General features: G+C 45.7%; 108 protein-coding genes and 1 rRNA gene (1 of these 109 running past the window's edge). 30 read left to right on the top strand and 79 right to left on the bottom strand.

What is annotated here, in order from left to right; all coding sequences use genetic code 11:
* From DFP76_RS14475 to DFP76_RS14455, 5 genes are all read left to right on the top strand, one after another.
* Window positions 1–1,354, top strand: partial view of a methyl-accepting chemotaxis protein gene (locus tag DFP76_RS14475; RefSeq protein WP_113875329.1) — the 3' portion only. 266 nt of this gene lie to the left of the window's left edge; the window shows 1,354 of its 1,620 coding nt (coding positions 267–1,620); the start codon falls outside the window, past its left edge; it ends in the stop codon at window positions 1,352–1,354.
* A 300-nt stretch (window positions 1,355–1,654) separates the two neighbouring features.
* On the top strand, window positions 1,655–2,467 hold the full coding sequence (locus DFP76_RS14470; RefSeq protein WP_245931950.1) for an ABC transporter ATP-binding protein: 813 nt from the start codon (window positions 1,655–1,657) through the stop codon (window positions 2,465–2,467).
* Window positions 2,464–3,435 (top strand): ABC transporter substrate-binding protein, encoded by a 972-nt coding sequence (locus DFP76_RS14465; RefSeq protein WP_181799859.1) that lies wholly within the window; start codon window positions 2,464–2,466, stop codon window positions 3,433–3,435. Before DFP76_RS14470 ends, DFP76_RS14465 begins: the two co-directional genes overlap by 4 nt.
* Window positions 3,432–4,490 (top strand): FecCD family ABC transporter permease, encoded by a 1,059-nt coding sequence (locus DFP76_RS14460; RefSeq protein WP_113875327.1) that lies wholly within the window; start codon window positions 3,432–3,434, stop codon window positions 4,488–4,490. Before DFP76_RS14465 ends, DFP76_RS14460 begins: the two co-directional genes overlap by 4 nt.
* Window positions 4,491–4,557: 67 nt before the next feature.
* Window positions 4,558–5,643 (top strand): PA0069 family radical SAM protein, encoded by a 1,086-nt coding sequence (locus DFP76_RS14455; RefSeq protein WP_113875326.1) that lies wholly within the window; start codon window positions 4,558–4,560, stop codon window positions 5,641–5,643.
* Between the two features lie 16 nt (window positions 5,644–5,659).
* On the opposite strand, the gene DFP76_RS14450 is transcribed toward DFP76_RS14455, so the two are convergent.
* From DFP76_RS14450 to DFP76_RS14330, 25 genes are all read right to left on the bottom strand, one after another.
* Window positions 5,660–6,574, bottom strand: coding sequence for a response regulator transcription factor (locus DFP76_RS14450; protein ID WP_113875325.1), 915 nt, complete (start codon window positions 6,572–6,574; stop codon window positions 5,660–5,662).
* Between the two features lie 12 nt (window positions 6,575–6,586).
* Window positions 6,587–9,994: a hybrid sensor histidine kinase/response regulator gene (locus tag DFP76_RS14445; RefSeq protein WP_113875324.1), complete on the bottom strand. Its 3,408-nt coding sequence runs from the start codon at window positions 9,992–9,994 to the stop codon at window positions 6,587–6,589.
* A gap of 10 nt (window positions 9,995–10,004) precedes the next feature.
* Window positions 10,005–10,589 carry a HupE/UreJ family protein gene (locus DFP76_RS14440; RefSeq protein ID WP_113875323.1) on the bottom strand — a complete coding sequence of 195 codons (585 nt, stop codon included), beginning with the start codon at window positions 10,587–10,589 and terminating at the stop codon, window positions 10,005–10,007.
* A 13-nt stretch (window positions 10,590–10,602) separates the two neighbouring features.
* Entirely contained in the window at window positions 10,603–11,250 is a 648-nt protein-coding gene (gene ureG, locus DFP76_RS14435; RefSeq protein WP_113875322.1) for an urease accessory protein UreG, read from the bottom strand.
* Window positions 11,251–11,332: 82 nt separating this feature from the next.
* Window positions 11,333–12,010 (bottom strand): urease accessory protein UreF, encoded by a 678-nt coding sequence (locus DFP76_RS14430; RefSeq protein ID WP_113875321.1) that lies wholly within the window; start codon window positions 12,008–12,010, stop codon window positions 11,333–11,335.
* Complete coding sequence (gene ureE, locus DFP76_RS14425; protein WP_113875320.1) at window positions 11,991–12,437, bottom strand: urease accessory protein UreE; 447 nt, start codon at window positions 12,435–12,437, stop codon at window positions 11,991–11,993. The genes DFP76_RS14430 and ureE overlap by 20 nt, the downstream gene beginning before the upstream one ends.
* A gap of 359 nt (window positions 12,438–12,796) precedes the next feature.
* Entirely contained in the window at window positions 12,797–14,503 is a 1,707-nt protein-coding gene (ureC, locus tag DFP76_RS14420) for an urease subunit alpha (protein ID WP_113875319.1), read from the bottom strand.
* Window positions 14,503–14,826: an urease subunit beta gene (locus tag DFP76_RS14415; RefSeq protein WP_113875318.1), complete on the bottom strand. Its 324-nt coding sequence runs from the start codon at window positions 14,824–14,826 to the stop codon at window positions 14,503–14,505. Before DFP76_RS14415 ends, ureC begins: the two co-directional genes overlap by 1 nt.
* Before the next feature lie 15 nt (window positions 14,827–14,841).
* Window positions 14,842–15,144: an urease subunit gamma gene (locus tag DFP76_RS14410; RefSeq protein ID WP_113875317.1), complete on the bottom strand. Its 303-nt coding sequence runs from the start codon at window positions 15,142–15,144 to the stop codon at window positions 14,842–14,844.
* Between the two features lie 19 nt (window positions 15,145–15,163).
* Window positions 15,164–16,036, bottom strand: coding sequence for an urease accessory protein UreD (locus DFP76_RS14405; protein WP_113875316.1), 873 nt, complete (start codon window positions 16,034–16,036; stop codon window positions 15,164–15,166).
* Complete coding sequence (urtE, locus tag DFP76_RS14400; RefSeq protein WP_113875315.1) at window positions 16,033–16,722, bottom strand: urea ABC transporter ATP-binding subunit UrtE; 690 nt, start codon at window positions 16,720–16,722, stop codon at window positions 16,033–16,035. The genes DFP76_RS14405 and urtE overlap by 4 nt, the downstream gene beginning before the upstream one ends.
* A gap of 4 nt (window positions 16,723–16,726) precedes the next feature.
* On the bottom strand, window positions 16,727–17,584 hold the full coding sequence (urtD, locus tag DFP76_RS14395; protein WP_113875314.1) for an urea ABC transporter ATP-binding protein UrtD: 858 nt from the start codon (window positions 17,582–17,584) through the stop codon (window positions 16,727–16,729).
* Window positions 17,581–18,714 (bottom strand): urea ABC transporter permease subunit UrtC, encoded by a 1,134-nt coding sequence (gene urtC / locus DFP76_RS14390; protein WP_113875313.1) that lies wholly within the window; start codon window positions 18,712–18,714, stop codon window positions 17,581–17,583. Before urtC ends, urtD begins: the two co-directional genes overlap by 4 nt.
* Window positions 18,711–20,267, bottom strand: coding sequence for an urea ABC transporter permease subunit UrtB (urtB, locus tag DFP76_RS14385; RefSeq protein WP_113875312.1), 1,557 nt, complete (start codon window positions 20,265–20,267; stop codon window positions 18,711–18,713). The genes urtC and urtB overlap by 4 nt, the downstream gene beginning before the upstream one ends.
* A 129-nt stretch (window positions 20,268–20,396) precedes the next feature.
* Window positions 20,397–21,680, bottom strand: coding sequence for an urea ABC transporter substrate-binding protein (urtA, locus tag DFP76_RS14380; RefSeq protein WP_113875311.1), 1,284 nt, complete (start codon window positions 21,678–21,680; stop codon window positions 20,397–20,399).
* A gap of 255 nt (window positions 21,681–21,935) precedes the next feature.
* Window positions 21,936–22,778 (bottom strand): DUF6279 family lipoprotein, encoded by an 843-nt coding sequence (locus DFP76_RS14375; protein ID WP_147084220.1) that lies wholly within the window; start codon window positions 22,776–22,778, stop codon window positions 21,936–21,938.
* A gap of 156 nt (window positions 22,779–22,934) precedes the next feature.
* Window positions 22,935–23,906, bottom strand: coding sequence for a sensor domain-containing diguanylate cyclase (locus DFP76_RS14370; RefSeq protein ID WP_113875309.1), 972 nt, complete (start codon window positions 23,904–23,906; stop codon window positions 22,935–22,937).
* Window positions 23,907–24,123: 217 nt separating this feature from the next.
* Window positions 24,124–24,663, bottom strand: a complete 540-nt coding sequence (locus DFP76_RS14365) for a DUF3833 domain-containing protein (RefSeq protein ID WP_113875308.1) — start codon at window positions 24,661–24,663, stop codon at window positions 24,124–24,126.
* Window positions 24,664–24,678: 15 nt separating this feature from the next.
* Window positions 24,679–25,392 (bottom strand): hypothetical protein, encoded by a 714-nt coding sequence (locus tag DFP76_RS14360; RefSeq protein ID WP_113875307.1) that lies wholly within the window; start codon window positions 25,390–25,392, stop codon window positions 24,679–24,681.
* Between the two features lies 1 nt (window position 25,393).
* The gene (locus DFP76_RS14355) at window positions 25,394–25,915 is read right to left on the bottom strand and encodes a DUF2878 domain-containing protein (protein WP_113875306.1); all 522 of its coding nucleotides are present in this window, start codon (window positions 25,913–25,915) and stop codon (window positions 25,394–25,396) included.
* A gap of 4 nt (window positions 25,916–25,919) precedes the next feature.
* Window positions 25,920–27,191, bottom strand: a complete 1,272-nt coding sequence (locus tag DFP76_RS14350) for an SAM-dependent methyltransferase (RefSeq protein WP_113875305.1) — start codon at window positions 27,189–27,191, stop codon at window positions 25,920–25,922.
* A gap of 21 nt (window positions 27,192–27,212) precedes the next feature.
* A complete protein-coding gene (locus DFP76_RS14345) occupies window positions 27,213–28,004 on the bottom strand; it encodes a DUF1365 domain-containing protein (RefSeq protein WP_113875304.1) in 792 nt (263 codons plus the stop codon).
* Between the two features lie 31 nt (window positions 28,005–28,035).
* Complete coding sequence (locus tag DFP76_RS14340; protein ID WP_113875303.1) at window positions 28,036–29,286, bottom strand: NAD(P)/FAD-dependent oxidoreductase; 1,251 nt, start codon at window positions 29,284–29,286, stop codon at window positions 28,036–28,038.
* 61 nt (window positions 29,287–29,347) lie between these two features.
* Window positions 29,348–30,121 (bottom strand): SDR family NAD(P)-dependent oxidoreductase, encoded by a 774-nt coding sequence (locus tag DFP76_RS14335; protein WP_220151003.1) that lies wholly within the window; start codon window positions 30,119–30,121, stop codon window positions 29,348–29,350.
* Window positions 30,122–30,137: 16 nt separating this feature from the next.
* Window positions 30,138–30,581, bottom strand: a complete 444-nt coding sequence (locus tag DFP76_RS14330; RefSeq protein ID WP_063333678.1) for a nuclear transport factor 2 family protein — start codon at window positions 30,579–30,581, stop codon at window positions 30,138–30,140.
* Window positions 30,582–30,805: 224 nt separating this feature from the next.
* Between DFP76_RS14330 and DFP76_RS14325 the strand changes: the two genes are divergently transcribed.
* From DFP76_RS14325 to olsF, 5 genes are all read left to right on the top strand, one after another.
* Entirely contained in the window at window positions 30,806–31,381 is a 576-nt protein-coding gene (locus tag DFP76_RS14325; RefSeq protein ID WP_113875301.1) for a sigma-70 family RNA polymerase sigma factor, read from the top strand.
* 6 nt (window positions 31,382–31,387) lie between these two features.
* Entirely contained in the window at window positions 31,388–32,080 is a 693-nt protein-coding gene (locus tag DFP76_RS14320; RefSeq protein ID WP_113875300.1) for a ChrR family anti-sigma-E factor, read from the top strand.
* A gap of 183 nt (window positions 32,081–32,263) precedes the next feature.
* A complete protein-coding gene (locus DFP76_RS14315) occupies window positions 32,264–32,446 on the top strand; it encodes a hypothetical protein (RefSeq protein ID WP_063333675.1) in 183 nt (60 codons plus the stop codon).
* Between the two features lie 111 nt (window positions 32,447–32,557).
* Window positions 32,558–32,767 carry a hypothetical protein gene (locus DFP76_RS14310; RefSeq protein WP_113875299.1) on the top strand — a complete coding sequence of 70 codons (210 nt, stop codon included), beginning with the start codon at window positions 32,558–32,560 and terminating at the stop codon, window positions 32,765–32,767.
* A 174-nt stretch (window positions 32,768–32,941) separates the two neighbouring features.
* Complete coding sequence (gene olsF, locus DFP76_RS14305; RefSeq protein ID WP_113875298.1) at window positions 32,942–34,651, top strand: bifunctional ornithine lipid synthase OlsF; 1,710 nt, start codon at window positions 32,942–32,944, stop codon at window positions 34,649–34,651.
* A 27-nt stretch (window positions 34,652–34,678) separates the two neighbouring features.
* On the opposite strand, the gene DFP76_RS18155 is transcribed toward olsF, so the two are convergent.
* On the bottom strand, window positions 34,679–34,819 hold the full coding sequence (locus tag DFP76_RS18155) for a hypothetical protein (RefSeq protein WP_181799858.1): 141 nt from the start codon (window positions 34,817–34,819) through the stop codon (window positions 34,679–34,681).
* A 303-nt stretch (window positions 34,820–35,122) separates the two neighbouring features.
* Between DFP76_RS18155 and DFP76_RS14300 the strand changes: the two genes are divergently transcribed.
* The 3 genes from DFP76_RS14300 to betA all read left to right on the top strand — a co-directional run bounded on the left by DFP76_RS14300 (window position 35,123) and on the right by betA (window position 38,881).
* Window positions 35,123–35,428 carry an isoamylase early set domain-containing protein gene (locus DFP76_RS14300; RefSeq protein WP_113875366.1) on the top strand — a complete coding sequence of 102 codons (306 nt, stop codon included), beginning with the start codon at window positions 35,123–35,125 and terminating at the stop codon, window positions 35,426–35,428.
* A gap of 301 nt (window positions 35,429–35,729) precedes the next feature.
* Entirely contained in the window at window positions 35,730–37,187 is a 1,458-nt protein-coding gene (gene betB, locus DFP76_RS14295; protein WP_113875297.1) for a betaine-aldehyde dehydrogenase, read from the top strand.
* 26 nt (window positions 37,188–37,213) lie between these two features.
* The gene (betA, locus tag DFP76_RS14290) at window positions 37,214–38,881 is read left to right on the top strand and encodes a choline dehydrogenase (protein WP_113875296.1); all 1,668 of its coding nucleotides are present in this window, start codon (window positions 37,214–37,216) and stop codon (window positions 38,879–38,881) included.
* Window positions 38,882–38,941: 60 nt separating this feature from the next.
* Here betA and DFP76_RS14285 read toward each other — a convergent pair whose 3' ends face one another.
* The 5 genes from DFP76_RS14285 to DFP76_RS14265 form a co-directional block, all read right to left on the bottom strand.
* On the bottom strand, window positions 38,942–39,130 hold the full coding sequence (locus DFP76_RS14285) for a hypothetical protein (RefSeq protein WP_113875295.1): 189 nt from the start codon (window positions 39,128–39,130) through the stop codon (window positions 38,942–38,944).
* Window positions 39,131–39,493 (bottom strand): hypothetical protein, encoded by a 363-nt coding sequence (locus DFP76_RS14280; RefSeq protein WP_113875294.1) that lies wholly within the window; start codon window positions 39,491–39,493, stop codon window positions 39,131–39,133.
* Window positions 39,494–39,539: 46 nt separating this feature from the next.
* Entirely contained in the window at window positions 39,540–40,118 is a 579-nt protein-coding gene (locus DFP76_RS14275) for a hypothetical protein (RefSeq protein WP_113875293.1), read from the bottom strand.
* Window positions 40,119–40,374: 256 nt separating this feature from the next.
* Entirely contained in the window at window positions 40,375–42,309 is a 1,935-nt protein-coding gene (locus DFP76_RS14270) for a bifunctional 2',3'-cyclic-nucleotide 2'-phosphodiesterase/3'-nucleotidase (protein ID WP_113875292.1), read from the bottom strand.
* A 205-nt stretch (window positions 42,310–42,514) separates the two neighbouring features.
* Window positions 42,515–43,192 (bottom strand): zinc metallopeptidase, encoded by a 678-nt coding sequence (locus DFP76_RS14265; RefSeq protein ID WP_113875291.1) that lies wholly within the window; start codon window positions 43,190–43,192, stop codon window positions 42,515–42,517.
* Between the two features lie 104 nt (window positions 43,193–43,296).
* Here DFP76_RS14265 and DFP76_RS14260 point away from each other — a divergent pair, with 104 nt between their 5' ends.
* Window positions 43,297–43,887 carry a DNA-J related domain-containing protein gene (locus DFP76_RS14260; RefSeq protein WP_113875290.1) on the top strand — a complete coding sequence of 197 codons (591 nt, stop codon included), beginning with the start codon at window positions 43,297–43,299 and terminating at the stop codon, window positions 43,885–43,887.
* Between the two features lie 123 nt (window positions 43,888–44,010).
* On the top strand, window positions 44,011–45,165 hold the full coding sequence (mltA, locus tag DFP76_RS14255; RefSeq protein ID WP_113875289.1) for a murein transglycosylase A: 1,155 nt from the start codon (window positions 44,011–44,013) through the stop codon (window positions 45,163–45,165).
* 58 nt (window positions 45,166–45,223) lie between these two features.
* Here the strand turns inward: mltA and DFP76_RS14250 are convergent, their stop codons facing one another.
* From DFP76_RS14250 to DFP76_RS14210, 9 genes are all read right to left on the bottom strand, one after another.
* Window positions 45,224–46,192: an energy transducer TonB gene (locus DFP76_RS14250; RefSeq protein WP_113875288.1), complete on the bottom strand. Its 969-nt coding sequence runs from the start codon at window positions 46,190–46,192 to the stop codon at window positions 45,224–45,226.
* Window positions 46,189–46,620, bottom strand: coding sequence for an ExbD/TolR family protein (locus DFP76_RS14245; protein WP_113875287.1), 432 nt, complete (start codon window positions 46,618–46,620; stop codon window positions 46,189–46,191). The genes DFP76_RS14250 and DFP76_RS14245 overlap by 4 nt, the downstream gene beginning before the upstream one ends.
* The gene (locus tag DFP76_RS14240; protein WP_113875286.1) at window positions 46,617–47,045 is read right to left on the bottom strand and encodes an ExbD/TolR family protein; all 429 of its coding nucleotides are present in this window, start codon (window positions 47,043–47,045) and stop codon (window positions 46,617–46,619) included. The genes DFP76_RS14245 and DFP76_RS14240 overlap by 4 nt, the downstream gene beginning before the upstream one ends.
* Complete coding sequence (locus DFP76_RS14235) at window positions 47,035–47,712, bottom strand: MotA/TolQ/ExbB proton channel family protein (RefSeq protein WP_113875285.1); 678 nt, start codon at window positions 47,710–47,712, stop codon at window positions 47,035–47,037. Before DFP76_RS14235 ends, DFP76_RS14240 begins: the two co-directional genes overlap by 11 nt.
* An 87-nt stretch (window positions 47,713–47,799) precedes the next feature.
* The gene (locus DFP76_RS14230) at window positions 47,800–48,048 is read right to left on the bottom strand and encodes a hypothetical protein (protein WP_113875284.1); all 249 of its coding nucleotides are present in this window, start codon (window positions 48,046–48,048) and stop codon (window positions 47,800–47,802) included.
* A gap of 247 nt (window positions 48,049–48,295) precedes the next feature.
* Window positions 48,296–48,877, bottom strand: coding sequence for a LysE family translocator (locus DFP76_RS14225; RefSeq protein WP_113875283.1), 582 nt, complete (start codon window positions 48,875–48,877; stop codon window positions 48,296–48,298).
* A gap of 66 nt (window positions 48,878–48,943) precedes the next feature.
* The gene (locus DFP76_RS14220; RefSeq protein WP_113875282.1) at window positions 48,944–49,786 is read right to left on the bottom strand and encodes a helix-turn-helix transcriptional regulator; all 843 of its coding nucleotides are present in this window, start codon (window positions 49,784–49,786) and stop codon (window positions 48,944–48,946) included.
* 104 nt (window positions 49,787–49,890) lie between these two features.
* Window positions 49,891–51,210 (bottom strand): MATE family efflux transporter, encoded by a 1,320-nt coding sequence (locus DFP76_RS14215; RefSeq protein ID WP_113875281.1) that lies wholly within the window; start codon window positions 51,208–51,210, stop codon window positions 49,891–49,893.
* A gap of 152 nt (window positions 51,211–51,362) precedes the next feature.
* Window positions 51,363–52,601: a multidrug effflux MFS transporter gene (locus DFP76_RS14210; RefSeq protein ID WP_113875280.1), complete on the bottom strand. Its 1,239-nt coding sequence runs from the start codon at window positions 52,599–52,601 to the stop codon at window positions 51,363–51,365.
* A gap of 137 nt (window positions 52,602–52,738) precedes the next feature.
* Here DFP76_RS14210 and DFP76_RS14205 point away from each other — a divergent pair, with 137 nt between their 5' ends.
* Window positions 52,739–53,683, top strand: a complete 945-nt coding sequence (locus DFP76_RS14205; protein WP_013797696.1) for a LysR family transcriptional regulator — start codon at window positions 52,739–52,741, stop codon at window positions 53,681–53,683.
* Window positions 53,684–53,914: 231 nt separating this feature from the next.
* Here the strand turns inward: DFP76_RS14205 and DFP76_RS14200 are convergent, their stop codons facing one another.
* From DFP76_RS14200 to chvE, 8 genes are all read right to left on the bottom strand, one after another.
* Window positions 53,915–55,111, bottom strand: a complete 1,197-nt coding sequence (locus DFP76_RS14200) for an MFS transporter (RefSeq protein ID WP_113875279.1) — start codon at window positions 55,109–55,111, stop codon at window positions 53,915–53,917.
* Between the two features lie 537 nt (window positions 55,112–55,648).
* Window positions 55,649–57,157 (bottom strand): aldehyde dehydrogenase (NADP(+)), encoded by a 1,509-nt coding sequence (locus tag DFP76_RS14195; protein ID WP_113875278.1) that lies wholly within the window; start codon window positions 57,155–57,157, stop codon window positions 55,649–55,651.
* Between the two features lie 43 nt (window positions 57,158–57,200).
* A complete protein-coding gene (gene araD, locus DFP76_RS14190; RefSeq protein WP_113875277.1) occupies window positions 57,201–58,961 on the bottom strand; it encodes an L-arabinonate dehydratase in 1,761 nt (586 codons plus the stop codon).
* The gene (locus tag DFP76_RS14185) at window positions 58,958–59,728 is read right to left on the bottom strand and encodes an SDR family NAD(P)-dependent oxidoreductase (RefSeq protein ID WP_113875276.1); all 771 of its coding nucleotides are present in this window, start codon (window positions 59,726–59,728) and stop codon (window positions 58,958–58,960) included. Before DFP76_RS14185 ends, araD begins: the two co-directional genes overlap by 4 nt.
* Complete coding sequence (gene araD1 / locus DFP76_RS14180) at window positions 59,725–60,693, bottom strand: AraD1 family protein (protein ID WP_113875275.1); 969 nt, start codon at window positions 60,691–60,693, stop codon at window positions 59,725–59,727. Before araD1 ends, DFP76_RS14185 begins: the two co-directional genes overlap by 4 nt.
* 10 nt (window positions 60,694–60,703) lie before the next feature.
* Window positions 60,704–61,906: a multiple monosaccharide ABC transporter permease gene (gene mmsB / locus DFP76_RS14175; protein ID WP_113875274.1), complete on the bottom strand. Its 1,203-nt coding sequence runs from the start codon at window positions 61,904–61,906 to the stop codon at window positions 60,704–60,706.
* 14 nt (window positions 61,907–61,920) lie between these two features.
* Entirely contained in the window at window positions 61,921–63,459 is a 1,539-nt protein-coding gene (gene mmsA, locus DFP76_RS14170) for a multiple monosaccharide ABC transporter ATP-binding protein (RefSeq protein ID WP_113875273.1), read from the bottom strand.
* 189 nt (window positions 63,460–63,648) lie between these two features.
* A complete protein-coding gene (gene chvE / locus DFP76_RS14165; protein ID WP_113875272.1) occupies window positions 63,649–64,710 on the bottom strand; it encodes a multiple monosaccharide ABC transporter substrate-binding protein in 1,062 nt (353 codons plus the stop codon).
* A gap of 284 nt (window positions 64,711–64,994) precedes the next feature.
* On the opposite strand from chvE, the gene DFP76_RS14160 reads away from it, so the two are divergent.
* Window positions 64,995–66,581, top strand: coding sequence for a cation:proton antiporter family protein (locus DFP76_RS14160; protein WP_113875271.1), 1,587 nt, complete (start codon window positions 64,995–64,997; stop codon window positions 66,579–66,581).
* A 63-nt stretch (window positions 66,582–66,644) separates the two neighbouring features.
* Here DFP76_RS14160 and DFP76_RS14155 read toward each other — a convergent pair whose 3' ends face one another.
* The 12 genes from DFP76_RS14155 to DFP76_RS14100 all read right to left on the bottom strand — a co-directional run bounded on the left by DFP76_RS14155 (window position 66,645) and on the right by DFP76_RS14100 (window position 80,808).
* Entirely contained in the window at window positions 66,645–67,064 is a 420-nt protein-coding gene (locus tag DFP76_RS14155) for a hypothetical protein (protein ID WP_113875270.1), read from the bottom strand.
* A gap of 257 nt (window positions 67,065–67,321) precedes the next feature.
* Window positions 67,322–67,618 (bottom strand): HigA family addiction module antitoxin, encoded by a 297-nt coding sequence (locus tag DFP76_RS14150; RefSeq protein ID WP_113875269.1) that lies wholly within the window; start codon window positions 67,616–67,618, stop codon window positions 67,322–67,324.
* Window positions 67,618–67,896, bottom strand: coding sequence for a type II toxin-antitoxin system RelE/ParE family toxin (locus DFP76_RS14145; RefSeq protein ID WP_113875268.1), 279 nt, complete (start codon window positions 67,894–67,896; stop codon window positions 67,618–67,620). Before DFP76_RS14145 ends, DFP76_RS14150 begins: the two co-directional genes overlap by 1 nt.
* A 77-nt stretch (window positions 67,897–67,973) precedes the next feature.
* Complete coding sequence (locus DFP76_RS14140; RefSeq protein ID WP_113875267.1) at window positions 67,974–68,156, bottom strand: DUF6435 family protein; 183 nt, start codon at window positions 68,154–68,156, stop codon at window positions 67,974–67,976.
* Window positions 68,157–68,311: 155 nt separating this feature from the next.
* Window positions 68,312–69,733, bottom strand: coding sequence for an FAD-dependent oxidoreductase (locus tag DFP76_RS14135; protein ID WP_113875266.1), 1,422 nt, complete (start codon window positions 69,731–69,733; stop codon window positions 68,312–68,314).
* 113 nt (window positions 69,734–69,846) lie between these two features.
* Window positions 69,847–74,298, bottom strand: coding sequence for a glutamate synthase large subunit (gene gltB / locus DFP76_RS14130; protein ID WP_113875265.1), 4,452 nt, complete (start codon window positions 74,296–74,298; stop codon window positions 69,847–69,849).
* 427 nt (window positions 74,299–74,725) lie between these two features.
* Window positions 74,726–76,270, bottom strand: a complete 1,545-nt coding sequence (locus tag DFP76_RS14125; RefSeq protein WP_113875264.1) for an SPOR domain-containing protein — start codon at window positions 76,268–76,270, stop codon at window positions 74,726–74,728.
* A gap of 31 nt (window positions 76,271–76,301) precedes the next feature.
* Window positions 76,302–77,408 (bottom strand): 3-dehydroquinate synthase, encoded by a 1,107-nt coding sequence (gene aroB / locus DFP76_RS14120; RefSeq protein ID WP_113875263.1) that lies wholly within the window; start codon window positions 77,406–77,408, stop codon window positions 76,302–76,304.
* Window positions 77,408–77,956: a shikimate kinase gene (locus DFP76_RS14115; RefSeq protein WP_113875262.1), complete on the bottom strand. Its 549-nt coding sequence runs from the start codon at window positions 77,954–77,956 to the stop codon at window positions 77,408–77,410. Before DFP76_RS14115 ends, aroB begins: the two co-directional genes overlap by 1 nt.
* Before the next feature lie 42 nt (window positions 77,957–77,998).
* Window positions 77,999–79,177 (bottom strand): type IV pilus secretin PilQ, encoded by a 1,179-nt coding sequence (locus tag DFP76_RS14110; protein ID WP_113875261.1) that lies wholly within the window; start codon window positions 79,175–79,177, stop codon window positions 77,999–78,001.
* Window positions 79,146–79,880 (bottom strand): hypothetical protein, encoded by a 735-nt coding sequence (locus DFP76_RS14105; RefSeq protein ID WP_113875260.1) that lies wholly within the window; start codon window positions 79,878–79,880, stop codon window positions 79,146–79,148. The genes DFP76_RS14110 and DFP76_RS14105 overlap by 32 nt, the downstream gene beginning before the upstream one ends.
* Window positions 79,852–80,808, bottom strand: coding sequence for a hypothetical protein (locus tag DFP76_RS14100; protein ID WP_113875259.1), 957 nt, complete (start codon window positions 80,806–80,808; stop codon window positions 79,852–79,854). The genes DFP76_RS14105 and DFP76_RS14100 overlap by 29 nt, the downstream gene beginning before the upstream one ends.
* 158 nt (window positions 80,809–80,966) lie before the next feature.
* On the opposite strand from DFP76_RS14100, the gene DFP76_RS14095 reads away from it, so the two are divergent.
* On the top strand, window positions 80,967–83,426 hold the full coding sequence (locus tag DFP76_RS14095) for a penicillin-binding protein 1A (RefSeq protein WP_113875258.1): 2,460 nt from the start codon (window positions 80,967–80,969) through the stop codon (window positions 83,424–83,426).
* 74 nt (window positions 83,427–83,500) lie between these two features.
* On the opposite strand, the gene DFP76_RS14090 is transcribed toward DFP76_RS14095, so the two are convergent.
* From DFP76_RS14090 to rpmE, 4 genes are all read right to left on the bottom strand, one after another.
* Window positions 83,501–84,070: an LOG family protein gene (locus DFP76_RS14090; RefSeq protein ID WP_113875257.1), complete on the bottom strand. Its 570-nt coding sequence runs from the start codon at window positions 84,068–84,070 to the stop codon at window positions 83,501–83,503.
* 118 nt (window positions 84,071–84,188) lie between these two features.
* Window positions 84,189–85,457 carry a malic enzyme-like NAD(P)-binding protein gene (locus DFP76_RS14085; RefSeq protein WP_113875256.1) on the bottom strand — a complete coding sequence of 423 codons (1,269 nt, stop codon included), beginning with the start codon at window positions 85,455–85,457 and terminating at the stop codon, window positions 84,189–84,191.
* 177 nt (window positions 85,458–85,634) lie between these two features.
* Window positions 85,635–86,417 carry a thermonuclease family protein gene (locus DFP76_RS14080; protein WP_113875255.1) on the bottom strand — a complete coding sequence of 261 codons (783 nt, stop codon included), beginning with the start codon at window positions 86,415–86,417 and terminating at the stop codon, window positions 85,635–85,637.
* An 8-nt stretch (window positions 86,418–86,425) separates the two neighbouring features.
* Entirely contained in the window at window positions 86,426–86,641 is a 216-nt protein-coding gene (rpmE, locus tag DFP76_RS14075) for a 50S ribosomal protein L31 (protein WP_013797718.1), read from the bottom strand.
* A gap of 268 nt (window positions 86,642–86,909) precedes the next feature.
* Between rpmE and DFP76_RS14070 the strand changes: the two genes are divergently transcribed.
* The 6 genes from DFP76_RS14070 to DFP76_RS14045 all read left to right on the top strand — a co-directional run bounded on the left by DFP76_RS14070 (window position 86,910) and on the right by DFP76_RS14045 (window position 92,951).
* The gene (locus DFP76_RS14070) at window positions 86,910–89,141 is read left to right on the top strand and encodes a primosomal protein N' (protein ID WP_113875254.1); all 2,232 of its coding nucleotides are present in this window, start codon (window positions 86,910–86,912) and stop codon (window positions 89,139–89,141) included.
* A gap of 61 nt (window positions 89,142–89,202) precedes the next feature.
* Window positions 89,203–89,826 carry an SPOR domain-containing protein gene (locus tag DFP76_RS14065; protein ID WP_113875253.1) on the top strand — a complete coding sequence of 208 codons (624 nt, stop codon included), beginning with the start codon at window positions 89,203–89,205 and terminating at the stop codon, window positions 89,824–89,826.
* A 108-nt stretch (window positions 89,827–89,934) separates the two neighbouring features.
* Window positions 89,935–90,486: an ATP-dependent protease subunit HslV gene (hslV, locus tag DFP76_RS14060; RefSeq protein WP_063333609.1), complete on the top strand. Its 552-nt coding sequence runs from the start codon at window positions 89,935–89,937 to the stop codon at window positions 90,484–90,486.
* A gap of 43 nt (window positions 90,487–90,529) precedes the next feature.
* Complete coding sequence (gene hslU / locus DFP76_RS14055; RefSeq protein WP_113875365.1) at window positions 90,530–91,855, top strand: ATP-dependent protease ATPase subunit HslU; 1,326 nt, start codon at window positions 90,530–90,532, stop codon at window positions 91,853–91,855.
* A gap of 64 nt (window positions 91,856–91,919) precedes the next feature.
* Window positions 91,920–92,297 (top strand): gamma-butyrobetaine hydroxylase family protein, encoded by a 378-nt coding sequence (locus DFP76_RS14050; protein WP_113875252.1) that lies wholly within the window; start codon window positions 91,920–91,922, stop codon window positions 92,295–92,297.
* A gap of 30 nt (window positions 92,298–92,327) precedes the next feature.
* The gene (locus DFP76_RS14045) at window positions 92,328–92,951 is read left to right on the top strand and encodes a ubiquinone biosynthesis accessory factor UbiJ (protein ID WP_113875251.1); all 624 of its coding nucleotides are present in this window, start codon (window positions 92,328–92,330) and stop codon (window positions 92,949–92,951) included.
* Here DFP76_RS14045 and DFP76_RS14040 read toward each other — a convergent pair.
* The 4 genes from DFP76_RS14040 to ilvA all read right to left on the bottom strand — a co-directional run bounded on the left by DFP76_RS14040 (window position 92,948) and on the right by ilvA (window position 98,574).
* Window positions 92,948–93,808, bottom strand: a complete 861-nt coding sequence (locus DFP76_RS14040) for a DMT family transporter (RefSeq protein WP_113875250.1) — start codon at window positions 93,806–93,808, stop codon at window positions 92,948–92,950. The two genes, DFP76_RS14045 and DFP76_RS14040, sit on opposite strands and share 4 nt — an antisense overlap.
* A 307-nt stretch (window positions 93,809–94,115) precedes the next feature.
* Window positions 94,116–95,081, bottom strand: a complete 966-nt coding sequence (locus tag DFP76_RS14035) for an asparaginase domain-containing protein (protein ID WP_113875249.1) — start codon at window positions 95,079–95,081, stop codon at window positions 94,116–94,118.
* Between the two features lie 124 nt (window positions 95,082–95,205).
* Window positions 95,206–96,939, bottom strand: coding sequence for an arginine--tRNA ligase (argS, locus tag DFP76_RS14030; protein ID WP_113875248.1), 1,734 nt, complete (start codon window positions 96,937–96,939; stop codon window positions 95,206–95,208).
* Window positions 96,940–97,068: 129 nt separating this feature from the next.
* Window positions 97,069–98,574 (bottom strand): threonine ammonia-lyase, biosynthetic, encoded by a 1,506-nt coding sequence (ilvA, locus tag DFP76_RS14025; RefSeq protein ID WP_113875247.1) that lies wholly within the window; start codon window positions 98,572–98,574, stop codon window positions 97,069–97,071.
* Between the two features lie 280 nt (window positions 98,575–98,854).
* On the opposite strand from ilvA, the gene rpiA reads away from it, so the two are divergent.
* Complete coding sequence (rpiA, locus tag DFP76_RS14020; RefSeq protein ID WP_113875246.1) at window positions 98,855–99,529, top strand: ribose-5-phosphate isomerase RpiA; 675 nt, start codon at window positions 98,855–98,857, stop codon at window positions 99,527–99,529.
* 55 nt (window positions 99,530–99,584) lie between these two features.
* Here the strand turns inward: rpiA and DFP76_RS14015 are convergent, their stop codons facing one another.
* Window positions 99,585–100,553, bottom strand: coding sequence for a zinc transporter ZntB (locus DFP76_RS14015; protein WP_113875245.1), 969 nt, complete (start codon window positions 100,551–100,553; stop codon window positions 99,585–99,587).
* 147 nt (window positions 100,554–100,700) lie between these two features.
* On the opposite strand from DFP76_RS14015, the gene DFP76_RS14010 reads away from it, so the two are divergent.
* Window positions 100,701–101,660 (top strand): class 1 fructose-bisphosphatase, encoded by a 960-nt coding sequence (locus DFP76_RS14010; protein WP_113875244.1) that lies wholly within the window; start codon window positions 100,701–100,703, stop codon window positions 101,658–101,660.
* Window positions 101,661–102,001: 341 nt separating this feature from the next.
* On the opposite strand, the gene DFP76_RS14005 is transcribed toward DFP76_RS14010, so the two are convergent.
* A complete protein-coding gene (locus DFP76_RS14005; protein WP_181799857.1) occupies window positions 102,002–103,111 on the bottom strand; it encodes a permease in 1,110 nt (369 codons plus the stop codon).
* Window positions 103,112–103,279: 168 nt separating this feature from the next.
* Here DFP76_RS14005 and DFP76_RS14000 point away from each other — a divergent pair, with 168 nt between their 5' ends.
* The gene (locus tag DFP76_RS14000) at window positions 103,280–103,582 is read left to right on the top strand and encodes an ArsR/SmtB family transcription factor (RefSeq protein WP_013797732.1); all 303 of its coding nucleotides are present in this window, start codon (window positions 103,280–103,282) and stop codon (window positions 103,580–103,582) included.
* A 34-nt stretch (window positions 103,583–103,616) separates the two neighbouring features.
* On the opposite strand, the gene DFP76_RS13995 is transcribed toward DFP76_RS14000, so the two are convergent.
* The 7 genes from DFP76_RS13995 to DFP76_RS13965 are packed head-to-tail and all read right to left on the bottom strand — an operon-like array spanning window position 103,617 to window position 111,652.
* On the bottom strand, window positions 103,617–104,846 hold the full coding sequence (locus DFP76_RS13995; protein WP_113875243.1) for a M20 family metallopeptidase: 1,230 nt from the start codon (window positions 104,844–104,846) through the stop codon (window positions 103,617–103,619).
* A gap of 18 nt (window positions 104,847–104,864) precedes the next feature.
* Window positions 104,865–106,298: a M20 family metallopeptidase gene (locus DFP76_RS13990; RefSeq protein ID WP_113875242.1), complete on the bottom strand. Its 1,434-nt coding sequence runs from the start codon at window positions 106,296–106,298 to the stop codon at window positions 104,865–104,867.
* Window positions 106,299–106,348: 50 nt separating this feature from the next.
* Window positions 106,349–107,182 carry an ATP-binding cassette domain-containing protein gene (locus tag DFP76_RS13985; protein WP_113875241.1) on the bottom strand — a complete coding sequence of 278 codons (834 nt, stop codon included), beginning with the start codon at window positions 107,180–107,182 and terminating at the stop codon, window positions 106,349–106,351.
* Entirely contained in the window at window positions 107,182–108,177 is a 996-nt protein-coding gene (locus DFP76_RS13980) for an ABC transporter ATP-binding protein (RefSeq protein ID WP_113875240.1), read from the bottom strand. Before DFP76_RS13980 ends, DFP76_RS13985 begins: the two co-directional genes overlap by 1 nt.
* 19 nt (window positions 108,178–108,196) lie before the next feature.
* Window positions 108,197–109,135: an ABC transporter permease gene (locus DFP76_RS13975; RefSeq protein ID WP_113875239.1), complete on the bottom strand. Its 939-nt coding sequence runs from the start codon at window positions 109,133–109,135 to the stop codon at window positions 108,197–108,199.
* Between the two features lie 12 nt (window positions 109,136–109,147).
* On the bottom strand, window positions 109,148–110,065 hold the full coding sequence (locus tag DFP76_RS13970) for an ABC transporter permease (protein WP_113875238.1): 918 nt from the start codon (window positions 110,063–110,065) through the stop codon (window positions 109,148–109,150).
* A 36-nt stretch (window positions 110,066–110,101) separates the two neighbouring features.
* Entirely contained in the window at window positions 110,102–111,652 is a 1,551-nt protein-coding gene (locus DFP76_RS13965; protein ID WP_113875237.1) for an ABC transporter substrate-binding protein, read from the bottom strand.
* A gap of 219 nt (window positions 111,653–111,871) precedes the next feature.
* Between DFP76_RS13965 and DFP76_RS13960 the strand changes: the two genes are divergently transcribed.
* Together DFP76_RS13960 and DFP76_RS13955 are read left to right on the top strand one after the other, a co-directional pair.
* Complete coding sequence (locus tag DFP76_RS13960; protein WP_113875236.1) at window positions 111,872–112,798, top strand: LysR family transcriptional regulator; 927 nt, start codon at window positions 111,872–111,874, stop codon at window positions 112,796–112,798.
* 92 nt (window positions 112,799–112,890) lie between these two features.
* Window positions 112,891–113,154, top strand: a complete 264-nt coding sequence (locus tag DFP76_RS13955; protein WP_281269738.1) for a hypothetical protein — start codon at window positions 112,891–112,893, stop codon at window positions 113,152–113,154.
* Window positions 113,155–113,222: 68 nt separating this feature from the next.
* On the opposite strand, the gene DFP76_RS13950 is transcribed toward DFP76_RS13955, so the two are convergent.
* Window positions 113,223–113,639 carry a cupin domain-containing protein gene (locus DFP76_RS13950; RefSeq protein ID WP_013797741.1) on the bottom strand — a complete coding sequence of 139 codons (417 nt, stop codon included), beginning with the start codon at window positions 113,637–113,639 and terminating at the stop codon, window positions 113,223–113,225.
* A 421-nt stretch (window positions 113,640–114,060) separates the two neighbouring features.
* Between DFP76_RS13950 and DFP76_RS13945 the strand changes: the two genes are divergently transcribed.
* On the top strand, window positions 114,061–114,798 hold the full coding sequence (locus DFP76_RS13945; RefSeq protein ID WP_113875235.1) for a substrate-binding periplasmic protein: 738 nt from the start codon (window positions 114,061–114,063) through the stop codon (window positions 114,796–114,798).
* A 456-nt stretch (window positions 114,799–115,254) separates the two neighbouring features.
* Here DFP76_RS13945 and rrf read toward each other — a convergent pair.
* A 5S ribosomal RNA gene (rrf, locus tag DFP76_RS13940) occupies window positions 115,255–115,343 on the bottom strand; the annotation flags it as partial.

Genomic DNA, 115,343 nt, shown 5'->3' with positions numbered 1-115,343 from the left:
AGCCTATGATCGTATGAAATCCTTCCAGACGATGACCAGTGAGCTAGATGAGATACAAGATTTATTAATAAATTTCGAAAACCAATATCAAGTATGGCATCAACAAACTGAGTTTATCATCACCCTCACTAAACAATACCAATATGATCGCGCTATCGTAAAACTCACTGGGGAAAACCAAGCCAGCTTCACTCAACTGAGAAATTTATACGATCAATCAGAGGAACGTATAAGTGAAATTGCGGCGTTAGAACTCAAGAGCATTCATGCTTATGCTGAAAATTTTAAGCTCTCCGTGGCTATTTTAGCCGTCTTGGTATTAATCCTCAGTATCTCTCTGGCTTGGTTTGCGCCTCGCAACATATCTAGAGCCATTAAAAGAGTCACTTATGGTGTACATGAAATCAGTGCCGGCGACGGGGATTTAACACGCCGTATCAACAGCACTAAAAAAGATGAAACGGGTGAGTTAAGTCGAGAATTAGACCTCTTTGTCGGTAAGCTTGGCGGCATTATTGGTGAAGTCAGAAATGGTTGTGAGCACATTCGTGATGAAATGGCAGGCCTGGGTTCTTCCGCGCAAGAATCCGCTCAACTCAGTGAGCGTCAACATCAATCGTTAGACTTTGTGGTCACCGCCGTTGAAGAAATGGGCGGCGCGACCAGAGAAGTAGCACAAAATGCCGCTCAGACGGTCGATGAGGTGCAAGAGTTGAACCGCTCTGCAGACCAAGGAGTGGAACAGCTGAAACATGCAATCAATCAACTGGACTCCTTAGCGGACCAAATTCAAGGCGCCGCATCAGTGATTGACCAGCTCTCGACTCGATCAGATCGTATTGCATCGGTACTCGACGTCATACTGGGCATTTCAGAGCAAACCAACCTTTTAGCTTTAAACGCGGCGATTGAGGCGGCCAGAGCCGGAGAGCAAGGTCGCGGCTTTGCCGTGGTAGCAGATGAAGTAAGAGAGTTGGCGAGCAAAACACAAGCCTCCACCGAAGACATACAAGGCATGATCAACGATTTACAAACAGGGGTTAGCAGTGCTGTTAATGTCATCAGTGAAAGCGTTGAAATGGCCAGTTCCAGTGCCAGTCTTTCTCACCAAACTATGGAGGCCATCAATACAGTCAAGCAATCAGCGGATCGTATTTACGACTTTACGACCCAGACTGCCAGCGCGACCGAACAGCAAAGCAAAGTCACAGACGAAATAAACGAAAATCTGTCAGCCCTATCTGATATGTCAAAAGAAGTCATGGAAGTATCACGACGTATTAGCCACTCGGTCAATGAAACCTTGGCCAATTCAAACGAGCTTTCCAGTCGCGTGAAGCGCTTTACTGTTTAAGCGATTCACGGGCGATAGCTGACTGGCGATGCTCTAGGTGCACGCCAGTCATTTGTCTATCAATCTCTTGCAACTTTACCTGAATCATTCCCACCTGAATTCACTTGTTCACCGAGCCTCACCTCTTTATAGTGGCGCCAACAAAATAAACGGCTTTTCTCTGTTTTCAATTGAATCGCACTGAGCCGCTTTCCATTAAGCTCTATTTTGTTATATTATAACATTTTTTACCGTGAGCCCATTATCTTAATGTCCACTAAGCCCCCCTCTCACCATTTGGCCTCAATGAGCTTATCCGTGATGGATTTGTTTCAGTCATGCCGTCCTGCGAGCATGCAGCTGAATAATGTCAGCTGGACTCAGCCTAAAGCGCAATCCGCTTTTTTGTCTGGACTGAATCTTGAGATAAAAGCAGGGGAATTGTTAACCATAGTAGGCCCCAACGGTTCAGGCAAAACCAGTTTGCTACGCTGTTTATACCGCATGAATCCACCCGACCAAGGTGAGGTGCTGTTGGACAATCAAAGTATCTGGTCATTGTCCGCCAAACAATGTGCTAAACGCATTGCCACGGTATTACAAGACGCAGGCCACGCTATTGGATTAAGCGTATTTGAAATGGTGGAGATTGGTCTCACCCCCAAGTCGTTAAGCTGGAAAAGCAGCAAAGAAGACCGTCAAATTGTTGATAAAGCCTTGGCGGCATTAGATGTACTCAGCCTCAAAGAGCGCCGTTTTGAAACCTTATCTGGTGGTGAAAAACAACGCGTTATGATTGCCCGCGCCTTAGCCCAACAACCGGATGTGCTAATCCTAGACGAGCCGACTAATCACTTAGACATTCGCCACCAACTGGAAGTATTGGAACTGCTCAACCAACTCCCTTGTACCGTCATCGTGTCACTGCACGATCTGTCACTAGCCGCAAGCTATGCCGATCGCATTCTCATCATGCAAGCTGGACAGATTATTGATTGCGCACCGCCTTTAGAAGCCTTAACAAAAGAACAAATTCGTAATGTGTTCAGCGTTGAAAGTGTGACCCACACTCAACCCAACACACCTCGTCCAAGCTATTCATTTCACCTAGAAACAGAAAAGGAACAAGCATGACCTCGTCCTATTTCGGCCATTATGTCGCCCTTAGCCTAGCCGTTATGGCCAGCACTGTGAGCATGACAGCGAACGCCCACGATTATCCTGTCACAGTACAGAGTTGTGATCGACAAGTTACTTTTGAGAAAGCCCCAACCGCTGCGGTTTCTAACGATGTGAACCTCACTGAAATGATGCTGGCACTTGGACTACAAGATCATATGGTGGGATTCACTGGTATCTCGGGATGGAAAACCCTCGCCCCTGATTTACGTGAAGGCATAGGTGAGCTACCGGAATTGTCGGCCAAATACCCAACCAAAGAAGTACTCTTAGGTGCGGATGCCGACTTTTATTTTGCCGGTTGGAATTATGGCATGCGAGTTGGCGGTGGCGTTACGCCCGACACCTTAGCGCCATTAGGAATCAGGGTATACGAACTGACCGAAAGCTGTGTCCACATTATGGATAAGGCGAAGGTATCCATGCAGGACATGTACCTAGATTTACTCAACCTAGGTCGTATCTTTAACGTCGAAGAGCGTGCCAAACAATTGGTAGCAGGCTATCAAACGTCATTGGCAAATTTCCAAGCGGAGTTACCAAAGCTGGATCAACCAGTTAAAGTGTTTGTCTACGACTCAGGTGAAGAGCAACCTTTTACTTCAGGTCGTTTTGGTATGCCGACGGCACTGATCGAAGCCGCTGGCGGTGTTAACGTATTGGATGATGTGGCGAAAAGCTGGACACAAGTTGGTTGGGAAGCGGTTATTGATCGTGCACCAGAGGCCATCATCATAGTGAATTATGGGCAAGTTACAGCACAGCAAAAAATTGACTTTATGCGCAGCAATCCTGCCTTCAAAGACATTCCAGCGGTGAAAAACAATCGTTTCGTGGTATTGGAATATGTGGAAGCCACACCGGGCCCACGAAACATCGCTGCCATAAAACGCCTTGCCAAGGCTTTCAGAGCAACACAATGAAGATCCAAAAGTGGCGTGTGATAAGTCGACTGAACAGCATGCCCATGTTGATTCTACTCTTGAGCCTAAGCCTGATCGTCTTTGTTGGCATCGCGATTAGTTTTGGCTCAGTGTCGATTCCGCAAAGTACCGTATGGCAAATCATAAGTCACAAGCTGGCTATTTTTGATGTTCAACCTTATTGGTCAAAGGGGAAAGAAAACATTGTTTGGGCAGTACGTTTACCCAGAAGTTTATTAGCGGCTATGGTCGGAGCGTCGCTTGCCATAGTAGGGGCTGCGCTGCAATCGGTAACCCGCAATCCCTTGGCTGACCCACACTTGTTAGGCGTATCTTCTGGCGCAGCCTTAGGAGCCATTGTGGCCTTGCTGCACACAGGCATGATTCTCGGTGTCATGACAGTGCCTCTGTTTGCCTTTATGGGCGCCTTGCTGGGTATCTTTATGGTGCTAAGTGTGGCGAATTTTTCCGCCTCTTACAGCGCAAGTAGATTGATTTTATCCGGCGTCGCGGTGGCCTTTGTGCTCACCGCAATGGGTAACTTATTCATCTTTTTAGGTGACCACAGAGCGGCACACACGGCGATTTTTTGGATGTTAGGTGGTTTGGGATTAGCGCAATGGCAGCAACTTTGGTTCCCATTAATCGCGCTTATTCTTGGCAGTAGCTATCTGATTTATCAAGCACGTTACCTCAATGCCATGATGCTAGGCGACGAAAGCGCCGCCAGTTTAGGCATACCAGTCACCCGCTTTCGCCTTACTGTCATTATAGTCTGCGCCTTACTAACTGGCGCAGCCGTGGCCTTTGCGGGCGTCATCGGCTTTGTTGGCTTAATGGTGCCGCACATAGTTCGACTCTTAGTGGGTGGTGATTATCGAAAACTACTGCCTTTGAGCGCATTACTCGGTGCTATTTTCCTCGTGCTGGCCGACACAGCTGCGCGTTCTATCATTCCACCAGAAGACATTCCCATTGGGGCGTTAACTGGTCTGGTTGGCGGCATCGCTTTTATCATCTTGATGCGGCACAAGCGACATACCGACTTTTCGTAAAAGTCCTTGCAGCAACACTGAAAAAGCCTAAAATACTGTATAAATAAACAGTATTTTAGGCTTTATTATGTCGTCCTCAGATCCATTCAACTCACCTCTAAAAGGTCGCGGCACCAGTAATCTTCTGGCCGGACGCTTTAGCAAACAGCAGGTTACTCAGGACATTAACGAAGACACTCTGATCGCCCGCGAGTCATGGCATCCGCAAACTCAAGTACATCATGTGCAAGCCAAGAGCATCATCAGTCGCAATCAATCCCCTGATGTGCCGTTTAATCTCTCCATCAACCCTTACCAAGGTTGTGAACATGGCTGCATTTATTGCTTTGCGCGCCCTACTCACGCTTATCTGGATTTGTCCCCAGGGTTAGACTTTGAAACCAAATTAGTGGCCAAAACCAATGCCGCTGAGTTGTTCGCAAAAGAGCTGGCTCACCCTAACTATCAGTGTGAGCCGATTGCCTTGGGCATCAATACCGATGCTTATCAGCCCATTGAGAAAGACCTCAACATCACTCGTGAACTATTAGAAGTCGCCTTAGCACACAAGCAGCCTATTTCCTTGATTACCAAGAGCGCACTGATTCTTCGAGATCTAGACATACTGACCGAGATGGCTAAATACCAACTGGTCCATGTTGCCATCAGTGTGACGACCCTAGATAAGGATTTGAAACGAATTTTAGAGCCCAGAACCGCGTCTGGCAGTAAGCGACTAGACATCATTAGGGCACTATCTGACGCTTGCATTCCCGTCACCGTACTGGCCGCGCCTGTGATCCCTTTTATTAACGACCATGAGCTGGAAAGCATTGTGGCCGCAAGCGCAGAGGCTGGCGCACAATCCATTCATTACATCATGCTGCGTTTGCCTCACGAAGTGGCGCCCCTGTTTGAAGAATGGTTACACCAGCATTTTCCACAACGGGCCGATCATGTGTTACAACGCATTATGGACATTCGCGGTGGCAAGCTTTACGACAGTCGTTTTGGTAAACGAATGACTGGAGAAGGCTTGTTTGCTGACATCATTAATCAGCGCTTTCGCATGGCTCGTAAAAAGCATGGCTTGAGCGATCAGCGCCATGGTTATTTAGATTGTTCAGGGTTCAGTTTACCGCCCAAAACGGGCGATCAATTTGGATTATTTTAAGCCAATTTTGCTAAACTTATTCTGCATTGGCTTGAATACGTAATGCCACTCCGGCTGCCGAGGTACGATTCTCTACCCCAAGTTTGGGAAAAATTTGCTCTAGATGCTTATTTACTGTGCGCGGGCTCATGGCCAGAATCTCGCCGATTTCGCGATTGGTTTTGCCGTTGGCGATCCAATGCAATACTTGCGATTCACGCTCGGTTAACGACAAACGGTTACGCAACAATTCCGCCCCCGATAAACGCTCCCCATCTTCCAGTTTCACTAGAGCTTCACCCTGTTCTGTCATACCTAGAAACTTCAACGTCAAAGGATAGTCGAGATGGGATAAAGGCAATCGGTTACCCTCTTGCGGTGAGTGAGCCAGCCAATCTTTTACCAGATGACTCAGTTGGTCAACTTGCCAATCTGGCGTGAGTCGAGCCTTAGCCATCAAAGCGTGAGTTTGTGGTGTGGCCCATGCAATGCCGCCTGAGCGATCAAAGGTCATCAAATTTTGCCCCATGCTGTCTAGCGCAAACTGAGCATTGTTATTTAAACGCGCATTCGATAAATGCACCTTCATACGCGCCAGCAGTTCATTTGGCTGAATGGGTTTAGTGAGATAGTCTACGCCGCCTGCTTCCAAGCCTCGCACTATGTCATCCGTATGATTCAAGCCTGTCATAAAGATCACCGGGATATTAGCCAACGCCGGATCTTGTTTCAGAGCTTTACAGGCGGTAAAACCGTCCATCACAGGCATGATGGCGTCCATCAAAATGATGTCGGGGCGAATACGCTTAGCAATCGTTAAAGCTTGCTTTCCTTCTAAGGCAACCAGTACATCCATATGAGCTTGTTCGAGCGTATCGTGTATCAAACTTAATGCATCAGGCGAGTCATCTACGACCAGCACTATGTCATTATTGTGATTCTCACTCTTCATCAGCTGTTTATCTCATATACTTCGCTGTTGTAAATAGTGCGCAATACCATCGAACTGAAAGCCCTGAAATAGCACTTCCAATTGCGCCAAATGGTGGGCATCTAATCTGTCCTCTGCGGTAATCTGGTCAAGGCATTCGCGCACGCCTTTTTTGTAACCCATTTGCGCAAAAGCGATCAATTCCCGAATGCTTTCATGATCTCGAATGGGCACTTCGCTGGCGACATCAAGTGTCTGTTGCTGGCTCAGTGTATCAGCTAATGGCATTAATTGATCGGCATCCTGATAGATCCACTGCACTGCTAACCAGTCTTGAATGGCTTCTAACAAATCCGTATTTTTCACTGGTTTTACCAAGTATTGATTGAATACTCTTTGCTCATCAGGCTGGCGCTGACTTTCCTGTACATCCGCAGACAGCATAATGATAGGCACCGAATAGCCTTGTTGACGCAACACTTTAGCCAGACTTAAACCGTCCATTCCCGGCATGGACACATCCAAAATAAACAGGTCTGGAGAACTGCTTAATACGTCATTCAGGCAGCTTTCAGCATCCGGTGCTTCCTGCACATGAAAGCCGAGTGGCGACAAAATATCCGATAATAAGCCACGCACGACGGGGTCATCATCTACCAGCATAATACTGCGCTGATAACCCTGATAACCTACAATACGACGATTAACGGTCAAGCTCACATCCCCTTCGCTGACCCAAGGTAACATGAGGGACACTTTAAATTCGCTGCCTTCTCCTAAGGTCGACTTGGCTTGCAAATCCCCGCCCATAATCTCCGACAAGAGCTTCACTATGGTCAGTCCCAAGCCCGTCCCCGGCAAGTTGGCAGTAGACAAATCACGTACCCGCTCAAACGGGTCAAAAATTCGCTGTAAGTGCTCTTGTTTGATACCTAATCCGCTATCACGAATCACAAACTCCGCCACCTGATTACGATAATTCACTTCAAATTGTACTTTGCCTTGCGGCGTGTATTTGACTGCATTAGAAAGTAGATTGATCAATATTTGTCGTAAACGTTTCTCGTCGGTCACCACATGATTGGGCAAAGGGGCCAATATTTTCGCCTGGAATTGAATGCCTTTGGCGCGCGCTTGCATAGCAAACACACTATTAAGCTCATCGATCAGCTTCGGCAAGTTCACCGTATTACGATACAAATCAAAACGGCCTGCTTCTATCTTCGAAATATCCAGTAAACCTTCAATTAAATCAGCGAGATACAAGCCACTTCGCTGAATAATGTCCAAGCCATTTTGATGCCCTGAAGGGGTATCTTGTTTTTCTGACAGCAGTTGGGCATAACCAATAATGGACTGCAGCGGCGTGCGTAATTCGTGACTGATACCACTCAAATAACGACTTTTAGCCTCGTTTGCTTGCTCAGCTTGTTCCTTCGCCCCTTGTAACGCTCGGTCCGTTTCTTGGTGAGCCTCGATTTCTCGTGTCAGTTTACGCGTCTGACGATTGGATTCTTTCTGCGCCACCACACGGCTTTCATGGGCCAATAAAAACAGCCAAGACAACACACCAGATACTATCAGCAAAGTAAAAAACAACGCCCACATGGTTTCTTGCAGTAATAGAGCCTCACTGTCATTGCTGGGTGACATTTGACGATAAATCAACATCATTAAGGCGCCATTGATGATGTTGATCATGATCAGCAAGGAGGCAAAGCGTCCTAAACGACTGCTGATGGCTTTCGCAATACGCCTTGGCAAAAACAATTTGAGAAAATAATCACTCTGCTGAGAAATATTGGCCTTGGGTTTACAGCTGTCCAAACATCTGGAGTCCAACGAGCAACATAATGAGCAAATCGGCAGCTGATAAGCCGAGCAATAACTCATGTCCTCCACTTCAAAAGTGTTCTCACAAATACCACATACTAAACTATGACGAGGTTTTGCCGCTTCCACCAAGGGCACCAATTCCGGACTCTGTCGCGCAATGTAATACTTGCCCTTAGTCAGCCACGCAATCAGTGGCACGCACACAAAACAAGTCGCAATGGAAATGAAATGACACAAGCTCTTCGCCACCTCACCAAACAAACCGAGATAGCACAATAAACCTAAACTGGTCGCCACCAGCATAGAGCCCGTTCCCACCGGATTGATGTCATACAAATGGGCGCGCTTAAACTCCACGTCACGAGGGCTCAAGCCAAGCGGTTTATTAATCAACAAATCCGCAGACAAACTCGACAACCAACTCACCGCGCTGATGGCAAACACACTCAAAATGGCTCCAAGCGCTTGATAAATACCCAACTCCATCAACAACAGAGCAATGGTCACATTAAACACCAGCCACACTACTCGACCTGGGTGAGAATGAGTCAACCGCGAAAAGAAATTCGACCAAGCAATGGAACCCGCATAAGCGTTGGTCAAATTAATCTTCATCTGACAAATAAACACAAACACAGCAGCGAGAATCAGAGCCGTAGTCGGTGAAGTGGTCAGAAACAAAAAGATGCGCTGATACAAATACGTCGGGTCGGTTGCTTGAATCGCACTGGCCCCGTCTGTGATGGCCAAATAAGCGAGAAATGACCCGAGCAACATTTTAATGGCACCAATAAACACCCAACCTGGGCCCGCCAAGATTAGCCAAAACCACCAGCGGCGGCGATTGCTGGCATTCTTTTTCGGAAAAAAGCGCAGATAATCCACTTGTTCGCCTATTTGCGCCATCAAGGCAAACAATACCGATGCGGCACCACCAAACAATATCCAATCAAACTGCGTCGTTTGTGGTAAATGCTGTGGCACAAACTCCGTCCAACCGGAAAAGTTCCGATACTCCTGACTCACTACCACACCAATGGCAGCGATCTGTAACACTAACCATATCCATTGCGTGCCGTTTTGAAAGCGGCTGATGGCGCGAATACCGTGGGTCACAATCGGGATCACAAACAAAGCAGATAAGGCATACCCCAAGGCCAGCGGAATCCCTAACAAGACTTCAAAAGCCGACGCTAAAATAGCCGCCTCAATCGCAAAGAAAATAAAGGTAAAAGTGGCATAAATAAGCGAGGTGATGGTGGAACCAAGGTAGCCAAAACCGGCTCCGCGCGTGAGCAAATCTATGTCTAAACCATGTTTTGCCGAATAATAGGCAATCGGAAAACCGGTAACAAAGAACACCGCTAGCACCACCAAAATGGCCGCTACCGCATTGGTAAAGCCATAGCCTAAGGTGATCACTGCGGCCAGTCCTTCTAACGCCAAAAAGGCGGCGGCTCCTAATGCGGTATGCCCCACCCTTTCGATGCTCATGGTATGACCTTGCTTCGCAGTATATCGCAACGCATAGTCTTCCAGTGTTTGGTCAGCGACCCACTTGTTGTAGTGTCGTCGTACCTTATAGATTTTCTGTGTGGCGGCCATATTAGCTGCGTTAGAAAATGGCCAGTGCCATACCGGCACCCGCAATCATACCGCCGAGCACTTGATTCATAGTTTGCACACCTTGCTGCTGGAACCAGCGCCCCATAAGAATGCCAATGCCTTGAATACTCGCCGTGGCCAAAATAAACCCTAGGCTATAAGACCAAGCTGAAGCGGTGGCTGGCATTTCCAAACCATGCGCCGCTCCATGGAAAGTTGCAAAGCCAGCCGCCAACAAGAGACTCGACCATAAAGGTACATGTTTCGCCGCAATCAATAGCGCACCGAACACCATTACCGACAAGACAATGCCTTGCTCAATGAAAGGCACAATCAAGCCTGTGAAAGCCAATATACCGCCGCCCAACATCATTGCCATGAAGGATAAAGGCACTGCCCACAGTGCACGACCGCCCAAATTTGCCGCCCAAACGCCGACAGCAAACATCGCCAATAAGTGATCTAAACCCGTGAAGGGATGAGCAAAACCTGCCAACCCAGCCATACTTTCACCGTGACCAGGATGCGCTAAGCTAAGAGAGGAAAACACGGCCAACAACAAAGCCACACAAGATTTCGAGATTCGATATTTCATAATACTTCTCCGATTACACAACCGCTTTGGCAGGTGGCAAGCTTTTCGCTTCCAACATGCCTTCTGAGACGATAAATTGAATGATGTCATCCAAACCTTGTGCCGCTTTCAAATTTGAAAAGACAAACGGACGAGCACCGCGCTGCGCCTTGGCGCCTTTATCCATTACTTCTAAAGAAGCCCCCACTAACGGCGCTAAATCTATCTTATTGATGATCAAAAGATCCGACTTAGTAATGCCCGGGCCACCTTTACGAGGAATTTTGTCGCCCGCCGATACATCAATCACATAAATGGTTAAATCAGATAATTCTGGGCTAAAAGTGGCGCTCAAATTGTCCCCGCCCGATTCCACAAACACCACGTCTAGCTCACCGTGACGCTCGACTAATTCATCAATGGCAGCCAGGTTCATCGAGGCATCTTCACGAATCGCCGTATGCGGACAACCGCCGGTTTCCACCCCGATAATGCGGTCCGCTTCTAGGGCTTCATGGCGTGTCAAAAACTTAGCGTCTTCTTGCGTATAAATATCATTAGTTACCACGGCGATCTGGTAATGCTCACGCATGGCAGAACACAAAGAACGCAGTAAAGCGGTTTTTCCTGACCCAACAGGACCACCTACGCCCACCCGCAGAGTTTGTTTTGGTTTTGTCATAAAATACGTCCTCTTTTGTGTGCTTATCTGTGCGCTTTTTTATGTAAATGGCGCCTTTGTTTAACGTTTAAAAAATCACCAGTTACGATCGAAACAGCCGTGTATACTGGGTTTCGTGCAAACTACTGGCGATGGCCAGAGCCGGTAAACCAGCCCCTATATCATCTTCCTCTAGATTTTTTGCTATCTGAATGGCCTCCGAGATCACGGGTTGTAACTCACCCAATAATTGTTGCGCTTGCGTTTGCCCCAGTGGCACCAACTTGGTGGCCGCGGCAATCTGGTTTTCCAACCAAGACCATGTAAAACCGAGTGCTGCAGTGTCAAATTCGATTTGAAAATGGCAAGCCGCCACCGCAAACAAGATGACAAAGCTAACCTCTTCGACGCGCTGAAATGGCGTCGCAATCTCCAAACTTCTCATCAGACGCGCCAAGGCTTCTCCCATGGCAGTATCGTTTAATCTCAGCTCTTTGGTCTCGCGGCAAGCCAATACCAAATCGTTCAAGGCCACCAGTTTGACTTCATCTTGCTCATACCAAGCGGCCATGGCCAAACGTAAAATCGGCAAATCCACTCGAGCAAAAGATTGCAACAACTGCACTTGCGTCCAATCCGCTACATCGGCTTGCTTGCTCAACCAGCCTTTCTCAATGGCGTATTCCAAACCTTGAGAAAAAGCATACCCACCCACAGGCAGACTGACACTACTGAACTGCAGTAAACGCAGCAAAGCATGATCAGTGGTGGTGATGACCATGACTATAGGCTCCCGATTCTGGACTAAACACGGCTTCTTCATGGCTCACCACTAAACCCAATAAATGCAGCATGTCTTCCAATACATGATCTGGCTTGATGCGTAACCAACGGTCGCCCACTTCCACTTTAGTGTGGCGGTTGCCTAGGTGATAACAGGCTTTGGAAAATGCTGTCCAATTGTCACAACTGGCATGGGCAACGGCTTCTAACGCGCCTTCGACTTTGATGATCTTGCCACATTCAGAACGCAGAAATTCCCCTACTAATAAAGGTTTACCCCGCTCTAAAAAGACTCGAATAGTGTCACCATTGGCACCCGTTAATTTCAAACGACCACGCTCACGCTGCTCAGCATCTAAGGTAACTGTGGTAAACACAGGGTCGTGGCAATGTGTGCCTAAACGTGTATAAATATCCAAATTCATCTCCTATTAAACCCCACCCTAGCCCTCCCCTTTAAAAGGGGAGGGAACCATCTTGCTCCTCCCCCTTAACAAGGGAGGGAAACTATCCTGCCCCTCCCCCTTAACAAGGGAGGAAAACCATCTTGCTCCTCCCCTAAACAAAGAGAGGGAAACTATCCTGCTCCTCCCCTAAACAAAGAGAGGGAAACTATCTTGCTCTTTCCCTCAACAAAGGGAGGGAAACTATCCTGCTCCTCCCCCTTAACAAGGGTGGGAAACTATCTTGCTCCTCCCCCTTGATAAGGGGGAGGCTGGGAGGGGGTAGCAAAACTTACTGTTACCCAAACACTTCACACTTTCCACCCTTTAAAGAGAGGGGGTCAAAACAAGTTATAAAGCTGCGCCAACGGCAGTTCTTTAGCCGGTTCACAAGTCAATAATTCGCCATCCGCCCTGACTTCATAAGTCTGCGGATCCACGGTAATCTCTGGCATCCAATCGTTATGAACCATGTCAGATTTACCTATATTACGAGTGTTTTTACAGGCCACTAAAGTGCGCTCTAATCCCAAACCTTGCTTAATGCCATTGTCTAATGACGCCTGCGATACAAAGGTGACCGAGGTTGCTGCACTGGCCTTACCAAAGGAGCCAAACATAGGACGATAATGCACAGGCTGCGGCGTGGGTATCGATGCATTGGGGTCGCCCATGGGGGCATTGGCAATCATGCCGCCCTTAATAATCAAAGAAGGCTTAACCGCAAAAAAGGCCGGTTTCCACAATACCAAGTCCGCCAATTTCCCCGCTTCAATGGAACCCACTTCATGACTGACGCCATGCGCAATCGCTGGGTTGATGGTGTATTTGGCGATGTAACGTTTGGCACGGAAGTTGTCTGCACCCAGCTCGGCATCTTCTGGTAACAAGCCGAATTGTTGCTTCATTTTGTGCGCGGTCTGCCAAGTACGGGTGACCACTTCGCCAACGCGCCCCATGGCTTGTGAATCGGATGAGATCATGGAGAAAGCTCCACGATCATGGAAAATGTCTTCCGCTGCGATCGTTTCCTTGCGAATACGAGAGTCAGCAAAAGCCACATCTTCAGGGATATTACTGTCCAAATGGTGACACACCATCAGCATGTCCAGATGCTCATCGACTGTATTATGGGTGTAAGGACGAGTTGGATTGGTCGAAGATGGCAACACATTGGCGTGCCCTGCAGCACGTATGATGTCCGGCGCATGACCACCACCCGCACCCTCAGTATGGTAGGTGTGAATCACTCTGTCTTTGAAGGCATTTAAGGTGCTGTCGACAAAGCCAGATTCATTTAAGGTATCAGTATGAATCGCTACTTGGACATCGTATTCTTCTGCCACCGACAAACAGCAATCGATAGACGCCGGTGTGGTGCCCCAATCTTCATGCAATTTCAAGCCACAAGCGCCAGCCTCCAATTGTTCCTCAAGGGCATCAGGTAAGCTGGCATTGCCTTTTCCTAAGAAGCCCAAATTCATTGGCATACTGTCGGTGGCTTGTAGCATTTTACCCAGATACCAAGGCCCTGATGTACAGGTGGTGGCATTGGTGCCCGTCGCAGGTCCCGTGCCACCACCTATCATGGTCGTCACGCCCGATGTCAGCGCCTCTTCAATTTGTTGTGGGCAAATAAAATGAATGTGCGCGTCTATCCCGCCCGCGGTCAGAATAGAACCTTCACCCGCAATCACTTCCGTACCAGGGCCAATGACAATGTCCACATTATCTTGTACATCTGGGTTACCGGCTTTTCCCACTTTAAAAATACGGCCGTTTTTCACCCCAACATCACCTTTGACGATACCCCAATGATCCAACACCAAGGCGTTGGTAATCACCAAATCGACGGCGACCTCATTGGTCAACTGACTTTGCCCCATGCCATCACGAATGACTTTACCGCCGCCAAATTTCACTTCATCCCCATAGGTAGTGAAATCCTGCTCCACTTGAATCCACAAGTCAGTATCCCCTAAACGCACTCTGTCGCCAGTGGTCGGGCCAAACATTTGCGCGTAACTTTGTCTGTCCATGTTTGCCATCAGTCTGTCTCCTCTGTCGCCAGTTTGCCCATCACCTCACCACGAAAACCATAAATGCTTTTGCTACCAGCGTATTCCACCAGCTCCACTTCTCGCCCCTGACCGGGTTCAAAGCGCACTGCCGTTCCCGAAGCAATGTTAAGGCGATACCCTTTGGTGGCGGTTCGATCAAACACTAACGCTGGATTCACTTCATAAAAGTGATAATGAGAACCTATCTGCACAGGGCGATCACCGGTATTTTCTACTCGAACCCTCAAGGTTTTGCGTCCTTGATTCAGTACAATATCGCCTTCGCTGACCTGTATTTCTCCTGGAATCATCTTGCTTCTCCCCTGTTAGTTGATCGGGTTATGGACAGTGACCAGCTTAGTTCCGTCAGGAAAGGTTGCCTCCACCTGAACTTCATGAATCAACTCCACGACGCCATCCATAACCTGCTCGGCACTCAGTAAGGTTTTGCCGTAAGCCATTAATTCCGCAACACTTTTACCATCCCTCGCGCCTTCAATAATTTCCATCGTGAGATAAGCCATGGCCTCAGGATAATTGAGCTTTAGGCCGCGATTTAAGCGACGTTCGGCTAATAAAGCCGCGGTAAACACCAGTAGTTTGTCTTTTTCTCTTGGTAGTAATTCCATAGTCAAAGCCTCTTCATCATTAGGTCGCCCAAATACGTGGCGCACAGGCATTGCGTTGTATCAATTCAGGTCGCAGTTGTTGCCAACACTGAGTGAATAGCTTTTTCATTTGTTCACTGTCACCATGCACAGCGCGCACCAAAATAAATTCTTTCACCAAAGACACCCCCGCCAAACCGGCGAACCCCGCACAAGAATCGCGTAAAGCCGCTAAAGCATCGTCTGATAAATGCGTAAAAGGCCCAGCCACCAACAAACCATTCACCGCTTGTCCTTGTAAGCCCACTGTTGAATTCATGACCGCTGCCGACTCTTTATCGATGCGTAATCGTTCGCGCAGTCTGATACGGCCATCCACATTGATCTGGAAGCTCTGGCTAGCTTGTCCTTGAGCAAAGTCCAATTGATTCGCTGGCAAACCAAAGCAGGTGATTTCCCAACCGATAAAACGCGCACCAGAAGCAAGGTGAACCTGATTCACCAACGCCGTATTGGCATCGGGATAAAGTATGGTTTCTTGTGGCAACCACTCCATGATGGCGTGATTGGGCACATGCAAATGGGTGGTTTGACGCTGTAACAATTTGTCAGGACGAGCACGGTAAACTCGCCCTGCTCCAGGAGTAGTGATCAAGACATGAGTATGTGGCTGTTGACGGGATTCAATGACCAGCTCATCTCCCGATACCAAGCCGCCTGGCGGGTGCAGCAAATACACATGGGCCGTGTCTTGGCCTTCAGGGTAAAAAGGCTTTTGTACATATAAAGGTCCTTTGTGATCACAGGTTTTTAACACTGTACCGCGGGCGCCATGAGCAAAGCCTAAGCGTAAATAGGCTTGCCACTGACTGGCTGTTTGCTCTGTACTGCTATTATTCAGAGCTAAGGTCATACGGCTAAATACTGCTTAATGAGATCGTCATTAAGGTTTTCCATCTTATCTGCGGCGACAATGCGACCCTTTTCCATAAGACGAAATTCTTTGCCCACGCGACGGGCAAAACCCAGCTTTTGCTCAATTAGAATCACGGTTAGACCTTCTTCCTCGTTTAACTTGAGAATCACATCCCCAATCTGCTTGACGATATTGGGTTGGATACCTTCATTTGGTTCGTCCAAAATTAGGACTTTTGGCTCCAATACCAAAGCTCGCCCAATAGCCAGTTGTTGTTGCTGACCACCGGACAAATCGCCGCCACGACGATGTAACATTTCTTTCAATACAGGAAAAAGTTCAAACACTTTCTCCGGAATGGCTTTTTTCTTCTGTACCGGCAAGCCAATGCGCAGGTTTTCTTCCACCGTTAACATGGGGAAAATGTCGCGACCTTGCGGCACATAGCCAATGCCAGCGTAGGCACGTCGTTCGGCACTTTGTTTATGCAAGGCTTGCTGGTTCAATAAGATTTCACCACTTTTAATGGGCAACAAGCCCATAATGGCTTTCATCAGAGTGGTTTTGCCGACACCGTTGCGCCCCATAATGCAAGTGATCGAGCCCGGCACTATGTCCAAATCCAGATCCCATAAAATTTGTGTTCCACCATACAACTGGCTAACTTTTTTCATGCTGATCATAGGGTTAGGCCTCCACCGCTTCTTCGCCTAAATAGACTTCAATGACATCTTTATTATTCTGAATCTGATCCATAGTGCCTTCCGCTAACACAGAACCTTGGTGCAATACCGTCACAGTGCGTGCAATACTGCGCACAAATTCCATATCATGCTCCACCACAATAACAGTGCGCTCTCCAGCTAAAGACGTCAGCAACTCTGCAGTACGCTCGGTTTCCTGTGCCGTCATGCCAGCAACGGGCTCATCAATCAATAGCAGTCTTGGATCAGATACAAGAAGCATGCCTATTTCCAGCCATTGTTTCTGACCATGGGACAAAGCACCGGCTTTCATAAAACGCTGATCATTCAAGCCAATGATTTTCAGCACCTCATCGATTCGATCAATTTCGCTTGGTGACAATCGCGAAAACAGGGTTTGAATTACCCGTTTATCGGTTTTCAATGACAACTCTAAGTTGTCGAACACGCTTTGCTCTTCAAATACCGTAGGTTTCTGGAACTTACGGCCAATCCCTAATTGGGCTATGTCCGCTTCGTCTTTACTAAGCAGATTATGGGTTTGACCAAAAAACACCGAGCCAGAATCCGGCTTGGACTTGCCTGTAATGACATCCATCAAGGTGGTTTTGCCCGCGCCATTGGCACCAATGAGGCAACGCAATTCGCCATCTTTGACATACAAATTCAGGTCATTTAGCGCTTTGAAACCATCAAAACTCAGGTTCAAACCTTCTACATAGAGAATCATCTGATTTGAAACATCCACTTTAGCCGCATGCTCTGGCGCCAAAAACGGCCAAACTAGATCGCGACGAAAGGTATCTCTTAGGCTTTGCAAAGATTGATCAATGGCATTCATGATGACGCCTCCTGTGTCGATAGGGTTTGGCGCTTAGATTTAAGTTGTCCGTATAAACCGATTAAGCCTTTTGGTAAGAACAGAGTCACCAAGACAAACAAGGCACCCAAGGCAAATAACCAACCATCCGGCATGATGGCGGTAAAACGCGTTTTAGCGTAATTAACCAATAGAGCACCAATAATGGCACCGATCAGAGTGCCGCGGCCGCCAACAGCAACCCAAATGACGATTTCAATGGAATTAATCGGAGAAAACTCACCTGGATTGATAATGCCCACTTGAGGGACATACAAGGCACCCGCCACCCCAGCGATCACCGCCGAGTAGACAAACAACCACACCTTATAGCGTTCCGTACGATAACCAATAAAACGGGTACGGGCTTCCGCATCTCGAACAGCCAAAGTCACCTTACCCAAACGCGAAGACAAAATGCGCTGACTGACTAACAAGACTAAGGCTAACAACAGTGCCGTTATAATAAACAGTGAGACTCTTGTGGCATCAGACTGCAAATCAAAGCCTAGAATTTCCTTAAAATCGGTGAGACCGTTATTGCCACCAAACCCCATTTCATTACGGAAGAAAGCCAACAACAAAGCGTAGGTTAAAGCTTGTGTCATGATGGACAGATACACCCCAGTCACACGGGAACGAAAGGCTAGCCAACCAAACACAAACGCCAATAACCCCGGTACCAATACCGCCATTATCATGGCGAACCAAAACTGATCCATCCCCAACCAAAACCAAGGTAACTCTTGCCAATCAAGGAACACCATAAAGTCCGGTAAAGTGGGGTGACCATAAACACCGCGGTCACCAATTTGACGCATCAGGTACATGCCCATGGCATAACCGCCCAAAGCAAAAAACGCCCCATGCCCTAAGCTTAAAATACCGCAATATCCCCAAATGATGTCCACCGCCAAAGCCAACATGGCGTAACATAAATACTTACCCAGTAAGGTAATACTGTAGGTACTCACATGCAGAGCCGAGCTTTCTGGTAAAAGTAAATTAGCAGCCGATGCCAACAAGGTGATCCCTAACAACAGAATCACAAAGGGCAAGGTGTATTTGCCAGACGTGCGTCCTGCGCTAAACCAATGCAATAACTTACTCATTCTGCAGCCCTGCCTTTTTGTGGGAAGAGTCCTTTAGGACGTTTTTGAATAAAGAGAATGATGAATACCAACACAAAAATGGCGGCCAACACGGCACCTGTGGTTGGCTCTAAGAACTTATTGGCAATGCCTAAGGTGAAGGCAGCGACTAAGGCACCCAATAAATTCCCCACGCCGCCAAACACCACCACCATAAAGGAATCAATGATGTAAGCTTGGCCCAAATTTGGCCCCACATTGGTAAGCTGAGATAAGGCCACACCCGCGATGCCAGCAATGCCTGACCCTAAACCAAAAGTCATGGCATCCACCCATTCGGTTTTCACGCCCATGGCTTTGGCCATACTGCGGTTTTGCGATACCGCTCGCACGTTTAACCCCAAAGAGCTTTTCTTTAGAATCAGCACCAGCGCGATAAACACCAATAAGGCAAAGGCCAAGATATACAAACGGTTTAACGTCAAAGATAAGACGGGATTGATTTCCCATGAACCACTCATCCAGCTTGGCGTGGACACTTGACGATTCAAAGGAGAGAAAATGGTACGTACCAGCTGCTGTAAAATCAGACTGATACCAAAGGTAGCCAACAAGGTTTCCAATGGTCGGCCGTGCAAACGACAAATCACTAAGCGTTCAATCAATACGCCCATCAAGCCTGACACTAAGAAGGCCGCTGGAATCGCCACCCAAATGGAGTAATCAATGTAGTTGGGCATAATGAGCTGCACCACATAGGTGGTATAGGCCCCCAACATAATCATTTCACCATGCGCCATATTGATGACTCCCATCACCCCAAAGGTGATGGCCAACCCAATTGACGCCAATAACAACACCGAACCTAAGCTCAAACCAAAAAACAACTGATCAACAAAGGCATAGCGCTCAACGCTCTGATTGATTCTGTCCAGTGCTTTATTAGATGCGGCAGCAATCACGGCATTACCATCTTGACTCAGTTGCACTAAGCCATTGCGCACATCGTTTTCTAAACTGGCAGATAAATAATCAATGGCCGCCAAGCGAGCACTTTGGCTTTGCTTAGGGTCTTTTGCTGTGTACAAAGACAAAGCGGTTTGCATCATCTCTTGTACACTGGAATGCGTTTCTTGAGGGTAAAGTGCCTCTAGCGTGGTAAAGGTATCGCGATCCAAATCCGCTAATAATTCACGCACCGCACTTTCACGCAACTCTGGCTGTTTTGACGTTAATTGCAGTCGCGCAATGGTGCCTCGTAACAGGCCGCGTAATTTATTGTTTACTTTGATTTTACGTACTTGTTTACTGCCTAACTCGGCATCAACTTCTTGACTAAAGACCCCCATATAAACCGTTTCACCAGCCACTTTGGTTTTAACAACCAAATGACTATCTGCTCTGGTGTAATACAGATCCCCCCCTAACCAAGCCCTAAACACAGGCAACAAGGACTCATCACCTTGCGCTTCCAGTTGCTCTAAAACAGCGGGCATTTTAGACAACTTGGTTTGAGTGAGCTCAGACAATAAGTTTTTGGTTTCCACAGCCATCAGCCAAGTTGGCAACGCCATAAAAATCCCTATTAGGCAGAGACGCAAAATACGTTTCACGAAATTTCTCCGGAATCAGTCGAACATAAGCGGTAAAAAAGGTTTCCAGCCTAAGCTGGAAACCAAGTTTCAACTCTGGGGGTGGTCAAATTAGTAATTCTGTCCAGAACACATTTTGGTCTCAGTGTTGTAGTTACCGCATTTCAGTGGGTCGGTCCAATCGGCAATCAGATCTTTCGAACCTGGCAAGAAGTCAGACCAAGCATCGCCCGGAACCACACCATCGGTTTCCCAAACAGTTTCAAACTGGCCGTCGTCTTGGATCTCGCCAATTAACACAGGTTTACTCAAGTGATGGTTCTTATTCATCACTGCAGTACCACCCGTTAAGTTAGGCGTTTCCTGACCTATCATGGCTTGCTCAACCGCGTCGACGTCGGTTGTACCGGCTTCGGTCACCGCATTGGCCCACATGTTAAAACCGATAAAAGTGGCTTCCATTGGGTCATTGGTGACACGATCCGGGTTACCTGTGAAGGCTTGCCATTGAGTGATAAATTCTTCGTTTTCGTCTGTTTCAACACTTTGGAAGTAGTTCCAAGCGGCCAAATGACCCACTAGAGGCGCGGTATCTAGACCAGACAATTCTTCCTCACCTACGGAGAAGGCCACCACTGGAATGTCCTCAGAAGAGATACCTTGGTTACCCAATTCTTTGTAGAAAGGCACGTTAGCGTCACCATTAATGGTCGATACCACAGCGGTTTTCTTGCCTGCGCTACCAAACTTCTTAATGTCGGAAACGATAGACTGCCAATCAGAGTGACCAAATGGCGTGTAATTGATCATGATGTCTTCTTCCGCGACACCCATGTCTTTCAGATAAGCTTCGAGAATCTTGTTGGTAGTACGCGGATAAACATAGTCTGTGCCCGCTAATACCCAACGCTCTACTTCCAGCTCGTCTTTCAAATAGTTCACTGCAGGAATAGCTTGTTGATTTGGCGCAGCGCCTGTGTAGAAAACATTTTTAGACGATTCTTCGCCTTCGTATTGCACTGGGTAGAACATCAAACCGTTGAGTTCTTCAATAACTGGCAAGACTGACTTACGAGATACGGACGTCCAGCAACCGAAAATGACATCCACTTCTTCTTCCGTTAATAATTCACGGGCTTTTTCCGCAAACAACGGCCAGTTTGAAGCAGGGTCAACCACCACAGCTTCCAGTTTTTTGCCCAGCAGCCCCCCTTTTTTATTCTGCTCTTCGACCATCATCAGAACCGTGTCTTTTAAGGTCGTTTCTGAAATGGCCATGGTGCCAGATAGGGAATGCAATACTCCGACTTTAATGGTGTCGGCGGCCAGAGAAGGGAAAGCAATAAGCGTCGCACTGGTCAGCGCAATCGCAGAAGCAAGCGTCTTAATTTTCATGATTGAGTCGTCCTATTGTGATTTTTGATGCGTTCAAACTGATCACTTAGGCGCTTTATCGTATGGTTATGACCTAGTGAGCAGCCTGTTCAGTATTCAAAAAAATCACAATAGAAGGTATGCGCTAATTACCCTATGAGGGTACGTTAAATGACGTAGGCGCTTCCAAACATGAGCTGAACTTACATAATTGTTTTCGATGAATACAGCTTAAGGTAAGAAAAGAGGATGAAGAGTCACAAAATAGGCAAAGCATTAAGCTCGAATCAAGCCAGCCAAAAATTGCAGCCAATCTTGGAGTTCATCATCAAGTGATTGTTGCTGTTTTTCAGTCAATGAGCGGTTTAACTCGGCCAGCATTTGTGCATATAACATTTTATTGTGTGCAGAAGCCGCCTTGTGCTGTGGCGTTTTATATTGCTCTGGGTTGGTCATGATAATGCTCAGTTGCTGAGAAAAATCGAGGGTTTTTCGGTCAGCAAAGCGTTCTTTAACCATAGTTTGCAGTCGCGCTTGGTACGCCATTCTCAACTCAAAGGTTGACATGAATTGCGGTACATAACGCTGTACGATTTGAATTTGCTCTGGTGTCAGTTTTCCAATGCTGTCTTCTATCTGTTCAGTCAAATCCTGTTGTCGATCCGCTAAACGCTCTTCTTTGCTTTCTGCCATCACTCTGGATTGTCTTTCTTCTCGCTTTTTCTGCCATGCCGATAAAAGGCCGTCTACCTGTGAAGGCGACAATTGCGGCGCCAGTTCGGCCAGCTCAGGGGAAATCTTATCGCGTAAACGCTGAACATTCTGCTGCACTTCGTCAAACACATTCAGCCATTGTTTCTGGTCAAGGGGGCCTTTCTGGAGTTGCGATCTTAGGATATTAAGTTGGGTTTGATAGATTTTCAGTTCTACAGAACGATGCCAAGCATGCCATTGATCGATACGCTCATCCAAAAGGGACTTTTGCTCTGAGGTCAATTCGACATAGTCATCCACATACCAATACAACAGCCAATCAAGGTTGTTGTACATAAAGGATGATGAGCAGGCACTCAGCAATATACTAAACACGAGTACTAGCGAGATTTTTGTCTTTTTCATTGGGACTCCGCCCTTTTAGACCAGTTGATATAAATCCATTTTATATTGGGGCGGTTCAGCCTTTTTAGTCAAGCTTTCTTTTAGTTAGTATGTCGATTGATAGCTTGTATCAATATAAAACTGGTTTATCACGAAGCCATATCATCGCTATCCACTTCACTTTGATTCGGCAGATGGGTTTTGTTTTGCAGCGTACATTGATTGATCCGCTTCCTTCAAAAGGGTATCGATTGATTTTCTCTCTGCGGAATCTGTCACAGCGAATCCCGCCGTGTATAACAAATCGTATTCATGAGATGACGTTTGATTATAGTGCTCAACAGCACATTTAAAACGTGCAAGAACTTGCTTGGCAGTCTCTAGGTTTATGCCAGGCATAAAGACCACAAACTCATCACCTCCTAATCGTGATAGAACATCAGAAGAACGAAAGTTTTCTCGCATCAAGGCTGCAAATTGTTGTAAGGCTCGATCTCCCTCATCATGGCCAAATCGATCATTAATCGGTTTAAACAGATTGAGATCCATATAGACCAAAGAAAACGTCTCTTTCACTAAGTAAGGGATGGTGAGTTGATGTTGAGTTTGTCGAATAAAGCCACGACGATTGAATAATTGAGTGAGTTCATCTACAGAGGCAATGTGGGTCGCTAAGAGTTCGTACTCTGCCATTTTAGCCAGATCAACCAAGGCTTCCAGGTCCTGCTCAGACAAGTAATGTGGCCGCTGATCAATGATGCAAAGTGTGCCCATTTTTGTACCGTCACCATAAGCCAATGGTACGCCTGCATAAAATCGAACATTAGGCGGCCCCGTCACCAAGGGGTTATCAGCAAAGCGTTGATCTAAAGAAGCATCAGGAACAATGAAAGGTTCCGATCCCAAGATCGCATGACCACAAAAAGAAATGTCCCGAGGCGTTTCTCTCACTTCCAGACCAAGGCAGGACTTGAACCATTGACGGCTCTCATCGACTAGGCTGACTAATGCGATTGGCACATCAAACATACGCTGTGCCAATCGCGTCACACGATCAAAACGTTCTTCAGCATCGGTGTCCAAAATACCCAAACTTCTCAAGTTGCTAAGTCTAAGCTCTTCGTCGATAGGAATGTCTGGAGTTTGCATCTTGCCCCTTATGGGTTTCCACTTAAATGACGTTCTCCTTAATACTGCTTTAAACCTAGCACCTGACACCTCAGATTCAATGCTGGCTAACAAAGTTTTACACTTCATTTACCGATAGGCTCAAGTGCTTAAACTCTAAGCCAAGTGAAGAGTTTTTTGATCGATTGACTTCGCCAACGTATGTCAGACGGTTGGCATCAGTAAAGGCAAGATCGAGTTACACCTTCTCAATCACAATAGACAAGTAACCCACTTCAAAACCGAACTTGGTCATCACGGATTCGTTGATCACCACACCGTCTTTGACCATGTACATGCGATCATCAACTGTGACCTCGATAATGTCCCCATCGTAAGGCACTTGCAGTACGTATTTCATGAATAAGGCGTTGCCTGCTATTTTAACCTCGCCTGAACCGACGACATCATTGGCGGTGGCTATGTATTGGCCATCTGCGTTTGGTGTTAGAGTCCAAGTACGATTTTGTATTTCGCCATCATTAAACACAAACACTTCCGCTAAAGTCCCCACACCGTTCTCCCAGCTGCCATCTAAGGTGGCGTTGAAATAACGAATGACTTCGCCACTGCGATTTTTCAAAATGCCGTGAGCGCGCAATTCGCCAGAGAAGAAGGATTGCAGATCAAATTTCGGCGTATTGTTGGCGTAGGTAGAAACATCCGTGGTGGAGCAAGCCGACAATGTAAATACGCTCAATAACACTAAGAGCCATTTTTTATATGAGACAAACATCATTCAAATCCTCTAAATTCAATCATTGTATTGGTAGCGAATATCGACACTTTGGTATTTCCCTGCAGCATTGCTGATATTGGCTCTTCCAGTAAAGCGCAGCAATCTTTGTGAGCTTGTGTCATACGCCACCACGATGGGATCAACCGCCATTTTGACCAGCCAAGACACTGGCGACAAAGTAAAGCAAACCGCACTTGATGGCGTCTCCGCTAGACAATCCGCCAGTTGAAAACGGAATGAAAAAGTCGTGCGCTTACTGGGCACTAAATACTCAATGTCCATCGCTTTACCAGACAGCAAAGGTTGCCAATATTGACGAACAAAGGCATCAAAACCGGCATCTATGACCATATTAGGTTTGTCAGCAACCGTCTCTTCTTTTGTCTCGCTGCCATTCTGTTGGCGGTATTTCACCAAAAAACGTTCCCCTGCCTGCTTTACAGCAATTGCTTCGCCATTGCGATCATTCTCCTGCTGGAAACTGGGGCGTATTAGAGAGTTTGAAAAGTCGATTTGTTTACGAGCAAACACTGTACCGTCTGGCTCAGAATAGATCACCTGATGTTGTGCGTTATCAAATTTGATGTGTTTTTCCGTGTAAACCAAATCCCCCGTCTCCAAACTAAAGGCTTGCCCTACAGCGGAACTGGGTGCATTGGCTAATGACCAGCTACTACTAAACAACAGAAGACTGGTGAATACAAAACGAAGAGAATACATCGACTGCATATTAATCCTTCCTATCAGTCAGTTGCCACTTATCGGTCAGCCAAACCCCAAACGGCAAGATCATCGCCCACAAGACAGCGACAAGTAACAAGCTATAAATGAGTGGTGAGGCCAAGGTGATGCCAGCCATTTTCGCGCCAGCGAAATAACTCATGGTCGGACCAATCAAACCAAAGCCCGCCGCTAGAGCATATCGCTTTATTAAAAAAGACAGACTATGAGCGAATAAAGTCGCAACACTGACCCACAGACACAACAGCCAGACTGGTGGCACCCCGAATGTCGTCCAAGACTCTGTGGCAGAAGTAAAAACAGACAGGCGGAATAAACTGCCATCCACAACCACTCCTAACAACAGAAAGACACTGATCAACCGCCATTCACGACGATTTTTCATGATAAATAGGTGATGACATACAAGGTAACAAACCGTCGCCAGCAGCGCCCAAAACGACCCCATAAGAAGGCATACAAACCATATTGTTTGAAACAATACCGCGTTAATGATGGCCTTCTTTGCCACAATATTACACTCCTGAAGGCAGAGTTAAGCTGTGCTCAGGTTTGGCAAATACAAACTGACCTGTGCTGATCGCGCGCTCTTTGAACCCACCTTCACAGTAGGCTAGATAGAAATCCCACATGCGGCAAAAAACATCATCAAAACCTTGTTTAACAACGTCTTGGCGTGCCTCATGAAAACGTGTCCGCCAGTCTGCTAAGGTTTTTGCATAATGTTCTGTGATGTCTTCCAAACCGACGATTTGCATGTCTGTTTTGGTCGAAATCTTTTCTGCGATGACTTGATTAGATGGTAAGCAGCCACCAGGAAAGATGTAGCGTTGAATGAAGTCTACCGAGCGTCGTGCATAATCGTAACGTTGATCGGCGATGGTGATAGCTTGTATTACCATTAAACCTTCAGGTTTCAATAGTTCACTGCACTTAGAGAAATAACTGTCGTAATACTCATGGCCCACGGCTTCGATCATTTCAATCGATACCAGCTTGTCATACTGACCTTGCAAATCTCGATAATCGTCCAATAACAAAGTCACTTTATCCTCTAAGCCTTCCGCTTTGACTCGTGCTTGAGCGAAGTCATATTGCTCTTTGGAAATAGTAGTCGTAGTGACTTGGCAGCCATAATGTTTTGCGGCGTGAATCGCCATGCCGCCCCAACCGGTTCCAATTTCCAGCAAATGATCGCTTTCTTTGAGTTGCAGTTTTTGGCAAATGCGATCCAGTTTAAACACAGCTGCTTCTTCCAGTGAGGCTTTTTTCTCAGGATAGAAGGCCGCAGAATACATCATGGTTGGGTCTAGAAAGAGAGAGAAGAAATCGTTGCCTAAATCATAGTGAGCAGAGATGTTTTCACGAGAACCTTTCTTGGTATTGGCATTCATCTTGTGCAGTATTTTCGTACCAATCCGCGACCAAAATGGTCTCTTCTGATCCATTTTGTTAATCAAGTTTAGGTTGGCGACCATCAGGCGAATCACCCCCACCAAATCCGGCGAACTCCAATGCCCCTTCATGTAGGCTTCACCTGCACCAATACTGCTATTAAAGAAAACATCTCGGTAGACGTGACGGTTCTCAACTCGAATGTGCGCAATGTGTTTGGCGGAATGACGCTCTTCCCCGAAAGAAAACACAATACCCTCTTCCTCTAGTGTCAAATGGCCAATCGCAAGACGATTAAGCATGGCAAACACCATTTTTCTGGACATATTATCGAGGCGAGATGGTGAGGATTTATTAGTTTGTTTCTGATTTTCTGCACTGACCAAACTCATACTAATGGAACCTCTCAATCATTATTTTGCTTTAGTGAACGTTTTTGGATGACTGTAAAATGGCACTTTCTTTAGCCACAATCTCAGGGCTTGCCAATAAATCCCCCATGCCACTTTTGCGGTCATGAAAGGATAAGAAAACAATACTTTGCGTAAATTAGATGCGCTCATTGGCTGTCTTACCAGCGCCAAGGTCGCATCAAATACCAACTCTTGCGACGGCAATACTTTATTCTGCATGTGGACACTTAACTGCTGACTTGGCTGACTACTTCGCCAGTCATAAAAATGATTCATCGGATGAAAAGGCGACACATGCATGGCTTTGTCGAATTGGATACGTTGAACCTGATGTTTTGGATCACATTTCAAAACATAGGCGATTTTTTCTCCCCAAGGCGTGTTAGTCACTTCTAGTAACATGGCTTGCAGCTGCTCTTCATGGTCAAAGCAGTAGTAAATTGTTATGGGATTAATAATAAAACCGAAATAGCGACAATTGGTTAGCATCCGAACAGGACCGTTTAGACTTAACCCGAGCTGTTTGAAGACTTCGCCTTGAACGGCTTGTTTGATGGGCAGTGTTGGCCCACCAAAATAGTCTTGGCGGACAAAGCGTGCCAATGACCATTTTTTCATCGACCACCAAGGACTCATTGCAAAGACCTGATCCAATTCATCTAGGTCAAAATACATCATGAAAACGCGGTACTGAAAAGCATGGCGGCGCGGGGTAAAGCGACGATGACGTACCGTGCCATAGTAAATGCCACTGTGCAGAGCTTGATGATTCACGGACGAGTCAGTATTCATATCATGAACCTTACCGTCAGAAGGATTGAGGTTACCATGATACCCCCAAACCTTCTGCGACTCGTACGCCACTCCAACAACCGTCTTCATGGAAGCCATTTCGCCAATATGCGCCGCAGAACCAAGTACGATTCACACCATTAATTTCCGACCAGCGAGACTGAGCTTCAATCCCTTCTAAGGTGAAAGTTGGATGGGCATATTGAAAGCGACCAAGAATCTTGCTCTGATCAATCATGTCTGTCTGATTCAGTGTTACGACATAGGTTGTGTCACTGTCGAGGTGCTGAAGGATATTCATGTTGTAGCTGAGAGTCGCAGGTTCATCACGAGTATCACTCAAGTGATAATTCCAACTTGACCAAGCCAGCTTAGCTTTCGGCAATAAATGTGTATCTGTGTGCAATACCACATCGTTATTACGATATGGAATGGCCTTTAGAATGTCTTGCTCGTCTTTACTTGGATCGGCCAACAAAGCCAACGCTTGGTCGCTGTGACAGGCAAATACAACCTCATCGAAGATGTCACTATGCCCATCGGCGAACTCCAAAACCACGCCATCGTCTGAACGCTGCACCTTTTTGACATCAGCATTCAATACAATCTTGTCTTTAAAGCTATCTACCAAAGGTTGCAAATAAGCAGAAGAACCACCTTCGATAACGCGCCATTGAGGCCTGTCATTGACACTCAAAAGTCCATGATTCTTAAAGAACCGTACGAAGAAGACCAACGGGAAGTCCATCATTTCATCCAAAGTAGAAGACCAAATGGCACTGCCCATAGGTATCAAGTAATGCTCTGCAAAACGCTTTCCATAGCCACGATCTTGCAGGTATTCGCTAAGGGTGATGTCGGCTTTTAGTTGTCCGTTTTCAAGGTCTTGGATGGCTTCTTTATTAAAACGTAGAATGTCTTTCAACATGCCTAAATAAGGCAAATTCAATAAGTTACGACGTTGAGCAAACAGGGTATTGAGATTATTACCACCGTATTCCAGTCCCGTGCGCTGACAGCTGACACTAAAACTCATTTCCGTTGGCTTAGAAACCACACCGATTTCATCCATCAGACGAATGAAATTTGGGTAAGTCCAATCATTAAAAACAATAAAACCTGTGTCGATAGCACGAATTTTTCCCGCTTCTTGTACCTCAACGGTAGCTGTGTGACCACCAATGCGCTCAGCTGACTCATATAACGTCACATCATGTTGTTTCTGTAATAAATAAGCACTGGTTAGCCCGGAAATCCCTGAACCAATAATGGCGATTTTCACTCATCGTCTCCTTAAACTGGGATGTCTTAATAAAGATATTCTGCAACTGTGTTTTTTGTCGTTACAAATTGTCATTTTTGTTTGGGGCAAGCTTTCCTAACCACCATTTTGGTAAGTGGCGACCCAACCAAAGTAAGGCCGATAGACGCTTAGGAAAGGCAAACTCATAAGGGCGATGTTGTAAGGCTTGGTAGGTTCGTTTAGCCGCTTCATCGGAAGACATAAGAAAAGGCATATCAAAGGTATTTTTCCGCGTTAATGGTGTGTCCACAAAACCAGGTAAAATACAGCTAACATCAATACCATCGGCTTTTAAATCCATTCGCAGTGAGGATAGAAAATAACGAATAGCGGCTTTACTTGCACCATAGGCTTCAGCTCGAGGAAATGCCGCTTGTACCGCTTGAGAACTAACGCCGACCAAATGTGGTTGCGAAGCGTGCTTTAGTAATGGCAAGCAAACATCAACACTGTTCACCAACCCAAAGTAATTCACCGACATAACCCGTTCCATCATTTGCCAGTCGGTCTTATCACCGTCTAAATCAAGGTATTCACAAGTTCCTGCATTAAGTATTGCACAGTCCAGATGTGGCGCTAGTTGACTAAGCGCATCCCGAACAGGTGCAATCTTTTCTTTGTCGACAATATCAAACTCAACAAAAGAAAGATGACTTTCATGTTCAACTAAATTGGCTAATTCACCTTGCGTGCGAGCACTGGCAATCACTTGCCAACCCGCCTTTAAGTACAGCTTCACAAGAGCAAGACCGATGCCTGAGCTGGCTCCTGTAATCCACACAATCTTTTGACTTTCATCATTAAGCGGTTCCACTGCTGTCTCCTTCATCCTATACGGCTAGGCGCTTTTTTAGGCCTTTTACCACGCTACCTAATAATGGAACATGCTCATAAATAAGTTGGCCTAAATCATATACATCTTCATGAAAGTAGATGCGATCATGGAACTGCACCTGACTCATGCCTCGAACTGTGATGGTGTCTTTACCCAAACGTGGGTGCTTAAAATGCATGTTCCATTTAATGTAAGCCATGTCGTCAGAAACGATCTGATCGAGATACTCAAAGCGCCCACTTTGTACATTGACACTCATTTCAGACAAGTAAGTATGCAGTGCTTCAGCTCCTCTGAGCTCGTGCACTGGGTCTTTAAAAAGCACATCATCAGCATAAACCTGATCTATACTTCCTAACTTGGGATGCTTCACATCACGATAAAAATCTTTAAATCGATCGATTAATTGAAGATTAGGTGGCGATTGAGAGTCCGTCATACACATCACTTGTCTTTGTTGTTACCGTTAAGGACATTATTTTGTCCATCAAAGTTTTAAACGTCGTAAATCGCAAATTGGATCACTTTTTTATTTTAGACATTTTCAAAATAAACAGTGATCCGAAAAAGATATCACGACGTAAAGCTTATATTGAGTGATACAAGTATTGAACAATATTCAGATCAGGCCTCGTCGGCCTTTCTCCTGAAGCGGAGTAATAAATGGAAAGCGCAACCAAAATAGAACCAGACAAACAAAGAGTGCAAGACATGTTTGCCATTGCTGAGCAACGGGATCAAGTCGCTTTAGCACGTTTGTTTGATCATTATGCGCCAAAGATTCGCAGTTTTTGTTTGGCCGCTCAGCCAGGCGCGAATTTGATGGCCGATGACATCGCCCAAGAAGTGATGATCCGTATTTGGAATAAAGCGCACACATATAAACCGGAAGCGGCTTCACTTAATACTTGGGTATTTACCATTGCGCGAAATGCTCGGATAGATTACCTACGTAAGAACAGCCGCTATCAGTCTGATATTGACCCAGAATACCTATGGCAAAACATTATTGATGAAAACTCAGATCCGTTTCAGGATGCGCAGCAAAAGCGAGATCAACAAATGATCCAACAAAGCCTCAAAAAACTGCCTGTTGACCAGCGACAAGTTTTGTCCAAAGTGTATTTGGAAGGTAAAACTCATAAAGAAGCAGCGGAAGAGTTATCCCTACCGCTTGGAACCATAAAATCTAGAGTCCGCTTGGCACTCCAGAAACTGACCATTTACGTAAAGAGGTAGTATTTGATGACCCACTACCATCCATCAATAGAAACATTAACGGACTATGCGGCAGGCGCTTTGCCTCTGTCACACTCTTTGTGTGTTTCCACCCACTTAGAGCACTGCCCTGAGTGTCAGCAACAAGTGAAAAAATTAGAAATGTTGGGGGCTCAGCTGTTTGAACAAAACCGCATGCCGCCTCAAGAATTAAGACATTTGAAAGATCAATTTTTTGCCAGACTAGAACAGCAGGATACTTCTGCTGACACGAGTCTAACGACGAAAACCGTTGAACGTATCGAAGACAATGGTTACCAGATTCCAAAAAGCCTGCGTCAATTTATTACCAAAGGCTACGACGACCTGACTTGGATGCATTTATCGCCTTCGTTTAAAATTGCCACCCTTCATAATGAAGAAGGCGGCGCTCAGATTGCCTTAACGCGAGTAAAAGCAGGCGCTCACATGCCAACTCACACTCATACTGGTGATGAAATTACTCTGGTATTGGAAGGTGCCTTCTCCGACGAAACAGGCATTTACCGACAAGGGGATTTCATTAGCCGCGATGCTCGACACAAGCACAAGCCTATCGTCACCAAAGACGCCGAGTGCATTTGTCTAACGGTGCTGGATGCGCCAATTGAGTTTACTGGTTGGTTTACCCGCTTGTTGAACCCAATATTGCGTCGATACCACCCTCATACCAGTTTGTAACCCCTCTACACACGCCTAAAAGCACGTTTCAAACAGAACGCGAAGGATTGCTTCTGTTTGTTGCTTTGATTTGTTGCTTCTTTTAGCCACCACCCACATACGGATGTTTTTCACCCACAACAAGAAAAAAATGTGAAACTCTGATATAGTGGTTGCTCAATTAAACAACAAGGACTACCAGTCATGGCAACAAAAAAGAAACAGCCAGCCGCAACGGAAACCTCGGAATCCATCGAAAAACAAATGCAAGAATTTCTCGCGAAAGGTGGCCAAATTAACAAAATCGATTCTGGTGTGAGTGGCCAATCTCAATTAACTGGATCGCGCCATATTTCTTTGGGCAACAGCAAAACAAAAGCGCAATAACACCTTCAGGCTCACGCACATTACGACACAACAACATTATCTATTGATAAGTCATGTACTCTTCAACGAAATTTGTGTGAGCCTGCCCATTTCTATTTGGTTGGATTGATTATGCTAAGTGAAACTGATCGTCAATTTTTCAAGCCATTTTGGCGTCGTGTCGTCGCGACATTAACTTGTGCAGTCTGGGCCAGCATTGAATGGCTCTACGATGAACCCATGTGGGCCGGTTTTGCCGCGTTACTGACCATCTACTGCGTGTGGAATTTCTTTTATCGCTTTGAAGAAGACGACGCCGACGAAGACAATTCGCCTCAATAACCCTTCCTGTTAATCTCATAAATACTGTCATAAAACTCAAGACACCAAAAAGCATGACTTTTTTCTGTTACAAATTGGTCATGTTTTCGCCACATTAACGTCACTTCTTTGTCACACCGACACTCTAATCTGAACAATAAATCATCAAAAGTTTATTCAGAACGGAGCGCCATTGTGATACAAGTCGAGCAAATGATTGCCAGTAAATCACCTCAGTTTTTCGACAAAAGTCCACTCATCACTCGCCCAACGCTAAGCCTATTAAAACGCTTGTTTCATGAAAATGAAGTGAACGAGTTTCTTGAGCAAAACGACAGTTGTGCTGGTTTTGAATTCATAGATCGCGTCTTGGATCATTTCAACTTTGGCTATCAAGTCAGCCAGATGGATCGTCGTAATATTCCTGCGGTAGGTCGCGTTATGATAATCGCCAATCATCCCCTTGGCGCTCTCGACGGTTTGGCATTACTACGTTTAGTGGGTGAAATTCGCCCTGATGTTAAAATCGTCGCCAATGATATGTTAATGGGCTTCGACGGCTTAAAAGACTTAGTCTTGCCAGTCGACAATCTAGGTGGCAAAACCGGCCGCCAGCAACTCAAAGCCATCATGAACTGCCTACATAATGAAGAAGCCATTATTATTTTTCCGGCTGGCGAAGTCTCTCGTATGTCACCCAGTGGCGTAAAAGACCAGAAATGGAATCAGAACTACCTTAAATTGGCGCAAAAAACCAACAGTCCATTACTGCCAGTGCACATTGGTGGCCGCAACTCCATGCTGTTTTACACCAGCTCCTTGGTGTATCGGCCGTTATCTACCATTCAACTTGCCAATGAAATGTTTCGCCAGCGTAACCGCAAGATTCCAATGCAAGTGGGTCAAGCCATTCCTATCCAAGAATTGGCGCAATTACCATTAAGCGACAAAGAAAAGAATAAGCTGGTCAAACGCCATCTGTACCGCATTGCCAAAGGCAAGAAGCCATTATTAAAAACAGAAAAAACGGTTGATCATCCGCAAAATCGTCAGTTGATTAAACACGAATTAAAACAGTCTGAGCACCTTGGCAGCACTAAAGACAACAAGCAAATTTACTTGTTCGACTACGATGCCGCGTCGGTCACCATGAAAGAAATTGGCCGTTTACGGGAAGTCGCGTTTCGTAAAGTAGGCGAAGGCACGGGAGAGCGCTCCGACTTGGACAAGTTTGACCAATATTATCGTCACCTGATTCTGTGGGACGAAGAAGAATTGGAAATCGTTGGCGCATACCGCATTGGTGAAGTGGCTCGCTACATGAAGGAAGAGTCACCTAATCGTATTTACAGTGCCGAATTATTCCGCTACTCCTGTGATATGGAACCGTATTTTGAGCAAGGCATCGAGCTGGGGCGTAGCTTTGTACAGCCAAAATACTGGGGCAAACGCAGCTTAGATTATTTATGGTACGGCATCGGTGCCTATTTAAATCGTCATCCAGAGATTCGCTATATGTTTGGCCCTGTCAGCTTAAGCAACAGTTATCCACAAGCCGCCAAAGATTTTATTGTGTCGTTTTACCAACTGTATTTTGCCGATAAAGAGCATTTGGCACGTTCGTTCACCCCTTATCAGGTGAACCCAGAACACAAAGACATTATTCAAAATATGTTTGCTGGCGATAACTACGAGGAAGATTTTAAAGTATTGAAGGAGCAACTCGGTCACTTTGGTGCCAGCGTGCCAACCTTATTCAAGCAGTACAGTGAGTTGTGTGAACCTGGTGGCGTTCGCTTCTTAGACTTTGGTGTGGATGCCGATTTTGGTTACTGTGTGGACGGTTTGGTTTTGGTCGATTTAAACACAGTCAAAGAAGCGAAAAATAAACGCTACCGAGGCTAACAAGACACATTTTAATGTGACACGTTACTATTGATGGTGATCGTGGTGATGGCGATGATGAGTAGGGTGATCTTGCTCTTCATCTGTTTTTCTCGTCGCCACGAGATAGATGATTTTGGCCACCAGCAATAGACTTAATACGATGAGGACAACCATTTGAATATCCATAAAACACCTCTTCTATTTTTTGTGAGTGCCACTTGAGTGTAGTTCAGATATTCCCGCGTAAATGTGAATTTACGTCCTATAATAGTAAAGGTGAGTGAAGCCCTACAACAGGGCATTTTTGCAACGATTTGCCGAAAAGCGAGCTTAAAACGCCTTCTGTTGAGTTCTAACCTCACAGGCTTTCCCAATAGCGTTAATGAGTTACCAAAGCTGGCGCAAGCCTTGCTTTATATAATATTACCCTCTCAGGCTTTTGCAGTAGCCTTGTTATTGTCTCTCTTGTTAAATCATATGGAGCTGGAAATGATTGAGAAAACCTACCTAAAAACGAAGCCAAAATGCAAAGTTAAATTTTCCTTGCCTGCAGACGCCATCGGTGATGCCAGTAAAGTATCGGTTGTGGGTGATTTTAATAACTGGGACGCAGAGGCCAATCCGCTGAAAAAGCAAAAAACCGGTTTGTACGCATCAACATTAAATTTGGAAGTGGATCACACTTACCAATTCCGTTACGTGGCAGACAATGTTCATTGGCTCAACGACGATATGGCAGACGCTTATGTACCGAGCCCTGTTAGCCATGACAACAACGGTGTATTAAACCTCTAGCATTGCTTATTTCACCTACCAACCTATGACGGTGCCTCAAGATTCCAGCGGAATTGAGGGGCCGTATTTTCTTGCCCTGAATAAACCAACCTTTCCCGACCTTGTCATAAAAACCCACTACACTGTTACAGCGTATTTGAAACGACGCACAACGAACTCTTTACGTCGCTCTCAGTCAGCGGGCTGATATTAGTGAGCAAAAATGTTACAATGTTTTTTATTAAACGCGCATTTAATAAAAAATTAATACCTTGATACCACGAGTACAAGGCATTGAACCCAATCAAGAGAGGCAAACAACATGGCACACAAGCAGCAATACATTCATGGCCGCTACCATGCATCCATCAGCGGTGAACATTTCGAAACCATCAACCCAGCCACTGGGGAAGTCATCGCGACGGTTGAACATGCAGGGCAAGCTGAGCTCGATGCTGCGGTTGAATCTGCCAAACAAGGTCAAAAAGTCTGGGCAGCAATGAGCCCAGTAGAACGTGGCCGTATTCTTAAGAAAGCCGCCGAGCTTCTGCGTGAACGTAATGAAGAGTTGGCTAAACTGGAAGTATTAGACACAGGTAAGCCGCTACAAGAAGCCATCTGCGTCGACATCGAAACCGGTGCTGATGTCATCGAATATTACGCGGGCCTAACCGATAAAATTCAAGGCGAATACCAAGATTTGGGCAATGGGAATTTCTTCTACACTCGCCGTGAGCCACTGGGTATTTGTGCTGGTATTGGCGCGTGGAACTACCCTATTCAAATCGCCATGTGGAAATCAGGCCCAGCGCTAGCAGCTGGCAATGCGATGATCTTCAAACCCTCTGAAGAAACGCCATTAACGGCGCTAAAACTGGCAGAGATCTTTACCGAAGCAGGCTTGCCAGACGGTGTTTTCAATGTCGTTCAAGGTGACGGTCGTACCGGTCAAATGATTACAAGCCACCCTGAAATCGACAAAGTGTCGTTCACTGGTGAAGTGGGTACGGGCAAAAAAGTGATGACGGCATCCGCTCAAACACTGAAAGAAGTGACCATGGAACTAGGCGGCAAATCGCCTATGATCATCTTCCCTGACATGCCAATCGATCAAGCGGTTTCTGCTGCTATGTTAGCCAACTTCTATACTCAAGGTGAGGTTTGTACGAACGGTACACGTGTGTTTGTCCATGAAGACATTCTTGAGGCTTTCAATAAAGAACTCAAAGAACGCACTGAAGCCATGATTATTGGTGACCCAATGGACATGGCAACGCAAGTCGGCGCTTTGATCTCGAAAAATCACATGCAGAAGGTTTTGGGTTACATCCAAGCGGCAAAAGACGCTGGCGCGACCTTGCTATGTGGCGGTTACCAAGTCACAGAAAACGGTTTAGACAAAGGCGCGTTTGTGGCACCAACTGTCTTCACTGACTGTACCGATGACATGCCACAAGTAAAAGATGAGATCTTTGGTCCTGTGATGTCCGTATTGAGCTTTAAAGACGAAGACGAAGCCATTGCGCGCGCTAACGACACAAAAATGGGCTTAGCGGCCGGTGTCTTCACCAAAGACTTCGCTCGTGCACATCGCGTGATCAATCAGTTGCAAGCGGGTATTTGCTGGATTAACGCGTGGGGCGCATCGCCGGCGGAAATGCCAGTCGGTGGTTACAAAGAGTCCGGTATTGGTCGTGAAAATGGCATCGACACGCTTTATCACTACACGCAAAACAAGAGCATCTTTGTCGACCTTAACGACATTGAAAACCCTTATTAAGCAAGACTGAGTAAGCGAGAGAAAGAATGGCAAACGAAACTTACGATTACGTTATTGTCGGCGCAGGCTCCGCAGGCTGCGTACTGGCAGACCGCTTAACGGAAAGCGGTGAACACAAGGTCTTGCTGCTTGAAATGGGCGGTTCAGATAAAAGCATCTTTATCCAGATGCCCACGGCTTTGTCGTATCCGATGAATACTGAGAAATACGCTTGGCAATTTCATACGGAAAAAGAGCCAGGCTTAGACGGCCGTGAAATGCACTGCCCTCGCGGTAAAGTGTTAGGCGGCTCCTCTTCCATCAATGGCATGGTGTACGTTCGCGGCCACGCATGCGACTTTGATGAGTGGGAAGAAAATGGCGCAAAAAACTGGAACTACCAGTCTTGCCTGCCTTACTTCAAAAAAGCCGAGTCCTGGAAAGGCGGTGCCGATTTATACCGTGGTGGCGAAGGCCCGTTAGCCACCAACAATGGCAACGACATGAGCTATAACCCGCTTTACCAAGCCTTCATTGAAGCAGGTGACCAAGCGGGATACGGTAAAACCGACGATTACAATGGCTTCCGTCAGGAAGGCTTTGGCCCAATGCACATGACGGTGAAAAACGGTGTTCGCGCTTCCACCTCCAATGTGTACTTGCGTCGTGCTCTCAAACGTCCAAATCTCACACTGAAAACGGGTGTTCTAAGCCACAAGGTCTTGTTTGAAGGCAAACGTGCTGTTGGCATCGAATTCAGTAAGAATGGCTCGGTCAGTCAAGTCAAAGCCAACAACGAAGTCATCCTGTCCGCAGGTTCTGTTGGTTCCCCGCAATTGTTGCAATTGTCTGGCGTGGGCCCTAAAGACGTACTTGAGAAAGCTGGTGTTCCTGTGGTTCAAGAACTCCCCGGCGTTGGAGAAAACTTGCAAGATCACTTGGAAGTCTACTTCCAATATCGCTGTAATCAGCCCGTTACCCTAAACGGTAAACTGGATTTGATCAGCAAAGGCTTGATCGGTACTCGTTGGATCTTATTCAAAGACGGCTTAGGGGCGACCAACCACTTTGAATCTTGTGGCTTTATCCGTTCTCGCGCGGGTTTGAAATCGCCGAATATCCAATACCACTTCTTACCGGCGGCAATGCGCTACGATGGTCGTACCGCCTTTGACGGTCACGGCTATCAAGTCCACGTTGGCCCGAATAAACCAGAGAGCCGTGGTAAATTATGGATTGAGTCGGCTGACCCAACAGCCAAGCCACGTATTTTGTTCAACTACATTTCCACAGAGCAAGATAAACAAGATTGGCGTGACACCATTCGCCTAAGTCGTGAGATTCTTCAACAATCGGCAATGAACGAATTCCGTGGCGAAGAGATTCAGCCAGGTTTGAACGTACAAAGCGATGAAGAAATTGATCAGTGGGTAAAAGAGAACGTTGAAAGTGCTTACCATCCATCTTGTACCTGTAAAATGGGCGCGGACAATGACCCGATGGCGGTACTGGATGAAGCGTGTCGAGTGCGTGGTGTGGAGAGTTTACGCGTGGTAGATTCGTCTATTTTCCCAACCATCACCAATGGTAACTTGAACGCTCCAACCATCATGGTGGCGGAAAAAGCCGCGGACATCATCCTTGGCAAAGCACCACTACCAAGCTTGGATGCGCCGGTTTGGATTCACCCTGAATACGAGACCAAACAGCGTTAAGCGTTGAAGTAGCTTGAAAGCCCCAAACTGTTTTTATGGCAATTTGGGGCTTTTGTATTATTAATATGTACTAACGAAACCATAATTTGCTACACCAGCTGAAATTTGAACAAAACCTGTAGACGTAATCTCATAGTCTCGATTGGCTCCTAGTGTCAGACCTAATGTTAGATATTGCCCATACACACCAATTTCATTAACTTTAATTCTAGTGGTTTTATACTGGTTTGATTTATTTTCGCTCATCATCTAATCCCTTTTCTCACGCTCAAACTTATTATCCCAACACTCTTGCCAAACCAAAAAAGGATATATTCTAATAAAACCCTCATCTAGCTTTCGGAAAACATTCATAAAGTAAGGATCATTAACAGAAAACCTAAAGCTCAAGGTCACAAAAATAGACAAAGGCCCAAATGTAGCTAGTGTCAGAAAAATAATCACATAATAAAAGTAAGAAATTTCTGTAGAAAACCACCTTAAAAAAAACCTATCTCCTAAAAATAAAAAAAATACGAACAAAAAAAACAAACTCGTTCTTTTTTTAATATGCTTCTTTTTAGGCGTTATAGGGGGGCGCTCAGGAAGCGGTTTGTCATAACCTAGCCACATAATATTCTCCATAAATGATAAAAATAAAATTCGTGGACAAAACAATCTATTTTCTTACATCATTGGTTGTTTTTTTTAATAGTTGATACAAATCTTTTTTTTGTTGATCTGTGATGTATTTAGCGATTTCAATTTCTTTACCTCTTTTCATCATCACAAGGCAGCGTTGAGATTTCTTTTCTTCTAAATAAATGGCTTTCATTTCTGATGAATCAAATTCGATATGTTGTCTTTTGAAAAAAACCGATTTCCAAAAATCAAAATAGCCTGAACCAAACCCGATAAATAACGGAGGTATTCCACTATCGTACTCTAGACCATTGGGAGTAATCTTGATCGTTAAATCAGCCACTTTTCTCAACAACCTATGCGCCATTTTTAGAAGAATGAAGAATAGAGTTATTGTAGAAATGACACCTAGCAACAAACCAAAATCCAACGCATCAAAGTTTAACATTTGATATATTTGGAAGGTGTTTACTAACGCAACACCTGAGAATAAAACAAATAGCAATGCCAATACATAGCGAGTAGCGCCTAAATTAACATAGCAAATCGAGAGGATAACAACGTCATTATCCTCTTCAACTTTTATATCTTTAACATGTGAAGTTTCATCTTTCATAACAGCTCCCTTGTATTCAACATAACCTCTCAGTATTTTTTAATCCCTCATGACTATATGCATAAATTTATCAGTCTAAGCACACATATGACAAACACTAAAAAATCAATACTGTATGTGTTTGATATTAACTGTTACTCCAATAATAGATCTTCTACTTATCAGCCTATTTAAAAATAGGACAGAGGCATAAAAAAAGCCTGCTAAATCAATTAGCAGGCTTTTCTGATATGCCTTTCAAACAAGTAGAAAGAGGTTATTTCAGTTCGAAAACCGCAAAACCATCGTTATTCATAGATTGGTAAACCATGTTGCTGCCTGCTGCTTCTTTGGCTTTAGACGCTGTGGTGAACAGAACTTTTGCCTGACCAAAATCTGCGAAAGACCAGTTACCATCGGCTGCAGGGTTTATGGTTTTCTGACTTAATAAGTAGTTCGCAACAACATCTCGGTTTTTATCAGGAGCATCAATGACAATGGTGTCACCGGACAAGTTAGGGAAACTACCACCACCGCCAGCACGGTAGTTGTTGGTCGCCACAAGGAAGTCGGCCGTCATATCCATTGGTTTACCTTGAAAGGTGACATCTTGGATGCGGTGTGCGTTTGGATTCGCCACCTTGCCTTCTGAGTCGTAGCGAGCTGGTTGAGTCACATCGATACGGTATGAAATGCCGTCGATGACATCAAAGTTATAAGTTGGGAAAGACTGATTGACTAGCTCTTGCGCTGTATTGGATTTGGCATCAATTTGATTGAACTGACCCGCCGCACGCTCAAGCCATTCCACCACTTGTGCTCCAGTGAGTTTCACTACTTTTAAATCGTTTGGATAGATGTACAGGTCACTGACGTTTTTCAGTGCAATGTCACCTTTCGGTACGTCTGTGTAATATTCTGGACCGCCACGGCCACCTGCTTTGAAGGGTGCTGCAGCAGACAAAATAGGCAAACCTTCATACGAGGTGCCACGTACAATGTTTTCGACATACCAAACTTGTGCGTTGTTTACGATTTGAATTGAAGGATCATCCTGTACCAAGGCGAAGAAACTGTTGATATCGGATGTGGACTCACCCACTTTGCGGCGCATGTAAGCCAGTGTTCCTTCGTGCTCCGTTTCTACTGCATCATTGATAGCCACGTCGGCTTCCACCAATGGAATGGTTGTACGACCTTCACGACGAGAAATGGCACGAACTTCGGCTGAACCATCGGCCACTTTCCAACCGTCACCTGCTGGCTCTAAGGTTAAATCCACCACACCTAAGTGCGATCCCCAAAACCCTGGCATGGTCGCAGGTTTACCGTAAACGGTGCCTTTTTCGTTATCAACACCATCGAATTGAGCAATAGTTTTATCACCTGGGAATACGCGGTGCGAATGACCAAATAAAATCGCATCGATGCCATCCACTTTGGCCAGATGATAAGACGCATGTTCTTCACCCTTCATATAAGGTGAATTCATCATGCCACTGTGTGGAATGGCGATGATGACATCCGCGCCTTCGGCTTTCATTTCGGGAACGTATTTTTTCGCCGTTTCGACAATGTCTTTGGCGATGACTTTATTGGTGAGATTGTCTTTGTCCCACGTCATGATCTGTGGCGGCACAAACCCTATGTAACCGATATTGACTGTTTGTGATTTACCATCCGAATCAACGAAGGTTTTTTGCTTGATCAAATAAGGCTGGAAGTAAGGTTGATCATTGCTGGCATCATTATCACCGTCATCAACGTAAACATTGGCACTGATGTATGGGAAGTTGGCGCCACTCAAGCTTTTCATCAAGAAATCTAAGCCGTAGTTGAACTCATGGTTACCTATGTTACCCACATCGTAATCTAGCAGGTTCATGGCTTTAAACGCTGGGTGAGTTTCACCAAAACGTAGCACACGACCTTTAGCAACGTAATCACCCAATGGCGTACCTTGCAACAAGTCACCATTGTCGACCAGTACAGAGTTGGTTACTTCAGCGCGCGCCGCTTTAATGAGAGTAGCCACACGGGATAAACCTACCGCATCACTTTGCTTGTCGCCATAGTAATCGTAATCCACCAAATTCATGTGAATATCCGTGGTTTCCATTACACGCAAATCGATCGTAGAAGCCTGCGCCAAGGAAGCAAAGGCCAGAGAGGAAGCTAAAAAAGCTGCCTTCTTAGATAAGTCAAACGCCATGTTAATACTCCATCATAATTTAAAGAATCAATACTTACCAAATAGTCAGCTTTTTGATCATAAAACGAAAAGATGATGAATTCATGAGTTTTTTGTGACAAAACGGGAAAAGCATCAAATTAATGACGCTTATAGGTATCAACGTTATGAATCTAACTGAGTTCGTCTAGTTGCTATATTCCAGCTTCTCACCATCAACTCGGTATTAACGCCGAAACCAACGCCACACAAAGAGTATGCGCATTAAAGCGGCCGCCACGTAAGTCATGGCGCAAGCGGTGAGAATGCGTTTTACCTTGGGTAAGTCCTCAGCCTGCACATAACTTCCTTCCGCTAAGATGGGCAAGGCTTTTTTGAAACTGGCGTCCCATTCTTCTGGCAACATAGCCAAATGGACAAATACCGCCAATAAGCCAGATAAACCAACCACAGCGGCATGCAAAGGCACGGCATAAGGTAAATGCAGCAAAACGGAAATCACTGGCCAGCCCAGTAGCAACGCACCAGCAATTCGATTCAAACCATGCGCCAGCGGAAGATAGCGAGAACTAAGATGAGAGATAGGCTGTTTCTTTTCATGGGCAATCGCATGCCCTACTTCATGAGCCGCCACTGCGACGGCGGTCAATGAACGTCCATTGAGCACACTTGGGCTAAGACGAACCGCATGCTCTTTAAAGTCAAAATGATCACGACCCTCTTGTGTGGTTTCTACGGATACCTTTTCCAACTCAAAGCGTTTCACTAGATGCTCAGCCAACTGCCCGCCAGTACCTGGAATATCACTGCGCTCTTGCGCGTAACGCTTCAAGGTATATTTGACCCAAATATTGGGGCCGAAGATCAATACCAAAGCCAAAATAACCAATAAAACCCACAACATACTTTTGCCTTTTTCTCTGTTAACCGTCACCCTGTAGTAGGGTATTTGGCACTATTGCTTTGCATCACATACACTGTCAATAAAAGGCACAACGCGAGACGATCATGAAAAACCCGCTTATCACGCCCATTCTTGCCATGCTAAAAGCACAACCTCATGGCTTAAAAGAGTTTGATATCCTCAAATCTTTGCAGAGCCAGTTTCCTGAGTTCAGCCAGTTGGCCGATGATACAAACCTTCAACTGTTTCGTCAGCATTTCTTGATCATGAACGCCTTATATCAGTTGCAAAGCCAACTCTGGCAGGAAGACAATCTAATGCTAAGTATAGAAGCCACGCAGATTCGTCTACTCAGTACGCAACACATATCCACTTCCGATAATACCAGTATCAATAATAGCCCAGATGCCAAACTCGCTGCTTATTACCTAGACTGGAGTGAATACGAAAAAACGGACGAAGCGGATGTAGCGCGCTTACTCGACAGCTTTTATAAAGGCATCTGTCATACGGGGGATCGACGTTCAGCCTTAAAAGTCCTAGAACTGGAAGAAGATAATCCAAGCAAGAACAGCATCAAACAACAATACCGAAAATTAGCGCAACAACATCACCCAGACCGAGGGGGCGACCAAGAAATATTCATTAGCCTTCGCGAAGCTTATGAACACTTAATGCTGCAAGCATCGTCCTAAAGTGTAAAAAGCCCGCCAAAACATTGCTTTCGCTGCCATAAATATTCAAGATGAAGTGTCGCTGTCATTCGCGCCATGTTTTTGAATGACCTACATCTAACACCCAAGAATAAGTTGAATATTATGCTGTTATCGCGTTTTATCATCGGCTCTCGCCGACTCATACGTCCTATTTGTCTGACCAGTGTCACTCTGATCGCCGCCTGCAGCTTTAATGAAATCGACCATTCCAATGATTTTGAAAATAATGGTCGTGACGCCACGGCACTAAAGCGTGATCAGCTGTATCTAAAGGAAAGTTTACCCCCCGGCTTGCCCTATCCTGAGGACAATTTCCGTGATGGACTGACACAGCAACAAGCCTATTTAAACCGCTTATCAGATCGTCAATTCCAGTTGGAAGACACGCAAGTGGATTTGGCGGACCTTAAGCATGTGGCTTACGAGATTTCACTCTGGTTAGACAATCCTAAATACACTCCTCATCTCGTCGCTCATCAGTTGGCGGGACAAGATCAGCGTGGCAATGTGCAGATCACGGGATATTATGTGCCAGTAATGCCCGTTCGCCATTTGCCGGATGAAGAATTCCGTTATCCCTTATATCGTAAGCCGACTCAGACCAACGCCGAAGGGCGTTATCCATCCCGAGAAGAAATTGATTTCGAAAGCGCCCTTGCAGGCCAAGATTTAGAAATCGCTTACACGGCGGACCTAGTGGATAATTTCTTTTTGCACGTACAAGGGTCAGGGGTTATTGAATACGAAGATGGCGAACAGAAGCTGCTATCTTGGGGCGGCGTGAATGGTCACCCTTATCGCAGTATTGGCAAAGAATTGATCGAGCGTGGGGAAATAGACAGAGCAGATATTTCCGCACAAAGTATTCGTCAGTGGCTAGATGAACACCCACATAGGATGCGCGAAATCCTTTCCACCAACCCAAGTTACTTGTTTTTCAGTGAAGGTCTAGAAAAACCAGTTGGTGCCGCCAACGTTCCTCTTACTCCACTCTATTCCGCGGCCGTTGATCCTAGCGTTATTCCATTAGGCTCTATTTTATTGGCTCAAGTGCCGAAGCTAGATGCGTCAGGTGAGTTGGTTGGACACGAATTTCGCTTATTGTTAGCGCAAGACAAAGGTGGAGCCATTAAAGGTCCTGGGCATATCGATTGGTATCAGGGCATTGGAGAGGAAGCGCATTTCCATGCGGGACAGCTTAAGCACTTTGGCAAAGTCTGGTTATTGTTACCACCATCCAAGCCGTCATCATACTAAACTAAGCCATTAAAAATGCCGCGACTCAGGTCCGCCGCGGCATTTGGCCGATGATCAGTTATCTTAAATCACTCAATTTAAAAGACACTGGAATGTTAATTTTCAGTTCCGTTTCCGCCATGTCTTTAGGAAATTTTGGCAAAGGCGTCGCATTTCGAATCATCTTCATCACAGCTTTGTCCAAGCGTTTATAGCCGGAGCTCTTGGTAATTTTCACATCCGACACCGAGCCATCGGCATAAGCTATAAAGGACAGAGACACCACCCCTTCTTCGTTACGTCGACGTGATTGTCTTGGGTAACGCTTATTCTTGGCTAAGACCGCTTTCAGCTTAGAAAAGTAAGTTGCTTTTGCCCCTGGGTTACCACCTGTTGTCGCGGCATTACCGCTGCCAGTTGTTGCCTTCATATTTGCCATAGAAGGTGGGGCGACTTTTTTAGGTGCCGCTTTCACCACTTTCTGAACAGGTTTTGGCTCTGGCTCTGGCTCTGGTTCTGGCTCTGGTTCTGGCTCTGGTTCTGGTTCTGGCTCTGGTTCTGGCTCTGGCTCTGGTTCTGGCTCTGGTTCTGGCTCAGGTTCTGGCTCAGGTTCTGGCTCAACCTTCTCCACTTCAATTGGAGAGTCTTGTTTTATCTCGACGGGTTCTGGCTCGATGATTGGCTCTGGCTCGACGATTGGCTCTGGCTCGACGATTGGTTCTGGCTCGACTTCTGGCTCTGGCTCGACTTCTGGCTCTGGCTCGACTTCTGGCTCTGGCTCGACTTCTGGCTCTGGCTCGACTTCTGGCTCTGGCTCGACTTCACTCTCTTCAATCGGCTCTTCAACTTCCTCAACCTCTTCTTGAGCAAGCGTCGTTTGCGCCGCAACCCCTAAGTCGCCCATCATCCCTAAATCAAACTCTATGCCTTGAACTCCTGCTGTTTGACTTCCTTCAGAGTCATTACTGTAAAAAGCAAAATAAAATGCCCCAGCATGAACTGAAATTGCCAAACCGCCAGCGACAAACCAGTGACGTGCAGAGATCATTGCGTGCCTCGCTCTAATTGAGTCGCCAAACTCACTTTCGTTAAACCGGCTTGTCGAACTTGGTCAAACACAGGTCGCAGTTTTTCTAATGGAATGCTGCCATCCGCTTTAATCTGTACCCAAAAGCCGTCTTTATCTTCAGCTTGTTCAAACTCACGCTCCAGATAGCCTTTCACATCCTCGATCTGAAACACATCCTCTTCCACATAAAGCTCATTATTTAAACCGACAAAGATCGCCACGCTGGGGTCAGTCTCAGCACGGTTATCATTTATGGATTCTGGCGGAATGACAGCAATAGGATCGGCTTTTTGAATTTGTCCTGCCACCATGAAGAAGACCAACATAAGGAATACCACATTGATCAAGGGCACCATATTATCGTCATCTGAGGCATTTCGAGCAGCGTACTTTTCCCCTATTTTCATTCTGAGGGTGTCTCCGACATAGCAAAAGCATTGGCAATAGAAACCGTATTGGCACCGTTTTCTTTCAGACGATCAGCGAGCTTCATTAAGGTTTGCAGCGTCACACCGTCTTCCGCCTTAATAATGAAAACACCGTCGTTGTTCTCTTCTACTAAAGACTGAAAAGCGGCTTGGTCGGATAAACGAATAGAGCGGTCTGCTAACCAAACTTGGTTATCATTCAGTTTAAGGGTCAGAATAAGGTTTTCGCTTTCACTCTCAGGCTTAGGCGCATCGGACGCCACAGACAATGGCGTGTCGACAATGCGCCAAGGAACAAAACTAGACGTTAACATGAAGAACAACAGCAGGATAAACACCACATCAATTAAGGGGGTTAAGCTGATGGCATTCTTACGTTTTGGCTGAGTCAGCTTAAGCGGCATGTAGAATCTCTTTCTCAGCTTCTTCCACTAACTCTTTTGCCTTTGGGCTAGTAAAAATCTGCGTCACAGCATCATTCATATTGTGTGCGATACGCTCTACTTTGCGCTCCAACCAGCTGTGTAAAGTCACAACCGGAATCGCCACAGCCAAACCAACCGCTGTGGTCAATAGCGCCTGCCAAATCCCCCCAGATAACACTGACGGATCCACCTGATTTCCAGCCCCTTCCATTTGCTGAAACGCTGTAATCATCCCCAATACAGTACCAAGTAACCCTAGCAATGGACTCAATGTCGCAATGATTTCCAAAGGTCGTAAGAAGGAGCGTAATTCGCTCAGCAAATTCATCGCACGACGCTCGACTTCTTCACGGATTAAATCCGCGGTCATAGAACCATTCACCAAGGCTTCCATTGAATAAGCCACTAGGCTATCAATCGGACGCTTTTGTTCTAATTTTTCTAACGCGCCGTCAACGTTATTATTACGCCATTCGGCGAGCGCCAAATTGGTTGTTTTTAAACTTTCGGCACGCAAAGAAGAAAACTGCCAAAGCTTAAGCAACACAATCGTAAGCGCCACCACAGAAAACACCATCAAAATCCAAACAACGGGGCCACCGACCTGTAAGAAATCAACTATTTTCTGCTGTATTGAATCTTCCACAGTACTCTCCAATTGAGTAAAAACATGATTTCAAATGGTATTCATTCTCAACCACATTTTCAATAGACAAATTGTGGAAGTCCTAGATTAATTCGGCCTAATGTCGTGATGTTTGCCTTTAGACGGCCTTACTTGAGCCGACATCGAGTTTGAATGCGCAAACTGACACAATTCCTTCCCTAAAGTGACAATATTCCCCTTACTCACTTCCCTCTCAAAGTCATCTTGCATAATACCCATGTCTTTACGCAGCTCATGGGGTAAATAAGCCAGTTTCCTGCGTGACCAATAACGTTGAAAGCACCATGAAAGGTGCTTCATTAATGCAATAATCATCCTACCTATGCCCTCATCAAATTATCCAATTGAAAGGTCATCATAGAAGCCTTAACAGCTTATCAGTAGAGGCAGACAGGCGTTTTCTTAAACAGACAGAAGACCATACGGGTAATCTGTATGGATGACTTTAAAACATTCTGTATGACCACTACGTTATTCAACAAGTTATATGGCAACAAAGGTCTTCGCTGACCTACTTCCATCATCTACCTACATAAATAGCGAAAGCCAAAACTTGCTGCCATTAAGCAAATACAAACCGATAAGCAACGTAGAAAAGCAACACTGACATCATACGATTCACCCACGCCATCACCTTAGGATTCATCGCGACGTGTTGTAGTCGAGATCCCGCCAACAGATACACACCTGGTGCACCAAAGGCCATGGCTGAAAGAATCAAAGACCATACCGCAATCTCCATTCCTGTAATCTCATATCGCGGAAACTGTACCGTCACAATGGGTACGATCGCCACCAAGGCTTTTGGGTTGCAAAGCTGTAAAATCAGGCCGGTTTTAAAGCCAATCACGGACGCTTCCAACTCAGCTGTTGTCGGGTGAAAACTGGCTTGCATGATTTTCACCCCCAGATAAGCAATATACAGCCCACCCAAGGTCGCAATAATCGACTGATAACCTTCTGGAATGATTTCACCACCAAGATAGCCAAGCAGAAGAAACAGAATCAACATCGCTAGACCAACACCAGCACAGTAACCAAATGCTCGCCAGCCTTGTCCATTGACGCCCGCCAAAAGCGCAAGAGTATTTGCAGGGCCTGGGCTGTACATAACGCCAAAGGCGTAGATGATTATTTCAAGCATAGAAAAACCTCAAAAGATAATTTGATAAAGATGAAAAACAGATGAATCAGTGAGTGCGAAAGGTCGCTAGGTTCGTAACAAGGTACGCCTAAATTGATGGGGAGTGACACCAAACATGGGTTTAAAGCGTCGATTAAAGTAGCTTACATCCGTGAAGCCAAAGGTCAGCGCGACATCCGTCAATGACATGCCCATTGAAAGAGCGTCTTTGGCGCGGTTGATACGATAGTTTTGCCAATATTGATGTGGTGTCATGCCAAAATAATCACGAAAACAACGCAACAAATGATACTTAGACATGTGCGCCACTTGGCTTAGCGCGTCGAGAGAAACCTCGTCACTGACATAGGCATGCAAATAGTCTCTGACTCGCTCGAAAACAGGGTCTTTCGCGCGATGTTTGGACTTACCTAGACGAACAGGGCGCTGAACGCCCTTTTGGTGGGCTAAATATTCAGCAAATTCAAACAAAGTTGACGAGTACTCCAAAGCGGATGACGCCTTGTTCTCGACCAAGTTGGCCAAACGCAAGATATGCGCTTGGAGCACTAGATCGTTTTGTACTGTTTGTTCTATACGAAAATCTTGAGCACAGCGAACGCCAGCACTCTCAAGCATAGGGTTTAATTGATCTGGATGGACATACAACATTTTATAATGAAGCGTATCGTCCGTACCGGAATGACCGTCGTGAGCATCCTCTGGGTTGAACACAATCACATTGCCAGAATAGCTCTTATGGTGTTCACCCAAGGCATAAAAATCTTGTCGGCCGGACAATGTGACACCAAACGAAAACTCTTCATGGGCGTGGGTTCCGTAGGAAAAGTCATTCATTGACGCTTCCAGCAACATCACCTCGTCAAAGGCGGCGCTTTTCACAAACTGAAAATGATTTTCTGCCGGCATCACAACCTCTCATTCGTCTCTTAACCACACCATGAAGAATAGAATATCCCGTTTGCAGGTAAAAAGATTGGACGATATTGCGCAATCGACAAAAGCGCCTCAGTCTAAATGGACACGCTAGCAGCCACCTTTGCTAATGCCTTTTGGTACATCCTCCAAGCACACATACCAGCGAGTAGGTTAGCAACGAGTACACCAACGAAAAGGCCTTTTAGCCCCGCCAGCTCAGCGCCGAGCCATAAACAAGGCAAAAAGAAAGCAAATAGCCGCAAGGCAGAAATGGTTAACGCCACATAGGATTTACCCAACGCATTACAGACAGACACCATCAACATGCAAACACCCAAAGCACCTAGGCTGACCGGGACGATGAGTAAATGCCAAGTTAAAATGTCCGACACAGCCTGTTCACTGGTCATAAGACGAGCCAAAGGCCCTGCTAATAAGAAGGTCAGTAACGCCACACCTAATTGAAACAGCAAAATATACCGAATCGCTATCGAAACCACAGAGCGGATGTCTTGAATCCGATTGGCCCCCAATAAGCGACCAACCATAGGTGGCATCGACATGGTTAATGCTAAAACAGAAACAATGGTAAAGAACTCAAACCTCGACCCTAACGCCCAAGAGGCTACCGCCGCAGTACCAAAGCTAGCAATCAGCTTGGTGGCCATCATGGAGGACACTGGCGGTAATAACTGACTGATCATAGCAGGCCCCATAATATGACCAATCGACGCTAAGCTTTTACCAACATTCAAATTCCTCCAATCAAAACTTACCCAGCGTTTAGCCGACACTTGAGGCGCAACCACTAACGCCCCCAAACCAAATGCCACGGTTGTGGCTAACGCCGCACCGTTAAGACCAAGATCAAGAGTAAAAATAAAGATAGGATCCAACACCAAATTCAACACACTGGTTACTATCATCATGATGCCTGGCAAAATCGTATTGCCATTGGCTCGGCTAATGCTGTAAAAAAAGTACAATAAAGCACCAACCCAAGCGCTTAATAGCCAATACGGCCAATAATCGTCCACCGTGCCATAGACAGTATCCGGTGCACTTAATAACGCTAAAATTGGCCCTCGCATCAGCCAAATAAGCACACTAAAGACGGCAATGCCAAGACTACCAATCATCAGCACCAAGCCGCCCAGTTGCTTCGCATACTGAATATTTTCAGCACCCAACGCCCGAGCAATCATTGCCGTCGTGGCAATGCCCAGCCCCACTTGCAATCCGATGACCAACATTTGAATCGGCAAGGTAAAACCTTGCACTGCCAGAGGTACAACACCTAACTGGCCAATGAAGGCACTGTCCACCAGCTGAAAACTCATCAAAGACAAGATCCCAAACAACATGGGCCAAGTCATATTAAACAATTCACGTGCAAGAGAAGGAGAGGAAGTCATAAAGTGGCAAGTATCTCTAAAAAAGAATATTAAACTTCCCTATTGTAACGCGAATAGCGTGACAGTTTTACCTGTTACATTGAGACAATATTCCATCACCATAAAAAGGCGTTAATGGACCATTTACGCTGCCTTTAAACTAAAGCAAACACTCACCCTCTTTTTAGGGAAGAAAAGCGTCCTGCCAATAACATTAAAGCAACACTCATCACTGACAACATAAAAAAGCCCGTGGCAAAGGGTGTTAGAGTATTGTGATAGAACTGCCCAACCGATACGGCCAAGACAATCGCAATCATACTAGACAAAGATGAAATCAATGATGCCCCCAACCCAGCAGTTCGGCCTAATGGTTCCATCGCCATGGCATTCACATTACCGAACACCATACCAAAACAAGAAAACATCAGCATACAAATGGCCATAAACCAGAAAAAAGGCGGTACGCCATCATAATTCAGCACCAAAATAGACAACACAAAAGACAGGCAAACCATCACGCTTAACGCAAAATAAACGCAAACCTTCATCCCCACTCTCAGCACAATTTTGCCGTTGAAAAAGTTCATCACGCTAGAGCCAATGACCATCATGGCGAAATACAGAGGAAAATCCTCTCCCACCAAATAAATGTCTTGAAAAATTGACTGGGCGGTACTGATATACAACATTAACCCGCCAAACACGCAGCCTAACAAAGCCGTGTATGCCATGACCTCTTTGCGACTCAAAATGTCTTTTGCATCCGACATCAAACTGGACCACTGCAATGGAATACGACGCTCTTTCGGTAACGTTTCCGGTTGCCGCCAACAGAACCAAGCAAGCGCTAACAAAGACTGAATCAACAACATGGCAAAAATCCATCGCCAGTTGCCCAATTGCATCACCAACTGACCAATTGCCGGAGCCAGCAAAGGCACTAACAAAAAGACCATCATGATAAAAGACATGATGCGCGCCATGGCGGCCCCCTTGTACAAATCACGAATCAGCGCCCGGGATACTATTTTTGGCGCTGACACCCCAAACCCTTGGATCAAACGCCCAGCCAATAACATTTCCAACGACGAAGAAAACAATGCCACTAGGGTGCCGACAAGGTAAATCGCGATTCCTAACACAATACTATTTTTCCGCCCGAGAGCGTCTGACAAAGGGCCAAAAGTGATCTCACCAAACACCATGCCCAAAATCATCGCCGAAATAATCCATTGGGTATGCTGATAATTCTCGATCAATAAATCTTGTGCAATAAAGGAAAACGCCGGCAACATAGCGTCCATTGTCAGCGCAGTTAAAGACATCATCAAAGCAAATAAGGTAATAAACTCGGCTTCAGACAGTTGTTTTATTGATGAATCTAACGCTATGGAATCAGAACTCGACATACTTTTCCTTAAAAAATGAAAACAATCTATCCATCATATGACATAAATAAAACCGCTTCATTCAGTACCTGTAGTAAACTGTTAAATGTGCCGAACATCATGATAAATAACCCATAAAAACAACAAACGGGGTCACTATGGAATTAGGTCTGGCCAAACATTTAAAACTCAATCAACTGCGTTTAATTTCAGTCATTTCGGAATATGGACAGCTGGGCATTGCCGCCGACGAAATGGCCATGACACAACCTGCAGCCTCGCGAATGTTAAGCGACATTGAGCAAACGCTTGGTACGCGCTTATTCATTCGTCATGCAAAAGGAATGGAACCAACACTCGTCGGCCAAGCCGTCGCCCGCCGAGCACACAATCTCTTAGTCGAGTTACGCGATCTCGCCAGAGAAGTCAGTGAACTCAAAGAAGGCGGAGGAGGCACAACAGCGATAGGGGCCGTAACAGGAGCCGCTGTCGGCTTTGTCATTCCGGCCATTCAACAATTGCGCGCCATTGCCCCTAGAGCGGAAATCGATATCAATGTCGATACCAGTGATAGCTTGGTTCGAGACTTAATTGCTGGTCACAATGACTTTGTGTTGGCCAGAATTCCGAAACAATATGACGCCAATGTATTTGAAATTTTCCCTGCAAGAAGTGAGTCAGTACAGCTCGTCGTTCGTAAAGACCATCCCTTGGCCAATGTAGAAAAAATCGCGGTTCGAGATTTAGCCCATTTTGAATGGGTGATGCAATCTCATCGAGCCCCCATAAGAGAGGCCGTAGAAGCGGCCTTTATGGAAGAACGTGCCGAGTTACCGTTAAGCATTACCAACAGCACATCATTACTCGCGTTAATCGCCATTCTAGTCTCTTCCAATGCCATTGCCCCAATGGCCAGTGAAGTCTGCGACCTTCTTGTTGGGCAAAAGGTAAATGCAAAACTTAAAATTCTTAAGTTAAATCGTAGCATCACCATGAGCCCATACTATGTATTGCAAATGCAAGGTCGCCAATTATCCCCCCTCGCGAATCAGCTCAAACGCTTGGTGCTTGCCGAGTTAGAACAAAAAGCGACAAGCCCTTAAACAAGCGGGCCAAACACTTCATAATGCAATATCGGATTTTTCAGCTTACTTTACTAACGCTATAATGCTTAAGGAAGGTACGAACAAGTTTATTCACTACGATAACCTATCTTACTTTGCTCTAATCCCTCTAAATCAATGTAAGGAACAATGTATGGATAGCTTTTTTATTCGAGGCCATATTCAGGCTGCAACCACACACTAACCATCTGTCACACATAGTTTTTTGCTTCAGTAACGTCGGGAAATTAGAGCAACAATACATCCAGCTATGCACAAACCCATTAGTACGAAGAACAAACCTTGACTGCCGTTCAAATCAATAGCGTAAGCGAAAATCGGTGAGCCAATAGTCGCACCTAAATTACCAAGTTGTGCTATTGAACCATTTCCCATTGCCTGCTCCGACTCTGTTTTTGAAAGGGCGGGAATTAGGGCAAAGGAAGCTCCTTGGACAACGCCCGAAATAACAAGCAACAGTAAAGCACTAAACAAAAAAAATAGTGAAAAACCCTCAAAACTGATAACAAAATATGCCATTAGAGTAACGCCGACATATGCAATAAATATTAAATTTTGAGGACGCAAAAGGTATTGAGATAAAAACCCAGATAGAAAAGTACCTGCGATGCTACATAATGGAAGCAATATAAAAAGCAAGTTTTTTTCTGAGTTATTAGAAGCCAACCTAGGTATAAATGTTAATAATGCAACAAACATAGTGGTATGAAATAGAAAAATTAGTCCAGGTAAAAAAGTCCTAGGGTTCAAATAAACCTGCACTGTCTGGTTTAGTAAACTAAGAAAATTCAGTTTGTTACACCCTGATTCATTAGCCGTTATCAATTTAGATGAAAATAAGAAATAAAAAACTAGAGGAAGTGATAAAAAAGCATGAGCAATAAAAATACCAGACACACCATATATTATAAGGATTTCACCTCCTAGCCATCCTGTAATAGCAAAAGCCACTCCAAAAAAAGTCCCCCACAACCCCATTACTAAAGAATGATGGTTTTGCGTCGAACTCCGGAGCATAAGAGTTGGGGCTGCAACAATTAGACCGAGGTGCGATAAACCTTCTATTACTCTAGTGGTTAATAATAAATAATAAGAAGGAAGCATTGATTGGATAAATGATAGTAATCCTCCTATTAGCAAAGACCCAATGAGAACTTTCTGATACCCTATATAACCAGAAAGTACCCCTGCCACAACACCAAATAACAAACCTATAAATCCAACCACAGATAACATGATCCCCATAGAGGAACTGTCAACGTTATAAATAATGAGTAATTGATCGTAAGAAATAGAAAGTTTTGCAAACTGCATTGCTGCAAAAACACCGACAAACCATAGAATAATTACATCAATCCATTTTGTCTTTTCTAATTCAACCTCTCCAATTTCTGAAATAGCACTCATAATACCCTCAACACTCTTGGAAAATGGGAAAAGTCTCTATATTTTTTAAAGTCTGTATAGGAAGTATCAAAAAAAGAATGCATCTCAGATTTAGGTGTTAATATATCCATCGAAACGGTAAACAGACCCAAATTTGACAAAGTGCAACCAGAAGAGTGACTTAGAATTCGCCTTACCCCCCTCATCACTTGAACCTCCATATTCATCTTTTTAATAGAGAGCCAATAAAAAGATAAGGTAGATAGCCTATTTACTCCTTAGCCAGCTAGCTCTATATTCACTTAGAGTACAGATAACACCATTGCTTGGATAGAAATCAGTAAAGTCTTTTAGCATTTAAGTGCAGGTAACAAGTACGACATTACTTGTCAATCGATAGATAAATAACGGAATAAGATCACAAAAGCAATGTCTCTAAGGTTAGAGACTATGGTATTGACTAGTTAAACAGAAGGATATTAAAAAGGCGAGTCACTGTTGTTGAACAGCACTCGCACAAAGGTTTACCTCAAGACTTATTTCAAACACTAGGGAAGACTAATCTGTAAGATCTTTCGGTAATAAAGCTCTTGGAATGTTCTGGTAACACACAGGTCTCAGGAAACGGCGGATCGACAAGGTACCGACAGAGGTAGCGCCAAAGTTTGTTGACGCAGGGTATGGACCACCGTGAACCATGGTGTCACTGACCTCAACACCGGTTGGAAAACCATTCGCCAACACTCGCCCCGCTTTTCGTTCCAACACAGGCATAAGTTTCTGACACACCCCATAATCTCCTTGATCAAGATGAAGCGTGCAAGTTAGCTGCCCCTCCAAATGACGAGCCAACTCAACCATATGCTCAACACTGTCCGCCAATACGACCAAACCTAGCGGGCCAAACACTTCTTGATGCAAGGTCGGATTGTCCAGCCAAGCTTGCCCTGACACCACGAACAAATTTGGTCGTGCTGTACGGTCTTCGGTATCGGCTGTGCGTAGAACCGACGTGACATCCGCATTCTCTATCGCCGCGACACCTGAACGGTAAGCACTGGCAATGCCATCGGTTAACATGGTTTGCGCAGACACTTCCGACAAAGCCGCACTCGCGGCAGTTATCATGGCTTTCGAATCGGCGTTATCTAGCATCACCGCAATACCGGGATTCGTACAAAACTGCCCCACTCCCATTGTCAGTGAACTTGCCCAACCTTGGCCCAATTCTTCCGCTCGGTTTTTGAGCGCTTCAGGCATAACAAACATGGGGTTAACGGACCCCAATTCACCAAAGAAAGGAATTGGCTCAGGACGTGCTGCACACAAATCAAAGAGCGCACGACCTCCCGCTAAACTACCGGTAAAGCCAACTGCTTTAATCAAAGGATGCTGAACCAAAGCTTGCCCTGCGGCAAAGCCATCTCCCTGTATAAATGAAAATACGCCCGCTGGCATATTGCATTTTTGAATGGCTGCGTCGATTGCTTGTGCCACGACTTCCCCAGTCCCTGGGTGCGCCGGATGGCCTTTTACCACCACAGTGCAACCCGCGGCTAATGCGGCGGCGGTATCGCCACCCGCCGTCGAAAAAGCCAATGGAAAGTTGGACGCACCGAATACCGCCACAGGACCTATTGGTCGCTGTATCATGTGCAATTCAGGACGAGGTAACGGCTCACGATCCGCTAACGCCCCATCAAAGCGGTAGTCCAAATACTCACCCGATAATATGTGGCTTGCGAACAATCTTAATTGCGCTACGGTACGGCCACGTTCACCTTGTAATCTGGCCTCTGGCAAACCGGTTTCTTGTACGCCAATCTCTGTAATGCTATCGCCACGAGCCTCTATTTCATCAGCGATGGTATTTAAAAAATTCGCTCTTTCTTGACGAGAAGAATAACCATAAAGTTCAAAAGCTGCTTCCGCCGCCTTTACCGCCATCTCTACATCGGCTGCTCGCGCAAGATAAAATGAATGTGAAGGTCCACTCGCAGGATTAGATGAAAACGTGTCTTCGCTTTTCACCCACTTCCCAGCGATAAAGTGTTGTCCGGTTAACATGCTGACTCCTTATTAATTATGACGAGATAGTTTGCAGATCTTGTTAATGACTGTCTTTCGGAACCGCTGCACCACGACAACCTTTCAAAAAATCAAAGTCAGCCCCGGTATCGGCGCCTTGGACATGATCATGGAACAATTTAATATAGCCACTTTTAGGGGCCTCAAGATGTGTTTTCCAGTTGGCTAAGCGAGTCGCCATTTCATCATCCGTGATGTCTACTCGCAAACAACGACGCTCTACATCCAACTCGATCATGTCACCATTTTTCACCACGGCTAACGGACCACCCGCAGCGGCCTCCGGCGTAGTATGCAACACCACAGTGCCATAAGCGGTGCCTGACATCCGCGCATCCGAAATCCTCACCATGTCTTTAATGCCTTTGCGTAAGATTTTGGGCGGCAGGCCCATATTGCCCACTTCGGCCATACCTGGGTAACCCTTCGGGCCACAATTTTTCAGCACCATCACGCAATGCTCGTCTATGTCTAAGGCTTCGTCATTGATCTTGGCTTTATAATCATCAATGTCTTCAAACACCACCGCCCGTCCGCGATGCTGTAATAAATGCGCCGAGGCCGCTGAGGGTTTAAGCACGGCCCCCTGAGGCGCAAGATTACCTTTTAGCACCACGATACCGCCTTTTTGAGTTAAGGCTTTTTCAACCGGTAAAATAACATCCTCATTCCAGTTACGAACCTCTTTAACCTCGTTCCAAATCGATTCACCCGAGACAGTAAGCGCATTTTTATGAAGCTTTCCAGCTTCGGCTAGATGCTTAATCACCACAGGCAATCCGCCCGCGTAGAAAAACTCTTCCATCAAATATTTCCCTGACGGCATGAGATTCACTATGGTGGCAATGTCCTGACCCAACTTATCCCAGTCATCTAAATTCAGATCAACACCCACGCGGCCCGCAATGGCTAATAAATGAATCACCGCATTGGTTGACCCGCCAATGGCGCCATTGATGCGAATGGCATTTTCGAATGCCTGTCTTGTTAACACGTCCGACGGTTTCAGATCGTCTTTCACCATATCGACGATTCGACGCCCAGTAAGGTGTGCCATAACCCGACGACGACTGTCTACAGCCGGAATCGCTGCATTTCCTGACAGCGCCATGCCCAATGCTTCGGCCATCGATGCCATGGTACTGGCGGTCCCCATCGTATTACAGGAACCCGCAGAGCGAGACATGGATTGCTCTGCTTCTAAAAAGTCTTCCTGAGTCATATTGCCCGCTTTGATGTCCTCTGACATCTGCCACAAGGCGGTACCTGAGCCAACCCGCTCACCTCGGAAGTAACCGTTGAGCATCGGGCCACCAGAGACAACAATCGCTGGAATGTCTACACTGCATGCGCCCATCAATAACGCGGGCGTTGTTTTATCGCAACCCGCCAGCAAAACAACGCCATCCAAAGGATTCGCTCGTAACGCTTCCTCAACATCCATGGCCGCCATATTCCGATACATCATGGCAGTCGGCCTAAGCGAGCTCTCCCCAACGGAAAAAACAGGGAACTCTAATGGCAAACCACCAGCCTCATAAATGCCATGCTTTACTCGATCGGCAAGTTCTCTAAGGTGTGCATTACAAGGTGTTAATTGCGACCAGGTGTTACAAATACCAATCACTGGGCGACCATCAAATAAATCAGCAGGCAAGCCTTGGTTTTTCATCCAACTGCGATGATAAATATGATCTCGAGACGTACCGCCGAACCATTCGGTGGAACGTAATTTTCGCGGCCATGGTTTGGGAACAAAGACCTTTTTTGATGACTCCGTCATACCCAACCTCCATCAACAATGAAATTCTGCGCCGAGCACATGACAGCCGCATTCGACCCCAAAAATAGCGCCATATTCGCCACATGCTCTGGTAACACCTTGCCAGCCAAACATTGGCTTTGCTTGATCTTTTCTTCGGCCGCATCGTCCACCCACAAACGCAGCTGCTTTTCCGTCATCACCCAACCCGGAACCAAGGTATTGACGCGAATACCAGCGGCGCCAAGGTCACGAGCTAATGAGCGAGTTAACCCATGCATGGCGGCCTTACTCGTGCCATAGGTTGGATACCCTGCGGTGGCCATCATCCAACCAACAGAACCAAAATTGACAATAGAACCCCCGCCAAGCTCTTTCATCATGGGGGCGACGGTTTGAGCCGCAAACATGGCATGCTTTATGTTTACCCCCACCAATTCGTCAAAACGCTCTTCCGTCAGCGACGCTAAAGAGTGACGAACATCATTGGCCGCATTATTAAGTAAAATACTAATAGGTCCGAAGGCGTCTGCTGCATTGCGAATTTTGCTCTGATAATCTTTGATATTAGTAATGTCACATACTTCAAAGCGCACACTGTGACCGTCCTTCAACAAGCGCTCTGCCAGCTGACATCCCGCTTTTTCATCCAAATCCACAAACGCTGTTTTTGCCCCTTGTTTTGCATAGGCTTCCACAATCGCCGCGCCGATGCCCGTCGCGCCACCCGAAACAAACACGGAACGGTCTTTTAAATCTGGGTAAATGGCACTCTGTAGCCTATTCATAAAGCACTCACTTCTGTCGATAATGGCGTGGCCTCAGAGAACGTATTACGCAATGGCAAACCGAAGGTCGGCGAGACAATCTCAAAGACATCCCCTTCGCGAGCTTGAATGCCATCCGCAAAAGATAGGGTCGCCGTGCCAAACATATGCACGTGCAGATCCCCTGGCTGACGGAAAATGGCATACTTAAAATGATGATGTTCAAGGTTCTTAAAGGTGTGCGACATATTGTCTTCACCCGACACAAAACCCTTTTCCCAAAGGATGGTTTCACCTCGCTCTATTCGAGAATGCCCTTCAATGTACTTGGGTAGCTCACCAACCAACAACTCTGGACCAAACGCCGCTGGGCGTAATTTTGAATGCGCTAAATAGAGATAATTCTGACGCTCCGTCACATGATCCGAAAACTCATTGGCCAATGTATAGCCGAGTCGATGCACTTTCCCATCCTCACCAATGAGGTAAAAGCCCGCGATTTCAGGTTCTTCCCCTCCATCCAAGGCAAAAGAAGGCGACGGTATCGCCTCTCCGGGTGCCATCACACCCGCCCCATTACCTTTATAAAACCATTCAGGCTGAACACCTTCTTGACCTTCTGTGGGTTTGCCCCCTTCTACGCCCATTTGAAAAATCTTCATCGAGTCCGTTAGCTCTTCACTTTTCGCATGCATGGCGTTACGAGTGGAGGCCGAACCTAAATGCGTTAGACCGGTTCCCGTCAAATACATGTGTGCCGGATCCGGATGACGTACAGGGCAATCAAGCTGGTTACTCTGTCCCAATTCGGCTAAATCCACGTGCTCACCCAGCCCGTGCTGTTTAATCACGGATGCCAATGTGACGTTCTGTTTAATGGCTTCCTGCGCCAACTCGTACACACTCAAAGCGTGCTTGACGAGACGCGCTTCCTGCCCTTCACGACACACCACGCCACCTTGTTTTATTTGCGATAAAAACAACATAATTGACTCCTTAGCGTGCTTTTTGTTTGTTGTAGACGTCAAAGACCACTGCCGCGAGCAAGACCAAACCTTTAATGACTTGCTGCCAATCAATGCCTATCCCCAAAATAGACATGCCGTTATTCATGACCCCCATGATAAAGGCACCAATCACAGCACCAATCACTTTACCCACGCCCCCCGTCATTGAGGCGCCACCAATGAAGACGGCAGCAATGACATCTAACTCAAAGGCAAAACCGGCCTTTGGCGTTGCAGTATTCAGGCGTGCCGCAAAAATAAGCCCAGCCAGCGCCGCCAACATCCCCATATTGGCAAAGGTCAAAAAGGTCAGACGCTCAGTATTAATACCCGACAGTTTGGCCGCCTTCACATTACCGCCTAGGGCATAAATACGACGCCCAATGGTTGTGCTGTTGGTGACGAAGGTATAAATGGCGATTAGAACCGCCATAGTGATCAACACATTTGGCAGTCCACGATAAGTGCTCAGTAAGTACGACAAATAGATAATCGCCACAGCAATTAAGGCATTCTTAACTAGGAAAAACGAAAACGGCTCGTCTTGAATGCCATACTTTAAAGATTGAGCACGGCTACGTGCGGCCAAAAACACAATGGCACTGGCCGCTAAAATACCAAGCACTAAGGCCGTCACATTGGGGCGACCGATTCCAAACACATCAGGAATGAAGCCAGTACTCAATAGCTGAAAGCTCTTCGGAAAAGGTCCCACCGATTGCCCTTCCAATAAAGCTAGGGTCAACCCACGAAACACCAACATACCCGCCAAAGTGACAATGAAAGCGGGAATCTTCCAATAGGCAATCCAATACCCCTGTAAGCCGCCAATAATGAGCCCAACCAAAAGACAAACAGGCACCACAACCACGGTTGGCAAGCCGTAATTGACCGACATGACCGCCGCCAATGCGCCAATGAACCCAACAACCGACCCCACAGACAGATCAATATGACCCGCCACAATCACCAATAACATGCCAATGGCCATAATGATGATGTAACTATTTTGTAGAAATAAATTGGTTAAGTTCACCGGCCGCATCAAGGTGCCATCGGTTAAAAACTCAAACATCGCCATGATCACCACGAGCGCAATTAACATCCCATAATCTCGCACATGTGTTTTTAAATAATGAGTAACAGAAGGTGCCGCTTGCACCGACGAAGTCGTTTCTTTTGTTGTTGTCATGGTTCTTGCTCCTGTTACGCTTTCACTATCATTGACATGATTTTTTCTTGGCTGGCATCGGCTTGCTCTAACTCACCCACAAAACGGCCTTCGTTCATCACATAAATACGATCACACATGCCAAGCAACTCTGGCATCTCGGAAGAAATCATCACCACGCCTTTGCCATCATCGGCCAGCTGATTGATGATGCTATAGATTTCAAATTTGGCACCGACATCGATGCCACGAGTCGGTTCATCCAGAATGAGGACATCAGGTTGTGAGTACAGCCATTTGCTCAACACCACTTTTTGCTGATTACCACCGGATAAATTCATGACTTTTTGAAACACACTAGGGGTTCGAATATTCAAGGCTTTTCGGTAGTCTTCTGACACTTGACGCTCTATGTTTTCATCAATGACACCCCGTGAAGAAACGCCATTCAGATTCGCCAACGTGGTGTTAATTTGAATGGTTTCCTCTAAAATCAAGCCAAGCTCTTTGCGGTCTTCAGTCACATACGCCAAACCACTTTTTATGGCATTGGGCACCGTCGATAAGTCCGCAATGTCACCTCGTAATGTCACTTCCCCTTGGATATTTTTACCGTAGCTCTGACCAAACAAACTCATTGCTAACTCTGTACGACCTGAACCCATTAACCCAGCAATACCAACCACTTCACCGGCACGAACATGAAAACTAATATCATGGATAATCTGTCGATCTAACGCGTCTGGATGCCAAACATTCCAAGCCTCTACTGCCATCAGCATTTTGCCGGGATGGCTGTCATCGGACGCTTTGTCTCGGGTGGGATAGCGATGCGCCATGTCTCGGCCTACCATGTCGCGAATAATATCCTCTTCACTAATGGCCTGAGCATGACAATCTAAGGTGGATACTGACTGACCATCACGAATCACCGTAATGCTGTCAGCAACCCGACTGATTTCATTGAGTTTGTGGGTAATTAGAATGGAAGAGATACCTTGCGCTTTGAATTCCAACAATAGGTCCAATAGCTTGGCACTGTCGTTTTCTTGCAATGCTGATGTGGGCTCATCCAAAATCAGCAATTTCACATCCTTAGCCAATGCCTTAGCGATCTCAACTAATTGCTGTTTGCCCACACCTAATTGACCAAGCAAGGTGGAAGGAGACTCTTTTAATCCGACTTTTTCTAGTAGCGCTAGGGTTCGGGCATAGGTTTTCGGCCAGTTAATCACGCCGTTATCAAGATTCTCATTGCCTAAAAATAAATTCTCAGCAATCGACAACAGCGGCACCAAAGCCAACTCTTGATGAATGATAATAATGCCTTTCTCTTCGCTGTCCGTTATCCCTGAAAACCGAGCGGTCTCATTGTTAAACAGAATGTCGCCGTCATAACTTCCGTATGGATATACGCCACTCAGCACTTTCATCAGCGTCGATTTGCCTGCACCATTCTCCCCTACCAAGGCGTGAATTTCGCCTTCACGTACTTTCAGGTTCACTGAGTCGAGAGCTTTTACGCCAGGAAAGGTCTTGGTAATGCCGCGCATTTCCAAAATGATATTTTCCATAAAACATCCCATCAGCTGGACGCGTTATTCGCAAAAAAGCTTTCGCTAGCAACGCATCCGCTTCGTTATTATTGTTAATTAGGACAATAGAAACACTTTGTACTAAGTCACACGCCAACCAATGCCCGACCAAGCTAGACCTCTTGATTCAGTACTATAAGGCATTGGTTAACCGTGTCTTCGAGCCAGTTATTCGACTTGAGACTTAGTGTAATAACCACTGCCGAGCAGCACATCTTGCCAGTTAGACTTGTCCACTGTGACAGGCTCCAGCAAATAGCTGGGTATAACTTTAATGCCGTTATCATAAGTTTCGGTATCATTGATTTCTGGCTTGGTATCACTTAATACCGCTTGAACCATGCCAACAGTTACATTGGCCAACTCACGCGTGTCTTTAAAGATGGTCGAATATTGTTCACCTGCAACAATGGACTTAACCGATGGCACTTCTGCATCTTGTCCCGTCACGATCGGCATCACCATATCGCCAGAACCATAACCTACGCCTTTGAGCGAAGACAAAATGCCGATAGAAATGCCGTCATAGGGCGATAAAATGCCATCAATACGCTGCGTGGTATAATGCGCTGACAATAAATTATCCATGCGTGCTTGTGCGGTCGCGCCATCCCAACGCAAGGTACCTACTTTATCCATTCCCATTTGACCAGATACAATTTTCACCTTGCCTGCGTCTATCATTGGCTGAAGCACAGACATCGCACCGTTGTAAAAAAAGTAAGCGTTGTTATCGTCTGGAGAACCACCAAACAATTCCACGTTATATGGACCACTACCACGCTTTTCCATACCACTAACCAAAGACTTGGCTTGCAGTACACCCACTTTGAAATTATCAAACGTGGCGTAATAACTTACATAAGGACTGTTCTTGATCAGGCGATCATAGGAAATCACCTTGATACCTGCTGCATCAGCGTTTTCTAACGCATTCGATAAGGTGGTGCCATCAATCGCCGCGATGACCAAGACATCAACGCCTTTGACAATCATATTTTCAATTTGAGAAAGTTGATTCGGTATTTCATCTTCCGCGTATTGCAGGTCCACTTTATAGCCTGCATCTTTGAAGAGGGTAACCATAGAGTTGCCATCTGTGATCCAGCGGGCGGAAGATTTCGTTGGCATCGCGATACCAACGTAGCCATTCGCGGCAAAGGTACTGGCAGAGCTGAGTAGCGTCGCACCAAACGCCAATCCAATCATGGTCTGTTTTAGGTAGTTCATTAGCTTCTCCTGTTGCGGCCAAATAAGCTCGACAGAAAGCAAGCTCAGTTAGCCTATAGAGTTATTATGATTATTTTGTCTAGCCAATCAGGTTTTAAAACCTACTCAGCAGCGTAGGTAAATTAGACATACCATTCAAATAGAAATAATGATCAGAGACATACCAGAATTGATATGTTTTTTCCCTAAATACACGAAAAGCCAGCAATTCAAAGCTGCGCAGTGTAAACAAATTTCGTATGATGTAAGCCCCTTTTGGTACGCCGTTCATTTAGAAGGAATGTATGGAATTTATTTGGATTTTATTCGCTTTTGTTTGTGGGCTTGCGGTGAAACTGGTCAATTTGCCACCTTTGATTGGTTTCCTATTGGCTGGTTTCTTACTCAATTATCTAGGCATTCAACCAAGTAGCATTCTGGATTCTCTCGCCAATGTGGGCATTACTCTGATGTTGTTTAGCATCGGGCTTAAGTTGCACGTAAAAGACCTATTAAAGCGTGAAGTTTGGGCGTCGACATTAAGTCATATGGGGGTGTGGACGATATTATTCGGTGGCCTTGGTCTGCTCTTTGCCATGCTGAGCATGCCATTTTTTGACCTGTTGAACCTACAGACAGCAGCCTTAATCGGATTTGCTTTGAGTTTCTCGAGTACAGTGTGTGTGATGAAGCTGCTCGAAGAGAGCGGCGAACTCAAAACCCGTCACGGCCAGCTAGCACTTGGCATTTTAGTTATGCAGGACATAGTCGCAGTGGTGTTTCTGGTGGCCGCCACCGGACACATACCTTCGCTTTGGGCCTTGGGTCTATTCGGCCTAATTCTAGTTCGCCCTTTGATCAACAAGCTGGTCGACCAAGCGGGTCACGGTGAGATGCTGCCATTAACTGGTCTTTTCCTTGCTTTGGGTGGCTATGAGTTATTCTATCTGGTCGGTGTCAAAGGTGATCTAGGCGCATTAATCTTCGGCATTCTATTAGCTTCACATGCTAAAGCCTCTGAAATGAACAAGTCTTTAATGAACTTTAAAGATCTCTTTTTAATAGGCTTTTTTCTTTCCATTGGTTTCACTGCGTTGCCCACACTGAGCATGATTGGCATCAGCCTCATCATCACCTTGGTGATTTTAGCCAAATTTGCTCTCTTCTTTGCTTTACTCACAAAATTGAAGTTGCGCGGACGCACATCGTTTTTATCCGCTTTAATCTTATCGAATTACAGCGAGTTCGGTCTGATTGTCGTGGCCTTAAGTGTTTCCAATGGCTGGTTGAACAAAGAATGGTTGGTGATTTTGGCGCTGGCCGTGTCTTTTTCGTTTGTTATCACCAGTATCATTTATCGCCAATCCCATCGACTGTATCGAAAAAATAAAGATGCGATTCGCCAATTTGAAAGCCCCGACTGCTTGCCTGTGGATGTCTTTAGTCAACCCAAAGACGCACAAATACTCATCGTCGGCTTAGGGCGAGTAGGACGTGGGGCGTTTGAATCGCTCAAAAACCTAGTAGGAAGCGGTGTGGCAGGCATGGATGCAGATCGGATTCGTATTCAACGCATGCAAGAAGCCAATGAAAACGTCTTTTACGGAGATGGTGAAGATGCCGACTTATGGGAACGACTGGATACTTCCGATATTCAGCTCATCATGCTGGCGTTGCCGATTGCTGAAGACAGTACCAATATCGCAATTCAGTTACGTAAAGCAAACTATCAAGGACAAATTGCCGCCATTGCCCGCTACCAAGATGAACGTGACGAACTGCTCGCCGCAGGCATAGACAATGTCTTCAACTTCTATACCGAAGCAGGTACTGGCTTCGCGGAAGAAAGTTTGGGATTAATTAGACCGAAGAAAGACTCTTCAGCGACCTAGTACTTAACGGTAAAACGGTCTAATAAAAATACAGTTCCGGTACCATGAAAATGACACCGTTTTTTAAAACAGAAAAGACCATACTGAGGAGTACCATTCCTTTAAAGTAATATAAAGCTCATCTGTATTTTCTTGATGGGGTGAAATACAGAGATAGTAGTTCTGTTGATTGTATTCTTTAAAAATAATCCAATCTCCAGTTAACTTCTTTGAACGACTCCTTTGCTGATAAGCATCTGATGTTAACAAATTAGTTAGCATCGAAGCTTTCTTCTCGTTTGAACATTCCAAACCCATAATTCTTCGGTAAGCACGATCATAGCCTTTGCTTGGAACAAGGGAGTCTGTAATTTTTCCAGCGACATTGTGTAAGAGCATGTTTATAGGTATATGGCTTGCGTTGAAGTAATGCTTATGAGAAAAGCCTCTCAACCTACCGCTAGAAAACTTAGTTTCTTTCTTTCTTTGTTCGACTAAAGCCACCACCTCTATCTAAACTATGAATCTCTCGAGCTATATGCATCGGATTACCAGCTCCTGAATGCAAGTATTCAATCAGTTGAAATGTTAATAAATGACCTATAACTCCATTTTTTTAGATCTTTAAGGCCTAAATGCTCCAAAAATGAATCTTCGTCTATCTGAACTTTTTCTTGCATAACACCGTACCTTAGGGTCTAAAATCTGCACCCCTTAAAATAACAAACTATTTACTCTTAGCCTTATATCCCTTGACTAGCTCATGCATATTGAAGCTCATAAGGCTGCACATTTAACGTAACTTTGTGCTCTCTAACTGACCACAAATCATAGGCATTTTGTAATTTAAGCCAATGATCTGCTGAGGGTTTTTTAAAAGCCAACTCAAGGCGTAAGGCCATTTCAGGCGTTATAGCACCTCTACCATTTAATACTTTAGATAATGTCTTTCGGCTGATATTAAGATGTTCAGAAACATCCGTTATGGTTAATTCCATCGGCTCAATAATGAGCTCTTTTAAGATCTCTCCCGGATGAGCGGGGTTGTGCATACTCATTAGTGATAATCCTCGTAATTCACAATTTCAGCATCTCGGCCATCAAATCGGAAGGTGACTCGCCAGTTACCGTTTACCATAACAGACCAAATTCCATCTCGATTGCCAGAAAGCATATGAAGTTTCAAACCAGGAAGATCCATATCATCTATATTCTCAGCTTGATCAAGGTTTGAAAGAATCAACTTTAAGCGATTCTTGTGCCTAACTTGAATGCCTGCAGTGCTTCCCGTTTTGTAAAAACGTTCAAGGCCTTTATGTTTGAAAGTTTTAATCATTACCAAACTGTAACCATATAGGTTACATCTTAGAAATTGTTTTTTTTATGAAAATTTGTAATTACGATAGTCAAACATTATTTATCAAGAGTTCTGCTTTCCACCTCTCCTAACCGAGCCTTAACGGCTTCGGCTTTTTCTGTTAACTCAGAGTACAAGCGTATGTCGCCGCCACGCTGAGCCTGCATGGCTTTTTCAAGCAATTCGCCATACTCTTTGTTGAGCTTTTTCTTTGGATCGGCTTTCAAGAAACTAAACATACTCATCCTCTTTGTGCGTCGTTTTAGTAGATACGAAGCTCTTTTTATTTTAGATGTGTTACGCCATAAAAAATGCCAACTTAAACGAATTAAGTTGGCATTTTATATCAATCCATCAGCAACACTCAGCTTCAACTCAGTGTGTTTCTGGATACTTATACGTCTAGGTAGTCCATGATGCCTTCAGCCGCTTTACGACCTTCATCAATGGCGGTTACGACTAGATCAGAACCGCGAACCATATCCCCACCCGCGAAGATTTTTTCATTGGTCGTCTGGAACATGAACTGACCTTTTTTCGGTGCAAGTACACGACCACGAGAATCGGTTTCGATACCAAATTTCTCGAACCAAGGTGCTGGGCTCGCTTGGAAACCAAAGGCGACCAAGACCGTATCCGCTGGAATGATCTGCTCACTGCCTTCAATGATTTCAGCACTGCGGCGACCGTTTTCGTCTGGTTCGCCCATCTGAGTTTCAACAACCTTGATGCCTTCTACTTTACCATCGCCAATGATTTCCACCGGCTGACGGTTAAAGAGGAACTGCACGCCTTCTTCTTTTGCGTTAGTCACTTCTTTACGTGAGCCAGGCATGTTTTCACGGTCACGACGGTAGGCACAGGTAACGCTCTTCGCACCTTGACGGATAGCCGTACGGTTACAGTCCATCGCAGTATCACCACCACCCAATACGACAACCTTCTTACCTTTCAGGTTGATGTAATCTGCTTCGTCTTCTTCCAACTCTAAGCAGTGATTCACATTAGAAACCAAATAATCCAAAGCATCATAGACACCAGGCAGGTCTTCACCCGGGAATCCACCTTTCATGTATTTATAAGTACCCATGCCTAAAAAGACCGCATCGTACTCTTCTAATACATGTTCAAACGGCACATCGTCACCAACGGACGTACCCAATACGAATTCCACGCCCATTTCTTCAAACACTTCACGGCGACGAGTCATGACGCTCTTTTCAAGCTTGAACTCAGGAATACCAAAGGTCAGCAAACCACCGATTTCAGGGTATTTATCGAATACTACCGGCTTGATACCGTTACGCACTAACACGTCAGCACAGGCTAATCCGGCAGGACCAGCACCTACAATCGCAACCGTCTTATTCACCGGCACGACTTTTGACATATCTGGACGCCAGCCTAAAGCAAACGCGGTATCGGTAATGTATTTTTCAACCGAACCAATGGTCACCGCACCAAAACCGCCCTCACCCAGTGTACAAGCACCTTCACAAAGACGATCTTGTGGACACACACGACCACAGACTTCAGGTAGAGAGTTCGTTTGGTGGCTTAATTCAGCAGCCTCCAATATGTTGCCTTCACTTACCAATTTCAGCCAATTTGGAATGTAGTTGTGAACAGGACATTTCCATTCACAGTATGGGTTACCACATTCTAGGCAACGGTGAGCCTGATCTTTTGCGTTTGGCTCTTCAAACGGTTTATAAATTTCGACGAACTGAGCCTTACGAGTGATTAAAGGCTTCTTCTTTGGATCCTGACGATCAACTTCGACGAATTGAAATGCATTGTTCAAGCGCTCAGACATAAGCTGCTATCTCCTGTGGCCGCTTGCTCGCAAGCGGCACTTCTCTCAAATGGGTCAAATCAAATTCATTCACGGCACGTCGCACAAAAAATGACGTGCCATGACAGCGTGTTTTATTCTGGACGTTGACGAGTACTGGCCAACAACGCCCCTAAACTCGCGGCTTTCGGTTTTACCAGCCAGAATTTGCCAATGTAGTCATAGAAATTCTCTAGAATTTCTTTACCCCACTCGCTGTCAGTTTCACGAACATACTCTTCGATTACAGAACGAAGGTGCGAACGATATTCTTCTGTTAATTCCGTACCAATGCGGTGAATTTCCACCAATTCATGGTTGTACTTATCAACAAAGGTGCGGTCCATATCCAGAACGTAAGCAAAGCCACCTGTCATACCGGCACCAAAGTTGTATCCAGTATTACCAAGTACCGTGACCATACCGCCCGTCATGTATTCACAACAGTGATCACCTGCGCCTTCGATAACCGTATGAGTACCTGAGTTACGCACAGCAAAACGCTCACCAGCGGTTCCTGCGGCGAATAATTTACCGCCTGTTGCGCCGTACAAACAGGTGTTACCGATAATGGCCGAATCTTGCGACTCAAACATCGAACCACGAGGTGGGCGAATAACCAACTTACCGCCAGTCATGCCTTTACCAACGTAATCGTTAGCATCACCTTCTAAGTACATATTCAGGCCACCAGCATTCCAGACACCGAAACTTTGTCCTGCCGTACCTTTCAGTTTTAAGGTCAACGGTGTATCTGCCATGCCTTGGTTGCCATAGCGTTTGGCAATTTCACCAGACAAACGAGCACCGATAGAACGGTCACAGTTGGTCACATCAAAGGCGAATTCACCACCTTCTTTTTCTTCAACGACGTCTTTCACGGTATCCCACATTTTCAGCGCCAATAGGCCTTTATCATGTGGCGGGTTCAACGGTACTTCACAGTACTGAGGCTTGTCCGCTGGAATCGCGTCATTGTTCAAAATCGGAGACAAGTCTAGATTTCGTTGTTTCTCCGTTTCACCTGGTAACAGGCTCAACAAATCCGTACGACCGATTAAGTCTTGTAGGTTTGAAACACCCAATTTTGCTAGCCATAAGCGTGTATCTTCGGCCATAAAGCGGAAGAAATTCTTGATCATTTCCACGGTGCCAAGGAAGTGGTCATCACGCAGTTTTTGATCCTGAGTCGCCACACCGGTAGCACAGTTGTTCAAGTGACAAATACGCAAGAACTTACAACCCATAGCGACCATTGGTGTCGTACCGAAACCAAAGCTTTCAGCACCAAGGATAGCGGCTTTTACGACATCCAAACCGGTTTTCAAACCACCATCTGTTTGTAGACGAATCTTGCCACGCAAATCATTGGCACGAAGGGCTTGTTGCGCTTCCGCCAAGCCAAGCTCCCAAGGCGAACCCGCATGACGAATCGAGGTAATCGGAGACGCTGCCGTACCACCGTCATAACCAGAAATGGTGATCAAATCCGCATAGGCTTTCGCTACACCGGCGGCAATCGTGCCCACACCCGGTTCAGAAACCAACTTCACAGACACCAAGGCTTCGGGGTTAACTTGTTTCAAGTCGAAAATCAGCTGAGCCAAATCTTCGATCGAATAAATATCATGGTGTGGCGGCGGTGAAATCAAAGTCACACCCGGAACGGCATAACGCAAACGAGCAATCAAGCCATTTACTTTACCACCAGGTAGCTGACCACCTTCACCCGGTTTCGCACCTTGCGCTACCTTAATTTGCAGCACTTCAGCATTGACCAAGTATTCCGGTGTGACACCAAAACGACCAGACGCAATTTGTTTGATTTTTGAGCGACGTTCTGTACCGTGACGAGCAGGATCTTCACCACCCTCACCTGAGTTGGAACGACAACCTAACTCATTCATCGCTTGTGCTAAAGCTTCATGCGCCTCTGGTGACAAGGCACCAAGCGACATACCGGCCGAATCAAAACGCGGTAAAATGCTTTCAATCGGCTCAACCTGATCCAATTCAATTGGCGTGGCCTTATCTGAAATAGCAAACAAGTCTCGCAACATAGAGGCTGGGCGACTGTTTACTAATTCTGTGTACTTAGTAAAGTCAGCAAAATTACCACTGCCTACCGCTGTTTGTAGGTTACGCACCACATCTGGATTAAACGCATGATATTCCGCATCGTGTACGTATTTTAGGTAACCGCCTTGCTGAATCGGCTTACGAAGTTTCCAGGCGTTATTCGCCACGGACGCTTGTTCACGTTGGAAATCAATGAAGTTTGCGCCTTCGATGCGACTCGCAACCCCTTTGAAACATAGGTCAATAACATCTTTTGCCAAGCCAACAGCTTCGAACAATTGCGCACCACGGTAAGATGCCATGGTTGAAATCCCCATCTTAGATAGGATTTTCATCAGGCCTTTGTTAATGCCCTTACGGTATTTCGCATGACAAGCAATGGGGTCACCCAAGACTTCGCCTTTATCAATCATATCGTTAATCAAACGGTATGATAGGTATGGGTAAACCGCTGTCGCACCAAAACCTAACAACACAGCAAATTGATGAGGATCACGAGCAAAGCCCGTATCCGCAATGATGTTGGAATCACAACGCAAACCCACTTTAGTTAAGTGGTGGTGAACCGCACCGACTGCCATTGGTGCAGGAATTGGCAAACGATTCTTAGCCAAATCACGATCCGTTAGCACAAGAATCACTGCGCCATCGCGCACTTCTTGTTCGGCTTTTAATTGCAAAGCCTTGATGGATTCTTCTAACGACGCTTCAGCAGGATCATAGTTCGTGTCCAAGCGTACTAGACGGAATCTGTGATCGTTCATCGCCAACAGACGACTGAACTTACGAGGTGACAACAGTGGCGACGATAAAATAATACGATTCGCGTGCTTCGGTGTTTCTTCAAACAGATTACGTTCAACACCAACACAGGTTTCCAACGACATGACAATGGATTCACGCAATGGATCTATCGGTGGATTGGTCACCTGAGCAAACTTCTGACGGAAGTAATCACTGACTGGACGAGTCTGACTCGACATCACCGCCATAGGCGTATCATCCCCCATCGAACCGACGGCTTCATGACCACTTTCAGCCAACGGACGGAAGATCTGTTCACGCTCCTCAAAAGAGACTTGGAACATCTTCTGATAAGTCGTCATTTCATCTTTGGTGAAAGGTTCGAATTCCTGAGACGACTCCACCAAAATGGTTTCGATTCGAATGGCTTCTTGCTTCAACCATTTTTTGTATGGGTGTAAAGCCTTTAGACGATTGTCGATATCGTCTGTATGCAGCACTTTACCCGTTTGCGTGTCCACCACCAGCATCTGACCTGGTCCAACACGGCCTTTCGCCACCACGTCTTCTGACTTGTAGTCATAAGTACCGATTTCAGACGCCAAGGTGATGAAACCATTTTTCGTGATCACCCAACGAGAAGGACGCAAACCATTACGGTCCAACATACAGATAGCATGACGACCATCGGTCATTACCAAACCTGCTGGGCCATCCCATGGTTCCATGTGCATCGAGTTGTACTCGTAAAAAGCACGTAATTCTGGATCCATGTTTTCAACGTTTTGCCATGCAGGTGGAATAATCAAACGCGCTGCGCGGAAGATGTCCATGCCACCAGTGACGAGAATTTCCAACATGTTATCCATAGAGGAAGAGTCAGACCCCGTCAGGTTAACCAAAGGCTGCAAATCTTGTAATTCAGGGATCAAGGGAGAGCGCAGTTTACTACCACGGGCCAATGCCCAGTTACGGTTACCTTCAATGGTGTTGATCTCACCATTGTGCGCCAACATACGGAAAGGCTGTGCCAACGGCCAACGAGGTAGAGTATTGGTCGAGAAACGTTGGTGGAAAACACAAATAGCGGTTTTCAGTTTTTCGTTACCTAGGTCTTTGTAAAAAGACGGTAGGTCAACAGGCATCATCAAGCCTTTATAAGACAAAACCTTGTCAGATAAAGAACAGATGTAAAAATTCTCATACTGCGCCAACGCAATTTCGGCTTGACGACGAGCGACAAACAAACGAGTTGCAAAGGTACGAGCATCCATACGATTGCTATCAATAAAGACTTGCTCAATACGCGGTAAGCAATCTAATGCAATGCTACCCAGACAAGAGGGATCCGTTGGCACTTCACGCCAACCCACGACCTTCAGACCTTGCTCTTCTAGTTCTTTCGTTACACGAACACGTTGCTCTTCTGCTAGTGCCAGGTCCTGATCTAAAAAGACCATACCAATGCCGTACAAATCCGAAAGCGTATGGTTAAACAAGGTCGCCGCTTCTGCACGTAAAAACGCATCAGGCTTTTGAATCAATAGGCCACAACCGTCGCCCGTTTTCCCATCAGCAGCGATACCGCCGCGGTGCGTCATACATGTCAAAGATTCAATGGCGGTTTTTAGCAGTTCATGACTGGTACTGCCTTCCATATGCGCAATTAAGCCGAAGCCGCAGTTGTCTTTGAACTCGCCAGGACGATAAAGGCCTGCATTCATACACCAACTCCCACAGTTGAAACATAAAAAAAAATAAGATGTCGAATCGTCTATCTGGTGGCGGGGTTAAAAGTGATTCTATTATTAGAAAAGTGTTTTGATAATGACTACTATTTACCCAAAAAGCCACCGAAATGGAGGCTCATACTACCTCGTGGAAGTCGGTGACTCAAACTTGAGCCGCCTTGTATTCTGTTATTTTAGGGCTTTTTATAGGGTAATTAGAGGCAATTTAGAGGGTGATAGAGAATTATCTATGGCAGGAGTTTTTGCAAACAGAAAATTCCTCTGTTCATTCACGTTTTTTAGAGAAATACAGTTATTTTTACTAAATTGTGATTTTTTTTCACGAATGATCCATAGAAAAACGCATCCGACAGCATTTTACGATGAGTTTTTCTTATCTGAGAGACGATTATAATGGGGGTTATTGCGCCTTGCGGATATCGTCCTGAATACCACGAGCGCTTCTCGCCCATGGATTCAAGGAGCGCAAATCACTAGGCAGTGTTTCCGCAGCGGCAATGGCTTCACTGCGATTTCGATACAAACCATACACAACCACATACCAATCACGGCCATTATGCTGAGCCTTAAAGTAACCAAAGGCATCAATCCCACCTTGATCACGAATAAAGTCTTTTACGGTTTGCTGGTTGTGAGTCCCCAATAACTGAAGCGTATAACGGTTCGGGTTTTGCGATAACCACCACTGAGTTTTATTGAACACATCGTCAGGCGTGTTTACCACCGTTTCCTCCGTTTTCGGTGCAACAGGTTTCGGCTCTGCGATATCAGGAGATTCCGCCAACATGGGTGCCTCTGCACGAATGGGCGCTTCCAAACGAATGGGCGCTGTTTCAATGCTGGGTGCGACCGGCTCTGAAGCGGTTTCATTACTTTTGGACATGCTAATCGCCGGTAATGATGTTCCTTCAGGAATCGGTGGCAAAACCACTTGTCCTTGTTGACCGATCTGTCGTTGCATCGCATCAATACGAGCAATGGTTTCTTCGGAAGATTGGCCCTGTCTTGGGCTCAACGGAATGACGTTCGCAGTGCGGTCATTTGCTGTGTCTTCCGTTTTATCAGAAAACAATACAGCCACTAAGATACCCAACATCACAATCGACAATAACGCCATGTGAGCCAATGGGAACCCCATACTCAAACTAAAACCTTTGCCAGACTTAGCTTTGTTCCCTTTGCCCATCAGACGCTGGGCAATTTCATTAATACGGCCAGGATAACCGCCGGATTCCTGATGAATTTGCTTGATCTGTTTGTCCGTAAACGGCAGATTAATCCCGCCTCCAACCGCACGAACTCGATGCAACATATAAGCACGAGTTTGCTCTAATGAGTAAGGTGCAAGACTGAAAGAGTGACTCAATTGCTCATAACGAGAACGTTGATAGGCATCCAGATTACGTCCTAATGAATGAGCACTAAACAGCACAATATGCGGCACAGTTTGATTTTCGGTCGCCAAGGACATCATGTCCAACAACATACTCACCGCATCGGTATTCAGTTCTTGAGCATTATCAATCAAGACTAATGCGGCTTGACCTTTGTCCTCTAGCTCATGAGCAAACTTAAGCAAAGGGCCAAATGTAGCTTCATTGGGTGGTTGGGTGAAGTGACCAGAAAAGCCAGCGTAGATGGCTTGTAATAATTGTCCAGCCGTCATCAACATGCTGGCTTTCACATGGCTAATCACCGTCATCTCATCTTGATGACGGGCAAACTCCATCAAGAAACGACTTTTGCCGCTACCTTCTGGGCCTTGTACGACAGAAAGTAAATTACTATAGCGACTTAAATGTTCCAGCAAAGCCAGTTGTTGGTTACCTTCTTCCGAAGCAAAGTAGACAGACGCATCCTTAGAGCCAAAAGGATCCCTCAGCGGCCCTTTAGAGGGCTGATTCAAGGCTTCCTCGAGATCAAACTGAAACTCTGGCTGAGACATATCCTTCCTTCTAAGATATCACCAACGAATATTATGCCAAACTGGCTTGTTTTCCGACTTCAAGCGCATCCAAAATACAGGCTTCAAAAGCGTCTATTGGAAAATCTGACGTTACCATAGCATCACCCAGTGACGCGAGTAACACCAAACGCAAGCTGCCATCTAACACTTTTTTGTCTAATGCCATGCGCTCAACAAAACTGTCCAAGGTCATTTCCTGTGGCGGTAGCACTGGTAACTTAGCAGCCTCAAACAAAGTGACAGAACGATTGACATCTTGTTCGCTCAAATTCCCCATGCGCCATGATAAATCTAACGCCAGCACACAACCGGCCGCAACGGCTTCGCCATGCAACCACTTACCATAACCCAGCTCGGCTTCAATCGCATGACCAAAGGTGTGGCCCAGATTCAAAATCGCACGAATGCCACCTTCTCGCTCGTCTTGGGCAACAACATTGGCCTTAGCCAAACAGGAGCGGTAAATGGCTTCTGTAATCTTGTTCGATTCAAGCGCCATTAAGTCGTTCATTTCAAGCTCTAACCAATCGAAAAATTCCGCATCACAGATTAGACCATATTTGATGACTTCCGCCATGCCAGCAGACAGTTCACGTGGCGGCAAGGTCGTCAACGAATCAATATCAATGATGACCGCTTGTGGCTGATAAAAAGCACCAATCATGTTTTTACCCAACGGATGATTCACACCCGTTTTACCACCGACAGATGAATCCACTTGAGATAATAAGGTCGTCGGCACTTGAATAAATGGCACACCACGCTGATATGTCGCGGCAGCAAACCCTGCCATGTCTCCCACAACACCACCGCCTAAAGCAATAATGGTCGTCGTGCGATTATGTCTAGCTTGCAATAAAGAAGACATAATCAAGCCATAGGTATCCAGCGTTTTGTAAGCTTCTCCGTCCGGTAGAATGCAAGTATCAACTTGATAATCCTCGGACAACATCGCCACCATGGCATCTAAATAAATAGCGGCAACAGTATCATTCGTCACTATCATGACTTGTTTGCCATGAATGGCCTCATCAAATAAGGCCTTTTGTTGGCGAATACCACTGCCGATGTAAATAGGGTAACTACGATCACCAAGATCCACGGTTAAGGTACGCATTAGGACTGGTTATCCTCCGATGTTAAATAACGCTTGATGGCGTCTAATACTTTATTGGCAACGGCTTTAGGGTGACGAGCATCCGTTTCGATCACTAACGTCGCCACTTCTCGATAAAGAGGGTCACGCACTTCGAATAGTTTTTTCAACGTTGCTTTCGGGTCACCCGTTTGCAACAAAGGACGATGAGAGCTTTTCGAGGTTCGATAAAGCTGCTGCGCTACCGAAGCATATAAGTACACCACTAGGCCATCTTGCTGCAAAATATCGCGATTTTCTGGTCGCATAACAATACCGCCACCCGTCGCGAGGACAGTATTGTGAGTATCTGATTGAACCATGTTTGAAAGCGCTTGCGTTTCTCTTTTACGAAATCCCTCTTCCCCTTCGCGCTCAAAAATCCATGGTATATCGGCACCTGCATTGTCTTCTATGACTTTGTCTAGGTCGTAAAACTCTTTGCCCATCGATTGTGAAATCAAACGGCCTATTGTCGTTTTTCCAGCGCCCATTGGGCCTACTAAAATAATATTGGGGGCATTTATCATTGTATTTTGTTACACAGAAATTAAGCCAAGTAAGAATAGGTCTTAGTTTACCGTCATTTGTAGCAGTTTTGGCGTAATAAATACAAGTAATTCAACCTTTTCTTGTTGTTTTGAGTGACTTTTGAATAATTCTCCCAACCAAGGTACAGAACTCAACAAGGGCACTCGACTTTCCGTTGTAAAGCTTTCTTCCCTAAATACACCACCTAAAACCAGTGTTTCCTGATCTCTCAACATCACTTGGGTGGTTAAACGATTGGTTTTCAAACTTGGTACACCATTAACTAACTCACCAACTGAATCTTGGTGAATGCTCAATTCTAATAAAATGTGGTCATCTTGTTTTATATAGGGGGTCACTTCTAACATGAGTGCAGCCTGTCGAAACGACACACTGACCGTATCATCACTCACAGTCTGGTACGGAATTTCTGTCCCCGATTCAATTCGGGCGAGTTGGCCGGCCGAGGTCACGATTTTCGGCTTTGATACCACATTCGCCATACCCTCGCTTTCCAACATATCCAACGTTAATGACAACAAACTGTTTGCGCCGTTGGCAGACAAATTAAATTCACTCGTGGGTGCCAGAGCACCAAGATCAATCGCACCGCCGATAGAAGAGCGAACCCCTTGGGATAATGTGCTTTGCCAATTAACACCAAATTGTGACTGAGCCGATCGACTGACCTGGGCAATTTGAGCACTGATCTCAATCTGCTTTAATGGCGAGTCCAACCAAGCTAGAACCTCATCCATCCCTTCCAACGGCGAACAATAATGCCCTAATAATGAATTCGTTCTGTGATCCACCACAATAGAAAGAGAAGGATATAAGGTTTGTAAATGCTCACCTACACCTGCAGCCTTGGCGTGTTTCAAAGGCCAAAACGAACGCTGACAAAGAGGCTGTTCCGGCTTGGTTTGTGCAACCGCTTGATCAGGAATCAGCACCGCGACCTCAGACTGCCACTGCAAACTGATACCTGGCTGGCGCGCCACCGCAGCCAATACATCTTGCCAACTGGCATCTTTAATGGACAAGGTGAGATTACGGTCAATGTCAGGACTAATCACCACGCTTTCATTTAGCTGAGCAGCTAACCAAGGCAACACTTCCTGTAACGGCTTGTTTTCAAAATACACATCTAATGATAAGCACAGGTTACTGAAACACAGCCCTGTTATGCTAATCAGCCACCTCCTGTAGCAAGTTGTCATCCTCTGACCTCCTTGTTGTTAGCAATAGTCTATATTGTGAGCCATCCTTGGCGACTAAAATAACTCGATCAGCCAAAACAGAAAGCACACTCACACCCGCTTCAGGTACCCAACTGCCTTCGTGAAGCCAATATTGTTTACGGCGAAATTGCACTAGAGCGGAACGCCGATCAGCACTTTTCATTGTGGAGAATAAGCGCCAATCTCGGGCATTAAAATGCGGAGTTCGAAAAGGCGTTGGTAGCCAGTTTTCAAACTCTCGGTTAGCCATTGGCAATTGCACATCCAATTCGATGATACCTTGCCAACGACCATCGACCTGTCGCTGCCATTCCACCCCCATTACCGATACCGCTAGGGTTTCCTGTACTACTTCTAACACTGGCTGCCATTGAGTTATGTGCGCTACGCCTTCAAGGCGCCAAATTGTGACCAAGCGATTGCGTGTCTGAATCGCCGCCTGATCGAGCCAGTCCCAATTAGATAATGACATCGCTAACAAGCGATCATCTTGCCGCTGAACCTTATGCCAACGCTGCCAAGCATTCGCTAAATTTTTCTCTTCTCGTTGCCAATCTTCATAGGCAGAAAATAAAAACGGATACCAGATCGCCAGCTGTAAGAACAAAAAAAGCAGTATTAAACGCCCATTCAACATGCGTAGGAAAGACATATTAAGAGCGGAAGACTTGAACGGAGACATTCACTACCTCCTCTTGATCAATGGTTAAAAGCGCGTTTTTCTCGACTTTCCAACGCCATTGAGGGTGCATGCTGCGCCAGTTATCCAATACCCTTTTCAACATGCTATGAGGCAAACTAAAATGAATCTGTGCTTGTTCACCATGACCTTGAAATGCTTCTACCCTGACATGATCAGGTAGGCTTTGCACCATATTCAAAGCCGTCAACACAAAGGGGCTCGCCTGCTGATCTTGCGACCAATTTGAGGTCACATCCATCACCTGCTGATAAGCCATGTCCGCCGACTTAGCCGCCTGCTCAAGATACCAATACAACCCCACGCCCAAACAATGAATCATGAGGCTTGATATCACTCCAAGCCATAGACAGCGACGCACTTTTTGCTGCTTTTCATATTCGGGGTGGTAGCCTGAAATTTGCTGCCCAGTACAATAGGACCAAGATCTAGATGGGAAATCTTTGAATTGACTGTAAGCAATTAAAATACAATGCCGCCCCTGCTGCTGGAATGCCGAAAATAAAGGTTCAGACCAGCTTTTTGAGCAAGCATATATGGTGAGTTGGCTATCGAGATTTGAAGTCGTTTTATGCTGAAACGCATATAAAGTATTGTCGGGGGTTGCGTAAGTCGCTTCAACAGCAAAACTGAGTGCCGCTAAAGGCAATAATCGCGCAGAAACCGGATGATCCAAGCTATGCTGAGTCACACTAAGCCACTCATCCGGTATCAATATTAATAATCTTGAGACACTGTCCAATGATGCAAAGTCAAACATTTGTAAGCATGCATTAATGCTTTCCACCGATGGCGTTAAAGATTCAGAGGCCTCCAGTCGCGGCAACAATTCGCGGTATTCGGAAGAGTGAAAAAGCTGACAAGCTTGCCCTGAACATAGGGCGATTGAATAATTTAAAGCGAGCGCCATCTTTCATCCTTGAAATTATTTTTTATGAAGAGCCAAAGGTCAGCATCCATACCAAACTTTTTTCTCAAGATAACACGTTTTGCTGCAAAGTTAAGCGCCAATTCTCTGAAGATATTAGGTATAATGATTCTTTTTCATCCAGTGGCAATTGGTTATCTATGGCTAAGGTATTAAAAATTCTCTTTTTTCTCGGTGTATTAGGAGCAATTAGTGCGGCTGGTATTACCTATGCGATTTATTACAATGTAAAAGATCGTATTCCGACAGTGGAAGAACTAAAAGACATTGAACTGCGGATTCCATTACGCATCTACACCGCCGACAACCAGCTGATTGGTGAATTTGGTGAACAGCGCCGCTCCCCAATTAACTATGCCGACATTCCTGCCAATCTTGAACATGCTATATTGGCCGCTGAAGACACCAACTTCTACCACCACCCCGGCGTAGACATTCTTGGCCTTGGTCGTGCCGCCGTACAATTGATCACCACAGGTCAAAAACAAAGTGGTGGTAGTACCATTACCATGCAGGTCGCCCGTAACTACTTCTTATCATTTGAACAAACCTTTACCCGTAAATTTACCGAAATCTTCATCGCCTTGAAGATGGAACGGGAACTGAGCAAACATGAAATTCTTGAACTCTACGTCAATAAAATTTATTTAGGCAAACGAGCCTACGGCTTTGAAGCCGCATCACAAGTCTATTACGGCAAGAGTTTATCCGAGCTTACCCTCGCCCAAATTGCGATGATCGCTGGCCTCCCCAAGGCCCCTTCACGATACAACCCAATTGTTAACCCTTCCCGAGCTTTAATCCGAAGAAACTGGATTTTGCAGCGCATGCTGTCCCTTGGAATGATTAACAAACAAGCTTATGAAGCCGCTGTAGAATCCCCCGTAACCGCAGAAAACCATGGTGTCACACCAGATATTGAAGCGGGTTATATTGCTGAAATGGTGCGCTCAGAGCTATACACAACGTTTGGCAATGACCTCTACAATAATGGTATGACGGTATACACCACCATAGATTCTGGCCGTCAGAAAGCGGCCAATGATGCGGTTTATAACGGTGTGATTAGTTACGACATGCGCCATGGCTACCGTGGTTCGATTGAAACACGTATTGACCTAGTCGACGCTCCTCTTGAAGAACAACAAGCCGCGTTAGAAGAAGTCAGTCGATTTAAAGACTGGCAAGCCGCTTTGGTTATTGCCACAGAAGAGAAAACCGCAGATGTACGCATGGTCAACGGCGAACGCGTGACCCTGTCATGGGAAGCCGTGAAATGGGCAAAACCTTATATCGATGCCGACAATCAAGGTCCTGCACCACAAACAATGGCCGATGTGTTGGTACCGGGAGATGTTATCCGTCTGCGACCAGATGATAGCCAAGGTTGGTTACTGGCTCAAAAACCTGACGTGCAAAGTGCACTGATTTCGTTAAACAGCAAGAACGGTGCAATTCAATCTTTGGTCGGTGGTTTTAATTTCTACGAAAACAAATTCAACCGCATCACACAGTCTAAACGTCAACCGGGGTCAAACTTCAAACCCTTTATTTACAGCAGTGCTTTGGCGCGTGGTTATACCGCCGCGAGTATCATCAATGATGCGCCTGTGGTGTTTAATGACACCAATCTGGCGACGGCTTGGCGTCCCACCAATGATGGTGGTAAGTTTTATGGCCCAACCCGTTTGCGCCAAGCACTGTACCGCTCACAAAATATTGTCTCCGTTCGACTATTAGATGAACTAGGCATTCGCCCAACACTGAACTTCTTAAAACGTTTCGGTTTTGATCCTGATGAGCTACCACATAACTTATCCTTGTCTTTAGGCAGCGCCAACTTATCTCCGTTACAAATTGCCGCTGGTTATGCCGTCTTCTCGAACGGTGGCTATCAAGTACAACCTTATTTAATAGATCGTGTTGTGGATCGCGATGGTCAAACGCTTTTCCAAGCCACACCGGTTACGGTTTGTGAGACGTGTACACTGCTAGAAAGAAGTTCGGAAGATGAACCACAAATGGGGCTTTTTAATAATGCAGATGGCATCAACAGCTTACCTGTTGCGCCGCAAGTGTTAGACCCAGAAGTCAATTACATCATATATGACATGATGCGTGATGTTATTAAATACGGCACCGGACGACGTGCTTTGGTTCTCAAACGTGACGACATCGCCGGTAAAACCGGTACCACCAATGACGGGCGTGATGCTTGGTTCTCTGGCTTCAATGGACACATTGTCACCTCCGTATGGAGTGGCTTCGACAACTCCTCGCCACTTGGCCATTACAGCGGCGGTCGATCTGAATGGGGTGGTTCAGTATCACTACCACCTTGGATTGAGTACATGCGTTACGCACTACAAGACACACCACCAGATTACGTTGCTAAGCCCTCGAGTCTAGTCACAGTTCGTATTGACCCTAAAACAGGCGAGCGAGCATTACCTGGTCAAAATAATGCGATCTTTGAAATTTTCCGCAAAGACCATGTTCCACCTAAACGTGACCTCAACTCAGCGTCATTAGACAACGACACCACCAGTGAAGTACAAGAGGAAAAGCAAGAAAACAGCGCTCTAGAAAATCTATTTTAGAAGCCTATTCGTTAGCTTATCCATTAAAAAGACCCGCTTTGAAGTGGGTCTTTTTGTATGGGGTTTTCTGAGTTTTATTCGCTCTTAGACCATTTTGCCTGCGGCGCTTGATAGTTTCGTAGTGCCACCAATAACGCTTCTGGTGTCGACTCTCGAATCAGCATATCAAGATAAGTAGGCTTCACAAATCCTGCCGCCTGCATGCTCTCTACCATGGTAAATAAGGGATCATAAAAGCCCTTCACATTATAAAAAGCACATCCTTTTTGGTGCAGACCCAGCTGCCCCCACGTCCACGCTTCAAATATTTCTTCTAAGGTGCCCACACCGCCGGGTAACGCCACAAAAGCGTCTGCTAATGCCATCATCTTCGCTTTACGTTCATGCATGTCAGCAACAATGTGAAGCTCAGTTAAGCCAAGATGAGCGATCTCTTTTTGTTTTAAATGATTAGGAATCACACCAACCACTTTTCCACCAGCGTCCAATACCGCATTGGCAATCACGCCCATCAAACCGACGTTGCCACCGCCATACACGACGTCCACACCCTGCTTCGCCAAGTACTGACCTAATGACCAAACACTCTTCACATAATCTTCTGAGCGACCCTCTGCGGAACCACAGTAAATTGCTACTCTCATCAATGCACTCCTGACATGGGAATTATTCGCCATAAAAAAAGGCGAGACTCAGAAAAGAGTATCGCCTTTTTTTCTGTGATTAGACCATTAATAGGTCCATCAAAGTATTGTACGCAACTTAAGCACCAAAGTGATCTAGGCTCTCAAGTGGGTAGAAGTCAGGGTATGGAAGTTGAGCCACACCAGAATCTACCGCTGCTTTTGCGACGGCAGCAGAAACAACATTTAGCAAGCGAGAATCCATTGGCTTAGGCAAGATGTATTCTTTACCAAAACTCAATGCTGCACCACCGTATGCCGCTACCACATCCGCTGGCGCTTCTTCTTTCGCCAAATCCTTCAGTGCATGAACCGCAGCCACTTTCATTTCTTCATTAATCTGCGTTGCACGCACATCCAATGCACCACGGAAAATGAATGGGAAGCCCAATACGTTGTTTACCTGATTTGGGTAATCAGAACGACCTGTCGCCATGATCAAGTCAGTACGTGTTTGGTGTGCCAATTCAGGGCTGATTTCTGGATCTGGGTTAGAACAAGCGAATACCACTGGGTTAGCCGCCATTTTGCTCAACTGATCACCAGACAATAGATCAGGACCAGATACGCCGATAAAAACATCCGCGCCATCGATGGCATCATCCAAAGTACGCTTGTCTGTATCGATTGCGAACATCGCTTTAAACTGGTTCAAATCGTCACGACCAGAATGAATAACGCCTTTACGGTCCAACACAAAAATGTTGTCACGCTGAGCACCACAAGCAATGATCAGTTTCATACAAGCTGTCGCTGCCGCACCCGCACCTAGACAAACGATTTTCGCATCCGCAATGTCTTTGCCTTGAAGCTCAAGCGCGTTCAACAAACCAGCTGCCGTTACAATCGCTGTACCGTGTTGGTCATCATGAAATACTGGGATAGAGCAACGTTCGATAAGCTGACGTTCAATTTCAAAACATTCTGGCGCCTTGATATCTTCAAGGTTGATGCCACCGTAAGTGTTCGCAATACGCGCAACGGTATCAATAAACGCTTGTGGGCTTTCAGATTCCACTTCTACGTCCACTGAGTTAATGCCGGCAAAGCGCTTAAACAACAAGCCTTTACCTTCCATGACTGGCTTACTCGCCAATGGACCAAGGTTACCTAAACCTAAAATGGCAGAACCATCAGAAATAACCGCGACCAAGTTACCTTTACCTGTGTAGCGATAAGCATTTTCTGGGTCTTTCGCAATTTCACGGCAAGGCTCAGCCACACCTGGACTATAAGCTAAGGAAAGGTCACGAGCCGTTTCTGTTGGTTTTGAAATAGTAACGCTCAATTTACCTGGAACTGGATTCTCATGGTAATCCAATGCAGCTTGCTTCATATCTTCTGCCATTATGATGTTTCCGTCTGTTTGGTGTTATTGAATTAGTTGCTTTTCTGTGGGCCTTATTCTTGATAATAAATGCTCTGCATCTTGATACCAAAAAATGACACCTTATCGTTTTGGTTCGTCAGAATAATCTATCTAACACACACTTTAAAGCTCAAAACCATTGGAATATTCTATCAATCAATTAGGATTGAGGTCCTTGATTTCACGCAAGTCATTCGGATGTCTTACCGATAAAACCCACGATTTAAAAGCGTTGTTACGATTTTTTCTGTGGTGTTGCCAACCTCTTATCTCAATGGTCTTACCCTCCAAACTAAACACAGTTTGAGCAGGCCAATAATCTGAGACATAGGGTGGCAAGTTGATTACTAGATCCTGTTGGGTTTCTAGCCACCAACCTCCTCGGTTGCGGGTAACGGAAGAGATATTCACTCTAGCGATTGCAAAACCAGCTTGTGGCTGCCATTGCAAATTGTGTTGCCATAACCTTTTATTTGCCTTGCGCGCAGCGTTTTCAGCGTCTACAAAACACGCCTGATAGGCTAAATTGGGCGGCACCGCAATACGATAACCAAGCCCTTCAAATAGTAACTGACTTGTCAGTGAAATACGATCTTTATCGAACAGGTAATAGAGCTTGCGACCATAGCGATCTTGGTCACTTCTGGCCTTCTGAATAAATACCTCACCCTCTAAGCGAGACACTAGGAACTGTCTAGCTTGTTCTGCGTAGGCTTGATGGTTACCCGACTTATGATCTAATTCTGGGGTATTTATGCCAACCAAACGTACCTTACGACCATCGCTTAAATGAATCGTATCACCATCGACAATGCGCTTGATCTGAGCACGCTCTAATGGCCCGGTTGCCCGACAAAGTTCGGTGGCGCCAGCACTAAATGACAGGCATAAAAAAAGCGCCAAGTAAACTCGGCGCTTTTTTAACACTCTCACAATCATGCCACCAATTACTTAGTAGTACGACGTGCTCCGAAACGCTTGTTAAAGCGATCCACACGACCACCAGTGTCCAGCATTTTTTGCTGACCAGTGTAGAATGGGTGGCAGTTACTGCATACATCGATGTGCATGTCTTTGCCGATTGTAGAGTTAAGATTCAAAGTGTTACCACAAGTACAAGTTGCAGTAATCGCAGAATAATTTGGGTGAATATCTTTTTGCATTGTTTCTACCTTAAAGTTTGGTGTGCCGCCACTTGATCGACATAAAAGGGCTTTCGCCTCGCCAAGCACCGCACGATTCGTTGTACAGACATTGTACAGTGGTACCAAGAACGGCGTATTTTAGGGATCAATTGACGATTCATCAAGCCTTTTATCACTCTTTTCACATAAAATTGCCCCTCGCGTAAACGCCTCGCTCTAGCGTACACTAAGCCTATAAACCAACAGCTAAACTTTTTCCTTTACTAAACAAGGCTTAACCAAACGCATGCAAGAGGCTCTACTCACTCAGCACCCTTATATTAAAGTCGCCCTGCCAGTGCCACTGCGGACTTTATTCGACTATAAAGTGCCTAAAGCCATTGCCTTACGCCATGATTTACAGCCTGGCATGCGAGTCAAAGTGCCCTTTGGAAAAAGCAGCCGTTTAGGCGTCATTGTTGCCCTCAGTGACACCAGTGACTGGAACCCTGATGAAGTCAAACCTCTCACCTCACTGCACGATAAACAGCCAGTCATCACCCCTGAACTCATGGCGCTCTGCGAATGGGCGGCACGTTATTATCACCATCCAATCGGCGATGTGGTTTTTCATGCCTTACCCGTTTTACTTCGCAAAGGAGAAAATGCCGAATTTCGCACTGAGAATTGGTGGTTTACCACTGCAACCGGTCAAACGTTCGATGTCCAGCAGCTAAGCCGTGCACCACGCCAGCAAGACTTTTTAAAAGCTGTTCAACAACATCCGAACGGCCTCAGTCAACAAGCGGCCTCGGTACTGGATCTAGCGCCTGCTGCAGGCAAAAGCCTTGAAGAAAAAGGGCTATTACGACGAGAACCAAGAGCCTTTAATAAAGCAGGCGAAAAACACACGCACCAGACTCAGGTTCCTCCAACGCTCAATGCCGAGCAAGCTGCCGCGATCGACTCTTTGCTTGAGCACCGTCATCACTTTCATGTTTCCTTATTAGACGGCGTGACAGGCAGTGGCAAGACAGAGGTTTTTTTACGTTTAATAGAGCAATGCATCAAAGAAGACAAACAAGTGTTAGTCATGGTGCCTGAGATCGGGTTAACCCCCCAAACCCTAAAACGTTTTGAAGTACGATTTAACACCGATATTGTTCTCATGCATTCCAATATGAATGACCGAGAACGCCTGGATGCTTGGCTGCTCGCCGCTAATGGTCATGCGAAGATCATCATAGGCACCCGCTCTGCGGTCTTTGTGCCCGCACCGAAACTTGGTCTCATGGTCATCGACGAAGAGCATGACGCCTCTTATAAACAACACGAAAAATTTCGCTACCATGCTCGTGACCTCGCCGTAAAACGGGCGCAAAACCTGAATATTCCGGTGTTACTAGCGTCCGCTACACCGTCCTATGAAAGTTTGACCAATGCTCTGCAAAAGCGCTTCTCATGGCTCAAATTACGTCAACGGGCTGGAGATGCTCATATTCCTAAAATGGAAAGAGTCGATTTACGGGGACAAACTCTCGTTCATGGTTTTAGCGAAACCGCACTGAACAACATGAAGCTGACCTTAGAGCGCAAAGAGCAAGTTTTAATCTTTTTGAATCGTCGTGGTTATGCGCCAACACTGATGTGCCATCAATGCGGCTGGATTGCGACTTGCGATCACTGTGATGTCAATCTCACGGTACACAAACGCGCCAACAAACTGCATTGCCACCATTGTGATTCACAAAAAGCCTTGATTCATCAATGCCCAGATTGTCAAAGCGAAGAATTGTTCACGGTTGGAGAAGGCACAGAGCAGTTAGAAACTCAACTCAATACGCTGTTTAAAGACACTCCCATTTTGCGCATTGATCGAGACAGTACTCAACGCAAGTCAGCGATGACCAAGCTCACACAAAAGATCCATGAACATGACCAAGCCATTTTAATTGGCACCCAAATGCTCGCTAAAGGCCATCATTTTCCGAATGTCACCTTGGTGGTCATTATGGATGCCGATGCAGGCTTATTTTCATCCGATTTTCGCGGTATGGAGCGTACAGCACAACTTATCACTCAAGTTGCTGGTCGAGCGGGTCGAGCCAAAAAACCAGGCCATGTATTATTGCAAACCTACCATCCCGACCATGCCGCCATTGAATGCTTGTGCAACCTAGGATATGAACACTTTGCAATTGATGGTCTGGCTGAACGCAAATCCCTCTCTTTACCGCCGTTTTATCACCAAGTGATTGTTCGCGCAGAATCGGCCAATGAACAAGAAGCCATGCAACTATTACATGCCCTGAAAAACGACCTCACCCCGATGCTCTCACCGGACGTTTATATGGTGGGCCCTTATGCTGCCATCATTGTTCGCAAGGCTGGTCAGCACCGAGCCTTGATTTCAATTAAGTCGGCCCATAGGGCGCCATTGCATCAAGCCACGGAATGGATGACGCAATGGTTAGAACAAGCAACCAAACAACATAAAATTCGTTTCGCTATCGACGTCGACCCACTGGAAACTTATTAAGCGACAACGCATAATGTGCCCTGCATGACGCCCCCATTTTTGAGTAAACCAACAACACACTATGTTTAAGCCAATTTACATTGCTAACAAAGGGAGTCGCCCGAAAAAAGGCGCGACTCGTCGTACACCGCCACCAGCCGCAAAACGCAAAACCGCTTGGTGGTTATGGTTGCTCATTCCAGCCATCTTGCTGGCTTTCATTTACGGTTTAATGCAACTGAGCCAAATCGCCCCAGAAGCCGCGAAATCCAGTGTTGCTAAGCCCTCGAAACCGGCACCACAACCGAAAACAGTCGAAAAAGCCAAACCTGTAAAGAAACCTGCGGAACAGACCACGGCGAAAAAAGACAACTTTGAGTTCTATCAAATTCTGCAAGACAGCGAAGTTGATACGAGTCATGTGGATGCTTATCAATCTACGCCGCGCGGTGAACAAGATTTTTATTACATGTTACAAGCGGCCTCCTTTCGAAATTCTGACGATGCGGATCGCCTACGTGCCAAACTCATTTTATCGGGGCTAGTAGAAGCCAGCATTCGAAAAACCACAGGCAAAGATGGCCGACCTTGGTATCGCGTGATACTTGGCCCTTATGTTTCTCGCTCGAAAATGAATCGCGCCGAGGACAAGCTGGTCTCTATGGACATCTCCTCTTTTTCTTACAAAGTAAAGAAAGAGCCTTAATTCTCTTGATAAAAGTGCACAGTATGGACAACGCCATTCCGTGCACGCTCACCGCTTGAAATCTCATCGCTTGCCCCCACCTTGTTAGAATCGAAACTGGAGTAAAGCATGACAACGATTCTAACTGTACGCAAAGGCAACCAAGTCGTCGTAGGTGGCGATGGACAAGTATCTCTTGGCAACACTGTGATGAAAGGCAACGCACGCAAAGTACGTCGCTTATACCATGGTGAAGTCATTGCAGGCTTTGCCGGTGGCACGGCGGATGCCTTCACCCTATTCGAACGTTTTGAAGGCCAACTAGAGAAGCACCAAGGTCATCTCGTTCGTGCGGCCGTTGATCTAGCAAAAGACTGGCGCTCAGATCGCGCCTTACGCAAGCTTGAAGCCATGCTCATTGTCGCCAATAAAGAAAGCACCCTCATCATCACGGGTACCGGTGATGTGGTAGAACCTCAGCACGGCGCTTTAGCGATTGGCTCTGGCGGTAACTATGCCGAAGCCGCTGCCCGAGCATTGATCGACAATACAGACCTTACAGCCAAAGAGATTGTGGAAAAAAGCCTTAACATCGCGGCAGATATTTGTGTGTTCACAAATCACAGTCTAACCATTGAAGAGATTGTCGTTGAAGGCAAGCTGGAAGATCAATCCGCTTAATTGATTCACGACGTCAAACAGACCCTATTAAAGAGACCAAATGATGAGCAGTATGACCCCAAGAGAGACGGTTAACGCCCTAGACAATCACATTATTGGCCAACAAAAAGCCAAACGCGCTGTCGCCATCGCACTTCGTAACCGCTGGCGTCGAATGCAGTTACCGGAAGACATGCGCGCTGAAATCACGCCGAAAAATATCCTAATGATTGGACCAACAGGCGTTGGTAAAACAGAAATTGCCCGTCGTCTAGCGAAACTATCGAATGCGCCTTTCATTAAAATTGAAGCCACCAAGTTCACCGAAGTTGGTTATGTTGGTCGAGATGTGGAATCCATCATCCGAGATCTTGTAGAAATGGCCATCAAAATGCTGCGCGAGCAAGAAACTGAAAAGTTACGCCACAAAGCAGAAGACGCCGCCGAAGATCGAATCCTTGACGCTCTGCTACCACCAGCTCGAGGTGGTGACCCAGAGTTGAACAATGAGAGCAACACACGCCAGATCTTCCGTAAAAAGCTACGTGAAGGCCAATTAGACGACAAAGAGATCGATATTGATGTCGCTGATGCGCCCGTTGGCGTGGAAATCATGACTCCGCCGGGCATGGAAGAAATGACCAGCCAGTTGCAGAACATGTTCTCAAGTTTCGGCTCGAACAAAACCAAAAAGCGTAAGCTAAAAGTCAAAGACGCCTTACGCCAAGTACGTGACGAGGAAGCTGGCAAACTAGTAAATGAAGACGAGTTGAAAGCCCGTGCGGTTGAAGCGGTTGAGCAGAATGGCATCGTATTCTTGGATGAAATTGACAAAGTAGCCAAAAGCTCAGAGCGCACCAGTGGTGAAGTCTCTCGCGAAGGTGTACAACGTGATTTATTGCCTTTGGTAGAAGGCTGTACCGTCAACACCAAGTACGGCATGATCAAAACAGATCACATTTTGTTTATTGCTTCAGGGGCGTTCCACTTAACCAAGCCATCGGACTTGATTCCTGAGCTACAAGGTCGTTTACCGATTCGTGTTGAGTTAGACGCCTTGACGGTAGAGGATTTCAAACGCATTTTGGTTGAGCCCAGCGCGTCTCTGACTAAGCAATACGTGGCCTTAGCGAAAACAGAAAACATCAATCTGAACTTTACCGACGAAGGCATTACCCGCATTGCCGAGATCGCTTGCCAAGTGAATGAAACGGTTGAAAACATTGGAGCTCGTCGCCTTCACACTGTGTTGGAGCGTTTACTTGAAGAGGTATCTTACTCAGCTTGCGACATGCCAGAAGGTCAGCAAATTGACATCACAGCCGCTTATGTGGATGAACAGCTAGGTGAAGTCGCCAAAGACGAAGATCTAAGCCAATACATCCTGTAGGCTTAGTGCTAAATTAGTGCGGACCACTTCTTAGTGGTTCGCCTTTTTATTTAGAGTAAACATCATGCTCACACCAACCAAAATTCATTATCACAAACAATCCCGTGAACTTGAACTGGCCTTTTCTGATGGCCAAAGCTTTCAATTGAGTGCCGAATTTTTACGAGTGCATTCTCCTTCTGCTGAAGTTCGAGGTCATGGGGCACAAATGCCCATTCTCCAATACGGTAAAAAAGACGTATTCATACAGAACATTGAAGGCGCAGGGAATTACGCGTTAAAGATCACCTTTGACGATGGTCATGACTCTGGCCTCTATACTTGGGAATACTTACATAATTTGGGCAAAAACCACGATCAGTTATGGCAAATGTACTTAACTCGCCTTGAAAAAGAAGGGAAGACGCGGGACACTTCCGTGATTCAAATTCATCAACATTAAACAGCACTCTCAACTTTAGGATAACCTGTTATGGGCTCACTCAGCTTGTCTGCCATTAGCGCGATTGAACATGGTATTAACCTTGCTCTTCAGCAAGATACACCTTCTCAGCAAAGGCTAAGCAAGCTAGCAGGCCAACAGGTCATCCTTTACGTGGAAGATTTTTCACTCATTTTACAAGTGCATATCCTCGAACAAGGCGTGATGTTACACAAACCTGATCATCTAGCGGATATCGAACTCGACCCTAAGTTAGATACGCTAGTACAAGGACCAAGCTCAGCCTATCGTAAACTGCTCGAAGGCGATGGATTCTTTGATGGGGATTTACGCATCCAAGGGAATGCACAAGCTCTGATGACCTTGCATAAAGTGATGGAAAACTTCGAGTTGGATTGGGAAGGTTTATTGGCAGATCACATTGGCGATTTACCCGCCGCCACTCTGGCACGTTTGCTGCGAGTTCAGTGGTCGTGGAGTAAAGAGCTTGCCACTCAAGCACGAATCCAACTGGTGCAACATTTACAGTCTGATAGTCAATTACTGCCTAGTAAAATCGAAGTCGATGCCTTTGTGGATCAACTGGAGAATTTTGGTACACAATTAGATCGTTTCGAAGCAAAACTCAGACTGCATGAAAACAAGCGTTCTTAAGCCTTTAGTCGACTTAAATAGACGCCACCTATGGTGATACCAAAGCCGATTATTTGCACCATTGTCATGGTTTCAGAGAATAAGAAATAACTCTCTACGGCAGCGAGAGGTGGCGCTAACAGTAACAACATAGCGACTTGTGATGCATGGATTTTCCTTAGCAACCAAACCATTAAAAACACACCGCCACCCGACAACACCACAGCGCCCCAGAACAACAATAGATAAGATGACCATTGGGCCACAAAAACCTGTTCGCCTAACACCCACACAAAGCCAAACGCCACAACACCTGCCGCTAAGTTCTGAATGCCCATGGCAACAATGATGTCAGAGGAAGCAATCGACATTTTCTGAGAGATGGCACCAAGGGATAAAGCCAAAATAGCCCCAACAGCAAGACAAAGCGTCAGTAGAGTGACGCCACCGTGGCTCATGTCCAACTCTAACGCAGGGGAAATCACCAACACTAAGCCAATAATGCCAATCAACATGCCGAGCATGCTCAAAAAAGACGTCTTTTCTTTGATCAACAAAAACGCTAACAAGGTGACTAATACAGGCTGGAGAGCGCCAATGAGCGCCATAATTCCAGCTGGCAACCCTTTAGCAATGGCCACATAAGCAAGACCAAGGTACAAACCACTCATTAATACCCCAGCCAATATTTGCTGAGGTAGCTCTTGTCTTGATGGAAAAGTTCGACGCTGCCAAAGCGCCAAGGCAAAAAATAACAACGCCGCCAATAAGAAACGAATGCCCAAATAGATATTGGGGTCCATCAGACCGACAATCAGCTTACCTGTGATAAAACCTGTGGACCAAATTAACACTAAAAGCACATACAATATGGCCATAAAATTCCCTTTATTAATCGCTGCCTGCGCTTAAATGAAGACTAAGGAAGGTACGAATAAGTCTACTAAGACTCAGTCTTTCAGAGAAATCGTCAAATAAGGCGCGACTCTGAAGGAATGTAGGTACCTTTTAAAGAGTCGCAACGCAGTAGGACGTTTTCTCTGAAAGACCCGAAGGGCAAGGTCTAAAAGCCTGTATTCTTTGTTGAGTACCTCGACAATAGGCCAACTATTCACATTCGGCACTCGCCTCGAATAACAGGCTTTTATCCACATGCTGAGGCAAGAGGACTTGTTCATACCTTCCTTAGAATTCGCCTTTTATCTCTGCAGCACCCAAACCTAAACCAATCAAAAAGTGCAACTTAGCGAAAGCCGCTTCATAGGTCATCGCCTCACCAGAGATCACACCAGCACTCACTAAAGCCGACCCTGCAGCATAGGCACCAGCAACCACACTACCCGCACCACATTGACTGACATTAACGATGACAACCCCTCGCTCACTGGCTTGCTGCAAGACCGATAAAAGTTCGGCATCTTTATCGGGGGCATTGCCCGCACCATAACTCAAGAGTACAGCGCCTTGCACGGATTCATTTAATAAACCGCGCCAATGCTCTGCTCTGACACCCGGAAAAACAGGCAATAAGGTCACTGCTCCAGACGCCATCTCAGGGATACGAATCACGCAGGGAACATCACCGGTTTGACCTTCTCGCCAACGCCAATCAATGCCCAGAATACCTCGCTCAGCCCGATTGGGAGAAGAAAAAGCCTGCCAGTCACTAGTATGCGATTTATGAGCACAATCACCCTCAATCAAACGACCAGCAAAGAATAAGAACACACCTCTGGAAACGGATTCACAAGCAGACATAGCCCCCAACACATTGTTCATAGCATCGGTTCGCACTTTATACATGGGCACTTGTGAGCCTGTTACGATTATTGGCTTATCACTTTGCTCAAACATAAAGCTCAGTGCTGCGGCGGTATACGCCATAGTATCGGTACCATGAAGCACAATGAAGGCATCAAATTCATGCCATTTACGTTGAATGTCTAACGCAATGGTCTGCCAGTCTTTTGGCGTGGCATTAGAGGAGTCAATCAACTCAGCATAACTTTGTATTACAAAATCGTGTGGCAGCTCATCTGAGGCGTTTAGGTGCTCACTTAAATGGTCTGCAAAGGCCGCATCAGGGATCAAGCCTTGTGATGATGGCACCATACCAATCGTACCACCGGTATAAGCTATGTATATTTTCATCTCGTTCCTCTTTTCACCCTTATATCGGCACAGCGCATTTCAATACAGTGATAAAAAAGGCGCGAATCCTAACGAACTGCGCCTTTTCCATCCAACCAATCGCTCATTTAACGTGCGATATAGATTACATTCTTTCTAAGGTTTCAATACCTAGCAATGATAAACCTAGTTGTAATGTTGACGCTGTATTCAACGCCAGCTGTAAACGGCTATTCTTAACGTCTTCTTCGGCGTTCAAAATTGGGCAAGCTTCGTAGAAGGTCATGAAGGTTCCTGCCAATTCGTATAGATACGCGCATAAGAAGTGAGGCATACCATCGTTCGCAACCTGCTGAATGGCTTCTTCGAACTGACACAACTTCATGGCCAACGCACGCTCTTGGCTTGCTTCAACTTGGATTTCACCGGTTAAGGATGCGATGTCCATTTCAGAACGTTTCACAATGCTGGCAACACGAGAGTAAGCGTACAACAAATAGGGCGCGGTATTGCCCTCGAAACTCAACATAGTGTCCCAGTTAAAGACGTAATCACTGGTACGGTTTTTCGATAAATCCGCGTATTTAACCGAGGCAATTCCGACCACTCGACTGATGTTACGAAGCTCTTCTTCGTTCATATCAGGGTTCTTAGAAGACACTAACTGATAAGCGCGTTCTTGTGCTTCTTCTAGCAATGAAGACAGTTTCGCAACGCCACCAGAGCGTGTTTTGAACGGCTTGCCATCACTGCCCATCACAGTACCAAATGGCATATGCTCTAACTGAGTTTCTGGTTTTACAAAACCGGCTTTACGAGACAAGGTAAAGATCTGCTGGAAGTGCAAAGATTGACGAGCATCGACGAAATACAACACGCGATCAGCTTCTAATGTATGTTGACGGAAACGCACCGCTGCCAAATCCGTCGTGGAATACAAGAAGCCACCGCCGGTCTTTTGCACAATAATCGGGGTAATTTCCCCTTCTTTATTAGCAAACTCTTCTAAAAAGACACATTGTGCGCCTTGGTCTTCTTTCAATAAACCTTGCTCTTGCAGCTCATTGACTACATTTTGCAAATCATCATTGTAAGCACTTTCAGGCATGACATGTTGACGCTCTAAAGACACACCCAACATTTTGTAGGTTTCTTCACAGTGCGTCAGAGAAATGTCGATAAACTCATCCCATAAGGCTAAGCAGTCTTTATCACCTGATTGCAAAGCCACAACCAATTCACGAGCACGATTGGCAAAGGCTTCATCTTCATCAAAACAGCCTTTAGCCGCTCGATAAAAGGTCTCAAGGTCAGACAGAGCCATACTAATTTCAGCGCTTTCAGAGCGTAAGCGTTCCATGTAAGCCAACAACATACCAAATTGCGTTCCCCAATCACCTACGTGGTTCTGACGAACAACTCGGTGCCCTAAAAACTCTAAGGTACGGACAACCGCATCACCAATAACAGTAGAACGTAGATGCCCTACGTGCATTTCTTTCGCTAGGTTTGGAGACGAGTAATCCACCACGACGGTTTCTGGTGCTGCCACATTTGGAACATCTAGACGCTCACTTTGGCGCAGTGCCATAAGCTCTTTGCCCAACCAAGCATTCTTCAAGAAGATATTGATAAAACCAGGGCCTGCGATTTCGACTTTTTCCGCGATGTCGGATAAATCCAACCCATCGACGACTTTCTGCGCCAATTCGCGAGGGTTCATCTTAAGGCTTTTTGCCACACCCATAATGCCATTGGCTTGGTAATCACCAAACTGAACCTTAGCAGATTGACGAGTCAGTGCTGGAGCAGACTCTGGCGCACCAGCCGCAACCATTGCGGCTTGAATACGTTGATTTAGAAGCGTTTGAATATTCACAGAGAAACCTTTAAACAGTTAACATGCCGTTAGGCTGGCATATCAAAATCACAAACCCTCCACTTGCTGAGCAAGCGGAGGGTTTAAATAAGAAAATTAATGGCCTAATAATAACCGATTTGCCGCCGTTTAGCGAAAGAACAGCTGACATGCCAAGTTATTATTTTCATCCTGATAAGGATAACCTAGCTCATCCAAATAATGAGTCACATCGGTTTCTTCACCCACCGCTTGTAAGCCAACCAATACGCGACCATAAGCATCACCATGATTACGATAATGGAACATGGAAATATTCCACTGTCCACCTAAGGTGTTGAGGAATTTCAACAAGGCACCAGGACGTTCAGGGAACTCAAAACTGTACAGCAATTCCCCTTTTTGACTGCGTAAATGGCCGCCAATCATATGGCGTACATGTACCTTGGTGGTTTCATCGTCAGTTAAATCAATGATTTCGTAATCTTTTAGATCGTCCAACAGTTCTTTGCGACTGTGAGGACTTCCCCCCAGCGCCACACCAACAAAAATCACCGCTTGCTCATCATCACCATAGCGATAATTAAATTCTGTGATATTTCGTCCAACTAACGCTTGGCAGAAGTCTTTAAAGCTGCCGGGAGATTCAGGGATTTTAACGGCAATAATGGCTTCTCGTTTTTCACCTAGTTCAGCACGCTCAGACACATGGCGCAGGCGATCAAAATTCACATTGGCACCACTGTTAATGGCGATCAGAGTCTGACCTTTGGCTCCTTCACGCTCAATGTACTTCTTCAATCCCGCCAAAGCACAAGCACCAGCTGGCTCGGTAATGGCTCGAGTATCATCGTAAATGTCTTTGATTGCAGCACACATTTCATCGGTGGTGACTGTGATCACTTCATCAACCGTGTCTTTGGCAATGGCAAAGGTGTTGTGACCAATTTCAGCAACCGCAACCCCTTCAGCAAAAATGCCCACTTGAGCAAGACGAGTTGGTTCACCTTTTTCCATTGCCACTTTTAAACAAGCTGCATCTTCAGGTTCCACACCAATGATTTTGATATCAGGGCGTAGGTATTTAACATAAGCCGCCACCCCTGCGATCAAACCACCACCGCCAACTGGTATAAAGATGGCATCAATTTTACCTTCATGCTGATGTAAAATTTCCATACCAATAGTGCCTTGTCCAGCGATGGTATCCACATCATCAAAGGGATGAACATAGGTTTGTCCGGTTTGTGCCATGATCTCTTTTGATTTAGCAGAAGCCTCATCAAAAGCATCGCCAAACAGTACCACTTCGGCACCATGGTTTCGTACGGCGTTGACCTTTACTTCTGGCGTCGTCGCTGGCATCACAATGGTCGCTTGCACGCCCAGTTTTTTCGCCGCTAGCGCCAAGCCTTGTGCATGATTTCCTGCCGAGGCAGCGATCACCCCCTTGGCTCTTTCAGCGTCGGTGAGCTGACAAATTTTGTTGTATGCCCCACGAATTTTGAACGAAAAAACTGGCTGCAGGTCTTCTCGCTTCAAAATAATCTCGTTGTCCAATCGAGTTGATAATTGATTGGCACGAGACAGTGGCGTTTCTACAGCAACGTCGTATACGCGTGCCTGTAGAATCTTTTTGATCATGGTATGAGGCATAATGTTTCCTAGGAAAATAACATTCGTCAGAACGAGACCGGCACCCAACATCATTGGGAAAACCAAGTCTAAAAATAGAACACCGAAATATACCTGTTCGGCTCAACTCACGTAAAGGCGAAAGCCCTTGAATCTGCAAAATAGCCAGCATAAATCTAAGTTGTTTTGGCTAACATTCATTCAGAGAAGGGAATATAATAACGACACCAGCAGAGGAAACTTACCAAAAGAGTAAGCTCTAACTACTTTCTCATTCAACGATAATAAAGGGCACCCCCTCATGACCCAAGATGAGTTAAAACAAGCTGTCGCTGAAGCGGCTGTTAACTACATTCTACCGTTACTAGAAGACAACACTATTGTCGGCGTTGGCACAGGTTCAACGGCTAATCTTTTCATTGATGAATTGGCTAAACACAAGAACAAGTTTGATGGCACCGTAGCCAGCTCCGATGCCTCAGCCCAACGCCTAAAAGATCATGGCATTGCTGTTTACGACTTAAACAGTGTTGATCAAATTCGTGTTTACATCGATGGCGCTGACGAATCAGACCATCATCTACGCCTCATCAAAGGCGGTGGTGCCGCTTTGACCCGTGAAAAAATCGTGGTCGCTTGCAGTGACGAATTTGTATGTATTGCAGATGAGTCAAAGTTAGTTAACGTATTGGGGGATTTTCCTTTACCAGTTGAAGTCATTCCCATGGCGCGCAGCTACGTTGCTCGTCAACTGGTGAAACTGGGTGGCGATCCCGTTTACCGTGAAGGTGTGGTGACGGATAATGGCAACCACATACTCGACGTTTATAATTTAAAGATTCTTGATCCAATTAAGCTTGAGAATCAGATTAATGCGATTGTCGGTGTCGTCACCAACGGGCTGTTTGCTAATCGATCAGCTGACGTGTTACTGCTGGCAACACAAGACGGCGTAAAAACACTGAAAAAAGCCTAAAGAGCCTCAGATGAGCCATCTAGAGCCACCATTCTTAGAGTGGCTCATCTTTCTCTTAAAACCAGCGACTTTTTCGCATCAACCAAAACTGTCCAACCCCCATCACAAGTAAGACCCCACAAAATAACCAGAAAGCTTGATGATTGTCGGTTCCAGGCATCCCCGCGATATTGATACCGAACAATCCGGTTAAAAACCCCAAGGGCAAGAAGATCCCAGACAAAATAGACAATACATACATGCGAGCATTCATTTTTTCAGCTTGTAAATTGACAAACTCTTCCTGCATTAACTGGCAACGCTCCCTTAATGACTCAAGCCCCTCAACATAACGAACAATATCGTTCACGGCTTCTTGTACCTGTGTGATTTGCCGACTCGTCATCCAACTAGACGTATCTTGCGACAAAGCTTGAACAGCTTCTTTTTGAGGCACCAGAAAGCGACGTAAACGAATGGTTTCGAGTCGACGTTGAACCAATAACTCTCTTTGCCCTTGCTCGATACCTTCACCAATGCGTTCCTCTAAATCAGACAACTCTTCTTCTAAATCAACGATGACACTCGACATTCGTCCCGTTAATGTGACGGTCAAGGTGGCCAAAATATCAGCGCTATCTGTAGGTCCTTCGCCTTGTGCCAAGCTGTTTACTACATCCTCAACGGATAGCAATTTTCGACGGCGACTGGATACGATAAAGTGTGGTGTTACCCATAAACGTAATGACACCATATCCGATGGATCAGAACCTGGGTTTAAATTCACACCACGAAGAATCACTAAGGTACCACGACCCATTTTAACCATCCGAGGGCGTGTTTCTTCAGCGAATAACGCCTCGACAACCTCATCAGCAACTCCTTCAACACTGGCCAACCAGTCGCGACTCGCGTCTTCCCCAGCATCTACATGAACCCAGCGACACCCTGCCTCTGGAATCTTCTTTGGCAAATCCGTCTCAGGCAAATGATCTGCGCCGCCCTGACCGTCTAACGCCACGTGATGCACAACAAATTCAGACATAAGCGCCCCTCTATTAATGCTTGTAGATTAACGGAAAAAGTCCCATTGCCCTATTTATTTTCACTTCAACGACCTAGCTCAGCTGACACTCTCTGCTGAGAGTGGCATAATTTCATCACCCTCAAAATAATAAGGAAAAGCTTGATCATGCAAAACCTAGCACACGTTTTGGCATCCAGCTCGACACCAACTTCACTTCAAACTGTTTTAAGCGTTACGACCGACACTTGTATTGATATTTGCAAGGCGCTTCACAAAGGCTCTCTTGCAGGTATTCTTGGCGTGGCTGGAAACGAAAACGTGCAAGGAGAGGAGCAAAAGAAACTCGATATCATCTCTAATGACATGCTTAAAACGGCATTGTTAGCCTGCCCTGCTGTACGAGCAGTCGCATCCGAAGAAGAAGATGACATTGTCCCTGCAAATACAGCGGGTGAATACTTAATCGCTTTCGACCCACTAGATGGCTCATCTAACATAGACATCAATGCCATGGTGGGCACCATTTTCTCCATCTACCATGACACTGGCGAAACCGCCGCGACAGAACAGAGCTTCTTAAAGCGAGGAACAGAACAAGTTGCTGCCGGTTACGTGCTTTACGGCCCATCTTGCATGCTCGTTCTGACAACAGGCCAAGGCGTGCAAATGTTCACCTTAGACCCTGAGAAGAATGAATTTATCCTGACGCAAAATAAGGTCGAAGTGGCTGCAGATACGCAAGAATTTGCGATTAATATGTCCAACCAACGTTTTTGGTCAGCCGCAACCCAAACCTATGTCAGCGACCTTGTCGCTGGCTCAAGCGGTACAAGAGAGAAAGACTTTAACATGCGTTGGGTCGCCGCTATGGTGGGTGATGTGCATCGCATTCTATGCCGAGGCGGCATCTTTATTTACCCTTGGGACAGCAAATCTCCTAATCGAGCAGGTAAATTGCGTTTGATGTATGAAGCAAAACCAATGGCCATGTTAATTGAACAATCAGGTGGTAAAGCGTATACACACAGTCAACGCATTCTAGATATCCAACCTGAAGGCATTCACCAGAGAGTGGCGGTGATTCTTGGTGCGGCGAATGAAGTGGATAAGTGCCTAAGTTATTAACATAAAATAAAAAGCTAGCGCCCAGCTAGACTTGTGAATAACCACTTAAGTCACTAAAGCATGCAATAAAAGACCACAGGACAAAGCAGACTGTAGAAATCAAGCTGCTTTGTCCATCGCACCTTCCTTATTCACAAAGCATTCCAAACAATCAGCAAAACAACACTGTCCCCACAGGCCTCGTTCGCATAAGGTTGGTAAGCCCATGGATAAGGAGTTTGGTAATAACTTAGCCCCAACGGTCATAGGTGCAATTGGACAAAATATGCCGGTTATTGTTGAGACCTAAGATGTCTCTCACTTATGATTTTCGAGATACATTACAAAGCTCAAATCCTTATCTAAATAAGCACTCCAAACACCCACCCAAACAGAACAGACCCAACAAAACCAATGGTTAGATAGGCGATAAAGACTTCTTTCTTAACCAAACTCCACACCGCTGTCATCGCTGGAATAGAGCTAATCGCTCCCGCAGTCATAAAAGCCATCGCTGCCCCCGTTGTCATACCTTGATTAATAAAGCCTGCAATTAGAGCTGGTGCGGCATAACCATTTAGATAAGCAGGCATACCTACTGCGGCGCCAACGATAACCGAAAACAGTCCGTCCCCCCCCACAATCTGACTAATCACTTCAGCAGGAATATACAAAATCAAGAGGGCTTCAAGTACATAGGCAAACATCAACCATTTAACGAGAAACACTATATTCTCCTTCATCTGCTCAATAAATGTCTGTCGTCTTTGACTCTCTTCCCAGAACCGCCATTGCACACCAGAGGAGGTAATAGCAGTACAACACGTTCCAACTAATGGGGTAGATTTTAGCGGAGAAGCAAAGCTAGAGTGGCGCATTAACGCCTTTATACCGAAACCTCCAAGAAGCCCAAGACCAACGGCGATAATGGATTTCCCTATTGCAAAAGGCCAGCCTAGTGCGCTGGCGGTAATAATAAGGGCTGGCGGATCAATAAGGGGACTTGAAAGCCAAAAAGCCATCACTGCAGGTAGAGGTATACCAATCGCCAACAGCCCAGAAATAAACGGAATGACCTCGCATGAACAAAACGGCGCTAATCCTCCAAAAACAGCAGCCAGTAAAATCATCCGGTTCTCTCGACCATCAAAGGCCTTCGCTACTAACGACTCCGCACCGGTAGACTTTAAGTATGCGATCATCAAAACAGCAAAAACAATAAACGGTAGTGTTGCTATGAATGAGGCACTCGCGATCGTAAAAAATTCCGAGAACGCAAAACGATCTAACATAAAAACACTGGCAGAAATAAGTGCTATAGCAGACCAAGGGGTTAACAGTTTTTTGATGTAATACGTTACATCTTTGTTCGTCGACGTACGGCAGGCTGTCTCACAGCAGTTCGATTCCACAGAAGACTGCTCATCTCCGCTTCCAATTTCCACTCCAGTATTTGCTGTTTGATTACTCATAATCACACTCTCATAAATAGCCAGAAAATAAATCCATAATTCTACAAATATAGAAATATATTATTTCCACAATTATGGAAATGTCAAATTATTTCCATGCTATTAGAAATATTGATCCATAAAATGGTATAAATGTATTCGAACATATCCACATAAAAAGGAAATCTCTTGTCAATTGAAGTCATTGCGGAAAAGCTGGCAGAGCTTGGACACCCTACTCGTTTAGCCATCTTGAAACATCTAGTGAAAGCCGGGAACACTGGCGCACCAGTAGGTGAAATTCAGGAACAATTGGACATTCCTGGTTCCACTTTGTCACACCATATATCGCGGATGGTCAGGGTAGGACTTGTTGAGCAAGTAAGAGAGAGCCGAACCTTGTACTGTTTTCCAAAATTCGACGCCCTAAACGAAGTAATCCATTATTTAACAGACGAGTGCTGTATTAATGAGGAGCCTCAAGAACACTAAGAATAATGTTTAGTCATTGAGATCAGTGCGGCAATCAAAGCAATAAAATACTTTTCGCGACGGCTTGTGTCCGTGGTACAAACGTATCCATCAAACAATACTCATCCTCTGTGTGCATTTTCGCCCCCACAGGACCCGTTCCGCATAAGGTGGGCACGCCCATAGACGAGGTAAAACCCGCATCAGAACAACCGCCTGTAAACTCACCCTCAACAGAAAAACCAACTGAGTTTGCCTGACGTTGATAATGCGCCAACACAACGTCACTCATTGACGCTTCAAAGGGCTGAAATTCTGACAAGATTTTTATCGTTGCGATGGCGCCTTCGATCACTGGCGTTTCAATAATGGCATTAATTTGGGCTTTGGCTTCTTCGCCTTGCTCTAGTGTCATGAAGCGAAGATCCAGACGTGCCATTGCCGTTGGAGCGACGGTATTTGAAGACATCCCACCACTGATAAGACCTATGTTCGTGGTGATGCCTTTGTCATAATCGGTCAGTGCATGTAACGATGTTACGAGTTGAGCCAATGCACCAATTGCACTGATACCATCCGCATGGTTTACGCCCGAATGAGCCGCCCTTCCAGTCACTTGGATTTCAAAGCTCGCTCCCCCTTTACGCGCCGACACCACATTTCCACTGATGCGTCCGGGTTCGGCATTAAAAACGGCTTTCGCTCCGGCTACACGGTCACGAATAACAAAGCGACCTTCTGGCGAGCCAATCTCCTCGTCTCCGGTAAACAAACCAATAACAGGAGACGGTAGCTGTTGAATGTCGCTGGTTTTCAATAAATGTTGCAAACCTTTCAATACAAAACAATTCAGCACCAACCCAGACTTCATATCCGCAACGCCGGGGCCAAAAGCCTTCATGCCATCTCGACTGAATCGTCGAGTTTCCAATGTGCCTTTAGGGAATACGGTATCACGATGGCCCATCACAAAAATCGCAGGGGCATTGGCATTTGTTTCGTTCACCCCAACTTGGGCTTCTAAGACATCTCCTGAATTTTCTAGAGAATGCCAAGTACAAGCAATGCCGTCTTCCACCAGCCAAGATTCCATCAACTTTCCGGCTTCATCTACGCCTGTTTTGTCATAGCTATTAGAATCAACATTTACCAACGCTTCAAGACAATCAATCATCGCGTCTTCTTGCGTTGCAATCCAATCACAAAGCAAATCGGCGTAGTTATCTAGCTCAGAAGCTAATCTTGATGTCATGTTATCGACTTGCCTACTAACAACCTTATCCATGTAAATATTCCTTAGTAATTAATTGCTTTTAGATGCGTTACGAGCCTGACGAATGTGCTCACCTTGCTCGGATAGATCCCAAAAAAGTCCTGTCATTATTTGCAATGCTTCACGACAAACGGGCGCTAACACATGTTCGTTTGGCGCATGTTGACTGCATGCGGGATACGAATGAGGCACCCAAACCGTCGGCAATCCGAGAATGTCAGAAAACACATAATTGGGAATCGAGCCCCCCAAATTAGGCAGTAAAGCGGTTTTTTTATTTGTCGTTTTTTCCAGCGATTTAAGCGCCCAATCTACCCAAGGGTCATCTGGGTTTAATCGAGTCGCGTGCATGGGTTCCCCATTTTGGGAAACCTCTACATCGTCAAACCCCTGCTCCGTTAAGTGAGTACGGATATTTTTTAGGAAGTTATCGCTGTCCGTTCCGACGACGAAACGAATTTGGCAATTCGCTTTTGCGTACCCTGGAATGGCATTCACAGGGTTATCTGGGTTGCCGGTTTTGCAGGCAAGCATCTCAAGCGTGTTCCAGCCAAAGACTTGTTCGGCAGGTGACAGTTCCGGCTCTCCCCATTCAAGGTCAATGTCCGGATTGTTCTCATCCAAACCCACTTTAATATCTTGTAGAGCCTCTCGAACCGCATCGGGTAACTCATTCGGCAGCAATGATGGAACACGTATTCTGCCTTTGGCATCCACCATAGACGCCCATGCGTGAGCTAGACGCGTTCCCGCATTGCTAAGCAATCCACCCCAGTTACCTGAATGGTGAGCACCTTCTCGCAAGTTAACGGTCAAATCGAAATTAAAACCGCCACGAGAACCAAGAAACACCGTAGGAGAATTGGCGTCCAGTCTAGGTCCATCTGACGCGAGAAAAAGATCGGCTTTCAGGGCTTCCTTGTGCAAGGTACAAAATTCCGTCAAACCAGGAGAACCCACCTCTTCGCCCGTTTCGATTAACACTTTCACATTAAAGCCGAGCTTGCCGTCTTTTGCGTTCAAGACCGATTTTAAAGACGCGAGGTTAATCGTATGTTGCGCTTTATTGTCTGCCGAACCACGCCCATACCAACGATCGCCTGTCGCGGTTAACGTCCAAGGTGATAGGCCTTCTTTCCATTGATCATCGTACCCAAGTACAACATCACCGTGCCCATAGGTTAGCAGTGTCAACGCACTAGGATCTTCTATACGTTCAGCGAATAAAAATGGCCATGAGCCCGGCGCCTCTTCCTCAGTAACGGGGTTAGGTAATATTGAAATTTTGAATCCCATGGCTTCAAGCTCAGGGGTCATCACATCTTCTAAATAGGTATAAAGCGGCTGAAAATCCTTGCGGTTTTGGCTCTCACTTTTTATCGCAACACGCTGACTTAACGCGTCAAAAAACTCGCCAGAGTCAAAATACGACTCTGACGCAACAATACTTAATTGGCGACTCATCTTGTCTCCTTAGTAGATAGGATAGCTATACGACATGAGGTATATGGTTGTTAAGACGCGTTTGCCCATGCACTGTCATCCAGTAATTCAGGTAACCCTAAAGAAGGCTCTGGTGTTAAAACGGATGACAACAATGCTTGTGTGTAAGGGTGTTGTGCATTACGGAAAATATCCTCTCGGGTTCCCTGCTCGACCAGCTTGCCACGGTACATAACCGCCACTCGATCCACTAAATGTTCCACCACACCTAAGTTGTGGCTGATAAACAAATAAGTCAGACCCAGCTCTTGTTTCAGATCCATCAATAGATTAAGGATTTGTGCCTGTACAGAAACATCCAACGCCGACGTCGGCTCATCACACACCAAAATACTGGGTTTCAGTATCAATGCCCGAGCAATTGCGACACGCTGGCGCTGACCACCTGACAATTGTCCCGGATACTGATCCAATAAGCGCTCGGGCAATCCAACCAAATCACTCATCTGTTTAACAGAAGCTTGTTGGCTTCTTTTATCCCCGACTTTATGCAGCTGAAGAGGCAAACTAATGATCTGACGAATGGTTTTACGAGGATTCAGAGAGGAATACGGATCCTGAAAAATAGGCTGCAACTGTTTGGCTAATGCAAAGCGATTGCCGTTGCTGATGACCTGATCATTGACCAACACACTGCCGTCTGTCGGCGGCAACAACCCTAAAATCATCTTGGCTAAGGTACTTTTACCACAGCCAGATTCCCCAACTAATCCCAATGTTTCGCCCGGTGGAATGCGTAGCGAAACACCGTCAACGGCTTTAAGTGTCGTCGGCGCACTGAACACACCGTTTTTCAGTTGAAAATGACGTGATAGGTCGCAAAGTTCCAATGCATATTGTGGCATTACACCGCCTCCTTTAAGGATTCAACTGAGACTGGGCAACGCACTTGATGACTAGAAGGCGCAGTAAACTCTACCAGTGTCGGCGTGTCGGTTGCGCATCCCTTTGTCGCATGTTTACATCGGTTTCGAAAGGCACAACCCGCTAAATCACCAATCAAACTCGGCACGCCCCCCGGAATGGATTCAAGATGACTTCCCGGCGCGGTTTTCCCTGGGATAGGAATGCAACTTAGCAAGCCTTGCGTGTACGGATGGCTTGGATTATTAAAAATATCGTTCGTTAAGCCCGTTTCCACGACTTGACCTGCGTACATCACCGCAACTCGGTCAGCGATACGTGCCACAACGCCCAGATCGTGCGTTATGAAAACGACAGCCGTTCCAAATTCCTGCTGCAGCTCACGAATCAATCGCAAGATTTGTGCTTGAATGGTCACATCCAAGGCAGTTGTGGGCTCATCTGCAATGATGAGATCAGGCTCACACATTAGGGCCATAGCGATCATAACCCGTTGTCGCAGCCCGCCTGACAACTGATGAGGATACTGACTAAGGCGCTTTTCTGGATAAGGTACCCCAGCACGTTCTAATAAATAGATGGCTCGTTCTTCGGCTTTGTCTTTAGTCAGCCCTTTGTGTCGCATAATGCCTTCACAAAGCTGGTTTCCTAATGTGTAGGATGGATTCAGCGATGTCATAGGCTCCTGAAAAATCATCGACATTCGCAACCCACGAACGCCATTGCGCTTTTTCTTCGAAAGAGACAGCAAATCCAGACCATCAAACTCCATTTTGTCTGCTGATACCTTTGCTTTTTTGGGTAACAAGCCCATAAGCGCCATTGACGTCATGGATTTACCGCATCCTGACTCGCCAACAATACACAGCATCTCACCTTTTTCTACCGACAGGTCAATGCCACGCACCGCACGCAATGTTCCATTGGCAGTCGGTAAATCAACCTGAAGATTTTTAACCTCTAAAACTCGACTCATTTAACCTTTCTCCTGCCTACTAATTGCGCCCTTCGGGAGCGTTCATATCTCTTAATCCATCACCAACCAGATTGATCGCTAACACCAAAATCATCAAGGTAATGCCCGGAATCGCAATGACCCAAGGTTGGAAAAACATATACGCTTTACCCTCTGACACCATTAGCCCCCATGACGGTAACGGCGGTTGTACACCTAGCCCCAAGAAGGACAAGGTAGCTTCGAGTAAAATGGCGTGCGCCATTTCCAGCGTAATAACGACAATCAGCGCACTAAGAATATTGGGCAGTAACTCACGAATCAGAATATAAGAGGTGGATGCCCCTAATACTTTTGCGGATGCAATGAACTCAGCATCACGTAATTGCTGGGTCGTCGAACGAGCCACCACGGCGAAACGATCCCACAAGAGCAAACCCAGTAGGATAATCACCATTTCAAGTGATCCCCCCACTAACGCAGCCATAGCTAAGGCAACCAATAGCACGGGCAAGGCTAATCGAGTGGTAATGATGTAACTGATGACCGCATCCGTTCGGCCACCAAAATAGCCCGCCAAGACACCTAGCGTCGTTCCAATAACCCCAGAAATAAGCGCTGCGGTTAGGCCAATCGTCAAAGAAATTCGCGCACCATAAAGTAAGCGACTAAGGTAATCTCGCCCTAACTTATCGGTTCCTAAAATGTGTTCCCATGTTCCTTTTTCATGCCATATTGGCGGGATCATGCGTTGAGAGATGTTCTGTACATAAGGATCATGAGGTGCCAACCAAGGCGCAAATATCGCTGCCAGAACAATAACACCTAAAATGACGGAACCTATGAAAAGCCCTCGATGACCTAAAAACTTATTAAGCGCTCGTCGCCACTCTGGCACCACAGGTAACCCAGATGCTTCCGGACCAGACAATGCTGACACTGGAGAGCTAGACGTTGAGTTAGAAAGAGTTTGAGACATAATGTGCTTCCTTTATCTAACTCGCAAACGAGGATCCAACATAGCGTTGATCACGTCTGCAACAAAGGTTAATGCAATGTAAAACACCGCGATGATAAGTACGACAGCCTGTACAACTGGGTAATCATTTCGAGAAATGGCATCCCAAGCCAGCTGTCCTAATCCTTTAAGGGAGAAAACGGATTCAATTACAATCGATCCGCCAAGCATGAAACCCAGCTCCACTGCGGCAAGCGCTACAACGGGAATCACAGCATTTCGCAGAGCATGTTTGAAGACAACAGACGTTTCACTTAAGCCTTTAGAGCGAGCGGTTCTAATATAGTCCGACCCCAATACTTCCAACATTCCGGTACGAGTCAGCCTCATCATGGCAGGCATCGCATAATAGCCAAGCGCAATCGCTGGCAATATAAAATGCATCCATGTTGAATTCCCACCCGCCGGTAACCAATGAAGATTGACGGCAAACACGACAATTAAGGTCAAGGCGAACCAAAAACTTGGCATCGCCTGTCCCACTACAGCAATCATTAGCGCAAGACGATCTATCCATGTATCTTGCTTTATCGCGGCGAGCACCCCCAATGGAATTGCAACAAACGTCGCAATACCCAGCGCCAAAGCGCCGAGTGTTAAGGTGATTGGAAGGCGCTCACTTATTAAATCCATAACCGTATCTTGAAAATAATATGAGCGCCCAAAATCCAATTGAACGGCCGAACTTAACCAGGAAAAGTATTGCTGGATAATCGGTTTGTCTAAACCAAATGCGACGCGAATTTCTTCCACCTGATCGGCTGTCGACTCCGGCCCCGCAATGGCCGTTGCTAGATCGCCTGACAAATGCAGTAGCATAAAGCTAATAATGGAAACCGTAATCGCCACACTGATCGCAACCAGCAACCGACGAAATATAAACACCAGCATATTTTCTCCTAAATTCTAAATTGACGACGAGTCGCTTTACTTCCAAGTAGACTCGTAGAAACGCGGCAATTCATCTGGATACGGCGTAAATTGCAAAGTATCACTGAACGCATAGTTACTGGAGTACGAGAACATTGGCACCCAATACGCTTCTTCAGAGATGCGTTTGATTGCTTGTGAGTACGCTTTTTTACGCGTATTAGGATCGACTGAACTGTCTGCCGTATCCAGCAGTTTAATGACGGTTTCGTCTTTAGCAGAATCGTCGATTCCACCTTTAAAGAACACACTGGTAATTGCAGATGCGTCGTTGACAGAGTAAGAACCCCAAGTCTGGAACGACAATGGCACCTTGCCTGCGCGTTGATCGGTACGAAGCGCCGCGTATTTCATAAAATGAAGGTTTGCTTTGATGCCAATTTCGCTCAGATAGCCCATCATGGCTTCGGCTAAATCACGCTCGCGATAAGCATAAAATTCTGTTTCGAAACCGTCTGGGTAACCCGCTTCTGCAAGCAGTGCTTTGGCTTTATCAACGTCGTATTCGTATTTCTTGGCTGCTTCAGTGTCACAACCGAACTGAGTTGGGAAACACGGCGTATAAACAGAACGGCTGCCGCCGCGAATAAGGTCTTGAGAGAACGCATCACGATCAATTGCGTGGTTCACGGCTTCTCGAACAAGCTTGTTGTTAAATGGAGAATCTTTAAGGGTTTCACTTACAGTATCAATACGCAGGTAACCAATGCGCATGGTTTCGGCGCTTTTGACATCAAGTCCCGGCATCATTTTCATTTGATCGGCTTGATCAGAAGGTACGCGCCAGATCCAGTCGATGTCCCCAGTCATGAGCTGCGCAAGTCGCGCATCAGGGTCGGGAATCACACGGAATTCTAGTTTCTTAATAGCTGGTTTTGGAATGGGGCTGGCTTTGAAGTAGTCGTCATAGCGTTCTAAATTCACGCCTTCGCCCGTCAATACTTTGGTGATTTTGTAAGGCCCTGTTCCAATAGGCGCTTTTGAATACCCTTCAATGCCAACTTCTTTAAAGTACTTTGCTGGATATATTGGGGTCGGGCCGGATAGATACTCGAGTGCTGCAGGGAAAGGCTTAACAAGAACAAGGCGTACAGTGTAATCGTCTACTATTTCAGCATGATCTATCCAATCCACATTTTTTCGAGTGACGATCTTTGATTCGGGAGAGACAACATAATTGAATGTAAACGCGACGTCCTCGGCAGAGAAATCGTCACCATTATGGAACTTAATGCCTTTACGTAGTTTGAACACCAAATGCGTACTGTCCTCCCATTCCCAGCTTTCCGCGAGCAACGGCTTATATTCGGATGTACTTGGATCACGAAAAGCTAACGTATCCCACGCCATGTGAGACAAAATAACGCCTTCGCGTAAATTATTATGATACGGACTGACGTTTTCCGGTTCACTGTCGGAAGCATACACAAGCGTATCGTTGCTTTTATCTGCCCATGCGGATGCAGAGGAGGCAATCACACACGTAATAAGAGAATTCAAAAGAGTTTTTCGAAGAGTAAAACGGGGACTACGACTTTTTTCCATCATTCTGCTTCCTATCATTCTATTGGTAAATTGTGACAATAATACAACCTGCCTTCACATTAATAGAAAAGAATGCATTGCCACAATTAACAAATATGCATACATTCATTGCCAAATAGGCAACACTATGGCTTGATAAAAACCAAAATCAAAAATATGTCTGGAACAATCAAATAAGTGTTCTAAAGACGACATAACTCGAACTTTTCCACGGTATTTTCAATGAAAGCATCACTAAGACTTCAAGACACTGCCATTCGATATTTTCTAGAAGTGGCGCAATTAGGCTCGATCAGCGAAGCCTCTATACGACTCAACGTAGCCTCTAGCGCAATCAGTAGGCAAATTGGCAGTTTAGAAGACATACTTGGTGCAACGCTTTTTGAACGCCAACCAAGAGGAATGAAGCTAAGTGCAGCGGGCGAGATGCTGGCCACGTATGCGCGCAAGAATGCATTAGAATCCGCCAGAGTTGTTGCTGAGATAGGCGCGCTAAACGGACTTGAAAAAGGCCACATTAATATCGCTTGCTCCGAAGGCTTTGCCATGGACTTTATTCCACGCACAATCTCAAACTTTCGTCGGCAACACGATGGCATTCACTTTCATCTCAAAGTCTGCGCACCGGGAGACGTTGCCAAACTGGTCAGCCATGGCGAATCAGACATTGGCATCACCTTAAGCTTATCACCAACAAAAGACATTAAAGTTGAATACCGTCAGCCGTCTCCTATTATGGCGGTATTTCACCCCAGTCACCCCCTTGCCCATAAAAAGTCCGTTTCGCTTTCGCAATTACAGCCCTATCCCATTGCACTGCCCGAAGAAAATACCACTGTCAGACAACTCTTTGATATCTGTTGCAGCCGCCTGAATCTTTTATTCGAACCTATCCTTGAATCAAACCACATGGCAACCCTAAGCCGCTTTACAAGCTTTGGTGGTAGCATTCATCTTTCCGGTGAAATCTCAATGCGCCATCAAATAGCAACACAAGAATTAATCGCAGTACCAATTCGAGATCGAGGAATGGACGTCAGAAACATCGAAGTACAGACCCTTTCCGGCAGAACACTACCAAATGTTGTTAAAGTCTTTCTGGACTATTTGATTGACAAAATGAAACATGAAGAAACGATTGGCTGTTAAAAAAACACGGCTGGATGAAACCCACCTTCCTCAGCAAGTAATATAAACGAACAAGCTCCTAAACAGCATAAACCGCTGACGATGTCGGTGAAATACATCGTATTTTGTGTCGAGGCGGTATCTTCATTTACCCTTGGGACAGCAAGTCAACAAACCGTGCAGGGAAATTACGTTTGATGTATCAAGCAAACCCTATGGCCATGCTGATCGAACAATCAGCTGGTAAAGCACATACATGCAGTCAACGCATTCTTGATATCCAGCCAGAAGGCATTCACCAGAGAGTGGTGGTGATTCTTGGCGTAGCAAACGAAGTGGATAAGTGCCTAAGTTATGAACATACCGAAACAAACTGACTTAAAAGAGACGGCATGTGGATAAAAACGGAGCTACTGCTCCGTTTTTTTATTCCTTAAATAACGCATTATAAAGGAATGACTTCACTCACTTCAGGCGATCCATATTGTAGGCCAAATTCAACCAAGGCTTTGAAGCCAACATGGGTAACCATATCGTAGGGGTAATTTCGCGGTACTAATAACCAATCACCAGCTTTGTACTCAACGCCATTAAACGTCGCTCTGCCATCGATCAATAACCTAAAAGTAGGTTCATCATGAGTATGTTTTAAGGCTTGAGTCTCCGCTGCAACCGACACCAACATACTGTGTCTAAAGCAATTTTTATCAATCGGAATATCCTTCCTAATAAACAGTTCACCTTCATCGTGAGGCTGGAAAAAATCCCCCCACCCAAAATCCACATTACTGACAATCTCAGTAATAGATTCTGGATCAATAAAAGCTGAAAAATCTACTAACGTCGTCACATCACTGCTCATTTTACTCTCCTGTAATTTGAGTGTTCCATATGGTGAAGCATCAGCATAGAGCGAAATGAGCAACCTTGACAATAGGAAAGCGTATTGACTTGATTCAGCCTAACCCTCTCATCGCCAATTAAGATAAGTTTATATTTCTATTCATTATCAACAAGATACGAAGCAATATAAGCCAATGATAGTGCCACAATCTGCTTCATTAGACTCGCGAATGAACTGTTTCCCGTCGTCCACCAATAAATGCATTTGTCTAAGTGCATATATATTTGATCTGGTTTCATAAAAAATACCGACTCTTTCACACTCACACTTATTCTGTAACAAAACGTGAATAGATATTCAATTTATCAAGAGTAAGAGGTAGATTAAAATGAAGCTGTTCACCTAATAATCAAAAAAATAACTGAAAGGGAACCAAAAAATGAAATCACTAAAGCTATTGATATCAGTCATCACCATCGTCTTTCCCCTTATTGTGTCAGCACAAACTGTTAAATTAACCACAATGAATTGGTCTCCCTTTTACGCTGAAAGTTTGAATAATGGCGGCTTTATTACTGCTATTGTTGAAGAGGCTCTGTCTGAAGCAGGTTATGACAGCACTGTCGAATTTACGGAATGGCAAACAGCACTTGATACGGTGAAATCCGGTAGTAAAGATGCGCTTATTGGCGCTTACTACACAGAGGAAAGAACTAAGGACTACTATTACTCCATCCCGATTTATACCGTTTTAGTAGGCCTGATCAAGACCTCTGACTTTCCACTGAAAAACTACAATTCTTTTAATGCAATTAACGAATATAAAATAGGTAAAATTGAAGGCTCTTCTATTGGTGCCTCCTTTGATGCCTTTGACTTTTCTCAGCTTCACGAGTTCGATTCAGTGAGCAGTGCCGTAAAAGCATTAACTATGGGTGAAATCGACTTATATGCGGACAATCTGGCCGTGGCGAAAGACGCTGCTCAATCATCAGGACTTGATGGCTCTCAACTGCAGATTTTGCTTCCACCGTTAGAAGAGAACAACCTTTACTTGCTAATTTCAAAGTCCATTCCTAACGCAGAGGAACTTAGAGACGCATTCAATAAAGGGCTTTTTGCAATTCAGGCCTCCGGTAGATTCAATGAAATTTTAGCGGAATACAATCAACAATAAACCCAGTACGAGAAGAGTACTGTCTGTGCTCTTCTTTCCTCCCGCTTCTAATTCACATGAAACCACGAGAATAAACTCGCTCATTACAACATAAACACAACGACCTTATCACATCTGAAACAGTAATAGGGCCTGAAGTGATACTTCCTACCTCGACAGCACAAGATCCTACGCAACATAAGCCGCTGATGACGACAGTGACGCAAGGCGTCGCTGCTTCGGATCCAGTTTTGTTTGAAGGGCTTAGAGTACTGAGGATATTAGAGACCGAGACCACTATGATCTGAAGCTTCGCTTCATCCTTAAATCATCTGGATAACATCGTACAAGATCCGTAGCAGCGTAAGCCGCTGACGACGTCAGTGACGCAAGGCGTCGCTGTTTCGGATCGTGATTTTTCTCCAGACGTAAAAAAGCCCTGACAGGATAACCTATCAGGGCTTCTTAGTATTTAAAGCTTGACGACGACCTACTCTCACATGGGATCCCCCACACTACCATCGGCGATGGCGCTTTTCACTTCTGAGTTCGGGATGGGATCAGGT

The organism is Marinomonas aquiplantarum (assembly GCF_003314975.1).
Taxonomy (GTDB): domain Bacteria; phylum Pseudomonadota; class Gammaproteobacteria; order Pseudomonadales; family Marinomonadaceae; genus Marinomonas; species Marinomonas aquiplantarum.
Note: the sequence above shows the minus strand (reverse complement) of the source record. Positions and strands in the feature narration are given on the sequence as shown.

What these genes read in the sequence shown, in the direction of transcription:
- DFP76_RS14470 (WP_245931950.1), top strand. Translation starts at nt 1,655, where the DNA reads ATGGATTTGTTTCAGTCATGCCGTCCTGCGAGCATGCAGCTGAATAAT.
- DFP76_RS14465 (WP_181799859.1), top strand. Translation starts at nt 2,464, where the DNA reads ATGACCTCGTCCTATTTCGGCCATTATGTCGCCCTTAGCCTAGCCGTT.
- DFP76_RS14460 (WP_113875327.1), top strand. Translation starts at nt 3,432, where the DNA reads ATGAAGATCCAAAAGTGGCGTGTGATAAGTCGACTGAACAGCATGCCC.
- DFP76_RS14455 (WP_113875326.1), top strand. Translation starts at nt 4,558, where the DNA reads ATGTCGTCCTCAGATCCATTCAACTCACCTCTAAAAGGTCGCGGCACC.
- DFP76_RS14450 (WP_113875325.1), bottom strand. Translation starts at nt 6,574, where the DNA reads ATGAAGAGTGAGAATCACAATAATGACATAGTGCTGGTCGTAGATGAC.
- DFP76_RS14445 (WP_113875324.1), bottom strand. Translation starts at nt 9,994, where the DNA reads ATGGCCGCCACACAGAAAATCTATAAGGTACGACGACACTACAACAAG.
- DFP76_RS14440 (WP_113875323.1), bottom strand. Translation starts at nt 10,589, where the DNA reads ATGAAATATCGAATCTCGAAATCTTGTGTGGCTTTGTTGTTGGCCGTG.
- ureG (WP_113875322.1), bottom strand. Translation starts at nt 11,250, where the DNA reads ATGACAAAACCAAAACAAACTCTGCGGGTGGGCGTAGGTGGTCCTGTT.
- DFP76_RS14430 (WP_113875321.1), bottom strand. Translation starts at nt 12,010, where the DNA reads ATGGTCATCACCACCACTGATCATGCTTTGCTGCGTTTACTGCAGTTC.
- ureE (WP_113875320.1), bottom strand. Translation starts at nt 12,437, where the DNA reads ATGAATTTGGATATTTATACACGTTTAGGCACACATTGCCACGACCCT.
- ureC (WP_113875319.1), bottom strand. Translation starts at nt 14,503, where the DNA reads ATGGCAAACATGGACAGACAAAGTTACGCGCAAATGTTTGGCCCGACC.
- DFP76_RS14415 (WP_113875318.1), bottom strand. Translation starts at nt 14,826, where the DNA reads ATGATTCCAGGAGAAATACAGGTCAGCGAAGGCGATATTGTACTGAAT.
- DFP76_RS14410 (WP_113875317.1), bottom strand. Translation starts at nt 15,144, where the DNA reads ATGGAATTACTACCAAGAGAAAAAGACAAACTACTGGTGTTTACCGCG.
- DFP76_RS14405 (WP_113875316.1), bottom strand. Translation starts at nt 16,036, where the DNA reads ATGACCTTAGCTCTGAATAATAGCAGTACAGAGCAAACAGCCAGTCAG.
- urtE (WP_113875315.1), bottom strand. Translation starts at nt 16,722, where the DNA reads ATGATCAGCATGAAAAAAGTTAGCCAGTTGTATGGTGGAACACAAATT.
- urtD (WP_113875314.1), bottom strand. Translation starts at nt 17,584, where the DNA reads ATGAATGCCATTGATCAATCTTTGCAAAGCCTAAGAGATACCTTTCGT.
- urtC (WP_113875313.1), bottom strand. Translation starts at nt 18,714, where the DNA reads ATGAGTAAGTTATTGCATTGGTTTAGCGCAGGACGCACGTCTGGCAAA.
- urtB (WP_113875312.1), bottom strand. Translation starts at nt 20,267, where the DNA reads ATGGCGTTGCCAACTTGGCTGATGGCTGTGGAAACCAAAAACTTATTG.
- urtA (WP_113875311.1), bottom strand. Translation starts at nt 21,680, where the DNA reads ATGAAAATTAAGACGCTTGCTTCTGCGATTGCGCTGACCAGTGCGACG.
- DFP76_RS14375 (WP_147084220.1), bottom strand. Translation starts at nt 22,778, where the DNA reads ATGAAAAAGACAAAAATCTCGCTAGTACTCGTGTTTAGTATATTGCTG.
- DFP76_RS14370 (WP_113875309.1), bottom strand. Translation starts at nt 23,906, where the DNA reads ATGCAAACTCCAGACATTCCTATCGACGAAGAGCTTAGACTTAGCAAC.
- DFP76_RS14365 (WP_113875308.1), bottom strand. Translation starts at nt 24,663, where the DNA reads ATGATGTTTGTCTCATATAAAAAATGGCTCTTAGTGTTATTGAGCGTA.
- DFP76_RS14360 (WP_113875307.1), bottom strand. Translation starts at nt 25,392, where the DNA reads ATGCAGTCGATGTATTCTCTTCGTTTTGTATTCACCAGTCTTCTGTTG.
- DFP76_RS14350 (WP_113875305.1), bottom strand. Translation starts at nt 27,191, where the DNA reads ATGAGTTTGGTCAGTGCAGAAAATCAGAAACAAACTAATAAATCCTCA.
- DFP76_RS14345 (WP_113875304.1), bottom strand. Translation starts at nt 28,004, where the DNA reads ATGAATACTGACTCGTCCGTGAATCATCAAGCTCTGCACAGTGGCATT.
- DFP76_RS14330 (WP_063333678.1), bottom strand. Translation starts at nt 30,581, where the DNA reads ATGACGGACTCTCAATCGCCACCTAATCTTCAATTAATCGATCGATTT.
- DFP76_RS14325 (WP_113875301.1), top strand. Translation starts at nt 30,806, where the DNA reads ATGGAAAGCGCAACCAAAATAGAACCAGACAAACAAAGAGTGCAAGAC.
- DFP76_RS14320 (WP_113875300.1), top strand. Translation starts at nt 31,388, where the DNA reads ATGACCCACTACCATCCATCAATAGAAACATTAACGGACTATGCGGCA.
- DFP76_RS14315 (WP_063333675.1), top strand. Translation starts at nt 32,264, where the DNA reads ATGGCAACAAAAAAGAAACAGCCAGCCGCAACGGAAACCTCGGAATCC.
- DFP76_RS14310 (WP_113875299.1), top strand. Translation starts at nt 32,558, where the DNA reads ATGCTAAGTGAAACTGATCGTCAATTTTTCAAGCCATTTTGGCGTCGT.
- DFP76_RS18155 (WP_181799858.1), bottom strand. Translation starts at nt 34,819, where the DNA reads ATGGATATTCAAATGGTTGTCCTCATCGTATTAAGTCTATTGCTGGTG.
- DFP76_RS14300 (WP_113875366.1), top strand. Translation starts at nt 35,123, where the DNA reads ATGATTGAGAAAACCTACCTAAAAACGAAGCCAAAATGCAAAGTTAAA.
- betB (WP_113875297.1), top strand. Translation starts at nt 35,730, where the DNA reads ATGGCACACAAGCAGCAATACATTCATGGCCGCTACCATGCATCCATC.
- betA (WP_113875296.1), top strand. Translation starts at nt 37,214, where the DNA reads ATGGCAAACGAAACTTACGATTACGTTATTGTCGGCGCAGGCTCCGCA.
- DFP76_RS14285 (WP_113875295.1), bottom strand. Translation starts at nt 39,130, where the DNA reads ATGATGAGCGAAAATAAATCAAACCAGTATAAAACCACTAGAATTAAA.
- DFP76_RS14280 (WP_113875294.1), bottom strand. Translation starts at nt 39,493, where the DNA reads ATGTGGCTAGGTTATGACAAACCGCTTCCTGAGCGCCCCCCTATAACG.
- DFP76_RS14275 (WP_113875293.1), bottom strand. Translation starts at nt 40,118, where the DNA reads ATGAAAGATGAAACTTCACATGTTAAAGATATAAAAGTTGAAGAGGAT.
- DFP76_RS14270 (WP_113875292.1), bottom strand. Translation starts at nt 42,309, where the DNA reads ATGGCGTTTGACTTATCTAAGAAGGCAGCTTTTTTAGCTTCCTCTCTG.
- DFP76_RS14265 (WP_113875291.1), bottom strand. Translation starts at nt 43,192, where the DNA reads ATGTTGTGGGTTTTATTGGTTATTTTGGCTTTGGTATTGATCTTCGGC.
- DFP76_RS14260 (WP_113875290.1), top strand. Translation starts at nt 43,297, where the DNA reads ATGAAAAACCCGCTTATCACGCCCATTCTTGCCATGCTAAAAGCACAA.
- mltA (WP_113875289.1), top strand. Translation starts at nt 44,011, where the DNA reads ATGCTGTTATCGCGTTTTATCATCGGCTCTCGCCGACTCATACGTCCT.
- DFP76_RS14250 (WP_113875288.1), bottom strand. Translation starts at nt 46,192, where the DNA reads ATGATCTCTGCACGTCACTGGTTTGTCGCTGGCGGTTTGGCAATTTCA.
- DFP76_RS14245 (WP_113875287.1), bottom strand. Translation starts at nt 46,620, where the DNA reads ATGAAAATAGGGGAAAAGTACGCTGCTCGAAATGCCTCAGATGACGAT.
- DFP76_RS14240 (WP_113875286.1), bottom strand. Translation starts at nt 47,045, where the DNA reads ATGCCGCTTAAGCTGACTCAGCCAAAACGTAAGAATGCCATCAGCTTA.
- DFP76_RS14230 (WP_113875284.1), bottom strand. Translation starts at nt 48,048, where the DNA reads ATGATTATTGCATTAATGAAGCACCTTTCATGGTGCTTTCAACGTTAT.
- DFP76_RS14225 (WP_113875283.1), bottom strand. Translation starts at nt 48,877, where the DNA reads ATGCTTGAAATAATCATCTACGCCTTTGGCGTTATGTACAGCCCAGGC.
- DFP76_RS14220 (WP_113875282.1), bottom strand. Translation starts at nt 49,786, where the DNA reads ATGCCGGCAGAAAATCATTTTCAGTTTGTGAAAAGCGCCGCCTTTGAC.
- DFP76_RS14215 (WP_113875281.1), bottom strand. Translation starts at nt 51,210, where the DNA reads ATGACTTCCTCTCCTTCTCTTGCACGTGAATTGTTTAATATGACTTGG.
- DFP76_RS14210 (WP_113875280.1), bottom strand. Translation starts at nt 52,601, where the DNA reads ATGTCGAGTTCTGATTCCATAGCGTTAGATTCATCAATAAAACAACTG.
- DFP76_RS14205 (WP_013797696.1), top strand. Translation starts at nt 52,739, where the DNA reads ATGGAATTAGGTCTGGCCAAACATTTAAAACTCAATCAACTGCGTTTA.
- DFP76_RS14200 (WP_113875279.1), bottom strand. Translation starts at nt 55,111, where the DNA reads ATGAGTGCTATTTCAGAAATTGGAGAGGTTGAATTAGAAAAGACAAAA.
- DFP76_RS14195 (WP_113875278.1), bottom strand. Translation starts at nt 57,157, where the DNA reads ATGTTAACCGGACAACACTTTATCGCTGGGAAGTGGGTGAAAAGCGAA.
- araD (WP_113875277.1), bottom strand. Translation starts at nt 58,961, where the DNA reads ATGACGGAGTCATCAAAAAAGGTCTTTGTTCCCAAACCATGGCCGCGA.
- DFP76_RS14185 (WP_113875276.1), bottom strand. Translation starts at nt 59,728, where the DNA reads ATGAATAGGCTACAGAGTGCCATTTACCCAGATTTAAAAGACCGTTCC.
- araD1 (WP_113875275.1), bottom strand. Translation starts at nt 60,693, where the DNA reads ATGTTGTTTTTATCGCAAATAAAACAAGGTGGCGTGGTGTGTCGTGAA.
- mmsB (WP_113875274.1), bottom strand. Translation starts at nt 61,906, where the DNA reads ATGACAACAACAAAAGAAACGACTTCGTCGGTGCAAGCGGCACCTTCT.
- mmsA (WP_113875273.1), bottom strand. Translation starts at nt 63,459, where the DNA reads ATGGAAAATATCATTTTGGAAATGCGCGGCATTACCAAGACCTTTCCT.
- chvE (WP_113875272.1), bottom strand. Translation starts at nt 64,710, where the DNA reads ATGAACTACCTAAAACAGACCATGATTGGATTGGCGTTTGGTGCGACG.
- DFP76_RS14160 (WP_113875271.1), top strand. Translation starts at nt 64,995, where the DNA reads ATGGAATTTATTTGGATTTTATTCGCTTTTGTTTGTGGGCTTGCGGTG.
- DFP76_RS14150 (WP_113875269.1), bottom strand. Translation starts at nt 67,618, where the DNA reads ATGAGTATGCACAACCCCGCTCATCCGGGAGAGATCTTAAAAGAGCTC.
- DFP76_RS14145 (WP_113875268.1), bottom strand. Translation starts at nt 67,896, where the DNA reads ATGATTAAAACTTTCAAACATAAAGGCCTTGAACGTTTTTACAAAACG.
- DFP76_RS14140 (WP_113875267.1), bottom strand. Translation starts at nt 68,156, where the DNA reads ATGTTTAGTTTCTTGAAAGCCGATCCAAAGAAAAAGCTCAACAAAGAG.
- DFP76_RS14135 (WP_113875266.1), bottom strand. Translation starts at nt 69,733, where the DNA reads ATGTCTGAGCGCTTGAACAATGCATTTCAATTCGTCGAAGTTGATCGT.
- gltB (WP_113875265.1), bottom strand. Translation starts at nt 74,298, where the DNA reads ATGAATGCAGGCCTTTATCGTCCTGGCGAGTTCAAAGACAACTGCGGC.
- DFP76_RS14125 (WP_113875264.1), bottom strand. Translation starts at nt 76,270, where the DNA reads ATGTCTCAGCCAGAGTTTCAGTTTGATCTCGAGGAAGCCTTGAATCAG.
- aroB (WP_113875263.1), bottom strand. Translation starts at nt 77,408, where the DNA reads ATGCGTACCTTAACCGTGGATCTTGGTGATCGTAGTTACCCTATTTAC.
- DFP76_RS14115 (WP_113875262.1), bottom strand. Translation starts at nt 77,956, where the DNA reads ATGATAAATGCCCCCAATATTATTTTAGTAGGCCCAATGGGCGCTGGA.
- DFP76_RS14110 (WP_113875261.1), bottom strand. Translation starts at nt 79,177, where the DNA reads ATGACAACTTGCTACAGGAGGTGGCTGATTAGCATAACAGGGCTGTGT.
- DFP76_RS14105 (WP_113875260.1), bottom strand. Translation starts at nt 79,880, where the DNA reads ATGTCTCCGTTCAAGTCTTCCGCTCTTAATATGTCTTTCCTACGCATG.
- DFP76_RS14100 (WP_113875259.1), bottom strand. Translation starts at nt 80,808, where the DNA reads ATGGCGCTCGCTTTAAATTATTCAATCGCCCTATGTTCAGGGCAAGCT.
- DFP76_RS14095 (WP_113875258.1), top strand. Translation starts at nt 80,967, where the DNA reads ATGGCTAAGGTATTAAAAATTCTCTTTTTTCTCGGTGTATTAGGAGCA.
- DFP76_RS14090 (WP_113875257.1), bottom strand. Translation starts at nt 84,070, where the DNA reads ATGAGAGTAGCAATTTACTGTGGTTCCGCAGAGGGTCGCTCAGAAGAT.
- DFP76_RS14085 (WP_113875256.1), bottom strand. Translation starts at nt 85,457, where the DNA reads ATGGCAGAAGATATGAAGCAAGCTGCATTGGATTACCATGAGAATCCA.
- DFP76_RS14080 (WP_113875255.1), bottom strand. Translation starts at nt 86,417, where the DNA reads ATGATTGTGAGAGTGTTAAAAAAGCGCCGAGTTTACTTGGCGCTTTTT.
- rpmE (WP_013797718.1), bottom strand. Translation starts at nt 86,641, where the DNA reads ATGCAAAAAGATATTCACCCAAATTATTCTGCGATTACTGCAACTTGT.
- DFP76_RS14070 (WP_113875254.1), top strand. Translation starts at nt 86,910, where the DNA reads ATGCAAGAGGCTCTACTCACTCAGCACCCTTATATTAAAGTCGCCCTG.
- DFP76_RS14065 (WP_113875253.1), top strand. Translation starts at nt 89,203, where the DNA reads ATGTTTAAGCCAATTTACATTGCTAACAAAGGGAGTCGCCCGAAAAAA.
- hslV (WP_063333609.1), top strand. Translation starts at nt 89,935, where the DNA reads ATGACAACGATTCTAACTGTACGCAAAGGCAACCAAGTCGTCGTAGGT.
- hslU (WP_113875365.1), top strand. Translation starts at nt 90,530, where the DNA reads ATGAGCAGTATGACCCCAAGAGAGACGGTTAACGCCCTAGACAATCAC.
- DFP76_RS14050 (WP_113875252.1), top strand. Translation starts at nt 91,920, where the DNA reads ATGCTCACACCAACCAAAATTCATTATCACAAACAATCCCGTGAACTT.
- DFP76_RS14045 (WP_113875251.1), top strand. Translation starts at nt 92,328, where the DNA reads ATGGGCTCACTCAGCTTGTCTGCCATTAGCGCGATTGAACATGGTATT.
- DFP76_RS14040 (WP_113875250.1), bottom strand. Translation starts at nt 93,808, where the DNA reads ATGGCCATATTGTATGTGCTTTTAGTGTTAATTTGGTCCACAGGTTTT.
- DFP76_RS14035 (WP_113875249.1), bottom strand. Translation starts at nt 95,081, where the DNA reads ATGAAAATATACATAGCTTATACCGGTGGTACGATTGGTATGGTGCCA.
- ilvA (WP_113875247.1), bottom strand. Translation starts at nt 98,574, where the DNA reads ATGCCTCATACCATGATCAAAAAGATTCTACAGGCACGCGTATACGAC.
- rpiA (WP_113875246.1), top strand. Translation starts at nt 98,855, where the DNA reads ATGACCCAAGATGAGTTAAAACAAGCTGTCGCTGAAGCGGCTGTTAAC.
- DFP76_RS14015 (WP_113875245.1), bottom strand. Translation starts at nt 100,553, where the DNA reads ATGTCTGAATTTGTTGTGCATCACGTGGCGTTAGACGGTCAGGGCGGC.
- DFP76_RS14010 (WP_113875244.1), top strand. Translation starts at nt 100,701, where the DNA reads ATGCAAAACCTAGCACACGTTTTGGCATCCAGCTCGACACCAACTTCA.
- DFP76_RS14005 (WP_181799857.1), bottom strand. Translation starts at nt 103,111, where the DNA reads ATGAGTAATCAAACAGCAAATACTGGAGTGGAAATTGGAAGCGGAGAT.
- DFP76_RS13995 (WP_113875243.1), bottom strand. Translation starts at nt 104,846, where the DNA reads ATGGATAAGGTTGTTAGTAGGCAAGTCGATAACATGACATCAAGATTA.
- DFP76_RS13990 (WP_113875242.1), bottom strand. Translation starts at nt 106,298, where the DNA reads ATGAGTCGCCAATTAAGTATTGTTGCGTCAGAGTCGTATTTTGACTCT.
- DFP76_RS13985 (WP_113875241.1), bottom strand. Translation starts at nt 107,182, where the DNA reads ATGCCACAATATGCATTGGAACTTTGCGACCTATCACGTCATTTTCAA.
- DFP76_RS13980 (WP_113875240.1), bottom strand. Translation starts at nt 108,177, where the DNA reads ATGAGTCGAGTTTTAGAGGTTAAAAATCTTCAGGTTGATTTACCGACT.
- DFP76_RS13975 (WP_113875239.1), bottom strand. Translation starts at nt 109,135, where the DNA reads ATGTCTCAAACTCTTTCTAACTCAACGTCTAGCTCTCCAGTGTCAGCA.
- DFP76_RS13970 (WP_113875238.1), bottom strand. Translation starts at nt 110,065, where the DNA reads ATGCTGGTGTTTATATTTCGTCGGTTGCTGGTTGCGATCAGTGTGGCG.
- DFP76_RS13965 (WP_113875237.1), bottom strand. Translation starts at nt 111,652, where the DNA reads ATGATGGAAAAAAGTCGTAGTCCCCGTTTTACTCTTCGAAAAACTCTT.
- DFP76_RS13960 (WP_113875236.1), top strand. Translation starts at nt 111,872, where the DNA reads ATGAAAGCATCACTAAGACTTCAAGACACTGCCATTCGATATTTTCTA.
- DFP76_RS13950 (WP_013797741.1), bottom strand. Translation starts at nt 113,639, where the DNA reads ATGAGCAGTGATGTGACGACGTTAGTAGATTTTTCAGCTTTTATTGAT.
- DFP76_RS13945 (WP_113875235.1), top strand. Translation starts at nt 114,061, where the DNA reads ATGAAATCACTAAAGCTATTGATATCAGTCATCACCATCGTCTTTCCC.